The following is a 115,343-nucleotide window of genomic DNA, read 5'->3' as shown; positions in this document are numbered from 1 at the left end:
GAAAAATACTTGACAGATGGTATGCTTCCTGCTGCCTTTGCTTTCTTATTGTCCTTCATCCTCTTTGCTCCATTACCATCCCGATCATTAATCACTCTGATGTTTTGATAGCTTTTTGCTTTTGTACGCCTCTTCATTTTCCTTCTATTTCCACCTTCATATAAGCGCATAACTTGGGAAGAATTAAAATACTTTATGAAGGTCTTTTGCGGTAATTTAAGCAGATTGTATACATCATGAAATATCACTATTCCATTTTTATTTCGTTCCAAAGGTTCATTAGTATGTGACTGTACAAACTCATTAAATACTATTTGGATTTCTCTATTTTCTGTTATACTTCTGGGCAGCTTTGCGGTAAATGCTTGATTATACAAGCTATCCCATAGCTTTTCATTTCCTTTTAACAGACTTCTAAAATGATATAAATAAGGTATTGAAAAACCTTTGTACTTTATATCTTCGAAGTCATTTAAAAAATTAATATATAGTGACCAGTAATTTTTTGAAAAAATGTCCATTTTATCTCCATACTTTCCATTTATTAAGTTAGATTTGCTTCTCTGAGCAATCTTCTTAGTTGTTCTTTTGAAATGGCATCTTGCTCTTTTGAGCTATAAGTTCCTGGGGTAATTTTTTTCGAACCGGCGTAAAAGACATCATTTCTTGCCCCTTCCACTATAATGTACATGTCTTTTAATTCTATAGCTGATAACGACTCATCATAAGTCATCAATTCTTCATACATTTTTTCACCAGGTCTTAATCCCATCACTTCTATACCAATTTCTTTTTCCTCAATCCCGTATTTCTTGCATGTTTCCTCAATCAGTACAGATGCAAGATCATCCAATTTAATCACAGGCATTTTCAAAACAAAGACTTCTCCGCCCTTCGCTTCTTTCAGTGCTTTAATTGTCAATGATGTTGCTTGTTCCAATGTCATCATAAACCGTGTCATATTTCTATCGGTTAGTGTGATATTTTTTTCGTTTTGAATTTGCTTTTGGAAAAGTGGGATAACCGACCCTCTGGAACCCATTACATTTCCGAACCGTACACTTGCAAATATTGGATTAGTTACTGCTTTATTAAGTTCGACAGAAGTAATTAGTCTTTCCCCAATCAGTTTAGTTGCACCATATGTGTTGGTTGGTGAAATTGCTTTATCTGAACTTGTGAAGAGCACTTTTTTTACTTTTTGTTCAATAGCAGTATTTATAACATTAGTAGTGCCATAAATATTTGTTTTCACAGCTTCATAAGGATTAAATTCACATGCAGTTACCTGTTTCATTGCGGCAAGGTGAAATACATAGTCAATCCCATTCATTGTGTTTTTTAGAACTTGGTAATCTCTTACATCTCCTAGAATAAATTCCAGCTTATTATTATCTCCTAATTCCTTCTGCATCTGATATTGTTTAAATTCATCACGGCTAAAAACCCTAATCAAACTTGGCTCCTCCATGAGAATGTGACGGACTAAACTTTCACCTATAGTTCCAGTACCACCGATAATTAATATTTTCTTATCTTTGAAAAACACCATCATTTCCTCTTTTCCTATATGAATGATTAAGAACTTTTTCAGTAATACCATTTATATTCACCATTTTGCACTTAGTGAATATAATAGACTTTCACCTATCAAATTGGTCAATTGTCATAAAAACTAAAAAGGAAGCTATGCCTGCTTTGTTCAGCCTAGCTTCCTTTTTGTTTCAAACTTTCCTCAATTTTCAGGAAAAACATATATTACATGGAACGTATAGAATATAAATTTTCACCTATGGGGGTTACAGAAAGAACAGTATCCTGATTTTCTATCTCATCTATTTTATTAAAAAATGATTGTATTTCCTGTTTTGATAGAAACGGGAATAGATGTTCAAGTTTTTTGTTTGGTTTTACATTGAATGAATGGTTGAAACGAGGGATTGGTTTCGTGGGAGTAAGGGATATTCCATCCATTATTTTAAGAATTGAATGATAAGAAAACTGGCCACTATCTTTTAAATAATAGCTTGACAGCAATTTATTCGCAGTGTCCTTATGCTTCTGGTTGAAATATTCATGGGAATTACTCCTATTTAAAATGGATTCAATGATTGATATTACATCGTTTATTTTGACTGCCTTGATCCCCAATTCGTTCGGAAGTTTCATGTCCATAACTTTAAAAGTCACAGGTATATAAGTTACAATTGGTTTTTCGAGCAAATAAGCTTCAATACTTGATGTACAATCATTGTGAACAATTGCCTTTGCAGCCATTAACCATTTGATAATGTTTCCTTCAAAAATCACATTGACATTATTTAACATAGAAAACGCTTCCTCATAAGGGTCAGTGTTTTCAGCAGGATGAGGTCTAACAATAATTTGATGATGTGGAAAAGCAACTGCCAGTCCCTTCACCATCTCAATAAAAGAGATGTATAATTGTTTAATATATAAAAGGAAAGGGTTGGAGTCATCTTCTCTCTTCCCCTGACTTCCATTATAAAGAGGAAACCTCGTATTAACTAAAATAAAGGCACCATATTTTTCTTTAATCCGATCAGCATCCTGGAGGTATAAGTTATGAAATTTCGGATGTAATAAATCAAACCTGGGATTCCCTACAATATGGCATTTTTTTTTCTGGCTTGGATAAGCGTTTCCTATCACTTCGCACTGATTATGTCCCCAACAAAATTCTTTTGTTATCATTTTGAGGACCTCTTTTTGCATTCTGGTATTTAAATACCTGTCAGAATCCGGGAAAATCAAACCTTCTTCATCGAGTTCAACCACTTCGTGTCCATTAGTTACTGCTTGTTTGATCACTTTCTTTCTGTAGCCTCTGGAATATCCTTTCGAATAAAATATCCCCTCAGGAAATTCGGCCGCTGCTAATTCTACCATTCTCTGCTCGCCTAAAATCACATGGTATCCTTTTTTAATTGCATAGTAAGCCAGAAGTAATTTAGCATCCAATTCTCTCGCTTTTACTTCAACAGGTAAATATAACCATCTTTCACCCACAGTAGACCCTCCCTCAATTGCTCTCCTGCTAAACAATATTTTCGAAAGCCGGGAATAAGTTTATTCTTCCTGCTCTTTTACATCTACTGTTTCTTCATTATGCTCCATTGCTTCGCTCTCTAGCTTTTTGATCTTTTCCGATAATGTATCTATTTTATTTTCAAGTATTCGGATGAGCGTATCTTGGGGATCCTCTGTTTTCGATGTATCAAATGAATCCTCTAATAAAGTTTTTATATGACTATCTAAAAAAGAAATCATATCATAAGGGTCTGCTTCTTCGAAAATATCCAAAAATTCAGTTTGGACCTTAGCATCTTTTAATTTCTCCACTTGGTTTGACAAAGTAAAATTCTCTTCTTTTAATTGTTCTATTATTTCTTCTTTACTTTTTAGTTTCTTCTCAAAGTCTGATCTTTCTTCTGCTAATAAATTGTCCCGATGTGCAGCGATTTCCTGGTTTTCTTTTTCTAATTGTTCCTTTTCGGTATTTAACACAGAATGGGCCTTTCTGATCTTATCAATTTTTTTTTGGAAAGAGTCTATTTCTTTTGTATGTTTTTCCTGAAGTTCACATATTTCCTTTTTAAATTGGTCAATATTTGTATTTTGCTCCTTATTTTGGTGCTCCAATTCCTTGATTGTATTTTCTAACTTTATTATCTTCTTATGTCTTGTTTCATTCTCTTCGCTTAAGTCAGCAGCCTGCTTACGTAAGTTTTCTTTTACTACCTGGAATTCTTTTGTGCTTTCATTTAAGTTCTCATTTAATTCCTGATTTGTTTTTTGCAGTTGAATAATTTCATTTCGGCTTCTTGAATGAGAAGATTTTAGATCAATTATTTCATTTCGTAATTTTTTCTCCTTGGATATTAACTGTTTGTTGCATATTTCCTCATAAACTAACTTTTCCTCTAAGGACTCCAGTTTCACATTCAGTTTCTCTTCATTATATCTGCTGCTTTTTAACTGAGATGCTATATTGCTAATTTTCTTGTTCATTTCCTTCTTGGTTTGGCTTAATTGATTAGTAACCCTTTCATTTTCCTCTAATAACTCAATATTTTGTTCTTTAAGGGTCGTAAGCAGGGAGTAATGGTAATTTTCCTGATAATCCTTTACTTTCTCTTTATATTTTGCAAGCTCAGCTTTATAGTAAATTATCATTTGTTGGAGTTGGATAGGATCTGTCATCGTTTTCTTTTTCATTCGTCAGCCTCCTTAGGAACATACTGATTAACTCTGGGCTATGGTATCTATATGTGCAACTAAGCTAAACGTTCCTTGGATATATGCAGATTCCTTCTTGTTTGTCGCCATGTATTTATGGCAAAAGCCCTTACATTTTAATCCTTAAAAACGTTAGAGTTTCAATAAAGTACAAAAAAAAGAACTGCCCGGAACAGTTCCTAACGTGCCTAACACTTATTCTTTCAAAGATTTAATAATATCTTCATAGGCTGCCTTAGTTTCTGTGATTATTTGATCTAACCGTGCACTTACAGTTTCATTTTGGAAAAGGTCATCTTTTTTCGTTTCCGTTTTAAAAGGAGAAGAATGCCCCTGCATTAACATATATATAAGAATCAATTGAAAAATATCACCATCAAGATATAAAAAACTATTGTTTTTACGACTATTGTTTTTTATATCATTTAAATGATTTTTTAAATAGTACCTAATTAACTGATGAACAAGCACTTCATTTTCTCTATCATGATATTCATTTGTCATCGTTCTCCCCCTCTGAGACCTTACCACTGAAATTTATTTGATTAAACGCATTTATTCCACCTTGTATTTCATCTCCATAGATGTATCCCATTATTCCTCCGGTATATGAAGAGCCTGCTTCCCATTTCAACTGAAAATTTGAAAAAACGAGTGTCTCTGACGGCTCAAGACTCTGAATTTCTACAGGTTTCAACCAGAATTCTTCTCTATCTTCCGGACCATTGATGCGTTCCCAGGCATTGGATAATTTCAGCTTTTGTTTTGAATCCTTATAAACATACTTTCCCGAAAAAGTGAATGGAGCCGTGTTAGAAACTTTAATACATATATATGGGTTGGAAAGGGACCGACTTCCTGCATTCAAAATATGAAAGTTGCCAATACATATATTTTCGCCATTACTTTTATGCTGGATGTTAAAGGAATAAGTAAAATACCCGATGATTTGCATAGTATTTAATTCTCTTGCTTTTTCTGCCATATGTTTGATTTCTTTTAAGTATGAAGAATTCAATGTTTGCCACTCATCGAGTTTATCAAGAATTTTCGACTCCTTTTTTCTCATTGAGCCACCTCCCCAAAAAATAAAGAGAGGAAAATGAATTCCTCTCTTTATAGCTATGCTGAGTGATCAGCCATTATCACCGTCATCCCCGCTCGGGAAAATCACAGGACACTGTGGCGGCATGGTTGGTGCAGGGCATGGTGGGATAGGAAGCATATCTCTTGGTGCACAGAAGTCAGCGACAAGTTCAAGAGTTACTTCAAATGTTGATTGGATGCTTTGGCATAGGCGAACGGATACTGTAATATCAGTTAGTTCATCCACTTCTGTACCGTTTTCAACACAGATAGCTGTACATACGAAGCAGTCTAAATCTGTGAACGTTACATCAACGTCTGTACCCTCTGGAGCACATAGGATTACCTGTTCACATCGTGTGAAGGATACCGTACCTACCTCAATGGTGGCTCCACCAAGTTCCGGTAACAATTCAACAAAGACCGTAACGTCAAAGTTCTTCTGGATATTTACCAGTTGCAACGTTACTGTTGTGCCATCAATGACAAATTCCTGATCTTCACGACCAAGAACAACAATCGGATCCACCTCAGCTGGAGCTACTTCACAAGTAACACCATTGTCAACGATGTCATCACACTCGATTGGATCTCCTGTAGGACCAATTGGGAGTTCCAAATCACCTAAAGTCAAATCAAACGTTGTCTCATTAATAACCCAGTCATACACTTTCTCGGTATTAATGCATAGGAGCTCTTGGCCCCCGGTCAAATTTTTCGCTTGCATAATGCAAACTACACCTCCGAATAAGATATTTTGTTTTCACTCATAGCATATGAATGAAAGCTGAAAGCGGTATAGTGAAAGCGCGGAATTAGAAAACCTTTTGCGATATATGCAAATATCCTAATTAAAAGCCAATTATTTTTGCTAAACTTGTTGGTATCTACATAAAATGAATTAATGGAGGAATAAAAGTAACAATGCAACCGGACATTTGTCACGTATCGAAGGTTCATCAATAGTATATTAATGTGCTGCAAAAGGGTGATGAGTGATGTATAAATACAAGTTATATAGCACCGATGACATTGAGCGATTGAAACATCAGCTTAAGGTGTATGAACAAACCCTTAACGTAGTAAAAAAAGGGGAAGCTGTGGACGATTATCTTCTAATCAAGCACGAGTTTAATGAAACTCATTCAAAACTTATTAGATTAGAAGGAGAAATGAAAAGTATGGAAGAGAGATACCAGAGGCAATTAACCGATTTTGAGGAGAGAGAAGAAAATTTTGCTGATTATATACAAAATGTTAACAATATGATGAGCCAGTTGAAAGAAGATATCAGTAAAGTAATAGATAAAGTTGATCAGCTTAATATTAATGAATTAATTGAGAAAATAAATACAGTTATTTATTCTCAAAACAGTCATTTCAGGGAAAGCATTAGAGAAATCGACCGAATAAAAGAGGATATAGCACAAATTCAAGACCAAGTCGTCATTAACCAGGAAAATAATCAAAAAGCTCAAAATCCAAGAAAATCGGAGTACCGACAGCTGCAAAACATGCTCCAATCTTACAGGAATGTAGAGCAGCCATCTCAATCATTCAGCAGGCAAAATTCCAGCTTCACAAGAACCAGCAGCCAAAAACATCAGTCCAATATACCTTCGGCAGGTGGGCAAAATACCTTATCAAGGGGAAAATCTAAGAGAAGAACTTTTCAGCAATCTCATAATGAATTAAATAAAAATATCATCTATTCCAAACAACAAGGAAAAAAAAAAGCTAACCAGTTATCCAAATCACCAGAAAAACAACGCTCTGCAGTGAATCTAACAGAAAATATAACTGCAGAAAGCCAAAGTAAGCTTTCTAAACAAAAACAAGCAAAAAAATCACAGGATTCCAGTGAAAACTCTATTAAAAATAATGAGTTTAAAAGCACACATGTTGATTCCAAAGCTTCAACACCAAAAAATAACGACCTAACCGAACAAGATATGAAAAAGCAAGCACAACTAGAAACAAACGAGGAGCCCCATCCTAAAAGCCAAAAGAAAATTGAGTTTTCATCTCTGTTCTCAATTTTCCAAAAAAAGGATTGACATGGTAATGAACAAAATTACACTTTCAAACACTATATATAATCAGCTTGTTGAACACGGTAAATCTTGTTTACCTTATGAAGCTTGCGGCCTTTTGGCAGGAAACAAGGATGATATAACCTCTATATGGCCATTGGAAAATGAATGGAAGTCAGACAGACGTTTTTTTGTAAGCGAGAAGATAGTCGCACAAACCCTCAATGAAATTAAAGCAAGGAATGAACTGGTAATCGCAGTTTATCACTCACACCCGACAACAGCACCTGTTCCCTCAAGGTTTGACCTCATCAACCATCCGGATGAGAAGGTAAAGATGGTTATTGTTTCCTATAAAAAGGCACAGCCTTCCATCAAAACTTACGTTATCAATAAGGAAAATTATAAGGAATGCCCTTTTTTAATAAGAACATAATAAAAGCCCGTACTTAATAGTGATTCCCGAGTACAATATATTATCAATTAAAGGAGTTGATTTTTTTGAAAAGAAAGACTTCCAAAGGAAAAAAAGTTTACCAAAATAGATTTTTCAAAGCGACAGTTGAGCCAATCGTAATGGATGCTTCATCAGTTAAAAAAAGGCCTGTCAGTAGAGGCGGCTGTTGTGGTAAAAAGAGAAAAATTTAGACCGTTCAATCTTTTCCGAATAAGATATCAGTACGGTATTATATAAATTATATAGGAGATGTCCTGGAAGCCGTCTAAAGCAGATAGGCAGGGACATAACAAGCATTTACAAAAAGGTTTCTATTATCGATTCTGGATGATGGAGACCTTTTTCGCTGTATGATTATAAACCCTGGCTCATTTTCTAGATAGAACACGCCCAGTATATAAAACATTCAGATTCCTGCCATTCGAAATTCCTGTGAAATTAAAAAATGATGGTCACAATGCTAGGAAAAGCGCATATATTATTGTAACTCCGAGTCACTTCCTTACCTCCAACCTGAAGATAGAAAAGGTTAAAGCATTGTTGATCCACTTTTGCTTGTTCAATTTCTGCTCCTTCCATAAAAGACGCACTCCCCATGCGGGATTGCGTCTTTTATGATTTCTCATAATTAAAGCATTTGAAATACTTCGACTTTTACTGTCAATCGATACTAATCCAAAAAACCATTATCGTTAACCGATGTTAATCTGCAACACGCGCCTTTTTTAAATAAAACTAAACACTAGTCTAACCAGGTTTGTCTTACTATTCATATAATTAAATGTAGTCTTGAAAGGAGGCTAATAAAATGAAAAAGATAATTATTGACCCTGGTCATGGGGGGAATGACCCTGGGGCAACTTACAAAAGTTATGAGGAGAAGCAATTTAATCTTTCGATCGCTTTAAAGGTAAGAGATTACCTGCTCAAAAACTACGAAGTGGATATAGTAATGACAAGAACCAGGGATATAACGATTTCATTAGAAGAAAGAACCCGATTGGCTAATTCCGAGAATGCCGATTTCTTCCTATCTATTCACAACAATGCTGCTGGGGGAACTGGTTTTGAGAGTTATATTTTTAGCGGTACTGTCCCTCCGGCCACTAAAGCTCATCAGAACATTATTCATGATAAGATCTTAGATTCCGTGGAATCAAAATATGGTATTAATGATAGGGGGAAAAAGCGAGCCAATTTTCATGTGCTAAGGGAGACAAAGATGTCTGCATTATTATTAGAGGTGCTATTTCTGGATAATCCTGACGACCTTGCGCATTTAACCAATCCTGAATTTATTCAAGATGTTTCTATAGCCATTGCTGAAGGAGTTAAGGAAGCCTTTGATTTACCGGCTAAAACTGCACCTGGTGTTCTTTATAAGGTCATTGCTGGTTCTTTTAAAAACCGTCCCAATGCAGAAAACCGAGTTCAGTACCTAGCGACTCACAACATTGATTCTTTTATCGTGCCTACTACCATATCGGGTGTGCAATATTATAGAGTGCAAGCTGGAGCTTATTCTCAAAGAGAAAATGCAGAACAGCAAGTACAGAAATTGAAGAGCATCGGAATTACAGACGCTTTCATTCTGACAGAAGGCGAAGTGCCTTCCCCACCTCCAGCAACCCCGGAAGAACGTTTTACTATCCAAGGAGATATTCATTTAAACCCTTGTCAGTTAGAGGAATTTGTAAAAACGATTAATCCGGACGCTCCAAATCTTGGAGCCTACTATATGGAATATGGTGAAGTTTATGGAATAAGAGCAGATGTGGCGTATGCACAGGCTATTCACGAAACGGATTACTTCCGTTTTACAGGTGTAGTAGACGATAAACAAAACAACTTTGCCGGAATTGGAGCCACTGGCCCAGACAATCCAGGAGCAAGTTTCGCTACCCCTGCAGAAGGTGTCCATGCTCATATCCAGCACTTATATGCTTATGCATCCTCAGAACCGATTCCAAATGGATATCCTAAAGTCGATCCAAGATTTGACCTAGTCAACAGAGGAAGCGCAACTACTTGGACACAGCTTAACGGAAAATGGGCAGTTCCAGGAAACAATTATGGCCAAAGTATTATAAGTATTTTTAGACGAAATATAAACCATGCTCTTGAACAAATTGATGCACAGCAAGCAGAATTGCAAGACGTGTTAAACGATTTTTAAGTGAATTCATTAACAGGAAAGGCCAGAACTCCTTAGTGCTGGCCTTTCCTGTTAATGAAAGATATTCTATGAAAGCTATATCAACAATAAAATATCTCCTAATGCATAGCTTTCCATTGATTTAACTTTTGGATTGATGTGCTGTCCATTTGGTTTAATTTATTATTAAATTCTTCCTTTGCCGATTGATACAATTCTATATCCAGGCTATTTAATTCAGCTATGGTTTTAATGATGGATTTGGGTACAACATTCTTTTTTGGGCGTTTCCTGTTAGTATTTATTTTATCTACTTTGGAAATATCAAAGTTAAAATGCTCTTTTAATAAAAACAGTGATTCATTATACATATCTGTAAAACCAACAACCGGGAAATAGTTCTTAAGATTTTCTTTAGCCTTCTTTATATCTGAAGGATTACCGCCTGATAAATAACGGGTAGCAAGATTTACAGTTCTAAAACGTATACTACGCAAATCTTTTTTAGGATAAGGTTTATCTCCGATATCCTCATTCTTCATGTATTCAACAAATTCCTCCAAATTCATTCTCTTTACTTTTTTATGCAAAGGATCGCGCTCATAATTCTGAATATAGTAAAAGGTTGATAGTACTCGATCAACTGGATCCCTTAGGAATGTAAAGAATTCAAAAGGTTTACTGAGCTCTTCAAAAAATTTCCCATGCCAAACCAGGACATCTTCACTTTGTTTCTCTAGTATATTCCATAACGTTTTCCCACCAGTTTTTGGTATATGCAAAAAACACACTAAACGATCTTGTTCAATATCATTTTTATTGAAATGAATCACACTAATTCATCCTTCTCTTTGATGTTATTCGGTCAATGTACTGTATTATAAAACGATTTTAAGCGAAAGGTGTGGGTTTATAACATAGTTATGGAACCGCTGCAAGAAAGATAGTACCCATACCCATTTTTATAACAAAAGTATAGAAAATGCATATTGTAGTCATAGTTATCAATATCATGGTGGTGGGCTCTAGATGGAGATCTTTTATGTAACACTTGTTTTAGCAGGAATGTTTACCATATTAATTAAACAGTGGTTCCCACCTGATGTGACTCTCTTTTCTGTATTATTGATCCTTATATTAACAAATGTCATCTCAGTTGAAGAAGCTTTTCAAGGTTTTGCAAATAAAAGTGTAATTACCATAGCCCTTCTTTTTATCATCAGTAATGGATTATTTAATAGTGGTATGCTACATCATCTGATTGAAAAAGTATTAAAATACAATGGGAATTTTCCTTTGATCCTTCTTAAAATGATGATAACAGTTTCAATCTTATCAGCTTTTATCAATAATACTGCTATAGTTTATACGCTCACCCCACTTGTACGTAATTGGGGATTATCCAACGGGGTTAATCCCTCTAAACTATTAATCCCCTTATCCTATGCAGCAATTTTAGGTGGAACGATCACTTTATATGGCACTTCCACGAATTTGATGGTAGACGGTCTTTTGCAACAAAGCGGACATCCAGGGTTTACAGTTTTAGAATTCTCTTATCTCGGCATTCCTCTTACCCTTGTTGGCCTAGGTTATATGTATTTAATTGGCAGGCACCTGCTCCCTCACAGGAATTATAAAAACAACCTAACACCTATGGAGAAAAGCAATAATTCAGAAAATATACAGACAAACCACTTTCGAAACAACAAAATATTAGTCTTTGTATTACTTGTAATGTTCACCCTTGCAGCCTTCCAATTCATCTCCATCATAAAAGCTGCAATTATTGCTGTCCTCATTTTACTGGCTACTAAATCGATAAGTCCTGCAGAAGCACGAAAATCGATCGATTGGAGTGTAATTATTCTTATCTCTTCTGCTATCGGGATAGGGGCAGCTATAGAAAAATCAGGAGTAACCGAAGCGATTTCAATTGCAATATTATATATAAATGACAGATTTGGTTTATTAGGAACAGCGATAACAATTTATCTGGTAACAATGATATTAACTGAAATATCTCATAATATTGCTGCCGCAGCTATGATGTTTCCTTTGGGACATTCGGTTGCGTTAGAAATAGGAACCGATCCCAAAATGTTTGCGATGATAATAGCAATTTCTGCTTCATGCAGTTTCATCACACCAATTGGATATCAAACAAACCTAATTATTTACGGCCCAGGAGGTTATAGATTTACCGATTATTTAAAGGTCGGATTTTTACTAAGTATTTTTTGTTTAATTTGTACTGTATCACTCACATTTTTAATTTGGAGGTAAGTTTTTTATGAGTGAGCATATCACTTGGAACCAAACCAATGTATCAAAAGAAGAACGAGAGAAAGCTTATGGTCATAAAAGCTTAATTATATGGCTTACTGGATTATCAGGGGCTGGTAAATCTACAATTGCTAACCATGTAGAAAGAGAATTATTTAATCAGGGTATCCATACGTACTTGCTTGATGGAGATAACCTGCGACATGGCATTAATAACAATTTAGAATTTACTCCTAAGGATAGAGCGGAAAACATTCGCCGAATTTCTGAAATTGGAAAATTGTTTGTTGATGCAGGAATGGTTGTCTTCGTCGCCGCAATTTCACCCTATAGAAAAGATAGGGATGAAGCTCGTCAAAGGTTTAAAGATAATACATTTGTTGAAGTATTCGTTAAATGTTCTGTTGAAGAATGTAAGAAAAGGGACCCTAAGGGTCTTTATAAAAAAGCCCTTGAAGGAAAGATAAGGAATTTTACTGGTATTTCACAAGATTATGAAGAACCTTTAGCACCAGAAGTAGTTATAGACACAACTGAAAAATCCATATCGAGCTCTGTGAATCATTTGGTGGATTTTATTCAAGATAGAATTTAAGAAAGAAAGGGTATTATTATGAATATTATAGAACCACATGGACATAAACTGATTTCCAAAGTAGATTATAATTATGATTATAGCTCTATATCAAAAGAAATTGAATTAGATTTAATGGCTCTTTCTGATTTAGAGTTAATCGCTACAGGGGCCTATAGTCCTTTGACAGGGTATATAGGAGAAAAAGATTATAATTCAGTGGTGGAAAAAATGAGATTAGCTAATGGATTGGTATGGAGTATACCTATTACACTGCCAGTTACTGCAGCCCTTTCTTCACGTCTTACAATTGGAGAAAAGATAAAACTGGTATTTGCTGACGAAGTATATGGAATTCTTCACTTACATGAAAAATATAAACCTGATAAAAAGCTAGAAGCAAAACAAGTATACAAAACCACTGACCCTGCTCACCCTGGAGTAGCAAAGCTATTTAATAGACCTGACGTTTACTTAGCAGGTCCTATTACATTAGTCAGACCTCCCAGATCCAAAAACTTATTTCCGGATTTTTATTGTAAACCAAAAGAGACAAGGGAGGAATTCATTAAACGGGGGTGGGAAACAATTGTAGCATTCCAAACAAGAAATCCCATTCATCGTGCACATGAATATATACAAAAGTGTTCATTGGAGGTAGTAGATGGGCTTTTTTTACATCCTCTTGTCGGAGAAACAAAAGCTGACGATATCCCATCTGAGATACGAATGAACAGCTATCAGGTTCTACTCCAAAATTACTATCCAAAAAATCGAGTCCATTTGGGGGTATTCCCGGCTGCTATGCGATATGCAGGACCAAGAGAGGCAATTTTTCATGCCCTTATTAGAAAAAATTACGGATGTTCACATTTTATTGTAGGACGTGACCATGCTGGAGTAGGGGATTATTATGGAACTTATGAAGCACAAGAAATTTTTTCGTTATTCAGCAAAAATGAGCTAGGCATTAAGCCGATATTTTTTGACCATGCTTATTACTGTAAAAAATGCAGCCAAATTACAACTAAAAAAACATGTCCTCATGGAACAGAAGATCATATTCATCTATCAGGGTCAAAAGTAAGGGAAATGCTGAGAAGGGGAGAATTTCCTCCAAAGGAGTTTAGTCGTCTAGAGGTTATACAAACGCTAATTAAAGGTCTGAAGTGCTAATCTTTTGGTATTCTTTACTACTTATGTGATATAGAACAAAGAGCTAAATTTTAAATGTGAGACGTTTAATCGCCAAATCAAATTTTTCAGTTCACGGAGCCCCCTTTTTAATACTGTTCTATAAGAAGTTGAGTTAGCTCTTCAGTGACACTCTTAACCCAAACTGCCATAACCCTGTCGAATTCAGGATTATGGCAGTTTGGGTGTTTTCCTTATCTTAAATACCTAAGGATTAGTTCACATTTAGTTTTAAGAAGTTTGCTGCTTAATATACAGAGATATACTGTTCGCGTTCCCAAGGGTGGACTTGTGTACGGAACATATCCCACTCGATTTCTTTCGCTTCAATAAAGTGTTCGAAGCAGTGTTCACCGAGTGCTTTAACAAGGATATCGTCTTTCTTCAGCAGCTCAAGTGCATCATATAGTGTAGCTGGAAGGTCCTGCACTCCGTTCTTTTCACGTTCTGCCTTATTCATTACATAGATGTTGCGATCAACTGGTTTTGGTGCTTCAAGCTTGTGCTCTACACCGTCGAGACCAGCTGCCAATAGTACAGCCATCGCCAAGTACGGGTTCGCTGCAGGGTCGACACTACGTACTTCGATACGCGTGCTCAAACCGCGGGAAGTAGGAACACGGACAAGCGGGCTTCGGTTTTGACCAGACCATGCTACGTAACAAGGAGCTTCGTACCCTGGCACAAGACGCTTATAAGAGTTAACAGTTGGATTCGTAATAGCTGTAAAGTTTGTCGCATGCTTGATGATGCCTGCAGTGAACTGGTAGGCAACTTCGGACAACTCCAGCTCGCCTTCTGTGTCGTAGAATGCATTCTGCTTTCCTTTGAACAAGGACATGTTGGCGTGCATTCCGGATCCGTTGACCCCGAACAATGGTTTAGGCATGAATGTCGCATGAAGACCGTGTTTACGGGCGATTGTTTTTACAACCAATTTAAATGTTTGGATATCATCGCAGTGCTTGACTGCATCAGAATATTTAAAGTCGATTTCATGCTGACCTGGCGCAACTTCGTGGTGGGATGCTTCAATTTCAAAGCCCATTTCCTCTAATTCAAGTACGATATCGCGACGGCAGTTTTCACCTAAGTCTGTTGGAGCAAGGTCAAAGTATCCACCTTTATCATTCAGTTCCATGGATGGTTCCCCGCGTTCATCAAGCTTGAACAGGAAGAATTCCGGTTCTGTACCGATGTTAAATGCGGAAAATCCTAGCTCTTCCATTTTCTGCAGGTTCTTTTTCAGGATATAACGTGGATCCCCTTCGAATGGAGTCATATCCGGGTTATAAATATCACAGATAAAACGTGCTACTTTTCCTTTTTCGGATGTCCAAGGGAAGACAACAAAAGTTTCAGGGTCTGGAATTAAGTACATGTCAGATTCTTCGATACGGACGAAACCTTCGATAGAAGAACCATCAAACATCATTTCATTATCCAAAGCTTTATCCAATTGGCTCAAAGGAATTTCCACGTTTTTGATGGTACCAAGCATGTCTGTGAATTGTAGTCGGATGAATTTTACGTTTTCTTCTTCAATTTTTTTGTAAATTTCTTTTCTAGTTAATCCCATTTAATATTTTCCTCCTATATTTTAGTGGAAGAATCGTGATAATTCTCCCTGTCTTAACGATGATTTGCCGTACCTTCCAGCGGTATGTAATTCTTGCTGGAGCATGCGGCGTAGCTCTTTCTCTGAGAGGTCATTATGGATTTCCTCGACTTGCTCTTGATCCATCGGTTCGTTATCCGGCACTTCCTGCATGGACAGAACCTGTTTGATCCCTGCCAGGTTGATGCCTTTTTCGATCAATGCCTTTATTTCAAGCAGACGATCGACATCATTAAAGGAAAACAATCTGCGGTTCCCTTCTGATCTTGCCGGGTGGACTAAATTGTGCTCTTCATAATAACGGATTTGTCTCGCAGACAAATCTGTTAAAGATTTAACAATACTAATCGGGAATAACGGCATCGAACGTCGTATTTCATCGCTCATCGATGGCTACCTCCCTTGCATGTGATAACTTTATTATACCAATGAAATGTTATGTGTCAAGAGATGTTAAGAAATCTAACATGAAAAAATAAAAAAACTGAAATGAGCTTCCCCATCTCAGTTTTACCCTGTTTCAATTTGATGAAAACCTGCCTCAACTATTTCCTCAAGCGCAAGCTTCACCGCTATTTTGACATGCTCATAAGTGAGCCCGCCTTGCACGAAAGCCATGTAGGGAGGGCGAATCGGGCCATCTGCGGTCAATTCCAGACTCGCTCCCTGGATAAACGTACCCGCTGCCATGATGACATCACTTTCATACCCCGGCATCGGACTAGGATACGGTGTAACGTGAGAGTTAATTGGTGAGGACTTCTGTATCGCCTGGCAAAAAGCAACCATTTGCTCTGCTGTTTCAAAAGCGACCGCCTGAATTAAATCGGTGCGCTTTGCATTATAGGCAGGGGTCGTAGTAAAGCCAGCCTCTTCTAATAATCTGGCAGTGAAAACGGCACCTTTTAAAGCTTCTCCAACCATATGAGGCGCAAGGAAGATTCCCTGGTACATTTCCTGGAGGCTGTTCAGACTGGCTCCAGCTTCTTTACCAATCCCGGGAGCGGTCAGGCGATAGCTGCATAATTCTACTAAGTCTTTATTTCCAGCTATATAACCTCCGGTACGGACAATTCCTCCGCCCGGATTTTTAATTAACGATCCTGCGATCAAATCAGCCCCAACATGCAATGGCTCCTGCAGTTCGACAAACTCCCCATAACAATTGTCCACAAAAATGATCGCATCCGGCTTTATAGTCCGGATTTTTTGAATCATGTCAGCGATTTCGTCTATCGTAAACGAAGGGCGGTCCGCATACCCTTTCGAACGCTGGATAGCTATCATTTTCGTATTATTTTTTATAGCGTTTCTGATTTCAGGGAAATCGATTTCTCCTGACTCGGCAAGGGAGACAGAACGATAGCTTATGCCGTAATCTTTGAGGGAACCGGTATCCTTGTCGTTCGAACCTTTGACTACTTGTTCCAACGTGTCATAAGGTTCCCCGGTCATATATAATAATTCATCACCTGGTCTTAACACACCAAATAAAGCTGTTGTAATGGCATGGGTGCCTGAAATGATTTGAGGGCGTACCAATGCGTCTTCCCCACCGAAGATCTCCGCATAAAGTTCTTCTAAAGTATCGCGGCCGTAATCGTCATACCCATACCCTGTTGTCGGGTTGAAGTGGCTGTCCGAGATTTTAAGACGGCGGAAGGCTTCCAGCACTCTGTGTTGATTTTTTTCCACAATGGATTGTATTGATATATGGTAAGGACGAATCTCTTCTTCTGTATGTGCTGCTAGTTGTTCAATATTCATAACGTACGTTACTTCCTTTATTATAGTAATTGGTGTTTTAACGGATGTTCGGGATGAATGGCACCGGCTACTACATACCCTTCCCTTTTCTCATCAAAATGAAAGGATGAGACGATGCTTTCCCCTTTTAATTGTTGAATCCTCTTGCCGTTCCCGGCTGGAATAAAGGTGTGATAGTTATCCCATTCTTTGATCAGCGTATCCTCTATTTTATCCAATACCCGCTTGTTGTCGATAGGATCATGGACACTCACTGTAATGGATGGAAAAGCTTCCGGAATAAAATCGCCGTTCAACAGGTCCATCTTATTATAAACGGTAAGCATCGGCAGGTGATCCGCTTCCAAATCACCTAATAACTTCAGTACCGTGCGTTCATGTTGTTCATGATCGGGATGAGAAGCGTCAACCATATGAAGAATGAAGTCCGCTTCTGTCACTTCCTCCAATGTAGACCGGAAAGCGGCAATTAGAGTAGTTGGCAGATCCTGAATAAATCCGACCGTATCGGTCAAAAGCACCTGGAGGCCTGACGGAAGCTGTAACTGTCGGGTCAACGGATCCAGGGTTGCGAATAACAGGTTTTCTTCAAATGAATCACTTTCGGTAACACGGTTGAAAAACGTCGACTTCCCAGCATTGGTGTAACCTACGATCGCCACTTGAAAAGCCTTGTTTTCTTTTCGTCGTTTCCGGTACTGCTCCCGCTGCTTCACCACCGCAGATAACCGTTTTTTAATATCGTCAATGCGCCTGCGGATGTGGCGACGGTCACTTTCCAGCTTTGTTTCACCCGGACCCCTTGTCCCGATTCCGCCACCAAGACGGGATAATTCCGTCCCCTGGCCGGCAAGTCTTGGAAGTAAATACTGCAGCTGTGCCAGCTCCACCTGCAGTTTACCTTCTTTCGTTTTAGCCCGTTGAGCGAATATGTCCAGAATGAGCTGGCTTCGATCAATGACCCGGACTCCCAATCGGTCTGTTATATTCCTTAGCTGCCCAGGGGAAAGCTCCTCATTGAAAATAACAAGGTCAACACTATTCTCCTCTGCATAATCTTTAATTTCTTCTAATTTTCCTTCTCCTAAGTATGTGGCAGGATGAACCCGGTCCCTTTTCTGAACGAATATATGTTGAACTGCGCCATCCGCTGTTTCTGTGAGCGATTGCAGTTCTTCCAGCGAGGATTGGAACCGTTTGTCATCCTGCCCGGTTTGAGCTCTTGCTACAAGTACTACTTGTTCTTTTTCTGGCATTATTTCTACCTCTTTCCATGGTCGGTATCTCTTATCATCATATCAAAAGAAAAGAGTCGTGGATAATAATTATCCTCCCCCAACCTCTTCGAATATAATATCTTTAGCTTCTATTGTCATTAGTACCTCTTTATTGATGGTGGAACATCGCATCATTCGGATGGCATGTTTTCGGATGGCATCTTCAATGATGTTCCGCACATAGCGTCCATTTGAAAAATTGTACGGCGACCGCTGCAGCAACGAATGGAAATGCTGTTTCAATTTCCATTGGGCTTCATTGGACAGTTTATAATCTTTCAGCTCTGCCATGTCGTGTGCTATTTCCAGCAATTCACCTGGCGTATAATCCGGGAACTCCAGTGTAATAGGAAAGCGGGATTTCAACCCGGGATTCAAAGTCAGGAACCTGGTCATTTCACGCGGGTATCCTGCCAGAATCAAAATAAACTCACTATGATGATCTTCCATACACTTCACAATGGTATCTACTGCTTCTTTCCCGAAATCTTTTTCCCCACCACGTGCGAGAGAGTAGGCTTCATCAATGAACAAAACACCACCAAGCGACTTTTTTATCAAATCTTTTGTTTTCTTCGCCGTATGGCCAATGTACTCCCCTACCAGATCACTCCGGTCTGCTTCGATAAAATGCCCTTTCGATAACAGGTTCATATCATAAAAAATCTTCGCCAGCGCGCGTGCGACGGTTGTTTTCCCCGTGCCGGGATTCCCTTTGAACATCATATGAAGCACTTGGTTTTCCGTAGTTAGCCCCACTTGCCTGCGTTTTTCCTTAACAAGAACCTGCGCATAGATCTCTTTTACCTTTTCACGCAGACGATCCATGCCGATGAAAGCATCCAAATGATCTTCAATTAGCTGAAACGGGTCCGCTTTACCGTTCTCCACAGGGGCCAGTGCTGCCCTGTCAGCATTATCTTCTTTCCGGTCTTTTAAAATAATGTTGATTTTACCTTGTTGGTTATGGGTCAGTTGGGAACTCATTAGATCACCCCTTATTCCCTAACACTATACGTATGACAGCCTCAATGTGTGACAAACGCCCAGGCGCATTGAAAAACGGATGCCAGAAGCATCCGTTTCACTGTCCATTATTCTTTATCTAAAGAAACGTTTTTGGTTGGAGCAAAAGTGGAAATTGCATGTTTGAAAATAAGCTGCTGCTTCCCATCCGTTTCCAGCAGAACTGTAAAATTATCAAATGATTTGACAGCCCCTCTCAATTGGAACCCGTTGAGTAGAAAGACGGTTACCTGAACGCGTTCTTTTCTTAGCTGATTTAAAAAGGTGTCTTGAATATTGACGGATTGAGCCATGAATCTTCCTCCTCTTTTCTATCTATATTACAACTAATTCTATGTCTGTTCGATCATTCCTGCTAAATCACGCAAAATAATTTGAAACTTTTCCTGAAAATTTTGTTCTGTTACGGAATACCAGGTTACATCCATTTTATTGCGGAAATACGTATATTGTCTTTTCGCGTATCGGCGGGAATTGCGCTTCAATAATTCCACCGCCCGCTCCAGGTGGTACTCTCCATTAAAATAAGGGATAAATTCTTTATACCCGATCGCCCGCATGGACTGCACGTCTTCCAGGCCCGAATCATACAGCTCCCGGACTTCTTCCAACAGTCCTTCCTCCACCATCATGTCGACGCGATGATTGATTCTGTCATAAAGCAGCTCACGATCCATTTCTAAACCAATAAGGATTGGATGGTAGGGAGATTCATCCGACTGGTTCTTTTGATACTCTGACATGGTCATCCCTGTGCTTTCATAAATTTCCAAGGCACGTATTAACCTTCTCTCGTTATTGGGATGAATTTTTTCCGCCTGCTCCGGGTCGATTTCCATCAACTGTTGATAAAGTGCCTGATTTCCTTTCATCTCAAGTTCGGATTCTAAGCGCTCGGTTATTTCACCGCTTCGCTTTTGCTCTGAAAAATTAAAATCATAAAGCACAGATTGAATATAAAGACCAGTCCCTCCAACAATTACCGGAAGCTTTCCCCTGGAGGAAATATCCTCAATTGCTTCTGTGACCCTTTCTTTAAATTCAGCGACTGAAAAGGAATCCTCCGGGTCTTTAATATCGATCATATGGTGCGGGATTCCTTCCATTTCTTCCGGAGTCACTTTTGCTGTGCCAATATCCATGCTTCGATAAATTTGCATGGAATCACCACTGATAACTTCGCCTTTAAATCGTTTGGCTATTTCTATCCCAAGTTTAGTTTTACCCACTGCTGTCGGTCCGACTACCGATACAACCACAGGCTTCATATAGTTATCCACCTTTCATTCACAAACCTCATTATACAAATATTATACACAACAAATCCTGAAGCGGCTAATTACGTAAATGTAAGGGTTTCCACACCCTTGTAACGGAGTTCGTTAGTTAAAAAATAACGGATTCCGTTAGGTGTGTGTAATCATTTTCTTTATCCACAGCTAACTATACCCGTTAATGAGTGGGTAACGAATTACGTTATCTGCAGCAAACAGATGTCCCTATGCCTGCTATCATGGTAAAATTAGCGGTAGGAGGGTTGCCTGATGGTCACAGCGGAACGGATTCGATTTTTACGCATCCACCATAATTGGACACAAAAAAAACTATCCGAAGAAGTCGGAGAGTCCTCTCAGGTTATCTCTAACTGGGAGCGCGGCTATACGACGCCAAGCCTGGAAAATATCGTAGCACTTGCCGACGCACTTGATTGTACGACAGATTATTTATTGGGGAAAAGCGATCAACCATTTGATATTCTTAAAAAGATAAACGACGTACTAGAAGATAAAGGGATCGAGGAAACGGATTTATTTTATGTATATGTATGGGAGGAACTGAGCCGGGAAGAAATCATTCAAATACTGAACTTCTTCCAGTTCATCAGACAATCCCACAAATAGCCTGAGAAGCTGCATTACCTTTCGTGAAAAAGGAACGTCGCTCGCGCTCCCCTATTGTCGGTGTGCTAACTTATATTTGAAGAGTACTGCTTTAATCAGCTGATAGACAATACGATGCTGTGCCAGTAACTGTGCACTGATAAGACGCTCATATCGCGTCAATTCCTGTTCCGCCTCTTCTAAGTTTTCTTCATTAATGACGTTGTCAAAACGAACCACTCCATCCTGGAGAATGGTAACGTTCATCCCGATAAAACGATGCTTGTTATCAATAAAATAATCATAGCCCCTATTATCATTTTTAAAATAGTCACTGACATAAACGACCAGCAATTGGAAAGCTACATCGTTGATGGTATGGAGTTCAGGATTTTCATCCGCTTCCCGTCTGGCGATATGGTAAGATTGTTTAATTAAATTCTCCAGACCAATCCGCCATTCATCCAGTTGCTCCACTCCCCTACTGATGGAAGCGTAGGTTTTTTCGTTCCCCTGATAGTAAGCATTGGCTGCCTCAAATAACTTAGTAATAGCTCCCAGTCTTTGTTTTTCATCATAAAAGTCATTAGTCTCCCAAAGAGTTTCCCCGTTGTTCTTTAGCTTTAACTGTAATACCATCGTATCCCTCCTTCATCCACCATCCCATTCTAGCATAAATAAACTGAAGAACGATATCGCTCTCCAGTTTCTCTTATGTTTACATCACCCGTTTGAACATTTTCTCCATTTCATATTCGGAAAAATGAACGATAATCGGCCGGCCGTGAGGACAGGTGAACGGGTCAGTCGATTTCCTTAGATCTTCAAGCAGCTGAAACATATCATTATGGTTCAAGTAATGATTGGCTTTGATCGACCGTTTGCAGGACATTAATGTTGCAGCTTCTTCCCGAATTTTTTTGATGTCAATCCGTTCTTCACTCATGATCTGTTCCACCATTTCTTCAATCACTTCCATCTCGAAGCCTTTCGGGAACCAATTGGGATGGGATCTGATAATATAGCTATTTTCACCGAATGCTTCAAAAAAGATTCCCACCTGCTTTAATTCTTCATTGTATTCTTCGATTCGCAGCGCTTCCTGCTTGGAGAAATCAAACGTAAGCGGCACAAGAAGCTCCTGCACCTCATTTTCTACTTCTCCCAGTTTTTCCGTATAAAACTCATATTTGATCCGCTCCTGAGCTGCGTGCTGATCGACAATATACAGCCCCTTTTCGTTTTGAGCTAATATATAGGTCCCGTGCAGTTGGCCAATCGGATACATCGCAGGTACTCTCTCGTCATCGGTTTCTGCCTGAACATCTGTACCTTCCATAGCAGCTTCCCTAGGATTTTCCTGGACCATTTCTTTGATAACTTCGTTTTGCTTTTCCTGATAATGATGCTGCCCATAATCATCGAGGTCCAGCTTTTCTTCAGTTTCATGAGTGGCAGAATCAAGCAGATGGTCCATGGATTTTTTCCTCTGTTCGTGTGCTTCTTGTTCCCGTTCTTCATAGAAGTGGAATGCCGGCTGTGTTGAGTTTATTTTTTTGACTGGCTTTTTCTGTTCCGGCGCTTCTGGTATCAAGGTTTCTTTTCTGAAAGTGGATTGGATCGTCGTTTTGACCAGTTCGAAAAGTTCCTGTTCTTTACTGAACCGGACTTCCAGCTTTGCCGGATGAACATTGACATCTACAAGTATCGGGTCCATCTCCACGTTTAATACGACAAGCGGGTTCCTCCCAATCGGAAGGAGCGTGTGATAGCCTTGCATCACTGCTTTATTTAATGTGATGTTACGAATGTACCTGCCATTGATGATAGTTGAAATATAGTTCCTTGAAGCACGGGTCACTTCTGGCTTAGCTATATAACCGGATATTTTGAAGTCTTTCGTTTCTCCTTCGACAGGGACCATCTTTCTTGCTGTTCCCATCCCGTAAATCTGCGCGATAACCTGCAATAAATCCCCCCGACCGGAGGTTTGGAAGAGCTGTTTGCCATTGTGTGAACATGAAAATTTCACATCAGGATGAGCGAGTGCCATCCTGTTTAAAACATCAGTGATATGGCCAAGCTCGGTATGGATCGTCTTCATATACTTCAAGCGGGCAGGAGTGTTGAAAAATATATCATTGACGATGATTTCCGTTCCTTTACGTGCATCACTTTTTGATTTATTGGTCAATTTTCCACCTTCCAGCTCGAGGCGAGTGCCTGCTTCATTTCCAGTCGAAGTCTGAATGGATAAACGACTGACAGCAGCGATACTTGCTAAAGCCTCTCCCCGGAACCCGAGGGTCTTGACGTGGAACAGGTCATTTTCATCCTGAATTTTACTCGTTGCATGACGGAAGAAGGCATGCTCACAATCTTCCTCTTCCATGCCATCACCATCATCGGTTATCTTAATTTGTTGTAGTCCAGCTTCCAGTAATTCTACTTTAATGGATTTGCTATTAGCATCGATACTGTTCTCAACCAGTTCTTTGATAACAGAGGCCGGACGTTCCACTACTTCACCAGCAGCGATTTTATTCGCTAAATGGTCCGGCATCAATTTGATTTTTCCCATGCCCCTCCCCCTTTATTTATCTTTTTATTTGCTTTTGCAATTGATAAAGCTGGTTCATCGCTTCCATCGGCGTCATTTCCATCAAGTCCATATTTGCCAGCTGATCAAGTAATTTACTTTCTGCCCTGGTGCTTTTTCCGGGTTTCTCTTCCCGTACTTCCTCAAAAAAAGTCAATTGCTGCTCATCTGTCGTTTTTGCTTGAGTGTGTTCATTTTTAGTCCCTGTTTCATATTCTTTCAATAGGTCTGTCGCTCTCGTAATCAATGAATCTGGCAACTCTGCCAGTTTCGCTACATGAATTCCGTAGCTTTCATCCGCTGCACCTCTTTGAATCTGATGGAGAAAGACGACATTTCCCTGATATTCTTCAGCACGGACATGAATATTCTGGAGTCGGTCCAAGCTATCTTCCAGTTCGGTCAGTTCATGATAATGGGTGGAAAAGAGCGTTTTTGCTCTGATTTCTACATGAATATGTTCGACGATCGCCTGAGCAAGTGCCATCCCATCATAGGTGCTCGTACCTCTGCCAATTTCATCAAGGAGTATCATGCTGTTTTCGGTGGCATTCGCCAGCGCATGCTTTGCCTCCAGCATTTCTACCATAAACGTACTTTGGCCGGAAACGAGGTCATCGGCAGCTCCTATTCTAGTAAATATCTGATCAAAGATTGGAAGGTTCGCCTCTTCGCATGGTACAAAGCAGCCAACCTGTGCCATGATGGCGGTTAAAGCGAGCTGTCTCATATAGGTGCTTTTCCCTGACATATTCGGTCCGGTAATCACCAGGATATCGGTATCATCATCCATAAAAACATCATTTGGCACAAAAGAAGCGTCTTTCATCACCTTTTCCACTACCGGGTGCCTTCCTTGTTTAATGTCAATCAGCCGTTGATCATTGAAGCCCGGCTGGATATAGCCATTTTTTTCGGAAACGGAGGCGAAACCTTGCAGCACATCAATTTTGCTGATTTGTCCCGCTAGCTTTTGTAAGTCTTCAATGTATTGCTTTACTTTTTCCCTCAACGATAAGAAGAGCTCATACTCAAGTTCCACACTTTTGTCCTGGGCTTCTAAAATCAATGTTTCCTTTTCTTTCAACTCTGGTGTAATGTAGCGTTCCGCATTCGTCAATGTCTGCTTCCGCTCATATTTTCCTTCCGGCAATAAATGAAGGTTAGCTTTGGTGACCTCGATATAATACCCGAAGACACGATTATACCCTACTTTCAGGGATTTGATCTTTGTTTCTTCCCGTTCTCTTCGTTCCAGTTCAGCAATCCACTGCTTCCCATTCTTGGCAGCATCCCGATATTCATCCAGATGATTGTTGAAACCATCTTTAATGATCCCGCCTTCTTTAATGGTGACTGGCGGATCGTCGTGAATACTTTCATCTAATAAATGATAGAGATCTGTCAGCGGATCGATGGATTCATGCAGTCGGCTGATTTCTGCATGGGAAAACTTTTTGAGTGTCTCTTTAATCGCTGGGATTTTACCTAACGACTGTTTTAATTGTAAAAGGTCCCGAGCATTCACATTCCCAAAGGAAATCCGCCCCGACAATCTTTCCAAATCGTAAACAGACTTCAACTGTTCCCGCAGCTCTTCCCGCTCAAAGAATTGATCAAGGAATCCCGACACCTGTTGGTGACGTGCCTCGATTTCTCTTCTGTCTAAAAGCGGTCGTTCCAGCCATTTTTTCAATTGACGAGCGCCCATGGAAGTGACTGTATCATCGACTACCCATAATAAGCTGCCCGTCTTTCCTTGTTTTCTTAATGTTTCCATCAATTCAAGGTTTCGTTTGGAATACATGTCGAGGTTCATATGCTGTTTTAATTCGATTTTTTGTACGGGCTGCAAATGATCCAGGGACCGTTTTTGAGTATGCTGAATGTAATTGAGCAGCCTGCCAAAGCCAATTTTATATTTTTCCTGCTGGATACTTTCCAGTAAGGAGGAAAATGGGGCTTCAATGGTTACATCATCCTGATAAGAAATCGTATAAGCTAAACGTTCCTTTAAATCCTGCTGACAAGATTCAGCCAGGTCAGACGCAATGACGATTTCTTTGACAGGTCGGTTATATAACTCACTGAGCACTGCTCCCCATCCATCCGTAATAAGAGCGATGCTATTTTCTCCGGTTGTAAGATCATTGTAGGCGACTGTGTAGCTGCCATCGTCAAAACCAGTGAGGCTTGCGAGATAATTATTCTCTTTTTCATCCAGCATGTGCCCTTCCATCACTGTGCCAGGAGTGATCAATTGGACAACTTCCCGTTTGACTACTCCCTTAGCTGCTTTTGGGTCTTCCACTTGTTCACAAATTGCAACTTTATAGCCTTTTTCTATCAGGTTTTTTATGTAGTTCGCCGCCGAATGGTAAGGAACCCCGCACATCGGGATCCGTTCGTTCCCGCCATCACGGCTGGTCAAAGTGATCTCCAATTCTCTTGCCGCTTCCAAAGCGTCATCAAAAAACATTTCATAAAAATCACCAAGTCGAAAAAATAAGAAAGCGTCTTTATGCTGTGCTTTGATTGTCAAATACTGCTGCATCATCGGTGTATATTGCGCCATTTGCTATCCCCCAAAACGTTCTATAGTCACTTTCATTATTATAGCATAGATGAAAACCTTCCTTGAAAGGTTGTGTTCGAATGATTCTGTTAAACTTCCATCTTGATTTCTCCAGTAAAGCTCCCTTTAACAGAAGAATCAGTTTCAAGATATGTTGTTTCCGTTACGATAGTAACGGTTGGGAGATCCGGGAAATCACTCGCTTTCCATGGGTGTACGGTGAGCTTCCTCGGGCTAAAGCCCTGCGGGATCTCACCATGTACTTTACTCCCATAGGAGTCTCGCAATTTCCCGGACCTCCTTGTGTTTATGGGAGAAACGGAAACATCGTTATGAAGTCCTTCAACCAAAGGGATAGCTATTTTTAAAAACGTACTTGTAACTATTGATTGTAGAAGACAGTCTCACCTATTACAGGGGTTCTTTTCTCCCATCCTTCAGATGGGTTGGTTGGGAAACTGCGAGACTCCCGCGGGAGAAGGAGCCAGGCGAGACCCCACAGGGAGTGAAAACGACCGAGGAGGCTTGCCGGTTCCCCCCGCAGGAAAGCGAGTAGTTTCCCGGCCAACCCTGCCGCTATTATGGTAAAGAACCCTCACTATCTTGAAACTGAGTCTTCCACAATTCGGCACTTTTGTTGAATAAACCTTTCAAAAAAGTTTAATAAAGCAAACAAAAAGATAATCCCCGCTTTTGTTAGCAAGGATTATCTAAATGGGGTTATTCCTCTTCTTTTCTTCCGAGAAAATCCGGGTCGATCTCTGAAAAATCATCATCGGATAAGTCACCAAAATCAAAGTCATGATCGTGCTTACAGCCCTTTGGATTGACACGGACACAAAGCTTCGTTTCCCCAATTACATCCACGAAGAATTCCCGCTCTACTTCAACCGAAATCTTCTGACCGTTGCTAGTGATGTTGGCTTCCAGGCAGTTCGGTTGTTGTGTCGCTCTTGCAAAGACTTCCAAATCATCGTCAATGCAATTTTCGTCTTTGATGTACAGCGGGACATGGTCGCAATAGTGGACTCTCTCTGTTACGACTTCCGTCTTGGTATTATCATTGTATGAAAACCAGACGTTTGCATCGTAGTGGCCACTTACTTCCACATGCTCCCCTTTTTTCTTGGCGTGATAGACATGATTGATCACCCAGCAGCCCAGGATACTTGATGGACGGTGGGGTGGAGAAATCATGTGTGTCGATTGCGTGAATTTCTTCCCTTTGCCACAAACAGCCTTCGTGATGATCTCACGGTACTCTTGGTCAAAGAATGACATCTCACCTAAAACCTCCCTTTATCATACACAACATCCTATGCTTGAATTGGGCGAAATGTGCACATGCCTTTCCCTTCAAGAAGGATTTGTATAAGGTTTTAGTTCATTCTATGCAAGAGCCTAGATAATTGTACGAAAAAAAACGCTGAAGGGCATATTTCTCCTTCAGCGCAAGGGAAAAAATTAGTGGCCGCAGGCTGAATCGCCAGCTTTAGCGCCTGTTTCTCCTTTGAGTACATCTCCTCCGGTGGATCGGATAACTTCATTAGTCACTTCACGGGCAATGGTATTCGTTACCATTTGTAAAACGTCGTTAATGACTACCTGAGAACTTTTGAACTCTTCTACTACCGGAATAGCGTCCAATTCTTCCTGGAGACGGTCAATTTCTTTTTCTACTTTTTTCTGGGCTTCTGTTTTCCCATAAGCCTGGAAGTTGACGGCCTGTTTTTGTAACGCTTTGATCCTGGAGATATTTTCCTGCACTTTTTTATTTTCATTTATTTTTGCTTCCAGTTGTTTAAAACGATCGATCTCTTCGATATTGGCCATCATCTTAGCCAGTTTCTGTGCTTCTTCTACTACTTGCTTGCGTGTATATTCAGCCATTTCTACTTCACCTCTGCTGCTTCTTCGACCATTTCTCCATCAAGAGACCATGTCTTTGCATTATTTATTTTCACTTTCACAATTTCACCGATTGCGGATTTTGGCCCTTTGAAATTGACCAATTTATTTCTTTCGGTGTACCCGGCAAGTACGTCAGGGTTTTTCTTACTCTCCCCTTCGACCAGTACATCAACAATTTCACCTTCGTATTTCTTCATTGCTTCTGCTGACTGTGCATTGACCAGTTTATTCAAACGCTGCAGCCTTTCTTTTTTCACTTCCATCGGAACATTATCCTTCATACGCGCTGCAGGAGTTCCTTCTCTTGGAGAGTAAATGAACGTATAGGCAGATTCAAAACCGACCTCTTCCACGAGGGTTAGTGTTTCTTCAAACTGCTCCTCGGTTTCATTCGGGAAGCCGACAATGATGTCTGTTGTCAGTGTCGCATTTGGCATCGCTGTACGAATCTTATCTACGAGCTCCAAGTAACTTTCCTGGGTATATTTCCTAGCCATGATTTTCAGGACATCTGAGCTTCCTGACTGGACAGGAAGGTGGATATGATCGAGCAAGTTTCCGCCTTGTGCCAAAACTTCAATTAAACGATCATCAAAGTCACGCGGATGGGATGTTGTAAACCGTACGCGCGGAATGTCTATTTTATGAATTTCATTCATCAGGTCGCCAAGTCCATATTCGAAATCCAAATCTTTACCATAGGCGTTGACATTTTGACCGAGAAGGGTAATTTCTTTATACCCTTGTGCTGCCAGGTGTCTTACTTCCTGAATAATATCCTCCGGCAGACGGCTTCTCTCTTTGCCTCGTGTATAAGGGACAATGCAATACGTACAGAATTTGTCGCAGCCATACATGATATTGACCCATGCCTTGATTTTCCCTTTCCGGGAACGAGGAAGGTTTTCAATGATGTCTCCTTCCTTAGACCATACTTCAACCACCATTTCTTTGCCATACATCGCTTCTTTGACGAGCTGTGGCAGCCGGTGAATATTATGTGTTCCAAAGATCAGATCGACGAACTGGTGCTTTTTCAGGATGCGGTTGACGACTGACTCTTCCTGGGACATACAGCCGCAGACACCAATGATCAGATCAGGATTTTCAGTTTTCAACGGTTTCAGGTGACCGATTTCCCCAAACACCTTATTCTCTGCATTCTCCCTGATCGCGCAAGTATTCAATAATATGATATCGGCTTCTTTTGTCTCATTAGTGGACACGTAGCCCATCTGTTCCAGGATGCCGGCCATGACTTCTGTATCATGTTCGTTCATCTGGCAGCCATAAGTACGAATCATGAATTTCTTGCCCTTTCCAAGGCCGATCATTTCTTCCGGTATATTGAAATCATAATGAACTTCAACATCTTCCTTGCCCCGCTTTTTGGCATCTTTTAAGGAAGGAGGCTGGTAGCTTGTTTCGAAATATTTAATAAAGTCTTCACCTTTCTTATCCTTAATTCGTTTCAGGTTATCCTGGTCGGATTTTACGTCCGCTGGATTCACTTCACGAATTTGACTCATCTGTTTACGCTGTTGTTCATTCATCAACAGTGCTCCTTTCGCATAACATATCTAACTTTCTCATTATATCAACTTTGATGGCAAATTTTAAGAGCAGAAGCTGAAGAATAACACAAAGGAAGGCTGATCAGCATATGTGATCAGCCTTTGTGCTATCAGGAAATGATATTCAATTTCTTGCCGGCACGTTCGAAAGCAGTCAGCGCTTCTTGTAATTCTTCTTTCGAATGCTCCGCAGTGACGATCGTTCGAACCCGCCCTTTCCCTCGTTGTACCGTAGGGAAAACAATTCCTTGGGCAAAGACTCCTTCATTGAATAGTTCGTCTGAAAACTTGTGAGTCAAGGAATCATCGCCGACCATTACCGGAGTGACAGGAGTTTCACTGATTCCGATATCGAATCCGAGAGATTTCAATCCATCTTTAAAGAATTTCGTATTATCCCACAGTTTCTGGATCAATTCAGGCTCTTCCAGTAATACGTCTATTGCTGCATCACATGCGGCGGTTACAGCTGGTGGATGAGAAGTACTGAATAGAAACGGGCGGCCTTTATGAATCAAATATTCTTTTAAGGTCTGACTGCTTGCCACATAACCTCCAAGGACACCGATTGCTTTACTTAATGTTCCTACCTGGATGTGTACTCGTCCATCCAACCCAAAGTGATTGACCGTACCGCGACCATTCTCCCCTAGCACGCCGCTGGCATGAGCATCATCAACCATAACGAGTGCATCGTATTTTTCAGCCAGTTCAACGATTTCTGGAAGCGGAGCAATGTTGCCATCCATCGAGAAAACGCCATCCGTGACAATTAAACGTGTACGATAGTCGCCGGACTCTTTCAATTTTTCTTCCAATGAATCCATATCAACATGTTTGTAGATTTTACGCCCGGCTTTTGTCAGGCGAATTCCATCGATGATGGATGCATGGTTCAATTCATCCGAAATCACCACATCTTCCTCTGTCAAAATAGATGAGAGTACTCCCTGGTTAGTCGTAAAGCCGGACTGAAAAACAAGTGCTGCTTCGGTATGTTTAAACTTAGCCAGCTTCTTTTCATATTCTTCGTGCATTTGCAGCGTCCCGGCAATCGTTCTTACTGAACCGGTACCCGCTCCATATTCACGGACAGCTTTTTCTGCAGCTTCCTTCATTTTTGGATGGGAAGTCAATCCAAGGTAATTATTAGAAGATAACTGAATCACTTCTTTGCCTTTTATCTTAACTCGTGATCCCTGCGGTGATTCCAACGGGATCAATTCCCGGAAAGTCCCCTGGTCTTTCATTTGGTCCAGTTCCTTTTGTAAGTATTCAAAACCTTTCATATACAAACCTCCTCAATTATTTACAAATGTGTAGTTATGTATGCAGGAGGATGAACCTCCTTATACCATGAAGTAATCTTTCTCTTAATAGTATCTCTCATTTACGGATTATTTTTCAACAATCCACATTTTTTAATCAAGGATGCAGTACTACTTTTCCGCATTTCCCTTCATTCATCAGCTGGAACCCTTTCTCAAATTCTTCGAGTCGCAGGTGATGAGTGATCATCGGAGTTAAATCCACTTGTTTCGAATGAAGCAGACGGGAAACCTGTTGCCAAGTTTCATACATTTTGCGTCCGGTTATGCCCTGTACTTCAATACCCTTAAACACGATGTCATTAGTGACATCAATCGTCACTGGTTTCGTCGGCAGACTCAGGATGGACATCCTGCCCCCATTCGTAATCATTTTGAAGCCCTGGTCCATCGCTATCGGATGACCGCTCATCTCACAGACCACATCGATTCCGTGCCCATCTGTCAGTGATTTCGCTTTTGCTACCGGGTCTTCTTTACCAGAATTAACAACCGTAGTAGCCCCCATTTGAGAAGCCAATTCCAGGCGGTATTCGTTCAGATCAAACGCCAGAACTTGAGAAGCCCCTGCTGCTTTTGCTACTCCGACAGCCATCAGGCCAATCGGTCCACAACCGATAACGGCTACTGATTTCCCGGCTACATCCCCGTTTAATACCGTATGGACAGCATTCCCCATTGGTTCTTGAACGGAAGCGATATCCGTCGGCATTTCTTCCGGGTTTTTCCATAAGTTCTCAGCTGGCAGTGCAACATACTCAGCAAAACACCCTTGTGTATCAACCCCTATTATTTGGGTATTCTCACAAATATGATATTTGCCAGTCAGACATTGAGGACAATGGCCACAGACCAAGTGTGTCTCAGCGCTTACATAATCCCCTTCTTTAAATGTATTTACCTTACTTCCCACTTTTACCACTTCACCAGCGAATTCATGCCCGAACACGTATGGCGGGTTAACCCGGCTGGCGGACCACTCATCCCAGTTATAGATATGAACATCGGTCCCGCATATGGAAGTCGCTTTCACTTTAATCAATACTTCATTTTCTTTTATAACAGGAATTTGTACTTCCTGTAATTCAGCACCTACGCCGCGATGATGTTTTACAATGGCTTTCATTGTTCCACTCACAACGAACACTCCTATCCTCTATCAAACTCATAACTATTTATATATCACCATTTTATCAGGCGTAATATTTTTTGCAAATGCATGTGTCCATGTCGAAAAAACAAATGATCGTTGTAGACAGTCGGATTCTCTTCAGCCTTGTAAACATGCTGGTTCAGCGTAATAGAAGCCAAAAAAACCAGGTCAGAATTTTTACTGACCTGGCTTTCGTATCCGAGAAATACCGTTTACATGAATTCACTTACTAGATTATTAAATTTTTCTTCATCGATTTTCAGATCGCTGTCTTTCAATGCGTGTTCGGCGTATCCGTGTACTAAATCCTGATAGGATTGCTGACTGTTGTTCTGATAGATCAATCCTTTAACCAGACTGTTATGTTCCATCAGCGTTGCCATCGCTTTTTTTCTGTCAGAACTATCGTATCCATCAATATCATCTAAGCTGACCAGGTTCTCTTTAAACCAATCATACGTATTGACTTTATTATAAGTAACACAAGGGCTGAATACATTGATCAATGAAAAACCTTTATGATTGATACCCTGCTCAATTAAGGAGGTCAGTTCTTTCAAGTCACTGGAAAAGCTTTGGGCAACAAATGTAGCACCGGCCGATAAAGCCATTTCCATCACGTTTACAGCAGATTCAATCGAACCTTCCGGTGTACTTTTGGTTTTGAATCCCATTTCACTACGTGGTGAAGTCTGCCCTTTCGTCAAACCATATATCTGATTATCCATTACGATATAGGTAATGTCCAGATTACGGCGGATCGCATGGACAGTATGCCCCATTCCGATTGCAAAACCATCACCATCACCGCCCGAAGCAATGACTTTCAAGTCTTTATTCGCCATTTTTACACCCTGAGCGATCGGGAGGACACGTCCATGAATCCCGTGAAAGCCGTAAGAGTTAATATAGCCTGAAATTCGTCCGGAACAGCCAATACCAGAGATAACTGCTAAATCTTCCGGTTCTAATCCTACATTGGCAGCAGCTCGTTGAATAGAGGCCTGTACAGAGAAATCCCCACAACCAGGACACCAATTCGGTTTCACCTTATTACGGAACTCTTTGAATGTCGCCATTTATAACAACTCCTTGCTTCGCTGATGAATTTGACCAGGCAGGAACGGCGTACCGTCATATTGTAAAAGACTATCCATTTTTTCCTGGCTTCCGACGTTCATCTTTATAATATTAGCTAACTGTGCAGTAGCATTGTTCTCGACGACGATTACCTTTTTAGCATGATCTACTAATGCTTTAACTTCGCTTGCCGGGAAAGGATGAACCAGGCGGATTTGAGCGTGATTCACTTTATATCCTTCTTCTTCCAGTCTTCCTTTCGCCTCTTCAATTGCTCCACGTGTGGAATTGAAACCTACAAACAATATATCCGCCTCTTCATGCTTGGCATCCTTATGAACAGGAGTCGGGAATACCTCGGGCAGCTTTTTCAGTTTACGAAGGCGTTTATCCATTTGTGCTTTTCGGTTAGAAGCAAGTTCGCTCGGCTTTCCTGTTTCATCATGTTCTACACCGGTAACATGGAATATGCCATTTTTCGTTCCCGGAAGAATACGAGGGGATACTCCGTCGTCAGTGACCTGGTAACGTTTGAAATACTCACCCTTCTCCAGTTCTGGTAATTGTGGGTCTTCTTGTAATTTTCCACGCCGCACATCAATTTTATCGTAATCCAATGGCTCCACTGTCTGTTTGCCAAGTGACAGCTGCAGGTCAGATAACAGAATGACAGGGACCTGATATTCTTCAGCAAGGTTCAATGCCTCAACCGCATCATTGAAAGCTTCCTGTACTGTACTAGGTGCCATCACTACTTTTGGAATTTCTCCGTGTGTCCCATAAATCATAGCCATCAAATCAGACTGTTCCTGCTTCGTCGGGAGTCCAGTACTCGGACCACCACGCTGGGTATCAACAACAACGAGCGGGGTCTCCGTAATTCCGGCCAGTCCAATCGATTCCATCATTAATGAGAGACCAGGTCCAGCAGAAGCAGTAATTGTGCGAACACCTGCGTAGTTGGCACCGATCGACATCGTGGCAGCTGCAATTTCATCTTCCGTCTGGATGACTGTTCCACCAAATTCCGGCAGCTTTTTTATCATATATTCCATAATTTCTGACGCAGGAGTAATTGGATAGGCAGCCATAAACCTGCATCCACCAGCCAGGAATCCTAAAGCAATTGCATCATTTCCTATCATAAACATACGTTTTTTGCCATCCGCTTTGGCTAATTCCATCTGATGCAAGGAATCTTTATCTTGTTTCCTTACATATTCAGCCCCTTTGACAATGGCTTCCATATTCTTGGCTACGACCTGTTCCCCTTTACGAGAAAAAATCTCTTCGACAACATCCCGGAAAACTTCACACTCTAAGTTCATAATAGCGCTTGAAGCTCCCACAGCAACCATATTCTTCATCAATGATGTTCCAAGTTCTGTCGCTATTTCCGTAAAAGGCACCGCATATAAAGTAACGTCTACTCCTTCTGGCAGTTTCGGATTGAATTTGGCATCTGCCAGAACGATTCCTTTACTATGTAATTCATGTGCATTGACATCGATAGTTTCCTGGTCGAACGCGACGAGTATATCCAAATCATCAGCAATCGATCTTACTTTCTTCGTAGAAACACGAATTTTATTATTGGTGTGCCCACCTTTGATGCGTGAGGAAAAATGACGGTAGCCATACAGGTAATAACCAAGACGGTTTAAAGTAATGGCGAAGATTTCTCCAGTACTTTCAATCCCTTCCCCTTGCTGTCCGCCAACTTTCCATGAAAGTTGTTCAACCATCTAATACACCCCTTTTAATTTGTCCATGGTTCTCTCCCCCGGAACTTCTTAGTTTGATAGAATTTCAATCTATCAAACTGATTGGAAACAACAAAACTATTTCGGCAAAAGTTATTGTTGAATGCAAGCTATGATGTATGTAATATATGTATTTAAATCATAGCCCTTCGGGTAGTAATTTTCAAGCTAATCTGCCAAATTAAAGGTGCTTCTCAATTCCGGATCCGCGGGAATTTGTCGACAAAGTTCTTACAGCTTAATTTTTGCATAGTTGACCTCGTTTGACTGTGACAAAGGTCATTAATCAGAAACTTATAATCTATTATATCTTTTAACCCAATGACTTCATCTTCCGTCCCTTCGAAATCTGAACCGAACCCCAGAACGGATTCACCTCCCATAGCTACTATGTACTCTACGTGCCTGACGATTTCCTGCCTGTGAGCCACTTTTCTTCCATTAATGAATTCTGGTACAAAAGTGATTCCTATCCAACTGTCGCAGTCAATCAAAGCCTGTACCTGGGAGTCATCCAGGTTACGGATATGAGGTGCAATCTTAAAAACATTTGAATGGGAAGCCATGGGATAATCACCTATGTCCATAACATCCCAAAACCCCTGATAGGATATATGGGAGAGATCGATCCAAATCTGTTCTTTGTTCAAGTAATGAACTACTTCCTTCCCAAAAGAAGATAACCCGGCACCTCGTTCTTCTTCTATGCCATCACAGACGGCGTTAGCCTGATTCCATGTAAGTCCGACGATACGTACCCCCATCCGGACTAATGCCTTCAGTTTATGGATATCTGCCCCAATCGAGTGACAGCCCTCCAGTGTCAATATTGCTCCTTTTTCATGCGCTTTTAAATTTAATAAATCTTGCCTGTTACTAATGAACTTCACATCATCATAAGGTGCGACTATTTGTTCAAAAAAAATAGACACCATTTCAAGAGCCACGCTGAATTGTGATTCTTCTTTTACTTCCTCTGGTACAAAGATAGCGAAACACTGTACTTTGATATCACTTTGTTTCCACTTCCTATAATTAAAGCGGAGTTGTTCGCTATCATAGAAATCAACCTTCTTTTCCCATAATTTCCATAACACATCACAGTGCGCATCGATTATCACTGGTATTCTCCCTTCCCAAACCTGGCTTATGAACAAGTCTGTTCTCAATCATGTTTTTCCAGTAAAGCTCCCTTTAATTGAAGACTCAGTTTCGAGATAAATTGTTTCCGTTACGATAGTAACGGTTAGGAGGTCCGGGAAATTACTCGCTTTCCGTGGGCATGTGGTGAGCTTCCTCAGGCTTCGCCTTGCGGGATCTCACCGCTCATGTTCATCCCACTGGAGTCTCGCAATTTCCCGGACCTCTTTGCGTTTATGATAGAAACGGAAACATTGATATGCAGACCTTTAGCTTGAACGGGTGTTTGTAACATGCATCATCGTTCAATATTAATAGCGTTGTGGAAGACACCTTCATCTTGACAGGGGTTCGTTTCTCCCATTCTTCGGATGGGGTGGTTGGGAAACTGCGAGACTCCCGCGGGAGAAGGGGCTAGGCAAGACCCCACAGGGAGTGAAAACGACCGAGGAGGCTTGCCGGTTCCCCCGCAGGAAAGCGAGTAGTTTCCCAGCCGCCCCTGACACTTTTATGGTATAGAACCCTAAATATCTCGAAATCAAGTCTTCGACTTTTCGGCTCTATTGTTGAATAAGTCTCTTATGGTAGATCATAAAAACATTAAGGAGATTCGAAGAGTAAAAAATATAAGCCGTGCTTGGATAGCACGGCTGTTCTTGTCCATTTAATTTTCAATGGAAGAGCTTGTCGTTTATCGAGGTTCGACAATCAATTTAATTGCAGTACGCTCTTCTTCATCAATCATGATGTCTGTAAAAGCCGGAATACAAATAAGATCGACACCACTGGGTGCTACGAACCCTCTGGCGATAGCTACTGCCTTGACGGCCTGGTTCAACGCACCAGCGCCGATCGCTTGAATCTCCGCTGTGCCACGTTCCCTAAGGACGTTTGCTAGAGCTCCTGCTACTGAATTCGGACTGGATTTGGCTGAGACTTTTAATATTTCCATTACTAGCTCCTCCTTCATAAACTATAGTTGTTCCATAACTACTATATTCTTGGAGATGAAGAATATTCCTTTTCATTATGAAGGAATTTTTAGAAAAGTTCAAATAATCAGCCGAAGAAAGGGTGATCGTCGTTAATCATGATCCGTTGGAGTTTCTTTGCCTTTCCTGTGGCTTCATCAACATCTGCCAATACTGCGCTTAGTTGTTTTCTACCCGTTTTTGGGACTTCGAAACGTACAGGGAGGTTTGTGAGAAACCGTTTGATCACAGCTTCTCGCTCCATTCCGAGGATGCCATCGTAAGGGCCAGTCATCCCGACATCGGTAATGTAACCTGTGCCTCCAGGAAGGATTCGTTCATCAGATGTTTGCACGTGGGTATGGGTACCGACATGGATACTGACTCTGCCATCCACATACCAGCCCATTGCCTGCTTTTCACTGGTTGTTTCGGCGTGAAAGTCTAAAAAGATGATATTGGTCCGCTTCTTAGCTGTCTCTATTAACTCATCTACTTTGCGGAATGGGTCATCATTTGGTGATAGGAATGTTCTCCCTTGCAGGTTAAGTACTGCCACCTCGCCATGGTTGGTTTTGACATAGGTAATCCCTTTACCGGGAGTCCCTTCCGGGTAATTGGCAGGCCGCACCATATATTCGGCATCTTCGATAAAATCAAATATTTCTTTTTTATCCCATGCATGATTCCCTAATGTTACTGCATTTCCTCCCCACTCAAGAAAATTGCGGTAAATTTTTTCCGTTATTCCTTTTCCAGATGCGGAGTTTTCTCCATTGATAATGGTCACTACTGGTTGATATTTCGCTTTCAGTTTCGGTAAGTATTCCTGGACCATATCTCTTCCAGGTGATCCGACCACATCACCGATAAATAATATTTTCATTAACCTAATCCTTTCTCACTATATATTCAGATTCAGTTTCACACAGGAAGGCTCCGTTGTCAAAGCTGGGTCATGCAAAGGGAATACCAGGATTTGCAATACTTTAAGCATTTAATATAGGTACACTCTCTTAAAGTATAAAAAAGTAAAGTGACCGTAACGGCCACTTTACTTTTATTTAGCATATTCAACGGATCGCGTTTCACGGATGACAGTCACTTTAATATGACCTGGATAGTCAAGCTCATCCTCAATCTGTTTACGGATGCTTCGAGCCACTTTAGTAGCTGTGACATCATCGATTTCATCTGGCTTCACCATAATCCGTACTTCACGACCTGCCTGGATAGCGAAGGATTTTTCAACCCCTTCATGAGATTCACAGATCTCTTCCAGCTTTTCCAGACGTTTGATATAATTTTCAAGCGTTTCACTGCGGGCACCTGGTCGTGCTGCAGATAGAGCATCAGCTGCTGCGACAAGTACCGAAATAATAGAAGTAGGTTCTTCGTCTCCGTGGTGGGATGCAATCGCATTGATCACTACTTCATTTTCCTTGTACTTCACTGCCAGCTCTTTCCCGATTTCTACGTGGCTGCCTTCAATTTCATGATCAATCGCTTTTCCGATATCATGCAGAAGGCCGGCACGGCGGGCTAATGTTTCGTCTTCCCCCAGCTCTGCTGCAAGCAGTCCTGAGAGATACGCTACTTCCATCGAGTGTTTTAAGACATTTTGACCATAGCTTGTACGATATTTTAAACGGCCAAGAATTTTTACCAAGTCAGGATGCAAGCCATGTACACCGACCTCGAATGTGGTCTGTTCACCGACTTCACGGATGTATTCATCCACCTCGCGTCTTGATTTATCAACCATTTCTTCGATTCTGGCCGGGTGGATCCGTCCATCCTGAACCAATTTTTCTAAAGCTATCCGAGCAGTTTCTCTTCGAATCGGATCAAAACCTGATAAAATGACTGCTTCCGGCGTATCATCTATAATCAAGTCGATTCCGGTCAATGTTTCCAGTGTCCGGATATTTCGACCTTCACGTCCGATGATGCGTCCTTTCATTTCATCATTTGGAAGGTTTACAACCGATACCGTCGTTTCCGCTACATGATCAGCGGCACAACGCTGCATGGCAAGTGAAAGAATGCTTTTCGCCTTCTTATCCGCTTCCTCTTTGGCACGATTCTCTGCTTCTTTGATCATGAGAGCAGATTCATGAGAAACTTCTTGCTCCACACGTTCTAAAATAATCTGTTTAGCCTGGTCTGAAGTTAAGCCGGAAATGCGTTCAAGCTCAGTTTGTTGCTCTTGCAGCATAGCTTTCACTTTGCTTTCCATTTCTTCAATTTGTTGTTGTCTTTCGGTAAGAGTTTCCTCTTTTTTCTCGAGCGTAAGCTCACGCTTATCTTGCGTTTCACTTTTACGATCGAGGTTTTCTTCTTTCTGCATTAAACGATTTTCTGTCTTTTGTAGTTCCATACGACGTTCGCGAATTTCGTCTTCTGCATCCTGGCGCAGACGATGATTTTCATCTTTCGCTTCCAGCAGGGCTTCTTTCTTAGCTGCCTCTGCATTACGGCGACCTTCATCTACGATCTGTTTCGCCAGTTCTTCTGCACTTGAAATCTTCGCTTCCGCTATGGATTTCCGAATGAGATACCCAACAACAATACCGACGATCAGGGCAAGCAAAATGAAGATGAGCAGGGATACCAAATTATCCATGATTTCACCTCCTCTTGCTATGAAATTGTACAATTTGTCGGCATGTACATACGTTTCATTTTCAGACAAACATTGTTTAATAGGTGTATAAAAAAATGAAAATGATACACGTTAATTTTAAGCTTGTGAAATGGTAATGTCAAGGAATCGTCAAATATATATTCCTTGATTTTCCTTGTTTCTGCTAAGTTTCAGCTACTCATGGAAAAATATTCCATGTTTCTTAAGGTGTTGCAGCAAGGAACATGTAAGTTTTTTGCATAAAAAAAGCAGTTCAACCGAGGGGGACAGGTGCTACTATCCCCGACAATTGAACTGCACGTTATGGTTTATACATCCAGTGATTCTTGATTCGCTTCATTAGAGGCGTCTTCGCCTTCTTCCCCTTCATACATACCATAATGTCTTCTTATTTGATCATTGATAGCTTGATAGACATCAGGGTTTTCTTTCAGGAACTGCTTGGCGTTTTCACGTCCCTGGCCTAAACGTTCCTCGTTATAGGAGTACCAGGATCCGCTCTTCTGGACAATGTCCAGGTCAGAACCGATATCAATCAGTTCCCCTTCGCTGGAAATCCCCTGACCATACATGATATCCACTTCTGCCTGCTTGAAAGGTGGTGCAACTTTGTTCTTCACAACTTTGATCCGTGTTTTGTTCCCGACCATATCATTACCCTGCTTCAGCGTTTCTGCACGGCGCACTTCCAGACGTACAGAAGAATAGAATTTTAATGCCCGTCCACCTGGCGTAGTTTCCGGGTTACCGAACATAACACCGACTTTTTCACGAATTTGGTTGATGAAGATAGCTGTCGTCTTTGATTTGTTGATGGCACCGGAAAGCTTACGCAATGCCTGAGACATCAGACGCGCTTGCAAACCTACGTGGGAATCACCCATCTCGCCTTCGATTTCAGCTTTGGGCACTAAAGCAGCAACGGAATCGACAACTACCATATCGACAGCACCACTGCGAACAAGCGCTTCAGCAATCTCTAAAGCCTGTTCCCCTGTATCCGGCTGGGATAGTAAAAGTTCGTCAACATCAACACCAAGGTTCCTCGCATAGACAGGGTCCAAGGCATGTTCAGCATCGATGAAAGCTGCTTGTCCTCCCTGGCGTTGAGCTTCTGCAATCGCATGAAGCGCAACAGTTGTTTTACCGGAAGATTCCGGTCCATATATTTCAACGACACGCCCGCGTGGATAGCCGCCTACACCAAGTGCGACATCAAGTGCCAGCGAACCACTGGGAACCGTACTGACTTTTTGCTCAGCCTGCTCCCCCAATTTCATGACAGAGCCTTTACCGAACTGTTTCTCAATTTGTCTAAGCGCCATATCTAACGCTTGTTTACGATCACTCATAATATTCCCCTTTCAGCTTTGCTATCCTTATAATAACTTGTTTTAGATGATTTGCCAACTAAAAAGCGAATGAATGTTCCCTTTTTTTCATGCGTTATGATGACGATAATTCTTGCTTCCTTCAGGAAAAGGCTGGTTATTGCCCGCTTTTTTTGGATGATAAATCTTTTTTCAAACGATGAAAAAGTAATTCATAGCCTTTCTTCACGCTCCGGTTACGTACCGTCTCCCTGGTTCCATTAAAATGAAAGTGATACACTTCGGCAGGCTCATTGTTGATTTGGATACCGATGTACACGGTCCCTGGTTCTTTGCCCTCACTCGAATCAGGTCCTGCCACTCCTGTAAAACTGATCCCGATATCTGATTTAACGAGCTGTTTTATGTTCACAGCCATCGCTTTTGCACATGCCTCACTTACTGTTCCATACTCTTTGATAAGGGCACCCGGGATACCAAGCATCTTTTCTTTCATGTCAGGAGTATAGGTCACGACACTCCCCTCACAGACGCTTGAAGCTCCAGGTAACGTAATGAGGCCATCGATGAACCTGCCGCCTGTCAGGCTTTCCGCTGCAGCTATCGTCAATTGCTTTTCTTTTGATAAAGTAAGAACTTCCTGCTGGATGGTTATATCATCGGAACCATAATAATAGTCGCCCATTTTGGAAAGAATGACGTTCTTTAACGAGAGAATCATAGCTCGCGCTTCTTCTTCTGTATCCCCTTTTGATGTTAACCTTAATCCCACCTCTCCTTCTGAAGCTAAAGGAGCGATAGTCGGATTCGTCTGGCTGCTGATTAAATCTTGAAGTTCATGTTCCAACTGGGATTCCCCTATCCCGATAAAACGAAGCATTTCAGATACGATTTCGGTTTGTAACTGAAAATAATTCTGGAAATAAGGGAGTACATGTTCTTTCATTAAATACTTCATTTCAGAAGGAACACCAGGGAGAAATACCCAAAGCACATTTTCATGTTCCACCATCATTCCCGGCGCCATGCCTTCTTCATTTTGAAGCACTTTCGCATCTTCGAATACAAGGGCCTGCTTACGGTTGTTCGGTGACATAGGACGGTTGTTTTTTAGGTAGAAGTGTTCCACTCGCCTGGCGCTTTCCGGGTCCTCGATAAGTTTTTGGGCGAAGATTTTTTGTGCTGCATCCCTGGTCATATCATCTTCCGTCGGGCCGAGCCCCCCTGTAACAATAACAAGATCAGACCTGCGCTGAGCCGCCTCAAAAGTTTCGACGCAGCGGCTGAAGTTATCACCAACCACCCCGTGGAAATAGACATGGATCCCCTGGGCAGCCAGCTGGGAAGAAATCCATTGCGCATTCGTATTAGCGATTTGTCCTAGTAATAACTCCGTGCCAATTCCTATGATTTCCGCTTTTACTGTCTTCATTATTTAGAATCCCTCATTACATGCCAATTCTTCGCAAAATAATCATAGCCTGAAATGACCGTAATAATCATCGCAGCATATAAAATGATGGTTCCAAACGGAAATCCAGCATAAGCAAATGGCCAATTGTGGAGCAGCAATACGGCTATCGCTACAATTTGAAGGGTAGTTTTCCATTTCCCCATATTACTTGCTGCTAATACAATTCCTTCACCTGCCGCTACAAGACGGAGTCCTGTAACAGCAAATTCCCTGCTGATAATAATGATGACAATCCAAGCCGGAGCAAGACCTTGTTCTACAAGTAAAATCAAGGCGGCTGATACCAGCAATTTATCAGCAAGTGGATCAAGAAATTTACCAAGGTTGGTTACTAAATTATGTTTTCTTGCATAATAGCCATCTACCCAGTCCGTAGTCGAAGCAATGATAAACAAAATGGCAGCTGCCAAATGGGACCAGGGAAGTTCTCTTTCCCCCATAGTCACTTCGCCCCAGTTAAAGGGTACACTCATCAATATAATAAAAATCGGTATTAATAAAATTCGTGAAATCGTAATTCTGTTCGGTATATTCATTTTCCATCCACTCCTATTGTCTTCCGGCATGATGAAGAAAAGCTGTTCCAGTAAGAAGGGTACAAGTGTCAAAGACGACACCTTGTGTTACTAGGAACAGCTTCCCTGCAGTTTATTTATTCAGCTACTTTAATAAGAAGTTTCTGTTGCATATTTTCCACTGGAAACTCGATTTCCTGCTCATTGAGTTTGACAGTAGTTCCTGGCACAAAGCCTGTTTTAATGAAAATCTGTTCTTCCTCGCTTACATCAACTGTGATCGGTGAGTCATCTTTCCCATAGATTTTACTGTCAATTAATGTTTCCCCATTCGGTTCTTTCATGACTTCCAGATAACTATCGTTCCTCACTTCGATCGTGAGCTCCAATTCGTCTACTTGGGATATTTCTACCGTGTGTTGAGGAAAACCACCTGACCCTGTCTCCGTCACTTCCACGTTAAGCTCTTCTTGTTCTTCAGAACTATCTTCATTAGTTTCTTCAGCCGCTTCATCCTCTTCGTTTGCACTATCATCGGAGGCTTGGTTATCATCTGCTGCATCGTCTGTTTCTTCGGAATTTTCATCGCCTGAGTTATTTTCTTCAACGGAATTATCAATGATAATTTCATCTTCTCCACTTCCCTGATCTCCTGAATCCCCACCTGAATTTGAATTCAGCTGGGAAAGAAAGAAATACGCAGCAAAAATGATAACCCCTATCAATATGATGGTAATGATAGTCGGAAATACTCTGGAAAAATTGCTATTGGCTGGTGACGCTTCTTCCTTGGAACGCTGTACTCGGTTATAGGCAACACTGCTATCCTGAGGAGACGCAGGCAATTCGTTTTTATGTTCCTCCATCACTTCATCAGGATTCAGACCTACTGCCGCAGCATACTCTCGTATAAAAGCTCTGGCATAAAATGTTCCAGGCAGGGTGCTATGATCTCCTTTTTCGATAGCTTGTAAATATCGTTTTTGTATTTTAGTGACTTGTTGTATTTCTTCCAATGACAAGCCTTTTGATTCTCGCGCTTCTCTCAAGCGAGTACCGAGGTCCATGTATAACACCATCCATTACTTTAAAAATCGAACATGGAAAAACCATCGTTTGGTGAAAGCTGCGGTTTTTCTACTGTATCATACTTTATTTCTTCGTCTTCTGTATTCCTTAATTCGATGATATAATCGAAATCTTCCATTTTATACTCGGATTCCTGGACGAAAATATCCGGGTGTTCGACCACTTTGGTGGCAGGCAGCCTCATGATTTCCCGAACCAGCTGCCAATGCTTTTCATTCGCACGGCGTGTGGAAACAATACCGTCTATGATATATAGCGTGTCTTCACTGTATTCATCTTCAATCAACTGGCTTCGAATTGTTTGTTTCAGCAGCGTGCTGGAAACGAACAGCCAGCGTTTATTCGCACAGACACTGGAAGCGACGATGGACTCTGTTTTTCCTACACGTGGCATTCCTCTTATGCCGACCAGCTTATGTCCTTCTTTCATAAAAAGCTCGGCCAGAAAATCTACCAGCAAACCTAAATCTTCCCGGATAAATCGAAATGTTTTTCGATCATCGACATCGCTATGAATATAGCGGCCGTGACGTACAGCCAGCGTATCTCTGAGCTTAGGCCTTCTCAATTTTGTAATCTTAATGGTATCCATTGTTTTCACAATCGATTTCAACCGATCAATCTGCTCTTCATTTTTACATAATAAAAGCATTCCCCGATGAGAATTTTCGACACCATTGATCGTAATGATATTAATCGCTAACATACCTAATAATGAAGATATGTCACCTAGTAGTCCCGGTCGGTTATACTGAATTTCGTATTCCAGATACCACTCTTTTTTTTCCATATTACAACCCCTCTGGAATGAAATGATATGTAACTGTCCTGCACCTGCTTCAACCCTTCTTTTATAATAAATGATTTTCATATATTAGAAAAGGAATGTTTGTATATTTTGATGAGTTCCACGATTCGACATGATGAAAACCCATTTGACATAAATTGTGGCATAAGCAGATAAAAGCCGCGCTGTCGGGCAGCGCGGCTTTCTAGATCAAAGATGTATTCAGCGTTGGGTACCTTGATCTTGTACCAATTTCACCATCATATTTGCGATGGCGTGCTGTTCCTCTTTGTCAGCCACATTCCATAGATCACGCAAAATCGCTTCCTGATCGTTCTTTGCATCTACTTGCTTTGCCAGATAGCCGCCAATTTCATAAGCAATTTCTGATACGGCATTCTGATTCATCCCTTGACCTTCAGCCTGGTGCAATCGATCACCTAAAAAATCTTTCCATGATTCAAAGTTGTCAAGTACAGACATACTGTTTCCTCCTTTGTTTAAAAATACATCCTTAGTTTTAGAAAAAAGGAGAGTATTATACGCAAAAGAAGAGTCAGAAGAAAAATTTTCTAGGGATTAACTCCATGCGCCATTGATTTTAATGATTTCGCCATTAATATAACTGGCATCTTCACTCAACAGGAAGCCGACTACTTTGGCGACCTCCTCCGGGGTACCCGGTCGACCGGTAGGAATATCATCGAATAATAAAGCCCTCTCTTCGTCATCAAGCTCTATATTCATTTTTGTATCAATGAATCCCGGGCTTACTCCGTTGACCGCAACTCCACTGCGAGCTGTTTCTTTCGCCAGCGCTTTCACGAAACTGTTTTGGGCCCCTTTTACAGAGCTGTACAACACTTCCATACTGGCGCCGACATCTCCCCAAATGGAAGAAATGACCAAAATACGGCCGTATTGATGACGAACCATGGAGGGGAGCAGATGCTTTGTAATCATCCAAGGTGTTTTGACATGAAGGTGATACAAATCATCCATATCTTTTTCTGTCATGTCCTGAAACATTCCAGTCAAAGCTCGCCCACCGGCAAAGACCACGCCATCAAGATGAATATTCAGCTGATCAAGAAACTGATGGATACCAGCAGCGGTTGTTAAGTCAGCCTGCACAGCCCCAAGCCATTGGGCTTCCGGAATGTTTTCTTCCAATTGCTGGATAATCCTGCTGTTTGCATGAAACTGAAGGAAAAGGTTGTATCCTTTTCCTGCTAATTCACGGCAAATAGCACTGCCAATATCACCACTTGCCCCCACTATTAGAATATTAGATTGTGTCATTTTCAGTCCGCTTGCGGAGGTACTACTTGGAAAACAGCGATCCTGTCTTCGTGAATCCAATTTTCCAGAAAGTCATTCGCTTTTTCGATTGTCAACGCTTCGATTTCAGGCAGTACTTCAAAAAGATCGATGCCAAGCAGATGGTAGTGCGAAAACTGATTAGCGATAAACTCCATGGAATTCATGGCGCGTAGGAATTGGCCAATTTTTTTCTTTTTCATACGTTCAAAGTCTTCCTGTGAAATGTGGCGCTCTTTCAATTGGTGCAGCATTTCCTTTACACGTTTCGCTAATTCATCTGGGTTTCTGGAATCTCCTCCAAGAATGGTAAAGCCAAATTGACGATCGAGGTCCGTTTCATAATGGAAGCTGTCATCAATCAGGTCATTTTCGTATAGCTCTTCATAAAATTCTCCGCTTTTTGAGAAATAGTGGCTGAGAATCATACTGGATAGAAGTTCCGCACGGAGGATGTCTCTTCCAGACAGACCTGCTACTTTTTCTTTAAGGCCGATCATGCATTTGGAAGTGGTTACAGGCATTTCGATTTTCTCGAAGGCTTTGGCCACATTTTCTGGTTCTTCTGGATAGGATCTATGGATAGATGGGGCTTCCGCGAATTCCTTAGCATTTTGGTTGTCCTTGACTTGCTTCATCATTTCTTCCGGGTCAAAATTCCCTGCGATGAACAATGTCATATTGGATGGGTGATAAAATGTCTCATAGCACGTATAAAGATCTTCTTTGGTAATTTCATCGATCGACTCCACTGTGCCCGCAATATCTACGCGTACTGGATGCTCATGGAAAAGGCTTTGGATGGTACCGAAGAAAGAACGCCAATCCGGCTGGTCATCATACATTTTGATTTCCTGAGCGATAATTCCTTTTTCTTTCTCGACGGATTGATCGGAAAAATACGGATCTTGTACAAAGTTCAAAAGAGTTTCAACATTTTTTTCAATATTGCTGGTTGCTGAAAACAGATAGGCTGTTTTCGTAAAAGAAGTAAATGCGTTCGCAGATGCTCCTTGCTTTGTGAAGTCCTGAAATACATCACGGTCTTCTTTCTCGAAAAGTTTGTGTTCCAAAAAGTGAGCAATGCCTTCTGGAACTGTAACCGTCTCATCCTTTCCGAGAGGAGTGAACGTTTGGTCAATGGAACCATAGTCGGTTGCAAAGATACCAAACGTCTTCACCATATCCGGTTTTGTCAATAAAAAAACTTTTAGTCCGTTATCCAGTGTCTCTGTATAAATTGTTTCTTTCAGCTGCTCATAAACGAGTTCTTTCATTATTTTTCTCCCCCTTCTTTGCTAGTCAGGAAGTAGATTGTATCTAATTCAATTTTCTTTGCCATATCCACTACTTCTTGCATGGTTACGCGGCGAATATTCTCAATCAGTTCTTCCGCCTCTACCATATGGCCGGACAACACTTGATGATACAGAATTTCAATAAGCCCTTGGGCACTGTCCATCGTCTCCAGAAGCTGGTTGACGACCAATTCTTTTGTCTGTTCTACCTCTTCTTCTGTAAATTCCCCATTACGCATCGCTTCCACTTGTTCCAGAATGATGGATTTCGCCTGTTCGTATACATCTGGTGCGATGCCACTGAATACCAGGAGAAGTCCTTTATGGCTCTCAAACCTGGAAGCAGCATAGTAGGCAAGGCTGTGTTTCTCCCGGACATTCATAAAAAGTTTAGAACTAGGGAAACCACCGAATAGCCCATTGAAAATTTGTAAAGCATAGTAGTCTTCATCCCCGAATGTTGTATGGGTACGGAAACCCAAATGGAGTTTCCCTTGGTTTAGTTCATCTTCTTCAATAATTTCTTTCGACTCATCAACAGGCTGGGTGTTTGTTTTTTTCTCAATAAGTGCCTGGTTGGAGGCATTTTCTCTTGTAAAGTACTTATCAATCAATCGTTCTGCTTCATCTTCATCCACATCCCCAGTGATGTAGACATCGAGCAAGTCATGATTGATGAATGTCTGGTAATATTCGTACAAATCAGCTGCCGTTAACTTTTCAAGGTCTTCAGGATAGCCATGCACATGGTAAGCATATGGTTCATCCTTACACATATGGTCAATCAGACGCATATTAGCATAGCTCATTTTGTCATCTTTTATGGATGTTATCTTTTGCTCGAGCGTCTGTTTTTCCCTGTTGAAGATTTTCTCATCAAACGCATTATTTTCGCTTTTCGGATTGAAAAGGACATTATGGAAAAGCCGTAATGCTTCTTCGAGCAGTGGTGTCCGGTCATTCAAGTAAGCCTCATTGGCTACCTCCATCCGGAAGCTGATCACATGGTTTTCGCCTTTTTTAGTTCCATCGCTGCTCAAAATCGTGCCATACAAATTTTCCAAGGCGGATTGGAGCTGACGTGGACTCGGATGGTCCTGGGTGGCTTTTTGCAATACCATCGGTAATAAAGCCCGCTTGGTCATCCATTCTTTTTTCAATTCGGACTTGAATTTTGCCACTATGTTAATGGTTTTGTATTTTTTACTCGGAAGGATATGTAACCGATACCCTTGTTTTTCTAACATTTTTTCTTTTGTAATCTTCATCATCCCGTCCTCCTCATTCAAACTGCTTCTTTTTATTTTTACATTTTCAAGCTATATTTATCCATTCTAAAAAATTTGTTCCATTTATTATCCTACGTGATTCATGAGAAAAAGTAAAAAGTATTCCCCTGCTTAAACTTTGCTGTTGATTTTCAAATTACCTATCTTAATGTATGATTAATTTCCAGCCGCTAAACATTAAGACTCCTTTTACTTATGCTAAAAGAAAAACGAGTATGAACCTTTTCGGGCTCATACTCATTTTAGTTGTACTCAGGGCTGTCAGTTAACCGGCAAGTTGTTGTGATTAACGACTGCCTTTGATGTAAGGGGTGCCGATCGCTTTTGGAGCTTCGGCACGGCCAATGACCCCTGCCAGTGCCAGAATCGTCAATACATAAGGAGCGATGAGCAAGAATACTTGTGGGACATCCTGCAGTAACGGCACACCTGAACTGATGATACTCAGGCTTTGGGCGAAACCGAAAAACAACGCTGCTCCCATTGCTCCAAGCGGATGCCATTTTCCGAAGATTACAGCCGCAAGAGACATGAAACCCTGACCTACAATAGTAGAGTGAGAAAAGTTCAGCGCAATCGTCAATGCGAATACGGAACCACCAAGCCCTGCCATTGCACCTGATATCATGACAGCGACATAACGCATTCTAGAAACGTTGATACCGTTAGTATCTGCAGCCATCGGGTGCTCCCCGACAGAGCGCAGACGGAGACCAAATGGCGTTTTATACAATACATACCAGCCTACAAAAGCCAATGCAATAGCAACGTAAGAGGTCAAATACATACCTGAGAAAAACAATGGACCAATAATCGGAATATCCGATAAAAGCGGAACATCTGTAGTATAAAACGGTCTGCTCACCATGTCTGTTTGACCTTTATCGTACCATTGTTTGGTTAAAAACAGACCTAGTCCAAGGGCCAGGAAGTTGATTGCTACACCACTCACTACCTGATCGGCACGGAAAGTAACCGAGGCAATCGCATGGATAATCGAGAAGATAGCAGAAATGATCATCGCTACAAAAATGGAGACCCAAGGGGTCCAGGAACCGAATGTATCGATAAACGTCAGATTGAAAACAATCCCGACAAACGCACCCATTACCATTAGACCTTCCAGGCCGATGTTTACAACACCGGACCTTTCACTAAATACGCCGCCGATAGCAGTAAGAATCAGAGGGGCTGAAAAGAAAATAGCCGGGCCTATGATTGATTGTAAAATATCTAAAAAACCCATTTTATTTCCCCTCCTTTTTCATTTTCAGTAAGAACCAACGGATCATATAACTGGATGCTACAAAGAAAATGATCATGGCAATTACGATATCTACTAATTCTGTAGGGACACCTGCACTTGTCGGCATATTCAATGCTCCTACTTTCAATGTGCCGAATAGTATAGCAGCAAGGACAACACCCACCGCTGCGTTTCCGCCAAGCAAGGCAACGGCGATTCCGTCGAATCCAATATTCGTAAACCCGCCTTTTACTGATTGGTAACCGAATGTTCCGATCCCTTCCATTGCGCCTGCAAGTCCTGCAAACGCACCAGAAATAACCATGGATAAAATAATATTACGACCCACATTCATTCCAGCATAGCGAGAAGCATCCTGATTGAAACCAACCGACCTCAACTCATAACCACGAGTGGTCTGATTTAAAATAAACCACATGATTGCGGCTGCGAACAAAGCAATCAGCAGACCGTAATGGAGCCGGGAGTATTGAGTAAGTGCAGCCAGCCATTCTGAAGTAAGCGAGGCGGTTTCCGGAATACGTTCGGTACGGTCCTGGCCGTCACTAATGACATTTCGGACTAATGCATTCGAGGTATATAAAGCAATGTAATTCATCATAATCGTTACAATAACCTCATGGACTCCGAGTTTAGCTTTTAATAACCCGGGGAGGAATCCCCAGGCTGCACCAGCTAAAGCAGCTGCAAGAATAGCTAATGGCAGGTGGGTGATCATCGGTGCGTCAATTGCAAGCCCAACCCACACAGATGCAAGCCAGCCCATAATTACCTGTCCTTCCACTCCGATATTAAAAAGTCCGGTACGAAAAGCAAATGCCACGGCTAACCCGGACAGAATGTACGGGGTAACTTGTCTTAAAGTCTCGCCAAAAAAGTAAGAATCCCCAAAGGCTCCCTCCCATAAAGAAAGATACCCAGTTAAAGGATTATATCCAAAGCCAAGCATGATGAATGCCCCAACCAATAAGCCTAAAAATACGGATATAAGTGGTATTAATATATTTACTAAACGATTGGAAAACATCACTGACCACCAGCCTTCTGCTGTTTACTGCCCGCCATGAGCAGACCGAGTTCCTGTTCGGTCGTATCTTCCGGCTTCACTTCGGCTACTATGCTGCCACCGAACATGACTGCAATCCGATCGCTCAGATTCATAATTTCATCCAATTCAAACGATAATAGCAAGACTGCTCGTCCTTTATCCCGTTCTTCGATCAATTTCTTATGGATGAACTCAATGGCCCCTACATCTAATCCCCTTGTAGGCTGTGCAGCGATAATCAAGTCAGGGGAGCGGTCCACTTCCCGGCCAATGATGGCTTTCTGCTGGTTCCCCCCAGAAAGAGCACGAGCTTTCGTATAGACAGAAGGCGTCCGCACATCATATTCTTCAATAAGCGCTTTGGCTTTGTTATAGATCTCTTTGTAGCGTAAGACGCCTTTTTTTGAAAAAGGTTCGTGATGATAGGTTTGCAGCACCATGTTTTCACCGATGGGGAAATCAAGTACCAGACCGAACCGATGACGGTCCTGAGGTATATGTGAAATACCTGCTTCTGTGACTTTCCTTGGTGTCAGATTGGTAATTGATTTACCATTCAGCATAACCTCACCACTATCCACTTTTCTCAAACCTGTTATAGCTTCAATCAATTCTGATTGGCCATTCCCATCCACACCAGCCAGTCCCACTATTTCACCTGCATTAACTTTCAAGTTCAACCCTTTGACCATATCGACATGGCGCGCATCCTTCACGTTAAGATCCTGGATAGCTAAGGTGACCTCCTTTGGCTGGGCAGGTTGCTTTTCTGTGGAGAAAGTGACCTCCCGACCAACCATCAAAGAAGCAAGTTCGTTCGGATTGGTATCTGGCACATTTACTGTACCGATCCCTTCTCCTTTTCGGATGACGGTGCATCGGTCACAGACTTGCATGATTTCTTTCAGTTTATGAGTGATAAGAATGATTGATTTTCCTTCACGAATTAACGCACGCATGATTTCAATCAACTCTTTAATTTCCTGTGGTGTCAACACAGCAGTAGGTTCATCAAAGATCAGGATTTCTGCACCACGGTACAAGGTTTTCAAGATTTCCACGCGTTGCTGCATACCAACAGATATATCCCGGATTTTCGCTTTAGGATCGACTCGAAGCCCATAGAGCTGCGATAAACGTTCTACCTCTTTTTCCGCTTTCTTAATATCAACGGTACCTTTCTTTCTAGGTTCACTTCCCAGGATGATATTTTCTGTGACTGTGAATTTATCCACTAGCATAAAGTGCTGATGCACCATTCCGATACCAAGCCGATTAGCTACATTCGGATCAGTGATTTTGACACTTTCCCCACGTACCTTTATTTCTCCCTTTTCCGGCTGGTAAAGGCCGAACAGGACATTCATCAATGTTGATTTACCGGCTCCATTTTCCCCTAACAAAGCGTGGATTTCTCCTTGTTTCACTTGCAGGGTGATATTATCGTTAGCGACTATCCCGGGAAATTCTTTCCGGATATTCAGCATTTCTATAACATAACTCATGGTTTTCCCCCACTTTCTTAATCGACCGTAACCCTTTTTATCTACTGGGATATCAATCCCAGGGTTCTTTATTTGTAATGAAATATTTTAGCAGTTTAATAGATAAATACCTGCTAGAATCTTTCTCTTTAAAAACATCAAATGAAAAGGGCTGCCTGCCTTTCATTTGATGTTTTTATATAAGAAGGAAAGGCTGGCTGACCAGCCTTTCCGATCCATTATTAAAGTGAATCTTCAAATTCTTTTACTTCATCTATCGTGCTAGGGACTTCTACTTCACCATTGACGATTTTTTCTTTCCAGTCCTCTACAGCAGTTTTAATGTCATCTGTCATAGCTTCCTCGTTTGTAGTAGCAACACTGATCGCATCATCTTCAAGACCATACTCTACTACTTCCCCACCAGGAAACTCGCCGTTCATAGCATTGGTTGAAACGTCCTGGACAGCGACATCTACACGCTTGACCATAGAAGTCAATGTAACGTTTGTGTCATTGATTTGACCTTCTTCATGCTGGTCACGGTCCACACCGATAACCCAGACATTGCGGTCAGCGTCATTTTGCTTCAAGTCTTTAGCTTGAGCGAATACACCGTTACCGGTTCCGCCGGAAGCGTGATAGATAACATCAATTCCTTGAGAATACATGTTGGAAGCGATTGCTTTACCATCATCCGGTGCATCGAAAGCACCTGCATATTGTACTTTTACTTCAATATCTTTATTTACAGATTTAACACCAGCGCGGAAGCCAGCTTCGAATTTATTGATGAGGTCACTGTCTACTCCCCCGATGAAACCTACCTTGTCAGATTCAGTTTTCATAGCAGCCGCTACTCCAACAAGGAAAGAACCTTGGTGTTCTTTGAATACGATGCTTGCCACGTTGTCTTTTTCGACAACAGAGTCAACGATTCCGAAGTTTGTATCCGGATTCTGGTCAGCAACTTCCTCAATAGCTGGAGCCAGCAGGAAACCGATACCGTAAATAAGGTTATAATCACTACGTACCAGACGGTTTAAATTGGTGTTATAGTCAGCATCACTTGCAGACTGGGCATAATCGATGCCTTGACCTTTTTCCATGCCATTTTCTTCGCCAAAAGCCTTTAGACCTTCCCAAGCAGATTGGTTAAATGATTTATCATCGATCCCGCCGACGTCAGTTACCATTGCTACAGAAAAATCATCCCCTGCAGCTTCTTCTCCGTTAGAATTGTCATTTCCATTGCCTTCTGCCTCTTCTGAGCCGCCGTCAGATGAGCCGCAAGCACCAAGAACCATACCGATCGCCAACAACAGTGCTAAAATTAATAATGAACGACGATTTTTCAACATAATTACCCCCTATTTGTGATAAAATTAGCAAAATTCCGACTAAAAAACGTTTTCATTTTTTGCTGATTTACAGGCGACCACCTCCTAAAATGAAATGTGTCACATTATTGAAATCGCTTACACTCTTTTTCTTAGCACGTGGAAACTGAACTTATCAGCCCGGAAGTAGTTGGATGAATACAACACAGGTTCATCCATTTCCGTATAGTGCATTTGTTTAAGAAGCAAGAGGGATTGTTCAGGTTCACATTCAAGCACCGGCGAAATACGTTCATGGTAGCCAATCGGTTCAATATACGTGACAGCATAGCTGACTCGTTTGCCTGCATATTCTTCGAGGCTATCGAATATGGAATCCTTCTCCAGTACGTCTTTGACGGGTATCAAACCATCCGGCAATTTATCGATACAATAGACAACGGGTTGGGAATCAGCTGTTCTCACGCGTTCAATTTGTGCTAAACTATGTACGGTAACCGGATCAAATCGTTTCTTGTCTTCATCTGTCGGTTCAACGAAATCGGTTGAAAGGAACTGCGTTCCGGGTGTCATACCTGATTTTTGAATCATGGCTGTTACACTGATCAGCTCTTCTATCCCTGAGGAAAATACTGGTTTCGGATTGACAAAAGTCCCGACCCCATGCCTTCTTGTTACGATGTTTTCCTCTTCGAGAATCCGTAATGCTTCCCGTAGTGTGGCCCGGGAAACCCCCAATTTCTTTGATAATTGAAATTCGGACGGAAGTTTTTCTTTCTCTTTATAAACACCGTTTTCAATATCACGTTTAATTTGCTCAATCACCTGTAAATATAAGTGACGGGTGTCCTGTCTGATTGACATAGAGTTCCCTCCAATATTCCTAACGTATGAGATCTGACATCTGACGTTCGACACATCTTGTCAGACAATAATATACCATTAAACTAGTAATAAATAAATAGAATTTTATTATTTTTACTAAATAAGACACAATTTTTCGCCATTAGTGTGATTAAATAGGTCTAAGCGATCTGTCGCAGGCGACTATATCCGTATATTAGAAAAGACCATATATCCTTGGTACCAGGACATATGGTCTTTATATTAGGAGCTTTGTTGTTCTTCCGTTGTTTGGGATACAAGCACAGTCCTCGGTTTACTTCCTTCATAAGGACCTACCACTCCATTATCTTCCATGGCGTCTATTAGTCTGGCTGCTCTTGTATAGCCGACTCGAAACCTCCGTTGCAGCATGGAAACACTTGCACTTTGCATTTCAATTACAAGCTGAACTGCTTCTGGATACAGTTCGTCATCCACTTCCTGTTTCACTTCGCTCTCTTCTTCTGGAATCATTTCTTCCTGATACTGGGCACGTTGTTGTTCTACACAGTAGTTGACGATCCTTTCCACTTCTTCATCCGATAAAAACGCACCCTGTACACGGGTTGGTTTCGAAGCACCTACTGGCATAAACAGCATATCTCCCCTGCCCAGCAGCTTTTCAGCACCTCCGGAATCGAGAATGGTCCGGGAGTCTGTCTGTGAAGAAACGCTGAATGCTATCCGGGACGGAATATTCGCTTTGATAATTCCTGTGATAACATCAACGGATGGTCGCTGAGTAGCAATAATCAAATGGATACCTGCCGCACGTGCCATTTGAGCAAGTCGGGTAATAGCATCTTCGACATCATTGGAAGCTACCATCATCAAATCGGCCAGCTCGTCTACAAGCACAACAATATAAGGAAGCTGTGGCTGTGTTTCTTCGCTATCTTTATTCTGTTTTGCGATATATTCATTATACCCTTCGATATTTCTTGTTCCGGTATCAGAAAACAAATCATAGCGACGTTCCATTTCTGCTACTACTTTCTTCAGGGCCCGGGCTGCTTTCTTAGGATCCGTGACTACAGGGGAAAGTAAATGAGGAATGCCATTATAGACATTTAACTCTACCTTCTTCGGATCTATCATCATCATTTTCACTTCATGCGGTTTCGCACGCATCAGAATACTTGTAATAATCCCATTGATACAAACACTCTTCCCGCTTCCCGTTGCACCGGCAACAAGTAAGTGGGGCATTTTGTTTAATTCTCCGAGCACTGCATCCCCGGATATATCTCTTCCTAGCGCAAATCCCAATTTAGATCCCTGCTTAGCCGAATTTGATTCAAGCACTTCCCGTAAAGAAACCATGGCCACTTCTGTGTTCGGAACTTCAATGCCTACAGCAGATTTACCAGGAATCGGAGCTTCGATTCGTATATCTTTTGCAGCAAGGGCTAATGCCAGGTCATCATGCAAATTGACAATTTTGCTTACTTTTACACCCACATCCGGATAAACTTCATATTTGGTTACAGCGGGCCCTACATGGACTTTTGTCACTTTTGCTTTCACGCCGAAGCTGTGGAAAGTCTTCTCCAACTTCCTTACCGTCGCTTGAATTTGCGAGCGTTCCTGCGACTGGGAATTATGGGTTGGTTCAGCCAATAAATCCATACCTGGCAAATGATAGTCCTTATTCTCCACTTCTGTCATCGGCAATGACTGGGTGAGTGGATCTTCTTCCTTTTCCTCTTCTGGAGCAGAAGATATCTGCTCTTCCTGGGCTGAGTTTTGCTGCTTCAATTCAGAGGAATAAGCAATATCAGTGAAGTCCTGAATGATTGGCTCCTCACTCTCAGCGATTCCTTCAACCTGTGGTTCCCCTTCTTCCATATCCATTTCTTTTTCACGCTTGTCTTTTTTCTTTCGTTCTTTCTTTGTATCCTCTTTTTCTTTTGATTTACGATTCGTTTTTATTGAATTCCATTGTTCACTGGTAAAAGCGGTGATTTTCCCTAATACATTTTCCAGCCAGGTTCCAAGTGACCATTCCGTTAAGAAAATGATGCCGATGATAATCCCAAATACAGAAAGTATCTTGGCCCCGGCAGCGGAGAAGAGAAAATATGTGAGTGCAAATAAAACAGCACCAATCATTCCCCCACCAATCGTAGCGAAAGGAAGATCTCCATCTAAATAAGCAAAATAGTGTTCCCAGGTCGTTTTCAAAATCGATGGCTGGCCGGAGTCTGCAAGAATACGCTCAAATGACTGGATATGTGTGAATAGAATGGTGGAAAGAAAAATGATATAAAATCCTGTCATACGTTTATGTAAAAATACCGGCCATCTTCTTTTAATCATTAAAAATAATCCTAGCACCAACAGGAAGATGGAAGCTACGAAATACCATACACCAAAGAAGAATTGTAAGATATGTTCCAATCCACCAGGAATTGCTCCATCACTGATGGCACTTGCCCCGCTGCCAAATACGGCAAGCAATATAAACAACAGGCCAAGAAGTTCTACCTTTAACTGTTTTTTCAACCTCGCCTGTTTTTTCTTGTTTCTTTTTTTTGCCATGCTGTCACCTCTATCTACTATAATGAAGCTTTGTTTAGGAAGTAGAAAAACTCTCCCCCTACAACATACGGAAAATTAGAAGGATGCCGGCCAAATGAATAATCATTGAGAGGCGACATCCTTTACAAATAATAGTCAGTATCATTATAGCACAGGCAAGCATGTGTTTGGTGGCATTCAAGCGTTAAATTGAATTCCTGGCTGATAGTCCGGGTGTAAATAATCAGATGGATCGGTAGATAGGAGTTGTACGATCTGATAATTGCCATTTTCAAGCTTTGTTGCTTTGACAGTAGTTTGTTTGTAGGCAGTGATAACCGTACTATCGTATGCGTTTGGATCTGCTGGGAATATATCCGTCTCACTTAAGGGTGTATAGAGAACCATTACTGGATCACCTGCTCTTCATCTGGTTTTCTCTTATCGATCTCCTTGTTCAACATTTCCATCGCTTCCTTAACCCCTCCCACAGCATCGATTAAGCCATAATCGACTGCGTCCTGTCCGACTACATTCGTACCGATATCACGGGTAAGGTTTCCTTTCGCAAACATTAATTCTTTGAACTTGTCTTCATCGATATTAGAATGCTGGGTAACGAAATTCACTACGCGATCCTGCATTTTGTCCATGTATTCAAAGGTTTGGGGGACGCCGATGACAAGCCCGGTCATCCTAATCGGGTGAATGGTCATCGTAGCAGTTTCGGTAATGAACGAATAATCTGTTGAAACAGCGATCGGCACTCCAATTGAATGGCCTCCGCCAAGGACAATGGATACCGTAGGCTTGGATAGAGATGCAATCATTTCCGAGATAGCTAACCCTGCTTCTACGTCCCCTCCGACGGTATTCAGTAAAACAACAAGTCCTTCAATTTTAGGATTTTGTTCAATTGCTACCAGCTGGGGAATTAAATGTTCATACTTAGTCGTTTTATTTTGAGGTGGAAGCTGCAAATGTCCTTCTACCTGACCGATAATAGGCAGGACATGAATATTTGAATCAGGAGCCTGAGGGACATTGGATTGTCCCAGCTGCTGGATTTTTTCTACCAGCTCCGATTTTTTCGGTTGATCTCCTGGCTGATCTTTTTGTGGCTGTTGTGGCTGATTATTGAATTCTGTCATAGTCATACCCCTTTCTTTACGATTAGTATGAACCAGACTGCATTATCCAATACAAAATAAGGTATGATGGTTAGAATAACGTGTAACTTAAAAATTTCGAACAAAAAAAGCACCGTATGCTATCACACATACGGTGCTTTCTGATTTGTTACACCGTCACATTAAGGAGCTCTACCAGCCTTTTTCGTTCATCAGGAGAGAGTGGTACAAGGGGAAGTCTTACCCCGCCCACATCCACGCCTTTGATTTGTAAGGCTGTCTTCAAAGGTGTAGGTGAAGGAGCGCGGAACATCTCACTCATAATCGGAATGAGCTGGCGATGGATCTTTGCAGCTCCCTGGACATCTCCTTGATCGAATTTTGCTAACATCTCCTGCATTTCATTTCCAATGACATGCGAAGATACAGAGACAATTCCTGCTGCACCAATGGCGCAGATAGGCAACGTGAGACTGTCTTCCCCGCCATATACATGGAAGTTATCAGGTGTAGACTCGATCATTTCTGAAATGGATTCAATATCTCTGCTTGCATCTTTAATAGCAACAATATTAGGTATCTTTGAGAGTGCTATTACTGTTTCAGCAGATATTGATACAATGGAGCGACCTGGAACATTATATAACATTACAGGGAGGTTTGTTCCATTGGCGATATTCTTGAAGTGTTCATAGAGCCCACGTTGATTCGGCTTATTGTAGTAAGGAGTAACCAGCATGACAGCGTCCACACCAGTTTGTTCTGCTTTTTTGCTTAACTCAATGGAAGCATGTGTATCATTGCTGCCACTGCCGGCGATGACAGGCACTCGTTTGTCCGCCACCTCCACCGTATGCTTCCATAATGCAACTTTCTCTTCCGATGACAAGGTTGGAGATTCGCCTGTCGTTCCTGCAACGACCAGCCCATCTGAACCATTATTGATCAGGTAGTTGACAAGTTTTGTTGTCTTATCGAAATCTATATTACCCTTATGGTCAAATGGGGTGACCATTGCTGTCAATACTCTGCCGAAATTCATCGTGCACTTTCTCCCTTCTTACTCACAATTATTCAAGATCAAGTTCAAACACTTTATGCAAAGCATTAACAGCTGTCACTAAATCGTCCTGAGGGATTAACACCCATATGGTTGTATGGGAGTCGGCGGACTGCAAAATCTGAACGCCGGCTTCTGTCAGCGTATGGACGATTTTTGCAGTAACACCCGGGACCCCAGTCATTCCAGCGCCAACTGTCGACACTTTTGCACAATTACGGATAACTTCAGGCGTATAGCCCAGATTCTCTAAAATTTCCACAGCGCGGTTCGTATATAAATCTTCAATCGTATAAACTACCCCGCTAGGAGAAATATTAATGAAATCAACAGATATACCAGCTTCGGCCATGGATTTAAATACTTCCGACTGCAGCTGATATGGTTCTTCTTTAGCAAGGACACGAATTTGTGTTATTCCGGATATATGTGCAATTCCTGTCACCAGTCGATCCGGGATATCCTTTCCAGCTTCCGACTCACGAGAGGAAGTGACGAGTGTGCCTTCATCAACCGAGTAAGTAGAACGGACCCGGATTGGCACTTCCGCCTGCATGGCAATCTCAACTGCTCTTGGATGAATCACTTTTGCACCCTGGTAGGCTAAATTACAAATATCATTGTAAGTAACCTTATCAAGAGCACGTGCCGAATCGACAATCCGCGGATCTGCTGTCATAATACCTTCTACATCTGTGAAGATATCCACAAAATCTGCCTGCAGGGAAGCACCTAATGCAGCTGCTGTCGTGTCACTTCCTCCACGGCCAATCGTAGTGATTTCATTCTCTTCCGACCTGCCCTGGAAGCCTGCTACAACCACTACATCATGGGAATCCAGTTCTTCTTCCACACGTGTAGCATCCATTTTGATAATCTTAGCTTTTGTAAAATCTCCATTTGTTATGAATCCAGCCTGACCGCCGGTTAATGCGATCGAATGGATACCTGCCCGTTTCAGTTCATTGGAAAAAACTACAGAGGAAATTGTCTCTCCGCATGACATCAGTAAATCACGTTCACGGGAAGAAATATTAGAGGCAGGAAAACCCACGAGGTCAAGTAAAGAATCTGTGGCGTAAGGATCACCCTTCCTGCCCATTGCAGAAACGGTGACCACCACTTTATATCCTTGTTCAATAGCTGTCTGAATATGTTCGATTGCTTTTGCTCTTCCTGCTTCATCTCTTACAGATGTTCCACCAAATTTTTGTACTACTACTTTCATGTTGACACCCCATCAACTAAGAAATTACAACCAATCATTAGCAACCAGTTGTTCTGCGATTTGTACAGAATTCCAAGCCGCTCCCTTTAATAGATTATCAGAGACGATCCAAAGATGGAAACCATTTGGTTGATCCAGGTCTTTTCTAACCCTGCCTACAAACACATCCCGCTTTTCTGCTGCACTTAGCGGAGTAGGATATGTTTGAGTCGCCGGTTCGTCTTCCAATACGATGCCTGGTGCATTTTTCAGGGATTGATGTAGATCCTCAACTGATAGTCCTTCTTTCTCTGTTTCAATATATACACTTTCAGCATGAGATGTGAAAATCGGAAGTCTTACGCATGTAGCTGCTACAGACAAGTCTTCCGCGTGCATGATTTTCTTCGTTTCGTTAATCATTTTCATTTCTTCAAAGGTATAACCATTCTCTTCAAAGGAGTCGATTTGCGGTAACGCGTTGAACGCGATTGGATAATGTTTCTCGTCGCCTTTGACTGGAAGGATTTCTGCCTTCATCTCTTCTCCGTTCAAGAAGGACTGCGATTGTTCGCGCAATTCTTCAATCGCTTCTGTACCAGAGCCTGAAACAGCCTGATAGGTAGATACGATTACCCTGGTTAATCCGTAAGCATCTTTGATCGGTTCCAACGCTGCTACCATTTGGATAGTGGAACAGTTCGGATTCGCAATAATTCCTTTATGCTCTTTGATATCTTCTTTATTTACTTCAGGTACGACAAGCGGTACCTCTGGATCCATACGATAAGCACTTGTATTATCCACCACAACTGCTCCTCGTTTTACTGCTTCAGGAGCCAGCTTTTTAGAAATGGAACCACCTGCGGAAAATAGGGCGATATCAATTCCTTCAAAGCTTTCAGGTTTAGCTTCTTCTACTGTAATTTCTTCACCTTTATAAGAAATTTTCTTACCCGCTGAGCGCGAGGAGGAAAGCAGCTTCAGACTTTTGATTGGAAAGTCACGATCTGCCAATGTTTCTATCATTTTTTGACCAACAGCGCCTGTGGCACCTACTACTGCTACGTTGTATTGTTTTGATTGACTCATATCCGTGTCCCCTTTCTCGTTTGAATAATTGAAAATTCTCTGAAATAGAGTCACTTCTTGTATTCTATCATAATAAGGGGAGTTGATGTTAGCGATATTCTATGCATCTTCAAAATGACGCTGGATCAAAACGGGTTGTTTCTGCCTGCCAGCAATGGCTGCCTCTACTGTTTCCGGTAATTTTGTCATATCTGCGACAAGCGAGTTCGGTTTTTTATATGGGTCATCCTGCCCGTAAGGGATAAAGTAGATATTCTTCGTAGCCATCAACCGCATCAGGTTGGCTCCGTTAAGCCCCAGGGCATCATTCGTGGAAATACCGAGAACTACCGGTCCTCCATTCCTTAATGTTGCTTTGGCAGCCATCAATACCGGGGAATCTGTCAATGCATTAGCCATTTTGCTCATGGAATTACCTGTAAGTGGAGCAATTACCATACAGTCGAGAGGACGTTTAGGTCCTAACGGCTCGGCATCTGGAATTGTCATGATCAGTTCTTCACCGGTCAATTCCTTCAACTTTTTCAAATGGTCTGTCGCATCCCCGAACCTGGTATCCGTCTTTTGTACTGTATAGGAGAGAATCGGTATCACTGTCGCTTGCATATCCACTAATCGCTTGATTTCTGGAAAGACAGCGTCATACGTACAATGTGATCCCGTCAATCCGAAGCCGATCGTTTTCCCTGAAAGACTCATTTAGATTCTCCATCCTTTCGCTTGTAATCTTTTAAAATCTGCGAAACGGTGTTCGCTAATATCCTGCCGGCAGTTTTAGGAGCTACAATTCCCGGGAGGCTAGGGGCGATGATCGCTTTTATGCCACGTTTCTCTGCATAGCGGAAATCTGTTCCTCCTGGTTTAGACGCCAAATCTAAGATGAACGTATGACTGGGCATTTTTCTGATTACGGAAGCGTTTATTATCGGAGCTGGGATTGTGTTGATCATGATGTCGCTGTTTTCAGCATTTTTTTCTAAGCTATTTAAATAGAACGGAACTAACCCCATTTCCTGCACTCTTGCGTAATGGGCTGGTTTTCTTACTCCTACATGTACTTTTGCTCCAAGACCATGAAAAGCACGCGCGACACTCATTCCCACTCTTCCTAAGCCAAGGACATGGACTCTGGAAGAATGTATAGTGAAATCAGTATTTTGAATAACCATCATGATTGCCCCTTCTACTGTAGGGACAGAATTATAAATCGCTACATCATCACGGGATAGTAAAGGGACCATCTTACGCTCCGTCTTATCCAGTAAATCAGTTAAATAATTATTGGCTATACCTGTCAGGAAGATACAGTCGTCTTTTGTCCGTGTCACCCAATCTTCATCGAGCACCATTTGTTGATTAGAAAAGATACTATCAATATTGCCGTTTTCATCTGTCCCCGCCACAGGAAGAATGACAACGTCAAATTTTTCTACTTCTTCATCATCCATATCGATATGGTTTGCTCCGGTGAAGCCGTAATCTAGTTGGTCGAAGCCTACTAAGTGAAGTGAGGCATCCCATTCACTCAGCTTGCGGATCATTTCGATTTGTCTTGCATCCCCGCCGAGGATTGCCACATTCCATCCGGTCAGCATACCGGACACCTCCTTTTGCATTGGTGCTTCACGTTCTCCCTCTATCCTATGTAGGAGCGGATTGTTCGTTCCTTGTATCACTTGTAAATGTGAAAGATGAAAAGTCTGTGATTACCATAAATTTTAAAAAAGTATGAAGAAACATAACAAAAATAATAGAGGCTTTACTCAGGGGTGATATTACAAATAAGCTCCCTTTTCTTGAAGACTCAGTTTCGAGATAGTTTGTTTCCGTTACGGTAGTAACGGTGTGGAGGTCCTTTAGTGGAATAAGTTGAAGTTTATGACGTTAAAAAAGATACATCTTCTCCTGGCTGCATCAATATATAAGTAAGGTTTTGCAAAAAAATAAAAAGGTGCCGATCGTTAATCGATCGGCACCTCTATTAGTTATCCTTATATAAGAATCTCTTATCCTTTTTTTGGCTGGATCAGGATCATGTCTTCTCCGACACGGATAATTTCATTCCAGGTTATCCGGTGGCCTTCGTAGCCGGATTTAACTCCGAACCACTTATATTCCGGTATCACGAATGATTTGATTTCCCCTGTTTTTTCATCTATCTCTAAATCGGTCTGCCCTAATATCCCAAGTTTCGTACCGCTGGATACATCGACGATTTCTTTGCCGCTCAAACTTTTGAACCTCATCAGCTGCCACTCCTTCTTTTATCTTGATTCACTCAATAAAGATTCAATGTCACTGACTTTTAACCCGTTCTCCCTGATTTGATCAATCATTTCATCGAGACTTTGAGCAGTTACATGGGTTGGGTGCATCAAAACCATTGCTCCAGGGTGGATTTTTGAAACCACTCGCTGCACCATAACTTGCTGGGTTGGCTTTTTCCAATCAACGGTATCAACGCTCCACAAAATGGTTTCCATGTCCAATGCAGCTGCTGTATCCACTACCGCCTTGTTGTAGCTTCCTGAAGGTGGAGCAAACCATTTTGGGGTTTCATCTGTAAGCGATGTGATGACCTGGTTGGTCCTTTCTATTTGCTCTTGTATTTGACCACTGTCCATTCTACTCATATCAGGGTGATTGTATGCATGATTTCCAATGATATGACCTTCCTCTTTAATCATCTTGACCAGGTCAGGGTTTTTCTCAGCAAATTGTCCATCGATGAAGAAGTTAGCCTTTACCTTTTTTTCTTTCAAAGTTTTTAACATATTCGGAATATGCTCTTCTCCCCACGACACATTGATAAGAAATGTAACCATTTCTTTTTCAGGATGACCGCGGTAGATGGGAGAGGCAGGCAGATCTTCTAATGATACTTTGGTTGGCACTGCATCGTAGACCAATTTATCTTCATCAAAAGTATTCATTTTTTTCATTTTCTCATAGGACTTCTTCACATTCACCTTCCTGCCTTCGAGTCCAGGTGTTTTCTTCCACACTTTATCGATATAGGCGTCTTGGGCGGGTAAATCATAATCTCCTTTTTTGGCTTCAATTTGTTTATAGAGGTCTGTGGTTTCCACAGATGCAGTTAACGGAGCAAACACCTGGGTGTAAGAGAGAGGTCTTGCGGACATGGAAAAATAGATGATGATCAAAGCTATGACGCTTATTCCTATGTATCTCCATTTCATTACAAACTCCCCCTTATCGTTAACTTATGGACAGAAAGGACGAGTTAGAACTTATATTAAGCATTTTAAAAAAACAGCTATTCGCCAAGTCTTTATGGTGAAAGCCTAAGTTTTTCTAATACCTTTAAACCTTTTTAATGTAAAAAAAGAAACTGGATGTCCAGCTTCTTTTCATTTATGCATCACTATTTTCTTTTTCCTGCTTTTTCTTTTCTTCAATCAGTACAGCTTTGCGGGAAAGGTTGACACGTCCCTGGTTGTCGATTTCCTTGACTTTCACTTTCAGAATATCACCGATTTTTGCAACATCTTCCACTTTTCCGATGCGTTCTTCAGCCATTTCTGAGATGTGTACAAGACCGTCTTTCCCTTTGAAAAGTTCAACGAAGGCACCGAATTTTTCGATCCGCTTCACTTTTCCTTCATATACTTCACCGACTTCCACTTCACGAACGAGATCCTCGATGATCTGTTTCGCTTTCAAGTTCATTTCTGCATCCGTAGAAGAAATGAATACTTTACCATCCTGCTCGATGTCGATTTTGACTCCGGTATCTTCAATAATTTTATTGATCTGCTTTCCACTTGGCCCGATAACATCACGGATTTTGTCCGGTTTGATCTGCATCGTCAGTATCTTAGGCGCATACTGAGAAAGCTCCTGACGGTATTCAGGGATTGTAGACAGCATGCTTTCCAAAATGTGCATACGGCCCTTCTTCGCCTGAGTCAGTGCTTCTTCCAGAATTTCACGGGAAAGTCCTTCAATTTTAATATCCATCTGAAGTGCAGTGACACCCTTTGATGTACCTGCCACTTTAAAGTCCATGTCGCCAAGGAAGTCTTCCATTCCCTGGATATCACTTAGAATCGTATAATCTACACCAGATTTCACGAGCCCCATAGCGATACCAGCTACAGGTGCCTTGATCGGTACACCTGCGTCCATCATAGCTAATGTGCTTGCACAGATACTTGCCTGAGAAGTAGAGCCATTAGATTCAAGAACTTCTGATACCAGACGGATCGTATAAGGAAAGTCTGATTCTGAAGGTATGACAACTTCCAATGCACGTTCACCTAAAGCTCCATGTCCAATTTCACGACGTCCAGGTCCACGAATCGGCCCTGTTTCACCTACAGAGAAATGCGGGAAGTTGTAATGATGCATGAAACGCTTGGATTCTTCCAGGTCCAATCCATCAAGAATCTGAACATCACCCAGTGGTCCCAGTGTACAAATACTCAGTGCCTGCGTTTGTCCACGTGTGAAAAGTCCGGACCCATGAGTGCGAGGCAAGACACCAACACGGGAGGACAGTGGCCGGATTTCTTCAGGACTACGGCCATCTGGACGTACCTTTTCTTTTGTAATCAATCGGCGTACTTCCTCTTTCACCATATCATCTAAAATAGCTTTTACTTTCTTGATTGTATCTTCATCAGCTTCCTGTTCTTCGTAGCTGGCGATAATATCTTTCTTAGCCGTATCGATCGCTTGTTCGCGGGCTTTCTTTTCGTGTGTCTGGATAGCATTAACCATAGTATCTTTGGCGTCAGCTTCCAGCTGCTGTTTCAATTCCTGGTCGAGGTCAACCAGTGTCACTTCCATCTTTTCTTTTCCTACTGCTTCAATCACTTCTTCCTGGAATGCCACCAGACGTTTGATTTCTTCGTGCCCAAACATGATTGCTTCCAGCATGTCTTCTTCAGGAACTTCCAATGCTCCCGCTTCTACCATGTTAACAGCATCCTTCGTACCAGCAACCGTCAAGTTGATGTCACTTTTATCCTGCTGATCTGTTGTCGGGTTGATGACAAACTCTCCATCAATACGTCCGACAATCACTCCAGCAATCGGACCGGCGAATGGGATATCTGAAATGCCTAAAGATAATGATGAACCAAGCATGGCTGCCATTTCTGAAGAACAATCCTGGTCGACACTCATTACGGTGCTGATGACCTGTACATCATTACGGAAACCATCCGGGAACATCGGACGGATTGGACGGTCGATCAAACGGGAGGCAAGCACTGCCTTATCACTCGGGCGTCCTTCTCTTTTAATGAACCCACCTGGGATTTTTCCGACTGCATATAGACGTTCTTCATAATTGACAGTCAACGGAAAGAAAGGTAGATCTTTCGGCTCTTTAGATCCAGTCGCAGTGGATAAAACGGATGTATCACCGTAGCGTACCATACAGGCTCCATTAGCCTGCTTGGCTAATTCTCCTACTTCGATGGAGAAAGTCCGACCGCCAACTTCGATCGAAAAAATTTGCTTTTCTTCTGCCATAACTTTTAATACTCCTCTCAATAACAACTGTTAAGTGAACACGATTCCTTGTATAGCCTGTATGCTCATTAGCTTTTCCTATTTCTATAAAAAGCATGAGCTGTCTGCTTCGGGAATATACATGAATTTAAAGTGTACAGCGTCCAGCTGTACCTTTATGTATGCAAACATACAGAAAAAGCGGGAGTAACTCCCGCTTTTTGTCTTTACCATTAACGACGCAAGCCAAGACTCTTGATCAACTCGCGGTAACGTGTAACATCATTTTTACGTAGGTAGTTCAAAAGGTTACGACGCTTACCTACCATTTTCAACAAACCACGACGAGAATGATGGTCTTTCTTATGCGTACGCAAATGTTCATTCAAGCTGGTGATCTGCTCAGTTAGTACAGCGATCTGTACTTCTGGAGAACCAGTGTCGTTGTCATGAGTCTTATACTCATTAATGATTTCGTTTTTACGTTCTTGTGTGATTGCCATTTCGGCTACACCTCCTGGATTTCTATAAAAATTCCCTTTCCCCGAGCAAGCGTTGGAGGAACGCGTTGCCAAGCGAAGGTTCCGTATTTAAGGGTACAACTTTTGCTGCAAAAATGCAAGGATTAGTTCATGTTCTCTATGAAAAATTGACGGATATGTCTTTCATCCTGTTTCAATTGTTCAACAAGTGCTTCGACCCCGTTGAACTTCTTTTCATCACGGATGAACGCATGCCAGTATACATCGAGTCCTTCGTTATAAATATTTCCGGAAAAATCAAAGATATATACTTCTAAATTAGGCTTCTCTTTTTCCTCGTTGAAAGTCGGTTTAAATCCAAGGTTGGCCATACCTGGATAAAGTTTACCCTTATATTTTACACGGACAGCATAAACCCCTACCTTTGGCAGCAGGTAATCTTCGTTCAATGCTATATTTGCTGTTGGAAAACCAATGGTCCTCCCTCGCTGATCTCCCTGTACTACCTTCCCGTACGTAGAAAAAGGACGAGCGAGCAGCCTGGCTACCTCTGACATATTCCCTTGCTTCAATTCACGGCGAATACGGGTAGAGCTGATTTTTTCTCCATGATCTTCCACTTTATCAATCACTGTCTGGTCAAACATTCCCCTGGAATGGAACGGCAGTGTTTCCATGTTCCCACGCCCCATCCTTCCATAGCTGTAATCAAAACCTGCCACAACATGCCGTACATTCAATTGAATGAGAAATTGATCAACAAATTCCTGGGGCAATAGATCAGCCAGCTGTTCGTCAAATTTAACAATGAACAATTGCTCGACGCCCAGTTCCTCAAGAACTTGCTGCTTCTCCCGCATAGGAGTAATGTAGGCAACGTGCTGTTCCTGTTTTTTCAACACAACGGAGGGATGAGGGTAAAATGTCATCACAGCACTATTTAGTCCCGTTTCCCTTGCCTTTTCCACTGAAGTACTAATCAGCTCCTGATGGCCTTTATGGACGCCGTCAAAAAAGCCGAGGGCCAGAACAGAAGGAGGGAAATTTTCTTTATTAAAGTCATGGGGATATTTCAATTCGGTAATTTTCACGATGTTCACCTACTTTTATTACAGATAAAGCACGAATCAAAAAACTCGTACCGGCTTTACTTTGCCTTGCTTTTCCGGATGGAATTGATAGATTGCCAGTACCTTATCCTGATATTTGACTTGAAAAATATCACGTTCAAAAGATTGTGCCGGAGCCGGGAGGACTTGGCCGTGCTGGATCCTCTCGCTTGTTTCTTTATCAACCTGCCAGGAATCCAAATGATTCAATCCTCTTTCAAGCGGCAGCAGCAGTTGGTCATAGGCTTCCTGTTCAGCCAGCTTCTCGATGTCTTCTATCTGATAACAATCTTCTTTTCTAATATCGCCCGTACGGGTGCGTTCAAGGAATGACATATGTGCTGGATATCCGATAGCTTTTCCGATATCGACACATAATGTTCGGATATAGGTGCCTTTAGAACAAACTACTCGAAAAGGAAAGCTCGCTTTCCCGTCTTCATAATTGATCGTTCCCATCATTTCTATATTATGAATATAAACCTCACGGGCTGGACGTTCAACTATTTTCCCTTCTCTTGCATATTCGTACAGTTTTTTTCCTTTTATTTTGACCGCAGAATACATCGGAGGGATTTGTTTAATTTCTCCTTGAAAAGTCTGTAAAACTCCTTTGACTTCCTTTTCATCAAACACTTCAGCAACTTCTTTCGTTTCGACTGATTCACCGGAACTGTCCTCTGTATCGGTTGCCATGCCTAATGTTACGACTGCTTCATAGACTTTTATGGTATCGGTCAAAAAAGGGACAATTTTCGTTGCCCGGCCGATGCAGAGCGGCAGTACCCCTTCCACATCGGGGTCCAGGGTGCCGGTGTGTCCAACTTTTTTCGTATGTAGGATTTTACGTACCTTCATGACACAGTCGTGGGAAGTCCAGCCCTTTGGCTTCCAAACTGGCAGTATACCGTCCACTATATCCACCTCGCTATCTTATTTTAAAGTAAAAAAAGCTCTGTAAAATATTATTGATTTTATCCAATTAAAGACCCAAAAAGTCGAAGACTTAATTTCGAGATATTTTGGGGTCCGTTACTGAATCTGTAGTAAGGGCGGCTGGGAAACGGTTCGCTTTCCTGTGGGGGAGCCACCGAGCCTCCTCGGTCGTTTCACTCCCTGCGGGGTCTCGTCTGGGTCCTTCTCCCACGGGAGTCTCACCGTTTCCCCGCCACCCAGCTATCAAGAAGGTTAACGGACCCGTGTATTACCCGGATCAGTGTTCCTTATCCCCAAGGTGCCTTTTAGTGTGTTGTAAATAAAACTTTGCTTTTTACTCATTTTATAGTCTTCAATGTAAAATCAACCCGAGATTTAACAGGCCTTATCAAAAAGAAAAGACTGTCACTTTTATATCCTCTCTATGTCCTTCCTGATACAGTGTGTTCCTCAGGCAACTGTACATAAGGGCAAAAGAGCAGGTTGAAAAGGACAGTCTCGTCTTGATTATTTGCTATCTGTATCATTCAAATCGCGTAAAATTTCTTCAATTCGATTACCACGTTCAATTGCTTCATCAAATTCAAAAGCAATCTCTGGCGTTTTGCGAAGGCGGATTCTTTTTCCGATCTCGGAACGGATGAACCCTTTTGCCTTTGCTAATCCAAGTAATGTGTCTTGCTGTTGCTTGTCATCGCCTAATACAGAGATATAAACTTTCGCTTGTTGAAGATCACCGGTGACATCTACATCTGTAACCGTAACAAAACCGACGCGAGGGTCTTTGATTTTCTTACTGATAATGTCTCCGAGTTCCTTCTTCATTTGTTCTGCAACACGATTGGCTCGTAAATCACTCATCTCTTCCACCTCTTCCGTGACCAGGCAGCATCAGCACCATTCGATGGTCGTTTCTGCCCTTTCAATTTCAGGAAATGAATCAATGAAGGATAACGCTTGCTGAATGAGGCGTTCTGCCTGAACACGGTCGCTTGAAATCGTCACGATTCCGATGACTGTCCGCTGCCATAAATCCTGATGTTCCAGCTCACTTACAGCAACATTGAATTCATTTTGCAGCCTGGTCGTTATCCGCTTGAGGACAGAACGTTTCTCCTTCAACGATTGTGCATCATAAATGAAGCACTCGATTTCTGCGCTTAGAATCATGTACGTTCAACTTCCTCCATGACAAACGCTTCAATGACGTCGCCTTCTTTGATGTCATTATAATTTTTGATGGTAATCCCACACTCGTAGTTTTGTGCCACTTCTTTGACATCGTCTTTGTAACGCTTCAAGGTGTCAATTTCACCCTCAAAGAGGACGACGCCGTCACGTACGATACGCACACCTGAGTTTCTTGTAATTTTACCATCGGTGACATAACCACCTGCGATGGTACCGATTTTGGAAACTTTAAATGTTTCCCGGACTTCCACCTGACCGATGATTTTTTCTTCGTATTCCGGATCAAGCATCCCTTTCATGGCTGCTTCAATTTCTTCAATTACTTTGTAAATGACACGGTGCAGACGGATTTCCACATCTTCAGATTCTGCTGCTTTTTTAGCATTAGCATCCGGACGGACATTGAACCCGATTACGATACCATTTGAGGCAGATGCCAGATTGATATCTGATTCATTAATAGCACCGACACCGGTATGGATGATATTGACTTTAACACCTTCGACATCAATTTTTTCAAGGGAAGAAGCAAGTGCTTCCACTGATCCTTGTACGTCGGCTTTAACAATCAGGTTGATATCCTTAATGTCCCCCTGTTTGATTTGTTCAAACAAATCATCCAGGCTGACTTTTGTTTTGTCACTACGCTGTGCTTCGATTTGTTTCTGCTGACGGGCTTCTCCAATGGCACGGGCTTTCTTTTCATCTTCAAATGCCAGGAAGCGGTCTCCAGCCTGCGGTACATCATTCAAGCCGGTGATTTCCACAGGGGTGGAAGGACCGACAGATTTTACGCGGCGGCCAAGGTCGTTAACCATTGCACGGACACGGCCGAAAGTATTCCCGACTACGAGTGGATCTCCTACATTCAATGTACCATTTTGAACGAGCAAGGTCGCAACAGAGCCACGGCCTTTATCGAGTTCTGCTTCGATAACTGTACCATAAGCCGGACGGTTAGGGTTGGCTTTCAATTCTTCCATTTCAGATACAAGGACAATCATTTCTAAGAGATCATCAATGCCTTCATGTTTGACTGCTGACATCTTGACAAAAATGGTTTCGCCACCGAAATCCTCCGAAATCAACTCATATTCCATGAGTTCCTGCATGACGCGGTCCGGGTTGGCGCCTTCTTTATCCATTTTATTGACAGCAACAATGATCGGTACCTCAGCTGCTTTGGCATGGTTGATAGCCTCTACAGTCTGTGGCATAACACCATCATCTGCTGCAACTACTAAAATTGCAATATCGGTAACCTGAGCACCCCGGGAACGCATGCTTGTAAACGCGGCGTGACCTGGTGTATCAAGGAAAGTGATTTTCTTTCCGTTTTCTTCCACTTGATAGGCTCCGATGTGCTGCGTAATACCTCCAGCTTCACCTTCTGTTACTTTAGTATCACGGATGGAATCAAGTAATGTCGTTTTACCATGGTCGACGTGGCCCATGATTGTAACAACGGCAGGACGCTCTTCCAAGTCTTCTGGAGCGTCTTCAAATTGATAGTTCTCGATATCTGTTTCATCTACTTGTACTTCTTCTTCGACTTCTACGTCATATTCTGAACAGATCAATTCAATGGCATCGACATCTAAATCCTGGTTTTTCGTTGCCATTACTCCAAGCATCATCAACTTTTTGATGATTTCAGAAGTATCTTTGTTCAATTTGTCAGCCAGTTCAGCAACGGTTAGTGTACCAGAGAAAAGAATCTTATCCGGTGTCCCTTTAGAAGCAGGTTTTTGCTGTTGCTGTTGTTGCTGCTTACGGTCCTGCTTTTTGTTTTTCTTCTGATTATTGCTCTTTTTCTTATTTTGGTTTGAATTTTTCTTGTTGTTAGCTTGCTTGTTTTGCTGGCTGTTTTTGTTATTTTGTTTATGTGTGTTCTGTTTGTTGGAGTTACTTTTTTGTTCAGCCGGTTTTTGTTCTTCCTTTACAAACCCGAATTCCTGATCCAGCTTGGCTTTGGTGTCATCGGTAATCGTTGACATGTGATTGGATACTTCAATATTCAACGACCCCAATTTATCGATCACTTTCTTACTTGTCATTTCATTTTTCTTCGCATATTCATATACTCGCATCTTACTCATACGTTCACCCCCGAATAGATTCATCGAGCAGCGATTGCAACTTTTTCGCAAATCCTTGGTCAAGAACTGCGATCGCGACTCTCCCCTCCTTACCAATAGCCTGGGATAATGTATCCCTGTCGGCCGCAAGATAGTAGGGTATGTTATAAAAGCTGCATTTATCTATCAGCTTCTTTTTCGTCTGATAGCCGGTATCTTCCGCTATCCAGACAAGCTTTGCTTTTTTCTTCTGGATATCCCTGGTGATTAGTTCTTCACCAAGCGTGCACTTGCCAGCACGATAGGCAAGTCCTAATAAATTCAATGCTTTTTGCATGTTACTGCTCTCCAGCCATTGATTTCAGTTCTTCATAAATCGTATGATCGACTTTTGTATTCAGCTGACGGCTTAAGACATCCTGATCCTGAGCGGTTTCAATGACCTTTGGATCCTTTGAAATGTAGGCGCCTCTGCCATTTTTCTTTCCGCTTGGATCAACAAAGACTTCTCCTTCTTTGTTGCGTACCACGCGGATCAGCTGTTGTTTCGGCTTCATTTCTTTTGTTACGACACATTTACGCAATGGAATCTTTCTTGAAGCAGCCATTATTACCACTCCTTATTCAAAGCGTTCTTCGTCAGATTCAGAAAAAGCATCAACTGCTTCATCTTCTTGCAGATTATCATCTAACAGGCCTTCTTCTTCTGCTTCTGATTCACTCTTAATATCAATTTTCCATCCTGTCAGTTTTGCGGCAAGACGGGCATTTTGCCCTCGTTTACCAATCGCAAGGGACAGTTGATAGTCCGGCACGATGACAGTAGTAGCCTTTTCTTCTTCATTGACCAGCACTTTTACCACTTTCGACGGGCTCAAGGCATTGGATACGTAAGTCACTGGATCCTCGGACCACTGCACAATATCTATCTTTTCGCCTTTCAATTCATTTACGATTGCCTGCACACGCTGGCCTCGCTGGCCGACACAGGAACCAACCGGATCCACTTCCGGATCTTCCGCATGGACGGAAATTTTGGATCTGTCTCCAGCTTCACGAGCTACAGACTTCACTTCCACTGTACCGTCGAAAATCTCCGGTACTTCCATCTCAAACAAACGTTTCAATAGGCCTGGATGGGTACGGGAAACATAAATCTGTGGCCCTTTATTGGTATTTTCGACTTTCGTAACCAATACCTTAAGGCGATCATGGACTTCATAGGTCTCTGTCGGCATTTGTTCCGCTTCTGGAAGACGGGCTTCAATTTTACCAAGGTTCACATAGATAAAGCGAGGATCCTTCCGTTGGATGATCCCTGTCATAACATCTTCTTCCCGATCACTGTATTCACCATAAATGACTCCGCGTTCCGCTTCACGTACGCGCTGTGTCACCACTTGTTTGGCTGCCTGTGCAGCAATACGGCCGAAATCTTTTGGTGTGACTTCTACTTCGATAACATCTTCCAATTCATAATTAGGATTGATTTCTTTTGCTTCTTCTGTTGAAATCTCTTCCTGCGGGTCATCCACTTCATCTACTACCGTTTTACGGGCGTAAACTTTCATGGTTCCTGCATCCTCGTTCAAATCTACACGAACATTGGTAGCTGAATTGAAGTTCTTTTTATACGCCGAAATCAAGGCAGCTTCCAAAGCGTCGATTAATACATCTTTATCAATGCCTTTTTCCTTTTCTAAAAAATGGATAGCATCAAAAAGTTCGTTGCTCAACTATCTTCTCCCCCTTTAATTGAAACTCACTGCTAAACGGGCTTTAGCAATCTTATCGTACGGAATTTCAACTGTTTTTGTCTTTGTTTTAATTTTGTAAGTAATGGTGGCGACCTCATTTTCAAAGGAAGTCAAATCACCTTCAAATTCTTTTTCGCCACTCATCGGTTCATATAGCTTTACATGGACACGGCGGCCGACGTTCTTTTCAAACGCTTGTTTGGTTTTCAAAGGCCGTTCCGCCCCCGGCGATGCTACTTCGAGAAAATAAGGGAATTCTATCGGATCCACGTCATCCAGCTTTTCACTAAGCTGTTCAGATACATACCCACATTCCTCGATGTCTACGCCATCTTCCTTATCTACAAATACACGAAGGAACCAGTTCTTTCCTTCTTTTTTGAATTCAACGTCGACGAGCTCCAGGTTCATCTCTTCGAGTACCGGCTGAACCAGCTCTTCTGTCAAGCGTATAACATTGTCACCCATGTCGTTCCCTCCTTTTTCTTATCCTTAGTATTTCTAATATAATCATTTCCTATCATGTAATTCTTTTGAACTAATCAGTAAGCATTTGTTACAGGCAGTCATCCACAAAAATACGGCACTACAGCAAGTGTAGTGCACAGACAGGTGCGAAATCGAAACAGAAAAATAACCGTAAAGATAAACGAAAGAGCGGGTTGCCCCACTCTTTCGTCGTCCTCCGTATCACTTTTCTAACCATTAAAAATATACCATACGTTCCTTTTTAATGCAAGAAAGCACCTTCATACCAATCAGAATAAGGACAATTGATTCTCTTCCGGCATGCCTTCCAGGCAGCCCTGCTGGTCCAGGTATTCAAGAACCGTCTTTGAAATACGGCTCCTTTCCCGCAGATCCTGTTTAGACAGGAATTCTCCTTCTTCCCTCGCATTTACGATGTTGATAGCAGCATTCGTGCCAAGACCATCGATCGCGTTGAAAGGCGGGATCAATGTATTTCCTTCTACAAGGAACTCACTGGCACTGGATTTATAAAGGTCTACGGTCTGGAAGGAATAGCCGCGCTGACACATTTCAAGAGATAGCTCGAGTACAGTAAGTAAACTCTTCTCTTTTGGAGAGGCGTCATTTCCTTTTGCCAGAATCTCTTCAATCCGCTTCCTGATTGCATCTGCACCCTTGACCATGGTTTCCAGTTCATAATCACTGGCACGGACTGTAAAGTAGGCAGCATAGAAGTAAATTGGATAGTGGACCTTGAAGTAAGCGATCCGTACAGCCATCAATACATAGGCAGCCGCGTGGGCTTTCGGGAACATGTATTTAATTTTCTTACAGGAATCAATGTACCAGTCTGGCACCCCGTGTTTTTTCATTTCTTCAATCCACTCATCCTGGAGGCCGCGCCCTTTACGGACAAATTCCATGATCTTAAAGGCAAGGGATGGTTCAAGCCCTTTGTGCATCAGATACACCATGATATCATCACGGCACCCGATTACTTCCGGCAGTGTACAGATGCCGTCATTGATCAATTCCTGGGCATTACCCAGCCATACATCCGTACCGTGGGACAGGCCTGAGATAATGACCAGTTCCGCAAATGTTTTCGGGCTGGTATCCTCAAGCATCTGACGGACAAAACGTGTGCCGAATTCCGGAACACCAAGCGTACCAGTCTTACAAAGTATTTCATCAGCAGTTACGCCGAGCGCTTCCGGCCCACTGAAGATTTTCATTACTTCCGGGTCATCAACCGGAATTTCTTTCTGGTCAATGCCGCTCAAATCCTGAAGCATTCGGATAACCGTCGGATCATCGTGTCCGAGTATATCGAGCTTCAAGAGGTTATCGTGTATGGAATGGAAGTCAAAGTGAGTCGTACGCCATTCTGCTTTCGTATCATCCGCTGGGTACTGAATTGGAGTGAAATCATAAATCTCCTTATCATCGGGCACCACGATAATACCACCCGGGTGCTGACCGCTGGTCCGTTTCACACCGGTGCATCCCTGGACAAGACGATCGATTTCCGCATTTTTATATTGCAATTGATGGTCTCCGGCATATCCTTTCACATAACCATACGCCGTCTTTTCTGCGATCGTACCGATCGTACCGGCACGATAAACTTTGTCTTCACCGAACAGCACCTTCGTATAGTTATGCGCCTGTGGCTGATATTCACCGGAGAAGTTCAAATCAATATCGGGGACTTTATCTCCTTTAAACCCCAGGAAGGTTTCAAATGGGATATCCTGACCATCCTTATTCATAGATTCCCCGCATGTAGGGCAATCTTTTTCAGGAAGGTCAAATCCGCTCCCCACTGACCCGTCCGTGAAAAATTCAGGCTCTCTGCAGTGCGGACATACATAATGCGGAGGCAGTGGATTCACTTCCGTAATTCCCGTCATCGTGGCAACGAAAGAGGAACCAACCGATCCCCTGGAACCGACCAGATAGCCATCATCCAACGATTTCTTCACGAGCTTTTGAGAAATCAAGTAGATGACAGCGAACCCGTGCCCGATAATACTGTCTAATTCTTTTTCTAATCGTTTCTCTACCAGTTCAGGCAACTCATCTCCATAAAGGCTCTTCGCTTTATTGTAAGACATTTCCCTGATTTCCTGGTCGGCACCTTCAATATTAGGCGTATAAAGGTCCTCTTTTACCGGAGAGACCTCTTCCACTTGATTTGCTATTGCCTTAGTATTAGTGACAACAACCTCTTTCGCCTTTTCTTTACCTAGAAATGTAAAATCATCTATCAGTTCGTTTGTTGTCTTAAAATGAACCTCTGGCAACGTTTGACGATTCAATGGATTACCATTCTGAGAGGATATTAGAATCTGTCTGTACATCTTTTCATGCGGTTCAATGTAATGCGTATTCCCGGTAACCACTGCTTTCTTGCCCAGACGTTCTGCCATGGCCACCAGTTTCTTTAAAATATCAAAAATCTGTGCTTCATTCTGCACGAGCTCTTTTTCTATCAAATGTCGATAGTTTCCGGGTGGCTGTATTTCAATATAGTCGTAATATTCAGCGGTCTTTTCTGCTTCTTCTTCCGACTTTTGCATCATCGTTTCAAAAACTTCACCTTTATCGCAACCGGAGCCAATCAGGATGCCTTCACGCAGTTTGGATAATTTCGATCTTGGTATTCTCGGCACCCGGTAAAAATAATCAATATGCGCATGGGAAACAAGGCGGTAGATATTCTTCAATCCGGTCTCATTTGTCGCTAACAGTGTACAATGGAAAGGCCGGGAGCGTTGATAGGCATTCCCTTCCCCCATATAATCATTCAAGTTCTTATGATTAGTAATTCCTCTTTCCAGTGCCTTCTTGACAAGCTTCCATAATAGGTACCCAGTTGCTTCGGCATCATAAATCGCACGGTGGTGCTGAGTGAGTTCGATATCAAAGAACTTACATAACGTGTTCAACCGATGATTCTTCAGCTCCGGAACCAACAGACGAGCAAGTTCCAATGTATCGATTACAGGTAACTCAGACTTCCCGAGGCCGATATTTTTGTATCCTGCATTAAGGAAGCCCATATCAAAGCTGGCATTATGGGCGACAAGGATCGAGTCTCCTGTCCACTCATGGAAATCTTTTAGTACATCTTCGATTTCCGGGGCATCTTTTACCATATCATCGGTGATACCTGTTAAATCAGTCGTTGTCTGGGATAATGGATGGTGCGGATTCGCGAATGATTCAAAACGATCGATGATGTCACCATCTTTTACTTTTACAGCTGCCAGTTCAATGATTTTGTCATAAACAGCAGACAGACCCGTGGTTTCAACGTCAAATACGACGTACGTATCAGTCGCAAGTTCCCTGTCCTGCTCTTCATAAGCGATTGGTACACCATCATCAACGAGATTTGCTTCAACTCCGTAGATGATTTTTATCCCATGTTTACTACCTGCACTATGGGCTTCCGGATAAGCCTGTACTACTGCATGGTCTGTAATAGCAATCGCTTCATGGCCCCAACGTGCAGCCGTTTCGATCAGACGACCCGGGGCTACCGGCGCATCCATTTGGCTCATGGTAGTATGGGCATGGAGCTCGACTCGCTTTTCTCCTTCCGGTGCCTCATCGACGCGCAGGGATGGCTTGATTTCATTAATATCGTTTGCCATCATGGTCAGTTCTGAAGTGAAATTATCCGTTTGGATACTTCCACGGGCTTTAATCCACATTCCTTTTTTAATCGCCTTAAATTGTTCCGCATGATCATCACCGCGGGAGAACATTTTGATAGAAAAGGAATCCGTGTAGTCCGTCACTTTTAATAGCAGGAGGTGACGTCCGGAACGAAGCTCTTTTACTTCGACATCAAAGATGTGACCTTGTACGATTTTCCTGCGTTCTTCTTCAAGGATATCGCTCATCTTATCAGGTTCTTCCTGGATGTTATAACCGATCATGACAGGTCCTTCATGCTGTCCTTCGCTCTGTTGTTTTGCCCGTTCCTCTTTTTCCTTGACGGCCTGCTGGACAAATAATTGATCTTCTTTTTGGCGCTCCTGCTGAAACTTCTTGATTTCTTCTTCCTGACTTTTCACTTTAGTGGTGATCGTGCAAGGCGTGATACCCACTTTTTTGCAGAAGGAGAGCAGCGGTTCATGCAGCCGCTTCCTGACAGCGTGACTCTCTGCTTCATTCCTGCAGGTTAACATAATCTTATTACCGTTTATTTCTGGTTGTTGTTCCAAGACAAGATCCTTATAAGCAGGAGACAGCTGAGGAACAGTAGTGACAAAACATTTCCAATAATCCAGCAGGTCTTGTTCTTCAAGCGATTGTTGATCGGTATGCATCGTCCAGTCCACTACTTCAGCTATATGCCTGAACCCTTCCTGCAATTTCGTTGTGAATAACTGATAAACAGATGGAGGCAGCGGGCATTCCAGTTGAAAATGAAAGTGCCACGTTTTTGTTTGCGTAAAAACGTCCAATTTCTTTAAAGAACTCTTTCCCATATGCTCCTCTGCCAGCTCTTCAGGAAACTGAATCTGTTCGAATAACAACTCCATCTTCTCTCTACTTGAAACTCCCACGATGATTCCTCCCAGTGTATCTGCAGCCTTTACAAACTGAATGCCGCTTTTCTAAATTAATCCAATTGATTTTCATTCCGTGCAATAAAATATACCCTCGCATAATAAATGTAGCAAGGGTATATCCACTTAATCAAGATGAAATTCTTTTCCTATTTGCCAAGGAATGTTTTTACTTGATCGATGACCTGGTCGGTTTCAAGTTCGAGCTGCTCTTTTGTCGCACGTTCCTTGAACTCTACAATGCCTTCACCAGCACGCTTTCCGACTGTTATCCGGAGCGGGATACCGATCAAGTCGCTGTCTGCAAATTTGACACCTGGACGTTCTTTCCGATCATCATATAAAACTTCAATTCCCTGAGCCTGAAGCTTTTGGTATAATTCTTCTCCGAGTACCGACTGCTCTTCTTTTTTAGGGTTCAATGTCAATAAATGAACCTGGTAAGGAGCAACATTTGCCGGCCATGTGATTCCATCTTCGTCATGATACTGCTCCACGATCGATGCCAGCGTACGAGATACTCCGATGCCATAACATCCCATGATCATCGTGTTCGCTTTCCCCTGGTCATTCAGGTAGGAAGCATCCATTTTCTCGGCGTAGAACTTACCCAATTTGAAGACATGTCCTACTTCAATACCTCGGGCAAACTTGATTTTGCCTTCTCCATCTGGCGAAGGGTCGCCTTCTTTAATAAAACGCAAGTCAGCATATTTATCGATAGAGAAATCTTTACCCGGTGTCACATTGACATAGTGGTATCCTTCTTCATTAGCTCCACAGGTCGTATTGACCATCGCTTCAACCGCAAAGTCAGCAACCACTTCTACTTCCTCCGGTACATCTACAGGACCGAGGGAGCCGAACCCTGCGCCCATCAGCTTTCTTGTATCCTCTTCGGAAGCAAGATCAATCAGACTGGCATCATACAGGTTTTTCAGCTTTACATCATTTACTTCATGGTCTCCGCGGGTAACGACCATAACAAACCGGTCGTCCACTTTGAACATGATCGATTTCAAGCCCTGATTCAATCCATGGCCGAGATAATCAGCAACTTGCTGCATCGTCTTCTGGTCAGGAGTGGCTACTTTCTCCATCTCTTTCGGAGTTTCATTCGACTTTTCATACTCGGTGATGACAGGTGCCATTTCTATGTTTGCGGCATAGCGGGAAGTATCCGAATATGCGATTGTATCTTCACCGACTTCTGACAACACCATGAATTCATGGGTGTCTTTACCGCCCATTGCACCTGAGTCTGCTATTACCGCCCGAAAATTCAAACCACAGCGACGAAAAATGTTGGAATAAGCATCGAATAATCTTTGATATGTACCATCAAGGCTTTCGAAAGAATCATGGAAAGAATAGGCATCTTTCATTAAAAACTCGCGGCCCCGGAGTAATCCAAAACGCGGACGCTTTTCATCACGGAATTTATTTTGAATTTGATAAACAGTAAGTGGCAGCTTTTTATAGCTTTTCACTTCATCACGGACAATGCTTGTAATTACTTCCTCATGAGTTGCACCTAGTGCGAATTCCCGTTCATGACGATCGTGAAGGCGCATCAGCTCTGGACCGAATGTATCCCAGCGACCCGTTTCTTTCCACAGTTCAGCTGGCTGTAAAGCAGCCATAAGCATCTCATGAGCTCCCGCTTTTTCCATTTCATCTCTGACGATATCTTCTACTTTACGCAACACTCTGCGACCGATCGGTAAGAAACTGTACACACCAGATGCAATCTGGCGAATATAGCCTGCCCTGACTAAAAGCTGGTGGCTTTTTATTTCAGCATCGGCTGGGGTTTCACGTAAAGTCGGTAATAACATTTCACTTTGCCTCATAATAAAACACCCCTATTCATTACTACGTGATAGAAAACTGGAAGTAAAGGGTAGTAAACCCTCCACTTCCAGCAGACTTTGCATTCGTTTCGTTACTGATAAAACCTGCTTTCCTCTTTCTATTGTAACAGAAGATCAGTTATCAGAGGAATAGGCGTTGAATATCATTCCAGGTTACTACCAGCATCAATAGCATTAGCAGTGCAAAACCAATAAAGTGCACCACGCCTTCTTTCTGTGGATCAATCGGCTTTCCTCTAATTGCTTCAACTCCCACGAATAAAAGCCGTCCACCATCAAGTGCTGGCAATGGCAGCAGGTTGACGATACCAAGATTAATGCTTAATATTGCCGACCACATCAGGTAATTGATGATACCGGTCTGCACAACTTTGTCTGTGGCATCATAAATGCCCACAGGCCCAGACAGCATATCCAGTGAAAACTGGCCGGTTACCAGCTTCCCTAAATTGGTGAGAATCAGCACCGTCCAATCATAGGTTTGTGTGAAACCAAATTGGATCGTTTTCAGGAAGGAATCCTCAAAGGCCCTTTCAACACCAATTTGCCCTATTTTAACATCCTGTTGTTCAATTGCTGCCGGTGTAACGGAAAATTCCTGCTCTTGTCCATTCCTTATTACAGTAAAATCCATCTCTGTATCCGGGTTGTTTCTCACAATTTCAGTAAACTCATCCCAGGTTGCTACCTGCTGGCCTTCAATGGCGACAATCTTATCCCCTTGTTGCAAACCTGCCTGCTCCGCAGGTGTATCCTCGACGATATTTCCGATTTGTGCTTCGTTTACCGGAACCCCCTGGATGAAACCGAGGATGAAAAAGATGATAATCGCTAAGACAAAGTTCATCATCGGACCAGCAAACAGCTGCATGGCACGCTGACCTACCGTTTTGGATGCGAATTGCCGATTATATGGGGCAATTTGTGTTTCCTTCTCATCCATTACAAAGAAGGCTTTAGGATCTACTTCAAAAAACAGCTTTTCATCTTCATCAATTTCATATCCTTCGATAACCAGGCGGTGGTCGAGGTCCGCTTTTTCCACTTCGATCACACGCGCGTTTGGATGTTTGGATTTGTTATTGACAATGATCTTATTGACTTTGCCTTGATCATTGAATTCCAAACCAACGTGATGTCCTGCTTTCAATTCGATGATTTCCGGGTCTTCTCCTGCGACTCTTACATAACCGCCGACAGGGAGCAGACGAATGGTATATAGCGTTTCATTTCGCGTGAAGGCAAATATTTTCGGACCGAAGCCGATCGCGAATTCCCTTGCAAGCATCCCTGCCCTCTTGGCAAAGATCAGATGGCCCCACTCATGCACAAATACAAGAACACCGAACATGAGTATAAAAGCAATAACAGTCGTCAAAAAGAAGCACCTTCCTTTTTCATCGCTGTTAAATCTTTCTATTGATAGTTACCAAGTCAAACTCAGACACAGGAAAGACTGAAACTATCAACAACAACATTTAACAGGGTTTTATTTTAAATACGAGCACACCTGGCTTCTTGTTTCCTGATCAATCGCTAGAATCGTGTCTAAATCAGGCTTGTCAATGGTCTGGTGGCTTTCTAAAGCTTGTTCAATCAAGGTCTCTATATCCAGAAACGAGATTTTCCCTTTCAGGAATAGTTCAACAGCCTGCTCATTGGCGGCATTTAGAACGGTAGTCATCGACCCACCTTCTTTTCCTGCCTGAAATGCTAACTTCAAACAGCGAAAACGTTCATAATCCATCGGCTGAAAGTGCAAGGTTGCAATTTCTTCTAAGTTTAACCGTTTGGTCATGGATAAATCAAGACGGTCCGGGTAAGTGAGTGCATATTGAATCGGAACTTTCATGTCCGGTGTACCTAATTGTGCAATGACACTTCTATCCTTGTATTCAACCATGGAATGAATGACACTCTCTCTATGAAGTATAACATCAATCTGTTCGTAAGGTATATCAAAGAGCCAGTGCGCTTCAATTACTTCCAATCCTTTATTCATCATCGAAGCGGAATCAATCGTAATCTTGGCTCCCATGCTCCAGTTCGGGTGATTCAAGGCATCTTCTACCGTAACACCTTTCAGTTCTTCCCTTGTCTTGTCCCTGAAACTTCCACCGGAAGCTGTCAAAACCAGACGTTCAATCGTATCCGGTCTTTCCCCATTCAAGCTTTGAAAAATTGCAGAATGCTCACTGTCCACTGGTAAAAGATCCACGTTATATCTATTAGCTGCTTCCATTACCAGATGGCCTGCTGTTACAAGCGTTTCTTTATTAGCAATGGCAATGAGTTTCTGCGCTTCAATTGCCGCAAGGGTTGCCGGAAGACCTACACTGCCCATGACAGCATTGACCAGCACATCCACATCAGCTGCTGTGCTTGCTGCAATCATACCTTCCGTTCCCAGTAATACTTGGATAGCAGGGAATTCACTTTCCACTTGTTCTTTAATCGTTTTATCCTGGACGACGACTACTTTTGGTGAAAATTCTTTGATCAGCGGTAATGCTTTTTCAATATTTTTGCCAAAAGCAAGCGCATAGACCGAGAAATGATCAGGATGCAGCCGAATGACTTCCAGCGTCTGGATGCCAATGGATCCAGTGGCCCCGAGCAACGTAATTTGCTTCATATGATAAATCTCTCCCACTTCTATTGAATGCTATGAAATGAAATTTATGAAATGTAATACAGGTAAAATGAAAATTAAACTATCAAACCGGTCGAGTACACCACCGTGACCTGGAAGAATACTGCCAGAGTCTTTTACTGCATAGTGACGTTTAAAGGCAGATTCGACAAGATCTCCAATCTGGCCAAAAAAAGATACAACTACGGTTACAATCAACACAACGATGGTAGATGAGTGTACCGGATAGAAAAGCTGAAAGGCGAGCGCTACAATACAGGCCAGTACAATGCCACCGACTGCACCTTCCACTGTCTTTTTGGGGCTGATCTTCGGCCACAGCTTATGCTTGCCGAAAGAGCGTCCGAACAAGTATGCCCCTGTATCCGTTGCCCAAATGACAAATAAAGCGTAAAAGATATACTCCAGACCACTATCCCGTGTTTCCATTAAGTAATGGAAGCCCATTCCTACATAGATGGCAGAAATCAGAAGAAAGCCTGCATCATCAAAAGTGAACCGGTTTTTTACTAAGACGGTATAGCTAAGTAACAATAATACCGCAACTAATGTAAGTTCAGATTTAGTTACGACATCTTCTTCGATACCGAATATTTGACCGAAAGGAAACATTAATGCCCACATTAACAAAAGCGTCAGTATAGAAGGAATGGAATATCGGGAAATCTTTTTCATTCGGATCAATTCCAATATTCCTATACTAGCTATCAAATAGACGAATATTTTAAATGGCCACCCTCCCAGAATGATTAAAGGGAGAAATATAAGTGCTCCGACAATTGCTGTAATCGTTCTTTGTTTCATGCTACTTCAACACCTTATATCCCGCCATAGCGACGTTTTCTATTCTGATAGTCGTACAGCGCTTTTTCAAAATATGTTTCATCAAAATCAGGCCAGTATACATCTGTGAACCAAAACTCACTATACGCTAGTTGCCATAATAGAAAGTTGCTTAGACGCTGCTCGCCGCTTGTACGTATCAGTAAGTCTGGCTCTTTCAGGTTTGCCGTATACAGGCGTTCGGAAATACAGGCCTCATCGATATCCTCAGGAACCAGGTCCCCATCCCGCACTTCGTCTGCTACTTGTTTGACAGCTTTCACCATTTCATAACGGCTTCCATAATTCAGTGCAAAGTTCAACACCAGGCCTGTATTTTGTGACGTACGGTCCTTCGCTTCCTGAACAGCTTTCTTTGTATGGTGAGGCAATCTCTCGAAATCACCGATAGTCTCAACACGTACGTTTTTCTCTATCAGTTCCGGGAGATATGTATTTAAAAATTCCATTGGTAATTTCATAAGAAAATCGACTTCTGTCTTCGGACGCTTCCAGTTTTCCGTAGAAAAGGCGTATAGCGTCAACACTTCAATTCCCAGGTTCGAAGCGTGCCTGACAATTTTCTTTACTACATTCATGCCCTCTTTATGTCCTGCTATTCTTGGAAGACCTTTGCTTTTTGCCCATCTTCCATTTCCATCCATGATAATAGCTACGTGAGATGGTAAATGATCGTAATCTAAATCAGGCGTTTGTTCTTCAGGCTTTGATTTAATTTTTGTAAATGGAATTTTGATTGGCATTTCGACATCCTCCAATAAGGATACTTATCTTATTTATTATACTATAATCCTACCCTAAGCGTATAATGACATAAAGTATAACGTCAAAACTTTCTATAAGAGTAATCTACGTAAACAGCTGGAACGAAGCTTGGAACATTTTTAATAGTTTTACACTCAACCCAAAAGGTCAGACTGACAAAATAGAAAGCCGCGCCAATTGCAGCGCGGCTTTTTACTTTAACACCGGAAGGTATAAACATCCTGCGTCTATTAAATGTAATAGACACTTTGCCCTTCCTTTATACTTCCAGGATTTCTGCTTCTTTGTTTTTGGAAAGTTCGTCGACTTTCGCCACGTGGTTATCGGTAGCTTTTTGGACATCGTCCTGGAAAGATCGTAATTCATCCTCCGTAAGTTCGCCGTCTTTTTCAAGCTTCTTCAGCTTATCATTACTGTCACGACGAATATTACGAATTTGGACTTTCGCTTCTTCTGCATATTTCCCAACAACTTTAACAAGATCTTTACGACGTTCTTCAGTCAATGCTGGAATGTTAATGCGAATTACATTTCCATCACTGGAAGGAGACAGTCCAAGGTCTGCCTTTTGGATCCCTTTTTCAATATCTGCGATTGCAGACTTATCATAAGGTGTGATGACAAGCAAACGCGCCTCTGGTGCGGATACTTGTGCTAATTGGTTCAACGGAGTAGAAGCACCGTAATAATCGACATAAACACTGTCTAAGAGGTTAGGATTAGCTCTCCCTGCACGTACAGTTGCCAATTGACGGGAATACGCCTGTACCGCTTGTTCCATTTTAGAATTCGTTTCTTTGATTACTTCGTTGGACATGTTATTTCCCCCTAACAATCGTTCCGATATTTTCACCCAGAACTGCTTTTTTAATGTTACCCTCTTCAGTTATTGAGAATACCAATAAAGCAATATCGTTGTCCATACATAAGGATGAGGCAGTTGAATCCATAACGCCAAGTCCTTCGTTCAGTACATCCATATAGGATAGCTGATCGTATTTCTCAGCATCTTTATTGAATTTAGGGTCAGCGTTATAAACGCCATCCACATTATTTTTAGCCATTAGAATGACATCTGCCTCTATTTCTGCAGCGCGCAGTGCCGCAGTAGTATCCGTAGAGAAATATGGATTCCCGGTACCGGCAGCAAAAATGACAACACGCTTCTTTTCCAAGTGACGGATTGCTTTTCTACGGATGTATGGCTCAGCCACCTGGCGCATTTCAATTGAAGTTTGCACACGAGTAGGAATACCGTGGTTTTCCAGGCTATCCTGCAATGCCAGGGAATTCATGACCGTAGCCAGCATTCCCATATAATCGGCATTCGCTCTGTCCATTCCCATTTCGCTTCCGACTTTGCCTCGCCAAATGTTACCGCCACCTACGACAACGGCTATTTCAACTCCTAATTCGGCAACTTCCTTTATTTGTTTCGCTACAGACTGGATGATAGCAGGATCTAATCCGAACCCCTGTTTTCCACTTAAGGCTTCACCACTTAATTTCAATACGATTCGACGGTAACGAGCTGCAGTCATAGTAACCTCCATATACCTATTTTATCAGTTTGATAATCTTTTGTTCTTGTCAATATACATGGTATGTAGCATGTTTGAAAATAGGGAACACTGCGTGTGTCCCCTATTTTTTCAGGCATGCTTATTTTTTCACTTGGCTCATGACTTCTTCAGCAAAGTTGTCTTCACGTTTTTCCATGCCTTCTCCTACCGCATAACGTACGAAACCTTTGACAGAACCTTTTGTGGATTCAACAAATTGTTTAACTTTTTGATCCGGATCTTTGACAAAGCTTTGTTCAAGCAGGCAGATCTCTTCGAAGAATTTGCCTAGACGGCCTTCGACCATTTTCTCAACGATATGCTCAGGCTTGCCTTCGTTCAAGGCTTGAGTCTTAAGCATTTCACGTTCTTTGTTTACTTCCTCTTCAGAAACCTCATCACGAGAAACGTAACGCGGGTTAACAGCAGCAATGTGCATGGCTACGTCTTTAGCTGCAGCTTCATCTGTGCTGCCTTCAAGAAGGGTAAGGACACCGATGTTACCACCCATGTGGATATATGCGCCAAAAGCGTCGTTATCTGTTTTATCAAGGATTGTGAAACGGCGAAGCGAGATTTTCTCACCAATTTTTGCAATAGTGGAGTTGATATATTCCTGGACAGTATCTCCTTCACCGTGCAGCTTTTGCTCTAAAGCTTCGTCTGCAGTGGCAGGCTTTTGAGAAAGCAGGTGCTTTCCAAGCTCTTGAAGAAGAGATTTAAACTGATCGTTTTTAGTAACGAAGTCAGTTTCACAGTTTACTTCCAGCAATACTGCTGTATTACCATCAACTTCAACGTGGGCAGAACCTTCTGCAGCGATACGGTCTGCTTTCTTTTGTGCTTTAGAGATACCTTTTTCGCGAAGCCATTCCATCGCTTTGTCCATATCTCCATCCGTTTCCGTTAGTGCTTTTTTACAATCCATCATACCTGCGCCAGTTTTTTCACGCAGTTCTTTTACCATTTTTGCAGTTACAGCCATGTTATTTCCTCCTTTAGAATTTAAGCATTTACGTATGCTTCATCAATTTAGTTAAGAAGAAAAAGGAAGTCAGGCTCCGGGTGGAAGCTCGATATTCATCGTTACGTCCTAATGCCTTTGGACATCCTCTTTAAAAAAGGTGATAAAAGGTCCACCCTCTTATCACCTTTGAAACCTTTGTTACTCGGTTGCAGTTTCCACTTCAGCGTCTTCTGCTGGTGCAGCTTCTTCTGCAATTTCAGTTTCTTCGCCTTGCTTTGCTTCAAGAACAGCGTCAGCCATTTTGGAAGTAAGCAATTTAACAGCACGAATCGCATCGTCATTCGCAGGAATGACATAATCGATTTCGTCTGGATCACAGTTTGTATCAACAATTCCGACGATCGGAATGTTTAGTTTATGAGCTTCAGCAATCGCAATGCGTTCTTTACGTGGGTCGATAACGAAAAGTGCATCAGGAAGGTTCTTCATTTCTTTGATACCGCCCAAGAATTTCACCAGACGATCTTTTTCTTTAAGAAGTCCGACTACCTCTTTCTTAGGAAGTACATCAAATGTTCCATCTTCCTCCATACGCTCGATATCTTTCAGACGGTTGATACGCTTGCGAATTGTTTGGAAGTTTGTCAACGTACCACCCAACCAGCGTTGGTTGATGTAGTACATGCCGCAACGAGTCGCTTCGTCACGTACAGTGTCTTGTGCTTGCTTTTTTGTTCCGACGAAAAGGATGGTTCCTCCGTCAGCAGCAATATCCTTTACATAATTGAATGCTTCATCTACTTTCTTGACCGTCTTTTGAAGGTCGATGATGTAGATACCGTTACGCTCTGTGAAGATATATTTTTTCATCTTCGGGTTCCAGCGGCGAGTTTGATGTCCAAAATGAACACCAGCTTCAAGCAGCTGCTTCATTGAAATAACAGACATGTTAATTCCTCCTGTTTGGTTTTTTTAGTATCCTCCGCCCCCTTCATCTTCCTTCCGAAACTCTGGAATAGAGCACCCTCGGCAGGAATCTGCGGACGTGTGTATTGACACCAAAAGTAAATATATCATATGCCATTGGTGCAATCAAGTAATTATTACATTTTTTGTGGCTGGAATTTCAAAATCAATTCAATTTCGGTTTGGCCACAATTCATTTTACGGGCTATATCTTCTATTGTATAGCCATCGTTCCTCATTGCAACTACGCGTGTCGACAAAGAAGGCTGATACTCTACATCATTATTTCCCGGGAGGGGCGGGTTATAAACAGGCTGGGAAAAATCCTTATTCAAATCGGAGTGCGTTTCTTCTTTAGCAGTTTTCCCGTGTTCATTACTTATTGGCTGGTTAATTTGGGGACTCTTATGTTTCTTCTGGCTGTCATCCAGCCATTGCTTCAGCTGTTCGTTCTCTTCTTTTATTTCGAGCAGGTAGGCGGTAAACATCTCCTCAATTTCCCCCGCTACCTGCTTTTGCCTCATTTCCAGCTCTTCTGCTTTTTTCACTCTGGCAAAAAGGACAAAAATGACCAGGAGCATAATGCCATGGAGTAAAAAACTAACGACCAATAAGAAAGTCGTCATATGTTCCATCACCTCATTAAAATGGTAATAAATTGACTCTGTTAATTCCGTGCTTGCTTTAAAAGGCTTCTTCAATGAAATGCCAGAAAGTCGAAGACTTGATTTCGGCATAACAAGGGTTCTTTACCATAATAGCCTCAGGGTTGGCTGGGAAACTACTCGCTTTCCTGTGGGGGAACTGGCGAGCTTCCTCGGGCTATTGCCCTGTGGGATCTCGCCTAGATCCTTCTCCCACGGGAGTCTCCCAGTTTCCCAACCAACCCAACCGAAGGAAAAGCGAAACGAACCCATGCCATATTGTAGATGTCTACTTTAAAGGAATAATTAAAAACACGCGATTTAAAGCTCACATTTCATGCATAGCGCACTCTTTGTTTGAAGAACAATATACCGATGTTTCCGTTTCTCTCCTAAACGCAAGGAGGTCCGGGAAATTGCGAGACTCCTATGGGAGGATAGTACATGGTGAGATCCCGCAGGGCTTTAAGCCCGAGGAAGCTCACCGTACGCCCATGGAAAGCGAGTGATTTCCCGGACCTCCAAACCGTTACTAACGTGACGGAAACAACATACCTTGAAACTGAGTCTTGTACTATGCGTTTATGAGGTTACCTAGATTGTTCTTGAGTTTAAATAAGGCTTTGGCGTGTATTTGGGAAATTCTTGACGTTGTCAATCCTAATACCTGGCCGATTTCAGTCAATGTGAGTTCTTCATAGTAGAATAAACTGATCACCAGTTGCTCTTTCTCCTTCAGCTGGCGAATCCCATCAGCTAAATCCTGATGATTTTCCTGTCGGATCAGACTTTTTTCCGGAGTCAACGATTTATTATCCGGCAAAGTGTATCCCACACCTTCCTTTTGATCATTGCTCCCATCTTTCGCCTTATCTTCCATGGATAAGATATTTGCAAATAAAGCATCCTTTACTACTTCAGCAACCTCTTCTTCTTCCAATCCCGTTTCTTCCCCGATTTCCTTGGCAGTGGGCAGTCGTTGTAATTTTTGTTCGAGTCGTTCTGAAACATGTTCAATTTTTTTGGCTTTATCCCTGACAGACCTTGGGAGCCAATCCTCCTTTCGAAGACCATCCATGATGGCACCACGAATACGAAAAGATGCATATGTATCGAATTTCAAGTCGCGTTGGACATCAAACTTTTTTAAGGCGTCGTATAAACCGTATAAACCAAGACTTTTAATATCATCTTTATTGACACTTGCAGGCAAATGAGCCGCAATCCGCTGCACATGAAAATTAACTAAATGCATATGGTTCTCAATCAATTCATTGGCTGCTTCCATATTCTCCTCCAGCTGCCAACGGTTCCATAACTCTTGTTCTTCCACCGATAACGAACTTGCCATCTTCTCCCTCCTTCAATTATAAATCTATATCGCAGTTAGCCTATTAAGTTATCAATCTTCCTTTAATAACTGTCTGACTGCTTCCGTAGCTTGTTCGGATAGCTGATCATCCTCTACGATGTCTTTATTAATAGGAAGAGGACGGTTTATTTCCTTATTTCTTGCTGCTGGTTGAGCCTTCTCCCGTTTAATAAACTGAAATGCCCAGCGAAAAAAGTAACCAAGCACATATAAACAACCAAACACTAAAGCTGCTCTTATCATGGAGGTATCAAGGGAATTATTTTGCAGTGATAGAAACAAAGAAAGAAAAAATCCCGCTATCGCTAACGCTAAGTTCCATAATAGATTTCCGGCCATTCTATTTAACCACCTCCATCCAAAACCATTGCAATCCGGTCCACTCCTCATGTAATTGCTGCTTTTCCCTCATTACCTAAAGGCAGGCGGATAAGAAACGTACTTCCCACCCCCATTTGGGAGGTGATGTCTATTTGGCCGCCAAGGGATTCAATCGTATTTTTCACGATATCAAGCCCTACACCACGACCAGACACATCCGAAACTTTATCTGCTGTGGAAAAACCACTGCTCATCATTAAATGGAACAGCTGGGAATCTTTCATACGATATGCCTCATTTTCACTGACAAGGTCACGGTTGATTGCCTTGCGCACTACTTCATCACGCCTTATCCCCGCACCATCATCCGTGATTTCTATGTAAATGTAACTTGTTTCTTTATAAGCTCGAAGAGTCAGGGTGCCCTCTTCTTTTTTCCCCATACGCTCTCTTTCCTCAGGTTGTTCAATGCCATGATCAATCGCATTACGGAGCAGGTGGACAATAGGAATTCCGATAGTGTCGGTAATCGATTTATCTATTTCGACTTCTGTACCGCTGACTTCTAATTTGATGTTTTTACCGAGATTTCTTGCCAACTGCCTGACCATCCGGGGGAATCTATCAAAAACTTGCCCGACTGGTACCTTCCTTAATTCACTTGTAAGCTGCTTTAATTCCGTGCTGCATGTTAAAACACGTTCCACCGCTGCCTGTAATTCCTTGTCATTGGTTAATTCAGCAATTTGGTTTAACTTCCCTTTTTCTCTTTCCAGCCTATCCGCCACTTGAGACAATTTGCTTAACCGATCCTTCTTTACCCGAATGGATGTATCTGTCTTCGTCTGGCTCTGAAAAAAAGGGCCAGATACTCTAGTGGTCTCAGGGGGATCAATTTTTTCCAGCGCTGCAGCTTCGAATTCGTTCTCAGGAAAAGAAGTAGTTTGACTTTCCGACACAGGTTCATTATTGGATCCGCCCGGAGAACTGCCCCTTTGTTCTATTAGTTCTAACTGACGGAGAGTTGCATCTATGTCCAGTTTTCTGTGGCCGCCTTCCGCAATATTCATGAGGATGGATTCCAAATCGTTTACAGCATTTAAAAGCACATCTATGCTCTGCGGTGTAATGAGAATAGCCTGGCTTCGCATAGCATCCAATACACTTTCCATCGAATGAGTAAGTATGGCCAGGTGCTGAAACTCCATTGCGGCAGCCATGCCTTTCAGTGTATGAGTTGCACGGAAGACTTCAGTGATTCGGTTCAGGCTGAAAGGATCTTTTTCTAAGGCGAGCAGATGATCGTTAATGCGTTGAATATTTTCTTTACTTTCTTCAATAAAAATATCCAGGTATTGATTCATTTCCAGGCCCCCTTCCCCTGAAGTGAAATCAATCGTTTCAATCTATCCACAAACCCATTTTCTGCAAAGCGATTGATAGTAATAGACCCATCCAAATACTGGTCAGTCATTTGCAAAAGTGCTTGAGAAGCTGATGATTTCCGGTTGAATTGTAAGAATGGTACCTGAGAAACTACCGCTTTCCCAACATTAGGATCATCAGGTAAAATACCAAGCGGATACAATTCTTTATTAAGAAACTGCTTTCCTGCCCTTTGAAAACGATTCAGGGTCTCCTTACCAGTCTGAATGTCAGAAGCCCGATTGATCAGCATGTAAATGTTCATGTTTCTCTGTAGCTGATGAATATATTTAAGGATGGCATAACCATCCGTCAACGCAGTAGGTTCCGGTGTGGTGACCAATATGGCTTCTTCAGCAGCTAAAATGAACTTTAAACTGTCATTTGTAACGCCAGCCCCCATATCAAAAATGACAAAATCATAGAATTTAGATATAGCTTCAAACTCAGCTAAAAAGTGATGGAACCGATGTTCATCCAATTGGAACAGCTCGGCTAAACCTGAGCCTCCTGCTATGTACTCCAAGGCTTCCGGTCCCTTGGTCAAAATATGCTTGAGAGATACATTCCCCTCAAACAGATCAACAAGATTACGGCTGGCGCTTTTCCCAATGAGGATATCGATATTACCCATCCCGATATCAAGGTCGAATAACAAAACTCTCTGCTGTCTCTCTTTTAAGGCAATAGAGAAATTCAAGGCAAAATTTGACTTGCCCACTCCCCCCTTACCACTGATAATGGCAAGAGTTTTGGCTTTATGTTCTTCTCTATTCTTTTTTTTCAGCATACGGTCACGCAACTGCTGGGCCTGGTCATGCATCATTACTGTCACCTGCTATTCTCGATGCCACCCAATCAATGGAGGCTCCCCGAATATCATCCGGTACATTTTGACCATCGGTAATGTAGGCTGCTCCCACTTTGTTGTGATAAAGCATGTTAAAGGCGCTGCCGAACGTGGACGTTTCATCCGCTTTTGTAAAGATCAGCTTATGAATCGGTACTTCATGAAATTGATCGTAAATCACTTGCATATCCCGATATCGGGAGGTCAGCGATAATACTAGATAAGTCTCCATATTCACCCCGAAATCAATCAATTCTTTTAATTCTTTGATGTACTGAGCGTCGCGAAAATTTCTACCTGCCGTATCGATCAATACTAAATCATAAGCTGCGAACTGCTCCCGTGCTGCCATATAATCTTCAGTAGAATAGGCGACCTCAATCGGAACATTTAATAACTCTGCATAGGTTTTCAATTGTTCAATAGCAGCAATACGATAGGTATCTGTGGTAATAAAAGCTACTTTTTTGTTTGCTGATAATACCGCCTGGGCGGCTACTTTTGCAATCGTAGTGGTTTTTCCTACCCCAGTAGGACCGACAAATTGAATATATTGATTACGATAATCGATTCCCCCGAATGATAAAGGAGGATTAAAATGGTTGAATGCTGAGGAGATAACTTCATATATCCCACCCTCAGGTGTAATATCGCTGTTATGTTCCTTCCACTCTTTTATGATTTCTTCTGCAATTGCCGGGGCAACTTCTTGTTCCATTAACCGCTCGTATATTTCATGAAAAGGGGAGGCTAAAGGAAATGATTGGGGCTGCTGTCTTTCAAGCAGCTTTTTCATTGCCTTGATTTCCCTTATTACGTCCAGATCCGTTGATTGATTGTCAGGGGGGGAAAGAGGCTGGACCGGTTTCGTTTCTTCCTTAATTTGATTTGGGTTCCCCTCACGCTGAGATTCCCTGTTATCAGGGTCGATGGCTGCAATTACTTCCATATTCTTTTTTTTGAATAAGCCTAGGAAACCACCGCGATAAACGACCTTAGAATTTAAAATCACCGCGTCGCTCCCCATCTCTTTTTTTACCTGAGACATAACCTCCGGCATGGATCGTGCCTGATATTTTTTTACTTTCATGCCACATTCACCATCCCTACACTTTGGACTTCTATGGTTGGCTCCAGCTCATTATAAGACAGTACATAGACCTGAGGCAGATACCGGTCGAGTAATTGTTTCAAATACATACGGACAGCAGGTGAGCAAAGGACAACCGCTGTCTCTTCTTGCAATGAGAGTTGTTCTGCCTGCTCTGCTACAGATTGGATAATCTTTTGCTGAGTATCCGGGTCGAGTGTTAAATAGCTGCCATGTTCTGTCTGCTGGATATGATCAGCTAACAACTTTTCCACTTTCCCGGAAACGGTCAGAACCTTCATGGCCTTACCATTAGAAAACTGTTCGGTGATTTGCTGGGAAAGGCCCTGTCTGGCATATTCACCAAGCAGCTCGGTATCGTTGGTCATTTTGCCGAAGTCTGCTAACGTTTCAAAAATAACTGGAAGGTTTTTGACCGATACATTTTCTCTCAGCAGCTTTGCCAGCACTTTTTGGACATCTCCAATGCTGAGTGGTTCAGGAGTTACCTCGTCCACTAATATTGGATAAGTATTTTTTAAATGATCGATTAGCTGCTGTGTTTCTTGTCTTCCTAACAGCTGGTGAGCATGCTTTTTAATGACTTCTGTAAGATGCGTAGATACGACGGAAGGAGGATCGACAACTGTGTAACCGGAAAGTTCAGCTTCGTCTTTTACTTCTTCGGTTACCCATTTCGCTGGAAGCCCAAAGGCAGGCTCCCTGGTATCAATCCCATCAATCGTCTCATCATCGTCCCCTGGGCTCATAGCCAAATAATGATCAAGAATCAGCTCCCCACGGGCTACTTCATTTCCTTTTATTTTTAAACGGTATTCATTAGGGCTTAATTGGATGTTATCCCTTATTCTTACCACAGGAATGACGATGCCAAGTTCAATCGCAAGCTGACGGCGAATCATGACAATCCGGTCGAGGAGATCTCCCCCCTGATTCGTGTCAGCCAGCGGTATAAGACCATAACCGAATTCAAATTCCACAGGGTCCATACTTATTAAATTGACGACATTCTCCGGTGATTTCATTTGACTGCTGTCCGCTTCTTCTTCTTGTTCCTCCAGGTCCATTTCATCTTCTTCGGGATCACGCGACAGCCAGTAGCCTCCAAAAGCTAAAATAGAGGCGATCATTGTTGTCAGAAGAAAGTTAATTGGTGTCAAACCTAATAAAAAGATAGTCCCGGCAGCTATGTATAACATTTTAGGGTCCTGCAGCAACTGATTCGTGACGTCTGTCCCAAGGTTCCCCTTTGATGCAACCCGGGTGACCACAATACCAGTCGCTGTAGATATCAACAGTGCTGGTATCTGGCTGACAAGACCATCGCCAACAGTGAGGCGCATATAGACATCGACCGCTTCAGCGAACGACATATCCATTTGGACCATTCCAATGATCAATCCAAACATGATATTGATCAACACGATAATAATTCCGGCGATAGCATCTCCTTTGACAAACTTGCTTCCACCATCCATCGCTCCATAGAAATCAGCTTCCTGTTCTATTTTTTCCCGACGCTCTTTTGCCTGCTGTTCGGAAATCATCCCGGCATTGAGGTCGGCATCGATACTCATCTGTTTACCAGGCATGGCATCCAGGGTGAATCTGGCTGCGACTTCCGACACTCGTTCTGCCCCTTTCGTGATGACTAAAAACTGAATGATCACCAGGATGATGAATACGACGAAACCTACCAGTGGATTGTTTCCGATGACAAAGGTACCGAATGTATCGACAACCCCTCCTGCATCCGCTTTGGATAGAATGGAACGAGTAGTGGACACATTTAAACCCAGCCGGAATAGCGTCATTAATAATAACAAAGACGGAAAAATGGAAAATTGCAGGGCCTCTTTCATATTCATGGACACAAGGATGACCATTAAAGCAAGGGAGATATTGATTAAGATTAAAAAACTTAAAAGCCAACCCGGTAAGGGAATGACCAGCATAATTATAATCATGATGACGCCTAATAAAACAGATAGATCCCTTGGTGCCATTTGTCTTCTCCCCCTTACTTTCTAGACTTTCTTCTGAATACGGTAGACATAGGCAAGCACTTCTGCCACCGCTTTGTAAAACTGTTCATCGATTGCTTCCCCAATTTCCGAATCATCATACAACGCTCTTGCCAGGGGCCGATTCTCCACCATGACTACCTTATTCGCCTGCGCCACTTCTTTTATTTTCTGCGCGACAAAATCGACTCCCATGGCAAGGACAATCGGAGCGTCGCCCTTTTCCTCGTCATATTTAATTGCAATGGCATAATGCGTCGGATTGGTAATCACAACATCTGCTTCCGGAACTTCGCTCATCATCCGCTGCATGGCCATTTGCCGTTGTTTCTCTTTTATTTTCGATTTAATTAACGGGTCGCCCTCGATATTTTTATGTTCATCTTTGACATCATGTTTCGACATCCGGATGCTTTTTTCAAAGTCATACTTTTGATAACTGTAATCCAGTACCGAAATAATCAGCAGGGCTATAGCAGAAGCTATCCCCATAATGACAGTCGTTTGACCAAAAAAAGCCAATGCCCCCTCGACCGGTCGCTGGGACATCATCATCATGTCATCTTTTCTTAACCAGATAACAGCGAAGGTGATGGTACCAATCATTGTGATTTTCAATAACGATTTCACCAGTTCTACGAGCGCCCGTGCCGAAAAAATCTTTTTTGCCCCCTGGATTGGATTGATTTTACTCAATTTGAACTTCAAAGGATCAGTGGTAAACATGAAGCCGACTTGCAGCCAGTTAGAAGCAAGTCCAGCTATGACCGCTACACCCATAATAGGTGCAAGAACTTTGCTTAACTCAATCGTCGTCTCTGTAAACACCTGGAACACATTCTTCTCGGTCACATCCCAGTGGATATATTCCTGGAAAGCATGTTGATACATGCCTGTCATCACACCTTTAAGAAAATCCCCGAGCACCATAAACAGGGCGAACATGAACAGCATAAGGATTGCTGTATTGACGTCCTGACTTTTTGCGACCTGCCCTTTTTTCCGTGAATCCTGCCGCTTCTTAGGTGTTGCTTTTTCTGTTTTTTCACCTGCGAAGTACTGCAGGTCTAATTTCAAATACATGTCATGCGCCTCCAAACAGTTGCATCAATCCTCTCATCGTAGCAAGCATCGTTTCGAACAAGTTTTCAATTAACATCATGAAAATTCCGATGGATAAAAATAATACAATGAATGCGACGAGAATTTTCAAAGGAAGGCCGACGACAAATACATTCAATTGTGGAACGGTACGTGCGACGATTCCCAGTGCAACATCTACCAGGAACAAGCATCCAACCACAGGTACAGCCATCAAAAAAGCAATGATGAACATCTGGTTGAATGCCTGAATGACAAAGGCAGCAAAATTACCATCCGATAACGGCAGCCAGGACTGCATTGGTATCAATTCATAGCTGTAAAACACCCCGTCCAGCATCAGATGGTGACCATTGACGGCCAACAAGAACAGCAAGGCAAAGGTATAAAGATACTGGCCGATCAACGGACTTTGTGCACCTGTTTGAGGATCGATGACATTGGCGATAGCAAACCCCATCTGGAAATCGATGAACCCTCCTGCAATTTGGACGGCAGCTAAAATGATGTAAGCAATCAGACCGATCATCAGGCCGACCAGCGCTTCTTTTAGAAGCAAAAGTACAAAGGTGCCATTAGGCAAAACGATGGGAACATCGATAGTAAAGAACATCAATAGCGCCAGGAAAAAGCTGAAGCCTATTTTATGCTGCGCGGGTACATTTCGATAGGAAAAGAGCGGCAAGGTAACGAAAAAAGCAGTCACCCGTACCAAAACAAGTAAAAATGCAGGTATGCTTGCCAGATTGATTGTTTCCAGCATACTTTAACCTACCAATATATTAAGATTTCTAAAGATATCTGCCGTGAATTCCACTACCTGGGTAAGCATCCATGGCCCAAAGAAAATAAGACCAAGAAGAACAGCTACAATCTTCGGAATAAAAGCAAGTGTCTGTTCCTGTATTTGAGTGGTAGCCTGGAAAATACTGACCAGCAAACCGACCCCAAGCGCCAAAATCAATAACGGACCTGTAACCATCAAAATCGTATAGATTCCTCTTTCCGCCAGTGAGATGACCATTTCACTGTTCATTAAAGCTACCTCCTGTCTCTAAAACCCTTCCAGTAACGAGTGGGTAATCAAATACCAGCCATCAACCAATACAAATAAAAGAATTTTGAATGGCAGGGAAATCATGACTGGCGGCAGCATCATCATCCCCATCGACATCAAGACGCTTGCCACTGCCATATCAATAACGAGAAATGGAACGAAAATCATGAACCCCATTTGAAAAGCGGTCTTCAGTTCACTGATGGCGAATGCCGGGACAAGGGTTGTCATCGGGATGTCCTGGATCGTATCCGGCCGTTCCATTTGAGCATAATTCATAAAAAGAGCCAGGTCTTTTTGCCGTGTATGCTTTGCCATAAACTCCTTCATCGGTGCCGCGGCTTCTTCATAAGCTTCGTCCAGCGTGATTTCTTCATTGAACAATGGCTGAAGCGCTTGATCGTTCACTTCCTGTAAAGTGGGAGACATTATGAAAAAAGTCAGGAACAACGCTATTCCTATCAGGACCTGGTTAGGAGGCATCTGCTGAGTAGCCAGTGAAGTTCGGACAAATGACAATACGATTAATATACGCGTAAAACTTGTCATCAATATTAAAATACCTGGTGCTAACGAAAGTACTGTAAGCAGCAAAAGGAGACGGACAGCTGTAGAAACGTTCTCCGGATCTGAGCTGGAAAAGATCTCTACGAATTCATTCATCGTTTTGTTCCTCTCCCCGCTTTTTGTTATGTAAAAGCTGGTTACGTTTATCCTTCAGGTCCCCCAGCTCTTCCTGAAACAATTGTTGAAACTGAATGGAAGAGGATGAATCTTCATAAGGAGTACGTTTGTCTTTCTTCTTTGGAAAGAACCGCGTGAAAACCCGCTGATCCATTGACGACTCCGGTTCCGATTTTAATAGCTCCTCTTTTGTATGTTCATCTGTGATTTCTGTAATCATTTCAACATTGTCTCCTACTCCAATTACCAAGACACGACTCCCGATACGAACAACCTGAAGGGAACGGCTGGGACCTAACGATAGACCACCGATATTTTCGAGTTTACGCGTTTTCTGGAATAACTTATTTCTCCGATTAAAAAACTTCAGGAGACCGTAAATTAATCCAAGGACCAACACGAGTGAAAATAGTAACTGGACAAGATTCCAAGCCATTGAACCATTGGCTGTGCTTATTTCGTGCGATTGACTATTTTGGTTAACCGGTGATTCCGTGGACTTTGTCCCCGCTTCCTTGCATCCTTCCAATTCAGGGTTTTCTGTACAATCAATCACCGAAGGGGTCGCCATTACCGGAGTCAATGGAAATGATACCAATAGGAAGAGGACCCCAATCATGAAAATCATTCTATTTATAAACATAACAGCCTCACTTCTTCACTTAATCTATTGCTTTTTGAACTGCTTCGACCACGCGTTCCGCCTGGAAGGGCTTAACAATGAAATCTTTAGCTCCCGCCTGAATCGCTTCGATGACCATCGCCTGCTGTCCCATTGCTGAACACATAATAATTTTTGCGTTCGGGTGGTTCTGCTTAATCACTTTCAGAGCTGAGATTCCATCCATTTCCGGCATCGTGATATCCATAGTCACTAGATCAGGGATAATCTCTTCGAATTTTTCAATGGCTTCTTTCCCATCCTGTGCTTCCCCCGCTACGACATATCCGTGTTGAGTGAGGATATCTTTTAACATCATCCGCATAAATGCAGCATCATCTACAATTAAAATTTTATTAGCCATACAAAACCTCTTCTCTATCCTATCATTTAATCTTTTTCAAGCGATCCTTTGGGCTTAATATATCTGTTACCCTTACACCGAAATTTTCATCAATGACAACGACTTCCCCTTGGGCAATCAGCTTATTATTGACATGGATATCAACAGGTTCACCTGCAAGCTTGTCAAGCTCTACTACGGAACCGGAAGATAATTCTAAAATATCCTTTATCGTGCGTTTTGCTCTGCCTAATTCCACCGTTACCTTTAACGGAATATCGAGCAGCATATCCAGGTTCCGCAGCTCTTTCAATACAGGTGGCTGCGTACCAAAATCAGAAAACTGGGCGGATTGAATCTCCGCTTCCTGCTGTTGGCTACCATATGTACCTAATAACTGGGAAGGCTGCTGTTGCTTATCTTCCTCCGTTAGCTCATGGCTGAAAGGCGTATCTCCGTCCTGCTCCTTACCTGGATAAGAAACACTGCCCTGAGTTGGTACAGACCTTTCAGAAGAAGAGTCATGTTGCAGCAGGTTTTCCACCAAATCTTTCGCAAAACGATAAGGAAGCAATTGCATGAAATTAGAATCTATTAAATTGCCAACCTTCAGATTAAAGGAGATTTTGACGAGGATGTTTTCGTCAGGAATATAATCTAATCCTTCATCTTCCGGGAGATCGAGCATATCAATTTTTGGAGGTGAGATATCTACCCGCTTTTCAAAAATAGTTGACATGCTTGTCGCTGCGGCTCCCATCATCTGGTTCATAGCCTCCTGGACAGCACTCCTATGCATGTCTTCCAGCTCTGTCGGAGGAGTTGTTCCATCCCCACCCAACATTAAATCGCCAATAATACCTGCATCATCTGTGCTGATGATTAGTAAGTTATCCCCTTTAAATCCTTCCGTATAGGTTACTTTGATGGCAACATGGGGCTGAGGGAATTCTTCGTGAATCCGCGCCTTGTCTATTACCATCGTGGAAGGTGCCGTGATTTCCACCTTTTGTTTCAATATGGTGGACAATGCGGTGGCCGCACTGCCGAACGAAATATTTCCAATTTCTCCCAAGGCATCCCTTTCCAGTTCGGTCAGAAAATCTCCTGTGTTCATCCGGGGTTTTGAGGCAGCAGGTTTGCTTTCTCCAGGTTCATCACCCATATTACTTCCATTGAGCAGTGCATCTATTTCATCTTGCGATAACATATCATCATTCATCATTGTCTTCGTCCCCCCCCTTTGATTTCTTCCAAAACCTGGACAGCCATTTTTCTCCGCTTCTTTCCTGGCTGAACATAAAACTTAGGTTCTTCATCAATACACAGAAGAAGTGGGTCACTAATCAGCTGATCCAGCTGAATCACATCATCCGGCTTCAGCTGGATGAATTCTTCAATGCTGACCTCTGCTTCCCCTAATATCGCTTTCGCTTCAATTGTTGTTTTTTCCAAAGATTTTGAAAGTGCCTGGTACTCTTCCGGTTTACTTTCCGTCAGCTGTTGGTTCTGCATCCAATAATGGACGGAAAGCTTTGGAATGATTGGCTCCAGAACGACATGTGGAATACAAATATTGACCATTCCAGTCGTTTCCCCAATTGTCATATTCAAAGAAATGATGACCACCGTTTCATTCGGTGAAACTAATTGAAGAAACTGTGGATTCACTTCAAAATCTTCCATTGTCGGTTCCACTTCTACTATGGAACTCCAGGCCTCTTGAAAGTTCTCCGCAGCGTGCTCAAACAATTGCTTCATAATTGTCGTTTCAATTTCCGTCAGATTATCAACTTTGTTAAAACTGGCACCTCTTCCGCCTAATACTCGATCCAGCATGGCGTATGCGATATTCGGATTGATTTCAAACAGAATTCGGCCCGCCAAGGGCGGAAGGCTGAATATATTCAAAATTGTCATTTTAGGTATGGAACGGATGAATTCTTCATAAGGAGCCTGGTCGACAGAAGCGACCGTTATATGTACATAGGTCCGGAGCTTTGCAGAAAAATAAGTAGTCAAAAGCCTCGCAAAATTTTCATGGACTCGTGAAAGGCTCCTTATCTGATCTTTAGAGAAACGGAGCGCACGTTTAAAATCGTAAACCCTGACCCTTTTTTCATGCTGTTCTTCCTTTAATTCTTCCGCATTCATCTCTCCGGTCGAGATTGCGGAAAGAAGTGCATCAATTTCATTTTGAGAAAGTACATCTTCTGCCACTAGTGTCACCTCCGTTCATAAACAACTGATTTTTTTATTGCAAAACTTTTTGAATCGTATAGACTTCAGTAACCTTGCCTTCTGTCATCATGGCATTCAGTTTCGTTTTCAAACTGGCCTCTAACTCATCAAGGCCGCTTTTGAACTCGCTGACTTCCATGGCAGCCAGCTCTTTAATTAACACATTCTGTAATTGAAAATCCCTTTTTTGCAATTCTTCATGGGCGCCTTTACTGTCCGTCACGATTCGGAATTGGATGCGGACAAAACGGTTGTCCTTTAAATCAGTAGTTATCTCTTCCGTTTCATAAGAGGTCTCGATGATATCATCGATGGATCGTTTCCCCTCTGCCTGTGGCTGCTCTCCCATATTCAAGACCAGTATAAGTGCTACGATTCCGAGAACAGCAACACTTGATAAAGAAATAACCATTGTTGTGAGCAGTTTGGAACTCATTCTTGATCTCCAGCTCCCTTCCATTGGCCTGTGAGCCCGATGTCCTGATAAAACCGCTTCATACGAGCGACGATAATTTGTTCTTCTTCCCGGACCACTAATTTTTTGCCAGTCGTGGTGGTTATGGTGGCATCCGGACAGGACTGGATTTGTTCTATGTACAACGCATTAAGTTGAAATGTTTCCCCATTAAGCCGTGTAAGTGTGATCATATGATGGAGGACCCATCTTAAATGAATCCTCCTTTCCTCCCTTATATTAACGCTTCAAATTGACCAATTCCTGAAGGATTTCATCTGATGTTGTTATGATTCTGGTATTAGCCTGAAACCCACGCTGAGCGGTTATCATCTCGGTGAATTCTTCCGAAAGATCGACGTTAGACATTTCCAACGCACCAGCGACTGTTTGTCCCGCCCCGTTTTCCCCTGGTGTCACAAACTCGACGAACTCACCAGAGTTATTAGTAGCCCGGTACATATTAGAACCGATTTTTTCTAACCCATCCGGGTTTGAAAAATTAGCCAGTTGGATTTGTCCAGCCACTTTGGCTTCATTATCCTCTACAAAAGTAACTGTTCCGTCACTCTGAATACTAAAGCTCTGCGCAGTTTCAGGGATAGTGATTTTCCCTGATTCCCCAACCAAATATTGGCCGTTTCCGCTGACGATATCTCCATTTTCATCGAGATAGAAATTCCCGCCTCTTGTAAAGCTCAAGGGGGTATTCATAACATTACCTTCACCGGTCTCTGAGAGCACAAACATACCGTCCCCTTCAATCGCAAGGTCCAATGGTCGTTCTGTTGACTGACGATTACCTTGTGTATGAATGGTATCTATTGTCCCCAGTTTTGACCCAAGGCCGACCTGAGAAGGGTTGACACCCCCACGCCCATTGTCTGCAGCTCCTTGAGCCCCGCTGATCGTTTGGCTCATCATTGCCTGGAAGGTAGTCCGGCCTTTTTTGTATCCATAGGTGTTGACATTAGCTATATTGTTTCCGATCGTATCAAGTTTTGTCTGAAACCCTTTCATTCCTGAAATTCCACTGTACATTGAACGTAGCATGCAGCTGACATTCCTTTCTTTTTTAAAAGTTTTCAAACTGCTTCAATCAGTCAGCAGTTCCTACGGCTTCCCTTACTGGGTCCAGCCTACTCATCCATTAAAATCGTGCCATTAATATTTGAAAATATTTTTGAAGAAGCTTCGTTACGGTTCATCGCAGTTATAACCGTGTTATTTTTGGTACTGACTAGTAAAGCCGCCTCTGGAAGCAATACCAGTGAATCGGTAATTCCCTTTTTTTTCGCTTCTTGCATCTTTTCAGATAACCGGTCCCATTGCGCTTGGGAAATCACGATATTTCTTTGTTGCAATCGTTCTCCGGCATGCTTACTTAATTTGACTTGCGTGGCATCTGCCAGTACATCTTTGAAAGAAATGCTGCCCGTATCGGAAGTCTGCTGCTTATTAACCTTAGGTAAGGGCATCGGTTGATGCAGCTGATGGATGCGAGGTTCCATATAATCCCCTTTCTATACATCACTCGGCAACTGGCTTATCCGCAAAACGGACTGGACATCGACTTTCGTGCCATTCTCCATTTCCAGCCAGGTTTCACCATCTTTTTGGCTGACAGCTGCAACCACTCCCATTTCTGTTTCAGATTCACCTTCCACAGGATAGGACACTTCTTTTCCAATGAGGGAGCTATACTGTACTACTGGTACAAATGACTGGGAGTCTGCCATTTTTTCCATTGCTTGTGACATATTCATCATCTGCTCCAAACTGGAAAAGCTGGCCATTTGAGAAATGAATTCCTTATCCTCCATTGGGTTCATTGGGTCCTGGGTTTGCAGTTGTGTCATTAATATTTTTAAAAAGTCATCCTTATCTAATGTTGCACTTGTGGATCCCCTGGTTGGCTGCTGGGGTAAATTAAGGGATGGATCTATCTTTGTCATGGCTATCACCTACACTTTCTCATTCACCAATATATCGTGAAAGCTTTCCTTATCCTCCTCCTTGCTTCCGTCAGAATTTTGCTCTCCTGAAGGATGTTTAGAATGAGAGTCGCGTTCCTGGCCGCTGAATGATTGTTCTTTTGATTGGAATTGCTGTTGTCCAGGATGCATATCTGATTTCTCAATGACAACCTGTTGAGGGGAGAACATATGTCGAAGCTGCTGGATATTCCCTTCCAGCATTTCTTTAGCCGACTGAGAAGTTACGAGAATCTTAACAGCCATTTCTCCATTCAATTGCGTCATCTTTACTACTACGTCACCTAAGTTTCCAGGCTTCAACTTCAGTTGCATTTCCATTGCGCCAGATTTTAAATGTTGCAGGTTACTAGATTTTATGGCGCGTTCAAACGCGTGCATCAGCTGCTTTTGCACCCCTTCCGATGATTGGTTTTGGTCCAGCCGAATCATAAATTGTTCTACTTTGGAAAGTGGTCCGGCAGAGACAGATCCCGGTTGTGTACCAGATAACTCATTCAAGTTGTATTTGTTAATCGCCTGTTTCAGCCATTTGCTCATATCTTTCGCCGTGACTTGTGACTGGGAGTGGTAAGCTGCGTTTGGCATAGAAGTGCGTGATTGATACCATTTGATCACATCACGTAAAGCCCGATCACCCTCGAGGGTTTCAACTTTCTTCCAAACGGCAGGTTCCTGTAACTTACTTTGCTGCGTCAATAGTTCGAGTGATTGAAGCAGCTTTTTCGCTATACCTCCATACGCACTAACTGAATCAGTACCCGCCTGTTGTAATAATTCTTTGATATGTATGAGTAATGACTGAATATCTCTCGGCATTACTTTTTCTTCACTGGTCTGGATTAGTACATCTGATTCAGCAATGATTTTGCCTGTATCCTCTTCAGAACTGACATAAAAACCGCTGTTTTCAAGGTCGGGTGGGAGTTTCTCTATTTGAAGCAGTTCCACATCTTGTGCAGTGAGCACCAAGGAAGAGAGGGATCCATTGTCTTCCTGCAAGTAGTCCAGCACCGATTGCGGCAATTCCTTCACAACCTCTGAAGCATCGGAACTCCCTTCTCCCTCTGTTTTTACTATAGTTGAGGTAACATACTCCTGCTCCCCTTCTCCAGCAGAAAAGCTATTCGATACTAACTGTGCAAAAGTTTGAGCTGGACCACGAGGGCGATGCTGTGCTGTTATAGAACCGCCTGGTAAGGAAGATGTTGATTTTATAAGACTCGCTTCCATCCTATTTCACCTCCTTTCAAGAATCAGAAAGATTATCAATTTCCATTTGTGAGTAATAGACTGGTTAACTTGGCAGCATCTTTGGGCTCCATTTCTCCTAAGATAGCTCCTCTTTCGTTGGCGGAAAGATTAACTAGCACGGTAACTGCAACCGGCTGATCTAAATTTTTGATGATAGCGGCTGCTTGTTCAGGATCTACTTCCCGGAACGAAGAGGAAATTTGCTTAACCTGAGCTTCTTGTTCTTCATCCGTATCTTCTGCTTTTGTTAGTTTGGCTTCCAGATCACCAACCTGATGTTCCAATTCATCAATGTTGGCATTGAGCCCCGCTTTTTCCTGTTCCAGCTGCTGAATCTTGGCTTCTTTTTCATCCAGGGTATGTTGTAATTGACCGATCAGCTCTTCCTGTTCTTTTTCATCATCTGTAGGGAATACCGAAGAAATCACCGGCACATCAGCGGCATGCTTCGAAGCCCAATCGCCGACATTTATCCCTGCTATCGTCATGACTATCCATGTTAAAGCAATAGCGAATAAAGCAGGAATGAAGATGACAAAGAAGAACCACTGGACTTTATTCGTTTGTTTTGATTCTTCATCATACGTTTTTGCCATGATCTCACCTGTTTCTTTCTAATAAAAATTGACGCAGCGAAAGCTCATCCATCTGCTTTTTCTCTATTTCCTTCTGACTGTCTTGCCACTGTTTCACTTTTCTATCAATCAACTTATCGAACTTTTTCACTTCTACATGAGCCTCTGTCATTTTCCTTCGGCAGTTCTCCATGTAACTTCTCGCCTGATTGACCTCCGGCTGCAGTTGCACTATCTGTTGGTCCAGGCGTGTAATATAATGCTGCAATTGAGCAAAATGGTGAGCAGTCAACGTTTCACCTGTTATCTTTTCATGCAGCTGCTCCTCGGTTTCTTCTTTCTTTTTCAAAACTCGATATAAATGTTCTGCTATCTCTTCAAACTTCTTTACAGCCTGCTGGTAAGTTTCCTGTGCTGCTAACTTATCATTCTCATGAACATCCCTGATTTTATGAAAAGCTTGTATACTTGCCACCCTTATTAACCCCCGCTATTGAACTGTTTAAACTGGTCCAAGGTGTCAAGAAAAGGTGCTGATTCATGGGTACCTTGCCTTAAAAAATCATTGATAGTGGCATTAGCCTGAATTGCTTCATCCACTCGTCTGTCCGCACCAGTTTTGTAGGCACCAATCTGGATCAATTCCTTATTTTCCTCGTAAGTGGCAAGCAGGTTGCGAACCCGATCAGCCGCTTGTTTGTGGCTTTCATCAATTACCTGGTTCATCACTCTGCTTATGGATTTCAGGACATTGATAGCAGGAAAGTGATTCTGTTCTGCCAGCTTTCGATCTAATATGAAATGACCGTCTAATATCCCCCTGACCGTATCAGCGATCGGCTCATTCATATCATCTCCGTCTACGAGGACGGTATAAAATGCTGTAATTGTTCCCTGGTTACTTGTCCCTGTGCGCTCTAACAGTCTGGGCAGGATGGCAAAGACGGAAGGGGTATAGCCTTTGGTAGTAGGAGGTTCACCTGTAGCCAGCCCTACTTCTCGCTGGGCCATTGCCACCCTTGTCACTGAATCCATCATTAAATTGACCTGATAGCCCAAATCCCTGAAATATTCACTGATAGCCGTCGCTGTATAGGCACCTTTGATTCTCATCAATGCAGGCTGGTCAGAGGTAACTGCAACAATGATCGATTTTTTCAATCCTGCTTCTCCTAGATCGTTTTCAATAAATTCTCTGACCTCTCTTCCTCGTTCGCCAATAAGAGCAATCACATTAATGGTGGCGGAACTGTTTCTTGCAATCATTCCCATCAGTGTACTCTTACCGACACCACTACCCGCGAAAATGCCAATGCGCTGTCCTTTACCAACGGTTAGAAGCGTGTCGATCGCCCTTACGCCAACCTGCAGTGGTTCTTTAATGGTAGGCCGTGACAATGGAGAAGGGGGATCCTGGTCGGTGGGATAAGAACGAAGGCCTTCAGGCAGAGGCTGATTATCTAATGGCTTTCCCAAAGCGTCGACAACCTTCCCAATTAAACCAGTCCCTGTCTTGATAAGCAGAGGAGCACCTGTAGCTTCTACCAGGCTGCCTGGTTTAACATCTTTCACCTCTTTAAAAGGCATCAATAGGATATTCTCATTGTGAAAGCCGACCACTTCCGCTTTTATCTTTTTCTTACTGGGGGAGTGAATGAGGCAGACATCGCCAATCGACGCTTCCGGTCCTTTTGACTCAATCATCAGCCCTACTACCCGATGAATTCTGCCAAAACGTTTATATGTATCCATCTGTTCGATAGCCGTGAGGAGTTTTGCCTTATTCATCTGAGTTTCCCTCATTATTAAATTCTTCAAGCTGTTTCCTCAACTCTGTCAATTGGCTGTCAATGGAAGCGTCGATTCTTCCGAATGGCGATTCGATCAGACAACTGTAGGGATCGAGTTGGGTATGGGGATAAATGGTGAGCTTGGATTTACTGGAAATAAGAGGTTCCAACTCCTGCTTTTGTGTAAGCAGCAGAGAATATTGCTCAGGATGAACCGAAATTATAATTTCCGGTTGATCTTGAACTTCCGCTATTACCCCTTTCACAAGGGACATAAAACTCTCCGGGCTATGTGTGAGCTGCTGGCATATTACTTTTTCAGCAGCCTGTACCGCGATATCCAGTATGTCCGTTTCGCTGGATGCTAGAATCTGTTGATATTCCTCTTTTGCCTGGTCGATTACCAAGCGAGCCTTCTCAATATGCTGAGCGAATTCCTCAAATCCTTTATTTCTCCCCTCTTTTAAACCCTGTTCGAATCCATCCTTTCTGGCATCTTCTGCCAATTGGACACGTTCCTGCTCCCAAATTTGTTTTTTGTCGTTTATTTCTGCTTCCGTATTTCTTAACAGGGCCTCTGCCTGTACACGGGCAGCGTTTCGTTCTCGTTCTGCTTCTTGTAATTTCCTTTCTATCTCTGTCTCCAGGTTCAGATTTTGCGGTTGGTTCTCCTGACCTTGTTCCTGTTCAGAAGCTAATACTGGTCTCAGACGTATAAGACGTGATTTAGCTTCAGATTTAAATTCAGACAATAATATCGTCACCTCCACCACGGGCAATTACGATTTCACCAATTTCTTCCAATCGCCTGATGACTGATACAGTACGTGTCTGGGCTTCTTCTACATCCTTCAAACGTACCGGCCCCATGAATTCCATTTCCTCTTTAAAGTTATCAGCCATTCGCTGGGACATATTGTTAAAGACAACCTCTTTCACTTCTTCGCTTGCTACTTTCAGCGACAGACGCAGGTCATCGTTTTCCACCTCTCTGATTACACGCTGAATGGCACGATTATCAAGCGTGACAATATCTTCGAAAACGAACATCCGTTTCTTGATTTCTTCTGCCAGTTCCGGGTCCTGGATTTCCAGTGCGTCGAGAATGGTTCGCTCTGTACTTCGATCGACGCCATTCAGCACTTCCACTACCGCCGGGATTCCACCCGTCTGAGTATAATCCTGTGTCCCTGTAGATGATAAATGCCGCTCCAGGATTTGTTCTACTTGATTAATGACCTCTGGGGAAGTCGAATCCATTAAAGCTATTCGTTTGGCAATATCCGCCTGCATTTCCTGGGGGAGCTGTGATAAGATTTCAGCAGACTGTGCTGAATCCAAATAGGATAATACGAGCGCAATCGTCTGTGGGTGCTCATTCTGGATGAAATTTAAAATTTGATGCGGGTCTGCTTTCCTCGCAAAGTCAAACGGCCTTACCTGCAAAGTAGAGGTGAGTCTCCCGATAATATTAGAAGCCTCGTTTTCTCCCATCGCTTTCTCAAGCACCGTTCTTGCATAACCGACCCCGCCCTGGGTAATGTAATCCCGCGCTAAAGCAAGCTGGTGGAATTGTTCCAGAATGGCTTCTTTTTGTTTCGCATCGACCTTCTGGACAGAAGAGATCTCCAGGGTCAACTCTTCAATTTCTTCTTCTGATAAATGTTTGTATACTTGTGCAGAAACATCTGGTCCGAGAGAAATTAAAAGAATCGCTGCTTTTTGTTTCCCCGTCAATGTCTTTCTTTTAGGCATCTAATATTCCCCCTAATCTTCCGCAATCCAGGACCTTAATAGCTTGGCGAAATCCTCCGGCTTTTCTTTGGCCATTCGTTCCAGCTGTTTACGTTTTTTTGTTTCCTCAGTGTCTTTTTCGACATCCAGCTCAGGGATAGGTTCTTCCGCCGGTTCCTGGATAAATTCCTGATAGCTTTCTTCTTCGTACTCCTCTTCACGATTTTTACGGAATAACACCCATAATAACGTGAGTACGATAACGAGCAATATGCCCCCGGCAATATATGCCCATAGCGGGATCACAGGTGAAGCAGGTGCTTTCGCTTCCGCTCCGCTGAATTCCTGAAAGACAATCGACACCTTTTCTCCAGGTGAACTCACTTCATATGGGGCTGCAACAGAGGTAGATATAATCGAATCGAGCAGTGAGGTGACACTGGCTTCTACAGTTGCTTGTTCCTGTTGAGATAAAAGTTGAACCTCCCCAGCTTCATCCGTACCTTTTGAAGTGTCAATGGCTACCTGTATACCAATGTCCCTGATTTTATATGGACTTTCGACGATTTCCCGTTGAATCCGGTCAAACTCGTTATTAATGGTCTCTTTGACCATCTCATAATCTCCTTCGCCGGCCTCTTCTTCTGCATTGTAACCCGGCACGTCTTCCTCTCCTGCAGGTACACCGCCTTCTATCGGTGGATTGCCGGTATAGGTTTCTGTTAAGCGTTCCACGCTGACAGGAAGGCCTTCCATCGTATCTGGATCGACCGGCTCTACTAATTCTTCTATCCGGTTTTCCTGTGTGAAATCGATATCTGTTGTGACAGAGGCCACTACTTTATCCATACCGATCATGGTGCCCAGCATTTGCTGGACGCGGCGCTGGATATCCCGCTCAATATCTTTCTTGATGTTTTGCTGTTGGGTATATGTATCTCCACTCGCCAGTGAATCTGAATTATTTAGATCGTAATACTCAAAGTATTGATTCATGATGACGATATTGTCAGTAGATAGATTTGGTACTGATTTGGAAACAAGGTTATAAAGACCTTGCAGCTGATTATCTTTGAACTGATAACCTGGCGTTGTATGTAATACGATAGATGCTGTGGACTCCTGGTTTTCATCTCCGATAAATACTGGTTCGGGCGGCTGATTGATCATTACTTGCGCGTCCTGGATCCCTTCAATTCCAATCATTAAATTAGCCAATTCGGTCTGCATGGTATCCAGTTTGATCATGTCGAATTCGTTGTCTGTCATCCCCCAGGATGTGTTTTCACTAAAAAAGGAATAATCGATACTGCCGTTTTTGGGAAGCCCTGCCGCAGCTAACTCTACTAAAAGTGTATCGACCTGCGATTCCGGCACCAGTATGGTTGTACCGCCTTCCGTCAACTTATAGGGAGTATTGCGTGCATCCAGTTCCGTTTTCATAAGACCGATTTCCTGTAAAGAAAGGTTTTGGTAAAGGGGGACCATGTTGCTCTTTGAAGATAAAACACTTATCAAAAGCAAAGCGATAAAAAAGATCAGTACCGAACCAATCAGGGTTCCTTTTTGAGCTTTCGTCCGTTCTTTCCAAAAGTTCGAAACAGATTCTTTGAAAATTAATAAATTTTTTCTCATAATTGCCCCCATAAAACACACACTTCATCAGAATAATATAATGTCGAATCGCGATAGATCGGAATTACACTTGCATCCGCATAATTTCGCGATAGGCTTCTATCACTTTACCCTGGACTTCTACCGAGGTCTGTAAAGTGATACTCGCTTTTTGTGCAGTTGTCATAACGTCATGCAAATCATTGATTTTTCCTTTTGCCAAGGCTTCTGTTTTTTGATCCGACAGTTTCTGGCTGCTGTTCACACCAGCTATCGCTTTTTTCAAGTCGGAGGCAAAAGCACTATGGGCCTCAGCGGGAGTATTCTTTAGGTTTGTCTGTGACTTGTTTAGAAATGGAGACACTTGATTAACTGCGGATAAATTGGTCATGTCTTTCACCTGCCTTATTTTCCGATTTCTAACGCTTTCATCAACATTGACTTTGACGCGTTAATGGAAGTAATGTTGGCTTCATAAGAGCGGGTAGCGCTCATTAAATCGACCATTTCCCTTAGCGGATCGACATTAGGTAACCTTACATAGCCGTCTTCGTCCGCATCAGGGTGAGTGGGATTATGCTCCATTTTGAAGGGCTCTTTGTCATCTTCCCGGATTTCACTGACACGTAATCCTTCTGCTGAATCAGCGGACGCTGCTGTCGCTTTCTTTAAAAATGTACCGAAGCTTTTCTGGCCAGATTCAAAAACCACCTGTTTACGTCGATAGGGCTGCCAATCTCCGTTTTCATCCAATCGGGCCCTGGTGGTCTCCGCATTAGCAATGTTGGAAGATATCGTGTCCATTCGTAACCGCTGGGCAGTCAGCGCACTTGCACTCGTATTCATAGACTGAAAAATACTCACACTATCTACCTCCCTTGATTACAGTTTCCAGACTCCGAAACTTTCCATTTAAACGATCGACCATTGATTGATAAAAGAGCTGGTTTTTTGCGAGCTCATTCATTTCTTTGTCGATATCCACATTATTTCCGTTGTGATTATAGGCAGTCCCGTTATCTTTCACTACCTTATAAGCCATTGGACCATTGGAAGCTCCGCCAATCGGAAGGTGTTGAGGGTGTGTGCGAATCCCTGAAATACTTTCTTTTTGCTTTTCAGCCAGTACTTCTTTGAATAAAACCTTCTTAGCCTTATAACCTGGAGTATCGACATTCGCAATATTATTTGCAATCGTATTGTTTTTCTTAGATGCGTAGTTTAAGGAATGCTCCAGTGTCTGGATGGTACCTCCAAATAAATTCATCTTTCTTCTACCTCCTGATTTATGGACATGGTCCCATAACCTACCAACACATTGTAAGAAAATAATGACAGGTTGTCTATGCGAATTCGTCAATATGTTATGAAACCTTACATAAAATGACTATATTACCGGGTACTTTTAATTAATTATTATACATATTTTTACATTAAAAACTTTATGTAGGAATATTGTAGGATTTTGCCGAATAATGAACACCTTACCAATATTATGACACACAACATAAACAAAAGGAATCTACCATTTGTGAACATAGAGAGGATATTTTTCAGACATAGACTACGTTAGCTTTGCAGATTTAATAGAGCGAGTAATTATTAGTTATTGAAGAGGCAGCCCGGCATAAATAAAGCTCAGAGTCATTATCGACTCTGAGCTTTTGAAGTTATTTCACGAAACTGTACTTTTTTGATCTTTTCTATTAATTTGTACGAAGTTTTTGAAGTTCGACTAAGAAATTGTTATTGAGCACTTTGATATAGGTACCTTTCATTCCAAGGGAACGGGATTCTATAACTCCGGCACTTTCTAATTTACGTAATGCGTTAACGATGACGGATCTGGTGATGCCGACACGATCCGCGATCTTGCTGGCAAC

Annotated in this window: 114 protein-coding genes (2 of these 114 running past the window's edge); 8 read left to right on the top strand and 106 right to left on the bottom strand. The window is 42.3% G+C overall.

Features of this window, described 5'->3' with window-relative positions; genetic code table 11:
- From ACGTNI_RS03690 to ACGTNI_RS03660, 7 genes are all read right to left on the bottom strand, one after another.
- A protein-coding gene (locus tag ACGTNI_RS03690) for a CDP-glycerol glycerophosphotransferase family protein (protein ID WP_394460126.1) crosses the window boundary here: on the bottom strand, window positions 1–521 show its 5' end (the start). The gene continues 985 nt to the left of window position 1, outside the view; the window shows 521 of its 1,506 coding nt (coding positions 1–521); the start codon lies at window positions 519–521; its stop codon lies off the left edge, out of view.
- A 23-nt stretch (window positions 522–544) separates the two neighbouring features.
- Entirely contained in the window at window positions 545–1,549 is a 1,005-nt protein-coding gene (locus ACGTNI_RS03685) for an SDR family NAD(P)-dependent oxidoreductase (protein WP_085509225.1), read from the bottom strand.
- Window positions 1,550–1,758: 209 nt separating this feature from the next.
- Window positions 1,759–3,030 carry a surface carbohydrate biosynthesis protein gene (locus ACGTNI_RS03680; RefSeq protein WP_176224037.1) on the bottom strand — a complete coding sequence of 424 codons (1,272 nt, stop codon included), beginning with the start codon at window positions 3,028–3,030 and terminating at the stop codon, window positions 1,759–1,761.
- 60 nt (window positions 3,031–3,090) lie between these two features.
- Entirely contained in the window at window positions 3,091–4,239 is a 1,149-nt protein-coding gene (locus ACGTNI_RS03675) for a coiled-coil domain-containing protein (protein ID WP_085508456.1), read from the bottom strand.
- Window positions 4,240–4,455: 216 nt separating this feature from the next.
- Window positions 4,456–4,764, bottom strand: a complete 309-nt coding sequence (locus ACGTNI_RS03670; protein WP_085508453.1) for a hypothetical protein — start codon at window positions 4,762–4,764, stop codon at window positions 4,456–4,458.
- Window positions 4,754–5,329, bottom strand: coding sequence for a hypothetical protein (locus ACGTNI_RS03665; RefSeq protein WP_394460123.1), 576 nt, complete (start codon window positions 5,327–5,329; stop codon window positions 4,754–4,756). Before ACGTNI_RS03665 ends, ACGTNI_RS03670 begins: the two co-directional genes overlap by 11 nt.
- A 66-nt stretch (window positions 5,330–5,395) precedes the next feature.
- A complete protein-coding gene (locus ACGTNI_RS03660; protein WP_394460121.1) occupies window positions 5,396–6,073 on the bottom strand; it encodes a BMQ_0737 family morphogenetic spore coat protein in 678 nt (225 codons plus the stop codon).
- Between the two features lie 271 nt (window positions 6,074–6,344).
- On the opposite strand from ACGTNI_RS03660, the gene ACGTNI_RS03655 reads away from it, so the two are divergent.
- The 4 genes from ACGTNI_RS03655 to ACGTNI_RS03640 all read left to right on the top strand — a co-directional run bounded on the left by ACGTNI_RS03655 (window position 6,345) and on the right by ACGTNI_RS03640 (window position 10,012).
- Window positions 6,345–7,403 (top strand): hypothetical protein, encoded by a 1,059-nt coding sequence (locus tag ACGTNI_RS03655; RefSeq protein WP_394460119.1) that lies wholly within the window; start codon window positions 6,345–6,347, stop codon window positions 7,401–7,403.
- Window positions 7,404–7,410: 7 nt separating this feature from the next.
- Window positions 7,411–7,815, top strand: a complete 405-nt coding sequence (locus ACGTNI_RS03650) for a M67 family metallopeptidase (RefSeq protein ID WP_394460117.1) — start codon at window positions 7,411–7,413, stop codon at window positions 7,813–7,815.
- 65 nt (window positions 7,816–7,880) lie between these two features.
- Window positions 7,881–8,027 carry a hypothetical protein gene (locus ACGTNI_RS03645; protein WP_394460115.1) on the top strand — a complete coding sequence of 49 codons (147 nt, stop codon included), beginning with the start codon at window positions 7,881–7,883 and terminating at the stop codon, window positions 8,025–8,027.
- Between the two features lie 617 nt (window positions 8,028–8,644).
- Window positions 8,645–10,012, top strand: coding sequence for an N-acetylmuramoyl-L-alanine amidase (locus ACGTNI_RS03640; RefSeq protein ID WP_394460112.1), 1,368 nt, complete (start codon window positions 8,645–8,647; stop codon window positions 10,010–10,012).
- A gap of 98 nt (window positions 10,013–10,110) precedes the next feature.
- Here ACGTNI_RS03640 and ACGTNI_RS03635 read toward each other — a convergent pair whose 3' ends face one another.
- Window positions 10,111–10,824 (bottom strand): sulfotransferase family 2 domain-containing protein, encoded by a 714-nt coding sequence (locus ACGTNI_RS03635; protein WP_394460110.1) that lies wholly within the window; start codon window positions 10,822–10,824, stop codon window positions 10,111–10,113.
- A 196-nt stretch (window positions 10,825–11,020) separates the two neighbouring features.
- Between ACGTNI_RS03635 and ACGTNI_RS03630 the strand changes: the two genes are divergently transcribed.
- Genes ACGTNI_RS03630 through sat form a run of 3 tightly spaced genes read left to right on the top strand, consistent with a single transcriptional unit; the run spans window position 11,021 to window position 14,027 of the window.
- Window positions 11,021–12,277 (top strand): SLC13 family permease, encoded by a 1,257-nt coding sequence (locus ACGTNI_RS03630; RefSeq protein ID WP_394460108.1) that lies wholly within the window; start codon window positions 11,021–11,023, stop codon window positions 12,275–12,277.
- Between the two features lie 7 nt (window positions 12,278–12,284).
- Window positions 12,285–12,872, top strand: coding sequence for an adenylyl-sulfate kinase (gene cysC, locus ACGTNI_RS03625; RefSeq protein WP_394460106.1), 588 nt, complete (start codon window positions 12,285–12,287; stop codon window positions 12,870–12,872).
- An 18-nt stretch (window positions 12,873–12,890) separates the two neighbouring features.
- On the top strand, window positions 12,891–14,027 hold the full coding sequence (gene sat / locus ACGTNI_RS03620; RefSeq protein ID WP_394460104.1) for a sulfate adenylyltransferase: 1,137 nt from the start codon (window positions 12,891–12,893) through the stop codon (window positions 14,025–14,027).
- Between the two features lie 265 nt (window positions 14,028–14,292).
- On the opposite strand, the gene glnA is transcribed toward sat, so the two are convergent.
- From glnA to miaA, 7 genes are all read right to left on the bottom strand, one after another.
- On the bottom strand, window positions 14,293–15,624 hold the full coding sequence (glnA, locus tag ACGTNI_RS03615; protein WP_394460102.1) for a type I glutamate--ammonia ligase: 1,332 nt from the start codon (window positions 15,622–15,624) through the stop codon (window positions 14,293–14,295).
- 21 nt (window positions 15,625–15,645) lie between these two features.
- Complete coding sequence (locus ACGTNI_RS03610; protein WP_085508427.1) at window positions 15,646–16,050, bottom strand: MerR family transcriptional regulator; 405 nt, start codon at window positions 16,048–16,050, stop codon at window positions 15,646–15,648.
- A gap of 123 nt (window positions 16,051–16,173) precedes the next feature.
- On the bottom strand, window positions 16,174–17,454 hold the full coding sequence (locus tag ACGTNI_RS03605) for a methionine gamma-lyase family protein (protein WP_394460158.1): 1,281 nt from the start codon (window positions 17,452–17,454) through the stop codon (window positions 16,174–16,176).
- Window positions 17,451–18,686 carry a GTPase HflX gene (gene hflX, locus ACGTNI_RS03600; RefSeq protein ID WP_085508423.1) on the bottom strand — a complete coding sequence of 412 codons (1,236 nt, stop codon included), beginning with the start codon at window positions 18,684–18,686 and terminating at the stop codon, window positions 17,451–17,453. Before hflX ends, ACGTNI_RS03605 begins: the two co-directional genes overlap by 4 nt.
- 69 nt (window positions 18,687–18,755) lie before the next feature.
- Window positions 18,756–19,694, bottom strand: coding sequence for an AAA family ATPase (locus ACGTNI_RS03595; RefSeq protein WP_085508421.1), 939 nt, complete (start codon window positions 19,692–19,694; stop codon window positions 18,756–18,758).
- A 107-nt stretch (window positions 19,695–19,801) separates the two neighbouring features.
- On the bottom strand, window positions 19,802–20,026 hold the full coding sequence (hfq, locus tag ACGTNI_RS03590) for an RNA chaperone Hfq (protein ID WP_085508419.1): 225 nt from the start codon (window positions 20,024–20,026) through the stop codon (window positions 19,802–19,804).
- A 39-nt stretch (window positions 20,027–20,065) separates the two neighbouring features.
- Complete coding sequence (gene miaA / locus ACGTNI_RS03585) at window positions 20,066–21,001, bottom strand: tRNA (adenosine(37)-N6)-dimethylallyltransferase MiaA (RefSeq protein WP_394460099.1); 936 nt, start codon at window positions 20,999–21,001, stop codon at window positions 20,066–20,068.
- Window positions 21,002–21,277: 276 nt separating this feature from the next.
- Between miaA and ACGTNI_RS03580 the strand changes: the two genes are divergently transcribed.
- Window positions 21,278–21,634 carry a helix-turn-helix domain-containing protein gene (locus ACGTNI_RS03580; protein ID WP_062445918.1) on the top strand — a complete coding sequence of 119 codons (357 nt, stop codon included), beginning with the start codon at window positions 21,278–21,280 and terminating at the stop codon, window positions 21,632–21,634.
- Between the two features lie 51 nt (window positions 21,635–21,685).
- On the opposite strand, the gene ACGTNI_RS03575 is transcribed toward ACGTNI_RS03580, so the two are convergent.
- The 91 genes from ACGTNI_RS03575 to codY form a co-directional block, all read right to left on the bottom strand.
- A complete protein-coding gene (locus ACGTNI_RS03575) occupies window positions 21,686–22,252 on the bottom strand; it encodes a hypothetical protein (RefSeq protein WP_394460097.1) in 567 nt (188 codons plus the stop codon).
- Between the two features lie 79 nt (window positions 22,253–22,331).
- Window positions 22,332–24,194 (bottom strand): DNA mismatch repair endonuclease MutL, encoded by a 1,863-nt coding sequence (gene mutL, locus ACGTNI_RS03570; protein ID WP_394460095.1) that lies wholly within the window; start codon window positions 24,192–24,194, stop codon window positions 22,332–22,334.
- 16 nt (window positions 24,195–24,210) lie between these two features.
- Entirely contained in the window at window positions 24,211–26,787 is a 2,577-nt protein-coding gene (gene mutS / locus ACGTNI_RS03565; RefSeq protein ID WP_394460093.1) for a DNA mismatch repair protein MutS, read from the bottom strand.
- A gap of 89 nt (window positions 26,788–26,876) precedes the next feature.
- Complete coding sequence (locus ACGTNI_RS03560; protein ID WP_085508407.1) at window positions 26,877–27,074, bottom strand: hypothetical protein; 198 nt, start codon at window positions 27,072–27,074, stop codon at window positions 26,877–26,879.
- A gap of 433 nt (window positions 27,075–27,507) precedes the next feature.
- Complete coding sequence (locus ACGTNI_RS03555; RefSeq protein ID WP_062445914.1) at window positions 27,508–28,068, bottom strand: outer spore coat protein CotE; 561 nt, start codon at window positions 28,066–28,068, stop codon at window positions 27,508–27,510.
- Window positions 28,069–28,251: 183 nt separating this feature from the next.
- Window positions 28,252–28,677, bottom strand: a complete 426-nt coding sequence (locus ACGTNI_RS03550; protein WP_085508405.1) for a YlbF/YmcA family competence regulator — start codon at window positions 28,675–28,677, stop codon at window positions 28,252–28,254.
- Window positions 28,678–28,679: 2 nt separating this feature from the next.
- Window positions 28,680–30,251 carry a tRNA (N6-isopentenyl adenosine(37)-C2)-methylthiotransferase MiaB gene (miaB, locus tag ACGTNI_RS03545; RefSeq protein WP_394460090.1) on the bottom strand — a complete coding sequence of 524 codons (1,572 nt, stop codon included), beginning with the start codon at window positions 30,249–30,251 and terminating at the stop codon, window positions 28,680–28,682.
- 131 nt (window positions 30,252–30,382) lie between these two features.
- The gene (locus tag ACGTNI_RS03540) at window positions 30,383–31,561 is read right to left on the bottom strand and encodes a glycine C-acetyltransferase (protein WP_085508401.1); all 1,179 of its coding nucleotides are present in this window, start codon (window positions 31,559–31,561) and stop codon (window positions 30,383–30,385) included.
- Between the two features lie 136 nt (window positions 31,562–31,697).
- Complete coding sequence (tdh, locus tag ACGTNI_RS03535; protein WP_394460088.1) at window positions 31,698–32,738, bottom strand: L-threonine 3-dehydrogenase; 1,041 nt, start codon at window positions 32,736–32,738, stop codon at window positions 31,698–31,700.
- 227 nt (window positions 32,739–32,965) lie between these two features.
- A complete protein-coding gene (locus ACGTNI_RS03530; RefSeq protein WP_085508399.1) occupies window positions 32,966–33,832 on the bottom strand; it encodes a 2-oxoacid:ferredoxin oxidoreductase subunit beta in 867 nt (288 codons plus the stop codon).
- Entirely contained in the window at window positions 33,833–35,578 is a 1,746-nt protein-coding gene (locus tag ACGTNI_RS03525) for a 2-oxoacid:acceptor oxidoreductase subunit alpha (protein WP_394460085.1), read from the bottom strand. It lies immediately after the preceding gene.
- Between the two features lie 212 nt (window positions 35,579–35,790).
- A complete protein-coding gene (locus tag ACGTNI_RS03520; protein WP_394460083.1) occupies window positions 35,791–36,717 on the bottom strand; it encodes a dipeptidase in 927 nt (308 codons plus the stop codon).
- A 710-nt stretch (window positions 36,718–37,427) separates the two neighbouring features.
- Window positions 37,428–37,688, bottom strand: coding sequence for a stage V sporulation protein SpoVS (gene spoVS, locus ACGTNI_RS03515; RefSeq protein ID WP_085508395.1), 261 nt, complete (start codon window positions 37,686–37,688; stop codon window positions 37,428–37,430).
- A gap of 107 nt (window positions 37,689–37,795) precedes the next feature.
- Window positions 37,796–38,593: a 2',3'-cyclic-nucleotide 2'-phosphodiesterase gene (gene ymdB / locus ACGTNI_RS03510; RefSeq protein ID WP_085508393.1), complete on the bottom strand. Its 798-nt coding sequence runs from the start codon at window positions 38,591–38,593 to the stop codon at window positions 37,796–37,798.
- Between the two features lie 174 nt (window positions 38,594–38,767).
- The gene (gene rny, locus ACGTNI_RS03505; RefSeq protein ID WP_085508391.1) at window positions 38,768–40,333 is read right to left on the bottom strand and encodes a ribonuclease Y; all 1,566 of its coding nucleotides are present in this window, start codon (window positions 40,331–40,333) and stop codon (window positions 38,768–38,770) included.
- A gap of 329 nt (window positions 40,334–40,662) precedes the next feature.
- Complete coding sequence (gene recA / locus ACGTNI_RS03500) at window positions 40,663–41,706, bottom strand: recombinase RecA (RefSeq protein WP_085508390.1); 1,044 nt, start codon at window positions 41,704–41,706, stop codon at window positions 40,663–40,665.
- A gap of 136 nt (window positions 41,707–41,842) precedes the next feature.
- Window positions 41,843–43,117, bottom strand: a complete 1,275-nt coding sequence (locus ACGTNI_RS03495; protein ID WP_085508389.1) for a competence/damage-inducible protein A — start codon at window positions 43,115–43,117, stop codon at window positions 41,843–41,845.
- Complete coding sequence (pgsA, locus tag ACGTNI_RS03490) at window positions 43,117–43,695, bottom strand: CDP-diacylglycerol--glycerol-3-phosphate 3-phosphatidyltransferase (RefSeq protein WP_085508388.1); 579 nt, start codon at window positions 43,693–43,695, stop codon at window positions 43,117–43,119. The genes ACGTNI_RS03495 and pgsA overlap by 1 nt, the downstream gene beginning before the upstream one ends.
- A 116-nt stretch (window positions 43,696–43,811) precedes the next feature.
- Complete coding sequence (locus ACGTNI_RS03485) at window positions 43,812–44,741, bottom strand: helix-turn-helix domain-containing protein (RefSeq protein WP_176224033.1); 930 nt, start codon at window positions 44,739–44,741, stop codon at window positions 43,812–43,814.
- Window positions 44,742–44,761: 20 nt separating this feature from the next.
- Window positions 44,762–45,553: a DUF3388 domain-containing protein gene (locus ACGTNI_RS03480; protein ID WP_062445900.1), complete on the bottom strand. Its 792-nt coding sequence runs from the start codon at window positions 45,551–45,553 to the stop codon at window positions 44,762–44,764.
- 219 nt (window positions 45,554–45,772) lie between these two features.
- Window positions 45,773–46,033, bottom strand: a complete 261-nt coding sequence (locus ACGTNI_RS03475) for a DUF3243 domain-containing protein (RefSeq protein WP_085508383.1) — start codon at window positions 46,031–46,033, stop codon at window positions 45,773–45,775.
- A gap of 96 nt (window positions 46,034–46,129) precedes the next feature.
- Entirely contained in the window at window positions 46,130–46,852 is a 723-nt protein-coding gene (ymfI, locus tag ACGTNI_RS03470; protein ID WP_085508381.1) for an elongation factor P 5-aminopentanone reductase, read from the bottom strand.
- A 2-nt stretch (window positions 46,853–46,854) separates the two neighbouring features.
- On the bottom strand, window positions 46,855–48,147 hold the full coding sequence (gene yfmH, locus ACGTNI_RS03465) for an EF-P 5-aminopentanol modification-associated protein YfmH (protein ID WP_085508379.1): 1,293 nt from the start codon (window positions 48,145–48,147) through the stop codon (window positions 46,855–46,857).
- Window positions 48,147–49,436 carry an EF-P 5-aminopentanol modification-associated protein YfmF gene (gene yfmF / locus ACGTNI_RS03460; protein ID WP_394460076.1) on the bottom strand — a complete coding sequence of 430 codons (1,290 nt, stop codon included), beginning with the start codon at window positions 49,434–49,436 and terminating at the stop codon, window positions 48,147–48,149. The genes yfmH and yfmF overlap by 1 nt, the downstream gene beginning before the upstream one ends.
- A 307-nt stretch (window positions 49,437–49,743) precedes the next feature.
- Complete coding sequence (locus ACGTNI_RS03455) at window positions 49,744–50,703, bottom strand: ABC transporter permease (RefSeq protein WP_085508375.1); 960 nt, start codon at window positions 50,701–50,703, stop codon at window positions 49,744–49,746.
- 1 nt (window position 50,704) lies between these two features.
- A complete protein-coding gene (locus ACGTNI_RS03450) occupies window positions 50,705–51,751 on the bottom strand; it encodes an ABC transporter permease (RefSeq protein WP_394460074.1) in 1,047 nt (348 codons plus the stop codon).
- Window positions 51,751–53,277 (bottom strand): ABC transporter ATP-binding protein, encoded by a 1,527-nt coding sequence (locus ACGTNI_RS03445; protein ID WP_394460072.1) that lies wholly within the window; start codon window positions 53,275–53,277, stop codon window positions 51,751–51,753. Before ACGTNI_RS03445 ends, ACGTNI_RS03450 begins: the two co-directional genes overlap by 1 nt.
- Window positions 53,278–53,498: 221 nt before the next feature.
- Complete coding sequence (locus tag ACGTNI_RS03440) at window positions 53,499–54,617, bottom strand: BMP family lipoprotein (protein ID WP_303393603.1); 1,119 nt, start codon at window positions 54,615–54,617, stop codon at window positions 53,499–53,501.
- Between the two features lie 117 nt (window positions 54,618–54,734).
- Complete coding sequence (locus ACGTNI_RS03435) at window positions 54,735–55,460, bottom strand: GntR family transcriptional regulator (protein ID WP_085508368.1); 726 nt, start codon at window positions 55,458–55,460, stop codon at window positions 54,735–54,737.
- Window positions 55,461–55,703: 243 nt separating this feature from the next.
- The gene (locus ACGTNI_RS03430) at window positions 55,704–58,022 is read right to left on the bottom strand and encodes a DNA translocase FtsK (RefSeq protein WP_394460069.1); all 2,319 of its coding nucleotides are present in this window, start codon (window positions 58,020–58,022) and stop codon (window positions 55,704–55,706) included.
- Window positions 58,023–58,199: 177 nt separating this feature from the next.
- On the bottom strand, window positions 58,200–58,409 hold the full coding sequence (locus ACGTNI_RS03425) for a YlzJ-like family protein (protein ID WP_085508364.1): 210 nt from the start codon (window positions 58,407–58,409) through the stop codon (window positions 58,200–58,202).
- Window positions 58,409–59,152: a ClpP family protease gene (locus ACGTNI_RS03420; RefSeq protein WP_082412051.1), complete on the bottom strand. Its 744-nt coding sequence runs from the start codon at window positions 59,150–59,152 to the stop codon at window positions 58,409–58,411. Before ACGTNI_RS03420 ends, ACGTNI_RS03425 begins: the two co-directional genes overlap by 1 nt.
- Window positions 59,153–59,300: 148 nt before the next feature.
- On the bottom strand, window positions 59,301–60,173 hold the full coding sequence (gene dapA, locus ACGTNI_RS03415) for a 4-hydroxy-tetrahydrodipicolinate synthase (RefSeq protein WP_394460066.1): 873 nt from the start codon (window positions 60,171–60,173) through the stop codon (window positions 59,301–59,303).
- Between the two features lie 28 nt (window positions 60,174–60,201).
- Window positions 60,202–61,419 carry an aspartate kinase gene (gene dapG, locus ACGTNI_RS03410; protein WP_394460064.1) on the bottom strand — a complete coding sequence of 406 codons (1,218 nt, stop codon included), beginning with the start codon at window positions 61,417–61,419 and terminating at the stop codon, window positions 60,202–60,204.
- A 24-nt stretch (window positions 61,420–61,443) separates the two neighbouring features.
- Window positions 61,444–62,490, bottom strand: coding sequence for an aspartate-semialdehyde dehydrogenase (gene asd, locus ACGTNI_RS03405; RefSeq protein WP_394460062.1), 1,047 nt, complete (start codon window positions 62,488–62,490; stop codon window positions 61,444–61,446).
- Window positions 62,491–62,589: 99 nt separating this feature from the next.
- Window positions 62,590–63,189, bottom strand: coding sequence for a dipicolinate synthase subunit B (locus ACGTNI_RS03400; protein ID WP_394460060.1), 600 nt, complete (start codon window positions 63,187–63,189; stop codon window positions 62,590–62,592).
- On the bottom strand, window positions 63,186–64,085 hold the full coding sequence (gene dpaA / locus ACGTNI_RS03395) for a dipicolinic acid synthetase subunit A (RefSeq protein ID WP_394460058.1): 900 nt from the start codon (window positions 64,083–64,085) through the stop codon (window positions 63,186–63,188). Before dpaA ends, ACGTNI_RS03400 begins: the two co-directional genes overlap by 4 nt.
- A 411-nt stretch (window positions 64,086–64,496) precedes the next feature.
- Complete coding sequence (locus ACGTNI_RS03390; RefSeq protein ID WP_394460056.1) at window positions 64,497–64,736, bottom strand: YlmC/YmxH family sporulation protein; 240 nt, start codon at window positions 64,734–64,736, stop codon at window positions 64,497–64,499.
- A gap of 18 nt (window positions 64,737–64,754) precedes the next feature.
- Entirely contained in the window at window positions 64,755–65,690 is a 936-nt protein-coding gene (locus ACGTNI_RS03385) for a polysaccharide deacetylase family protein (protein WP_394460054.1), read from the bottom strand.
- 175 nt (window positions 65,691–65,865) lie between these two features.
- Window positions 65,866–67,992, bottom strand: coding sequence for a polyribonucleotide nucleotidyltransferase (gene pnp / locus ACGTNI_RS03380; protein WP_394460052.1), 2,127 nt, complete (start codon window positions 67,990–67,992; stop codon window positions 65,866–65,868).
- Window positions 67,993–68,204: 212 nt separating this feature from the next.
- Window positions 68,205–68,474 (bottom strand): 30S ribosomal protein S15, encoded by a 270-nt coding sequence (gene rpsO, locus ACGTNI_RS03375; protein ID WP_062445880.1) that lies wholly within the window; start codon window positions 68,472–68,474, stop codon window positions 68,205–68,207.
- A gap of 122 nt (window positions 68,475–68,596) precedes the next feature.
- The gene (gene ribF, locus ACGTNI_RS03370) at window positions 68,597–69,544 is read right to left on the bottom strand and encodes a bifunctional riboflavin kinase/FAD synthetase (protein WP_394460050.1); all 948 of its coding nucleotides are present in this window, start codon (window positions 69,542–69,544) and stop codon (window positions 68,597–68,599) included.
- Between the two features lie 36 nt (window positions 69,545–69,580).
- Window positions 69,581–70,477, bottom strand: coding sequence for a tRNA pseudouridine(55) synthase TruB (gene truB / locus ACGTNI_RS03365; RefSeq protein ID WP_394460048.1), 897 nt, complete (start codon window positions 70,475–70,477; stop codon window positions 69,581–69,583).
- A gap of 528 nt (window positions 70,478–71,005) precedes the next feature.
- Window positions 71,006–71,359: a 30S ribosome-binding factor RbfA gene (rbfA, locus tag ACGTNI_RS03360; RefSeq protein WP_394460046.1), complete on the bottom strand. Its 354-nt coding sequence runs from the start codon at window positions 71,357–71,359 to the stop codon at window positions 71,006–71,008.
- Window positions 71,360–71,389: 30 nt separating this feature from the next.
- Window positions 71,390–71,668 (bottom strand): DUF503 domain-containing protein, encoded by a 279-nt coding sequence (locus tag ACGTNI_RS03355; protein WP_062445877.1) that lies wholly within the window; start codon window positions 71,666–71,668, stop codon window positions 71,390–71,392.
- The gene (infB, locus tag ACGTNI_RS03350) at window positions 71,665–73,788 is read right to left on the bottom strand and encodes a translation initiation factor IF-2 (RefSeq protein ID WP_394460044.1); all 2,124 of its coding nucleotides are present in this window, start codon (window positions 73,786–73,788) and stop codon (window positions 71,665–71,667) included. The genes ACGTNI_RS03355 and infB overlap by 4 nt, the downstream gene beginning before the upstream one ends.
- Before the next feature lie 4 nt (window positions 73,789–73,792).
- A complete protein-coding gene (locus ACGTNI_RS03345) occupies window positions 73,793–74,104 on the bottom strand; it encodes a YlxQ family RNA-binding protein (RefSeq protein WP_062445875.1) in 312 nt (103 codons plus the stop codon).
- Between the two features lies 1 nt (window position 74,105).
- Window positions 74,106–74,375 carry an RNase P modulator RnpM gene (gene rnpM / locus ACGTNI_RS03340; protein WP_085508337.1) on the bottom strand — a complete coding sequence of 90 codons (270 nt, stop codon included), beginning with the start codon at window positions 74,373–74,375 and terminating at the stop codon, window positions 74,106–74,108.
- Between the two features lie 12 nt (window positions 74,376–74,387).
- Complete coding sequence (nusA, locus tag ACGTNI_RS03335; protein WP_085508336.1) at window positions 74,388–75,503, bottom strand: transcription termination factor NusA; 1,116 nt, start codon at window positions 75,501–75,503, stop codon at window positions 74,388–74,390.
- Between the two features lie 15 nt (window positions 75,504–75,518).
- Window positions 75,519–75,992: a ribosome maturation factor RimP gene (gene rimP, locus ACGTNI_RS03330; RefSeq protein WP_085508335.1), complete on the bottom strand. Its 474-nt coding sequence runs from the start codon at window positions 75,990–75,992 to the stop codon at window positions 75,519–75,521.
- Window positions 75,993–76,282: 290 nt separating this feature from the next.
- Window positions 76,283–80,578, bottom strand: coding sequence for a PolC-type DNA polymerase III (locus ACGTNI_RS03325; RefSeq protein ID WP_085508334.1), 4,296 nt, complete (start codon window positions 80,576–80,578; stop codon window positions 76,283–76,285).
- Window positions 80,579–80,730: 152 nt separating this feature from the next.
- A complete protein-coding gene (locus ACGTNI_RS03320; protein ID WP_085508333.1) occupies window positions 80,731–82,434 on the bottom strand; it encodes a proline--tRNA ligase in 1,704 nt (567 codons plus the stop codon).
- A gap of 142 nt (window positions 82,435–82,576) precedes the next feature.
- A complete protein-coding gene (gene rseP / locus ACGTNI_RS03315; protein WP_085508332.1) occupies window positions 82,577–83,833 on the bottom strand; it encodes an RIP metalloprotease RseP in 1,257 nt (418 codons plus the stop codon).
- Window positions 83,834–83,944: 111 nt separating this feature from the next.
- Complete coding sequence (dxr, locus tag ACGTNI_RS03310; RefSeq protein ID WP_394460039.1) at window positions 83,945–85,090, bottom strand: 1-deoxy-D-xylulose-5-phosphate reductoisomerase; 1,146 nt, start codon at window positions 85,088–85,090, stop codon at window positions 83,945–83,947.
- A gap of 30 nt (window positions 85,091–85,120) precedes the next feature.
- The gene (locus tag ACGTNI_RS03305) at window positions 85,121–85,912 is read right to left on the bottom strand and encodes a phosphatidate cytidylyltransferase (RefSeq protein WP_394460037.1); all 792 of its coding nucleotides are present in this window, start codon (window positions 85,910–85,912) and stop codon (window positions 85,121–85,123) included.
- A 14-nt stretch (window positions 85,913–85,926) separates the two neighbouring features.
- Window positions 85,927–86,694, bottom strand: coding sequence for an undecaprenyl pyrophosphate synthase (gene uppS, locus ACGTNI_RS03300; protein ID WP_085508329.1), 768 nt, complete (start codon window positions 86,692–86,694; stop codon window positions 85,927–85,929).
- A gap of 281 nt (window positions 86,695–86,975) precedes the next feature.
- Window positions 86,976–87,533 carry a ribosome recycling factor gene (gene frr / locus ACGTNI_RS03295; protein ID WP_085508328.1) on the bottom strand — a complete coding sequence of 186 codons (558 nt, stop codon included), beginning with the start codon at window positions 87,531–87,533 and terminating at the stop codon, window positions 86,976–86,978.
- Between the two features lies 1 nt (window position 87,534).
- Window positions 87,535–88,257 (bottom strand): UMP kinase, encoded by a 723-nt coding sequence (gene pyrH, locus ACGTNI_RS03290; RefSeq protein ID WP_085508327.1) that lies wholly within the window; start codon window positions 88,255–88,257, stop codon window positions 87,535–87,537.
- A 121-nt stretch (window positions 88,258–88,378) separates the two neighbouring features.
- Window positions 88,379–89,263: a translation elongation factor Ts gene (gene tsf / locus ACGTNI_RS03285; RefSeq protein WP_085508326.1), complete on the bottom strand. Its 885-nt coding sequence runs from the start codon at window positions 89,261–89,263 to the stop codon at window positions 88,379–88,381.
- 180 nt (window positions 89,264–89,443) lie between these two features.
- Window positions 89,444–90,193 carry a 30S ribosomal protein S2 gene (gene rpsB / locus ACGTNI_RS03280; RefSeq protein WP_394460034.1) on the bottom strand — a complete coding sequence of 250 codons (750 nt, stop codon included), beginning with the start codon at window positions 90,191–90,193 and terminating at the stop codon, window positions 89,444–89,446.
- 155 nt (window positions 90,194–90,348) lie between these two features.
- Entirely contained in the window at window positions 90,349–90,837 is a 489-nt protein-coding gene (locus ACGTNI_RS03275) for a DUF6115 domain-containing protein (RefSeq protein ID WP_139823828.1), read from the bottom strand.
- A gap of 592 nt (window positions 90,838–91,429) precedes the next feature.
- Window positions 91,430–92,206 carry a FliA/WhiG family RNA polymerase sigma factor gene (locus ACGTNI_RS03270; protein ID WP_394460032.1) on the bottom strand — a complete coding sequence of 259 codons (777 nt, stop codon included), beginning with the start codon at window positions 92,204–92,206 and terminating at the stop codon, window positions 91,430–91,432.
- A 51-nt stretch (window positions 92,207–92,257) separates the two neighbouring features.
- On the bottom strand, window positions 92,258–92,566 hold the full coding sequence (locus tag ACGTNI_RS03265; RefSeq protein ID WP_085508317.1) for a hypothetical protein: 309 nt from the start codon (window positions 92,564–92,566) through the stop codon (window positions 92,258–92,260).
- 47 nt (window positions 92,567–92,613) lie between these two features.
- The gene (locus tag ACGTNI_RS03260; protein WP_394460030.1) at window positions 92,614–93,912 is read right to left on the bottom strand and encodes a chemotaxis protein CheA; all 1,299 of its coding nucleotides are present in this window, start codon (window positions 93,910–93,912) and stop codon (window positions 92,614–92,616) included.
- Window positions 93,909–94,799 (bottom strand): MinD/ParA family protein, encoded by an 891-nt coding sequence (locus ACGTNI_RS03255; RefSeq protein WP_394460028.1) that lies wholly within the window; start codon window positions 94,797–94,799, stop codon window positions 93,909–93,911. The genes ACGTNI_RS03260 and ACGTNI_RS03255 overlap by 4 nt, the downstream gene beginning before the upstream one ends.
- Window positions 94,789–95,913 carry a flagellar biosynthesis GTPase FlhF gene (flhF, locus tag ACGTNI_RS03250; RefSeq protein WP_394460026.1) on the bottom strand — a complete coding sequence of 375 codons (1,125 nt, stop codon included), beginning with the start codon at window positions 95,911–95,913 and terminating at the stop codon, window positions 94,789–94,791. The genes ACGTNI_RS03255 and flhF overlap by 11 nt, the downstream gene beginning before the upstream one ends.
- Entirely contained in the window at window positions 95,910–97,940 is a 2,031-nt protein-coding gene (flhA, locus tag ACGTNI_RS03245) for a flagellar biosynthesis protein FlhA (RefSeq protein WP_394460024.1), read from the bottom strand. The genes flhF and flhA overlap by 4 nt, the downstream gene beginning before the upstream one ends.
- Window positions 97,941–97,961: 21 nt before the next feature.
- The gene (gene flhB, locus ACGTNI_RS03240) at window positions 97,962–99,041 is read right to left on the bottom strand and encodes a flagellar biosynthesis protein FlhB (protein WP_085508310.1); all 1,080 of its coding nucleotides are present in this window, start codon (window positions 99,039–99,041) and stop codon (window positions 97,962–97,964) included.
- A 1-nt stretch (window position 99,042) separates the two neighbouring features.
- Entirely contained in the window at window positions 99,043–99,822 is a 780-nt protein-coding gene (gene fliR, locus ACGTNI_RS03235) for a flagellar biosynthetic protein FliR (RefSeq protein ID WP_085508308.1), read from the bottom strand.
- 3 nt (window positions 99,823–99,825) lie between these two features.
- Window positions 99,826–100,095 carry a flagellar biosynthesis protein FliQ gene (gene fliQ, locus ACGTNI_RS03230; protein WP_085508306.1) on the bottom strand — a complete coding sequence of 90 codons (270 nt, stop codon included), beginning with the start codon at window positions 100,093–100,095 and terminating at the stop codon, window positions 99,826–99,828.
- An 18-nt stretch (window positions 100,096–100,113) separates the two neighbouring features.
- The gene (gene fliP, locus ACGTNI_RS03225) at window positions 100,114–100,779 is read right to left on the bottom strand and encodes a flagellar type III secretion system pore protein FliP (RefSeq protein WP_085508304.1); all 666 of its coding nucleotides are present in this window, start codon (window positions 100,777–100,779) and stop codon (window positions 100,114–100,116) included.
- Complete coding sequence (locus ACGTNI_RS03220; RefSeq protein WP_085508302.1) at window positions 100,772–101,443, bottom strand: flagellar biosynthetic protein FliO; 672 nt, start codon at window positions 101,441–101,443, stop codon at window positions 100,772–100,774. The genes fliP and ACGTNI_RS03220 overlap by 8 nt, the downstream gene beginning before the upstream one ends.
- A 19-nt stretch (window positions 101,444–101,462) precedes the next feature.
- Window positions 101,463–101,825, bottom strand: a complete 363-nt coding sequence (locus tag ACGTNI_RS03215; protein ID WP_085508300.1) for a response regulator — start codon at window positions 101,823–101,825, stop codon at window positions 101,463–101,465.
- A gap of 22 nt (window positions 101,826–101,847) precedes the next feature.
- Complete coding sequence (gene fliY, locus ACGTNI_RS03210) at window positions 101,848–103,026, bottom strand: flagellar motor switch phosphatase FliY (protein ID WP_394460156.1); 1,179 nt, start codon at window positions 103,024–103,026, stop codon at window positions 101,848–101,850.
- On the bottom strand, window positions 103,026–104,024 hold the full coding sequence (gene fliM, locus ACGTNI_RS03205) for a flagellar motor switch protein FliM (RefSeq protein ID WP_394460020.1): 999 nt from the start codon (window positions 104,022–104,024) through the stop codon (window positions 103,026–103,028). Before fliM ends, fliY begins: the two co-directional genes overlap by 1 nt.
- A gap of 34 nt (window positions 104,025–104,058) precedes the next feature.
- Entirely contained in the window at window positions 104,059–104,481 is a 423-nt protein-coding gene (fliL, locus tag ACGTNI_RS03200; protein ID WP_085508295.1) for a flagellar basal body-associated protein FliL, read from the bottom strand.
- Complete coding sequence (locus ACGTNI_RS03195; protein WP_085508293.1) at window positions 104,478–104,693, bottom strand: flagellar FlbD family protein; 216 nt, start codon at window positions 104,691–104,693, stop codon at window positions 104,478–104,480. Before ACGTNI_RS03195 ends, fliL begins: the two co-directional genes overlap by 4 nt.
- A 46-nt stretch (window positions 104,694–104,739) precedes the next feature.
- Complete coding sequence (gene flgG / locus ACGTNI_RS03190; protein ID WP_085508291.1) at window positions 104,740–105,552, bottom strand: flagellar basal body rod protein FlgG; 813 nt, start codon at window positions 105,550–105,552, stop codon at window positions 104,740–104,742.
- An 86-nt stretch (window positions 105,553–105,638) separates the two neighbouring features.
- Window positions 105,639–106,010: a TIGR02530 family flagellar biosynthesis protein gene (locus ACGTNI_RS03185; RefSeq protein ID WP_085508289.1), complete on the bottom strand. Its 372-nt coding sequence runs from the start codon at window positions 106,008–106,010 to the stop codon at window positions 105,639–105,641.
- A gap of 12 nt (window positions 106,011–106,022) precedes the next feature.
- Window positions 106,023–106,454: a flagellar hook assembly protein FlgD gene (gene flgD, locus ACGTNI_RS03180; RefSeq protein WP_085508287.1), complete on the bottom strand. Its 432-nt coding sequence runs from the start codon at window positions 106,452–106,454 to the stop codon at window positions 106,023–106,025.
- 9 nt (window positions 106,455–106,463) lie between these two features.
- Window positions 106,464–107,726, bottom strand: coding sequence for a flagellar hook-length control protein FliK (locus ACGTNI_RS03175; protein WP_085508285.1), 1,263 nt, complete (start codon window positions 107,724–107,726; stop codon window positions 106,464–106,466).
- 35 nt (window positions 107,727–107,761) lie between these two features.
- Window positions 107,762–108,343 carry a MotE family protein gene (locus tag ACGTNI_RS03170; RefSeq protein ID WP_394460016.1) on the bottom strand — a complete coding sequence of 194 codons (582 nt, stop codon included), beginning with the start codon at window positions 108,341–108,343 and terminating at the stop codon, window positions 107,762–107,764.
- A gap of 4 nt (window positions 108,344–108,347) precedes the next feature.
- Window positions 108,348–108,797 carry a flagellar export protein FliJ gene (gene fliJ, locus ACGTNI_RS03165; protein WP_176224029.1) on the bottom strand — a complete coding sequence of 150 codons (450 nt, stop codon included), beginning with the start codon at window positions 108,795–108,797 and terminating at the stop codon, window positions 108,348–108,350.
- Window positions 108,798–108,802: 5 nt separating this feature from the next.
- Window positions 108,803–110,110: a flagellar protein export ATPase FliI gene (gene fliI, locus ACGTNI_RS03160; protein ID WP_085508278.1), complete on the bottom strand. Its 1,308-nt coding sequence runs from the start codon at window positions 110,108–110,110 to the stop codon at window positions 108,803–108,805.
- Complete coding sequence (gene fliH, locus ACGTNI_RS03155) at window positions 110,103–110,864, bottom strand: flagellar assembly protein FliH (RefSeq protein ID WP_176224028.1); 762 nt, start codon at window positions 110,862–110,864, stop codon at window positions 110,103–110,105. The genes fliI and fliH overlap by 8 nt, the downstream gene beginning before the upstream one ends.
- Window positions 110,857–111,867: a flagellar motor switch protein FliG gene (gene fliG, locus ACGTNI_RS03150; protein ID WP_085508273.1), complete on the bottom strand. Its 1,011-nt coding sequence runs from the start codon at window positions 111,865–111,867 to the stop codon at window positions 110,857–110,859. The genes fliH and fliG overlap by 8 nt, the downstream gene beginning before the upstream one ends.
- Window positions 111,868–111,879: 12 nt before the next feature.
- Window positions 111,880–113,481 carry a flagellar basal-body MS-ring/collar protein FliF gene (fliF, locus tag ACGTNI_RS03145; protein ID WP_085508271.1) on the bottom strand — a complete coding sequence of 534 codons (1,602 nt, stop codon included), beginning with the start codon at window positions 113,479–113,481 and terminating at the stop codon, window positions 111,880–111,882.
- Window positions 113,482–113,545: 64 nt separating this feature from the next.
- On the bottom strand, window positions 113,546–113,851 hold the full coding sequence (gene fliE, locus ACGTNI_RS03140; RefSeq protein ID WP_085508268.1) for a flagellar hook-basal body complex protein FliE: 306 nt from the start codon (window positions 113,849–113,851) through the stop codon (window positions 113,546–113,548).
- A 14-nt stretch (window positions 113,852–113,865) separates the two neighbouring features.
- Window positions 113,866–114,324, bottom strand: coding sequence for a flagellar basal body rod protein FlgC (flgC, locus tag ACGTNI_RS03135; RefSeq protein ID WP_085508266.1), 459 nt, complete (start codon window positions 114,322–114,324; stop codon window positions 113,866–113,868).
- Window position 114,325: 1 nt separating this feature from the next.
- A complete protein-coding gene (flgB, locus tag ACGTNI_RS03130) occupies window positions 114,326–114,727 on the bottom strand; it encodes a flagellar basal body rod protein FlgB (RefSeq protein ID WP_394460012.1) in 402 nt (133 codons plus the stop codon).
- Between the two features lie 439 nt (window positions 114,728–115,166).
- On the bottom strand, window positions 115,167–115,343 hold the final stretch of the coding sequence (codY, locus tag ACGTNI_RS03125; RefSeq protein WP_028782780.1) for a GTP-sensing pleiotropic transcriptional regulator CodY. The gene runs 603 nt beyond the window's last position; the window shows 177 of its 780 coding nt (coding positions 604–780); the start codon falls outside the window, past its right edge; it ends in the stop codon at window positions 115,167–115,169.

The sequence above is a fragment of the Thalassobacillus sp. B23F22_16 genome, assembly GCF_043496955.1.
Lineage (GTDB): Bacteria > Bacillota > Bacilli > Bacillales > Halobacillaceae > Thalassobacillus > Thalassobacillus devorans_A.
This window is presented reverse-complemented; position numbering and strand designations above follow the sequence as displayed.

Excerpts from the sequence above, each read along its gene's own strand:
- ACGTNI_RS03580 (WP_062445918.1), top strand. The coding sequence starts at position 21,278 with ATGGTCACAGCGGAACGGATTCGATTTTTACGCATCCACCATAATTGG.
- rny (WP_085508391.1), bottom strand. The coding sequence starts at position 40,333 with ATGGATAATTTGGTATCCCTGCTCATCTTCATTTTGCTTGCCCTGATC.
- hflX (WP_085508423.1), bottom strand. The coding sequence starts at position 18,686 with ATGCCAGAAAAAGAACAAGTAGTACTTGTAGCAAGAGCTCAAACCGGG.
- ACGTNI_RS03650 (WP_394460117.1), top strand. The coding sequence starts at position 7,411 with ATGAACAAAATTACACTTTCAAACACTATATATAATCAGCTTGTTGAA.
- sat (WP_394460104.1), top strand. The coding sequence starts at position 12,891 with ATGAATATTATAGAACCACATGGACATAAACTGATTTCCAAAGTAGAT.
- ACGTNI_RS03270 (WP_394460032.1), bottom strand. The coding sequence starts at position 92,206 with ATGGCAAGTTCGTTATCGGTGGAAGAACAAGAGTTATGGAACCGTTGG.
- ACGTNI_RS03550 (WP_085508405.1), bottom strand. The coding sequence starts at position 28,677 with ATGGCTGAATATACACGCAAGCAAGTAGTAGAAGAAGCACAGAAACTG.
- ymdB (WP_085508393.1), bottom strand. The coding sequence starts at position 38,593 with ATGAAAATATTATTTATCGGTGATGTGGTCGGATCACCTGGAAGAGAT.
- ACGTNI_RS03260 (WP_394460030.1), bottom strand. The coding sequence starts at position 93,912 with ATGAATCAATACCTGGATATTTTTATTGAAGAAAGTAAAGAAAATATT.
- dpaA (WP_394460058.1), bottom strand. The coding sequence starts at position 64,085 with ATGCTGACCGGATGGAATGTGGCAATCCTCGGCGGGGATGCAAGACAA.
- ACGTNI_RS03475 (WP_085508383.1), bottom strand. The coding sequence starts at position 46,033 with ATGTCTGTACTTGACAACTTTGAATCATGGAAAGATTTTTTAGGTGAT.
- pnp (WP_394460052.1), bottom strand. The coding sequence starts at position 67,992 with ATGGCAGAAGAAAAGCAAATTTTTTCGATCGAAGTTGGCGGTCGGACT.
- miaB (WP_394460090.1), bottom strand. The coding sequence starts at position 30,251 with ATGAATGAACAACAGCGTAAACAGATGAGTCAAATTCGTGAAGTGAAT.
- ACGTNI_RS03480 (WP_062445900.1), bottom strand. The coding sequence starts at position 45,553 with ATGGAAAAAAAAGAGTGGTATCTGGAATACGAAATTCAGTATAACCGA.
- mutS (WP_394460093.1), bottom strand. The coding sequence starts at position 26,787 with ATGGCGCAATATACACCGATGATGCAGCAGTATTTGACAATCAAAGCA.
- dapA (WP_394460066.1), bottom strand. The coding sequence starts at position 60,173 with ATGAATTTCGGCAGAGTATTGACAGCAATGGTCACCCCATTTGACCAT.
- hfq (WP_085508419.1), bottom strand. The coding sequence starts at position 20,026 with ATGGCTCAATCCGTCAATATTCAAGACACCTTTTTAAATCAGCTAAGA.
- ACGTNI_RS03425 (WP_085508364.1), bottom strand. The coding sequence starts at position 58,409 with ATGGTTCTCTATACACCCTTAAGTGAGACGGATATATTCCCAGCAGAT.
- ACGTNI_RS03430 (WP_394460069.1), bottom strand. The coding sequence starts at position 58,022 with ATGGCAAAAAAAAGAAACAAGAAAAAACAGGCGAGGTTGAAAAAACAG.
- ACGTNI_RS03440 (WP_303393603.1), bottom strand. The coding sequence starts at position 54,617 with ATGTTGAAAAATCGTCGTTCATTATTAATTTTAGCACTGTTGTTGGCG.
- ACGTNI_RS03640 (WP_394460112.1), top strand. The coding sequence starts at position 8,645 with ATGAAAAAGATAATTATTGACCCTGGTCATGGGGGGAATGACCCTGGG.
- fliF (WP_085508271.1), bottom strand. The coding sequence starts at position 113,481 with ATGAGAAAAAATTTATTAATTTTCAAAGAATCTGTTTCGAACTTTTGG.
- ACGTNI_RS03175 (WP_085508285.1), bottom strand. The coding sequence starts at position 107,726 with ATGGAAGCGAGTCTTATAAAATCAACATCTTCCTTACCAGGCGGTTCT.
- ACGTNI_RS03675 (WP_085508456.1), bottom strand. The coding sequence starts at position 4,239 with ATGAAAAAGAAAACGATGACAGATCCTATCCAACTCCAACAAATGATA.
- ACGTNI_RS03215 (WP_085508300.1), bottom strand. The coding sequence starts at position 101,825 with ATGGCTAATAAAATTTTAATTGTAGATGATGCTGCATTTATGCGGATG.
- asd (WP_394460062.1), bottom strand. The coding sequence starts at position 62,490 with ATGAGTCAATCAAAACAATACAACGTAGCAGTAGTAGGTGCCACAGGC.
- ACGTNI_RS03665 (WP_394460123.1), bottom strand. The coding sequence starts at position 5,329 with ATGAGAAAAAAGGAGTCGAAAATTCTTGATAAACTCGATGAGTGGCAA.
- yfmH (WP_085508379.1), bottom strand. The coding sequence starts at position 48,147 with ATGAAAGAACTCGTTTATGAGCAGCTGAAAGAAACAATTTATACAGAG.
- glnA (WP_394460102.1), bottom strand. The coding sequence starts at position 15,624 with ATGGGATTAACTAGAAAAGAAATTTACAAAAAAATTGAAGAAGAAAAC.
- ACGTNI_RS03495 (WP_085508389.1), bottom strand. The coding sequence starts at position 43,117 with ATGAAGACAGTAAAAGCGGAAATCATAGGAATTGGCACGGAGTTATTA.
- rimP (WP_085508335.1), bottom strand. The coding sequence starts at position 75,992 with ATGGGTGACAATGTTATACGCTTGACAGAAGAGCTGGTTCAGCCGGTA.
- fliY (WP_394460156.1), bottom strand. The coding sequence starts at position 103,026 with ATGAATGATGATATGTTATCGCAAGATGAAATAGATGCACTGCTCAAT.
- fliI (WP_085508278.1), bottom strand. The coding sequence starts at position 110,110 with ATGAATAAGGCAAAACTCCTCACGGCTATCGAACAGATGGATACATAT.
- flhA (WP_394460024.1), bottom strand. The coding sequence starts at position 97,940 with ATGGCACCAAGGGATCTATCTGTTTTATTAGGCGTCATCATGATTATA.
- ACGTNI_RS03630 (WP_394460108.1), top strand. The coding sequence starts at position 11,021 with ATGGAGATCTTTTATGTAACACTTGTTTTAGCAGGAATGTTTACCATA.
- tsf (WP_085508326.1), bottom strand. The coding sequence starts at position 89,263 with ATGGCTGTAACTGCAAAAATGGTAAAAGAACTGCGTGAAAAAACTGGC.
- infB (WP_394460044.1), bottom strand. The coding sequence starts at position 73,788 with ATGAGTAAGATGCGAGTATATGAATATGCGAAGAAAAATGAAATGACA.
- fliR (WP_085508308.1), bottom strand. The coding sequence starts at position 99,822 with ATGCTGGAAACAATCAATCTGGCAAGCATACCTGCATTTTTACTTGTT.
- ACGTNI_RS03450 (WP_394460074.1), bottom strand. The coding sequence starts at position 51,751 with ATGTTTTCCAATCGTTTAGTAAATATATTAATACCACTTATATCCGTA.
- flgG (WP_085508291.1), bottom strand. The coding sequence starts at position 105,552 with ATGCTACGTTCAATGTACAGTGGAATTTCAGGAATGAAAGGGTTTCAG.
- rbfA (WP_394460046.1), bottom strand. The coding sequence starts at position 71,359 with ATGAGTGATTTACGAGCCAATCGTGTTGCAGAACAAATGAAGAAGGAA.
- ACGTNI_RS03305 (WP_394460037.1), bottom strand. The coding sequence starts at position 85,912 with ATGAAACAAAGAACGATTACAGCAATTGTCGGAGCACTTATATTTCTC.
- miaA (WP_394460099.1), bottom strand. The coding sequence starts at position 21,001 with ATGAAGCCTGTGGTTGTATCGGTAGTCGGACCGACAGCAGTGGGTAAA.
- flgB (WP_394460012.1), bottom strand. The coding sequence starts at position 114,727 with ATGAATTTATTTGGAGGTACCATCCAGACACTGGAGCATTCCTTAAAC.
- rnpM (WP_085508337.1), bottom strand. The coding sequence starts at position 74,375 with ATGGCTGCTTCAAGAAAGATTCCATTGCGTAAATGTGTCGTAACAAAA.
- pyrH (WP_085508327.1), bottom strand. The coding sequence starts at position 88,257 with ATGACTGCAGCTCGTTACCGTCGAATCGTATTGAAATTAAGTGGTGAA.
- ACGTNI_RS03400 (WP_394460060.1), bottom strand. The coding sequence starts at position 63,189 with ATGAGTCTTTCAGGGAAAACGATCGGCTTCGGATTGACGGGATCACAT.
- uppS (WP_085508329.1), bottom strand. The coding sequence starts at position 86,694 with ATGCCAATCAAAATTCCATTTACAAAAATTAAATCAAAGCCTGAAGAA.
- ACGTNI_RS03390 (WP_394460056.1), bottom strand. The coding sequence starts at position 64,736 with ATGAGGTTCAAAAGTTTGAGCGGCAAAGAAATCGTCGATGTATCCAGC.
- ACGTNI_RS03320 (WP_085508333.1), bottom strand. The coding sequence starts at position 82,434 with ATGAGGCAAAGTGAAATGTTATTACCGACTTTACGTGAAACCCCAGCC.
- flhF (WP_394460026.1), bottom strand. The coding sequence starts at position 95,913 with ATGAAAGTAAAAAAATATCAGGCACGATCCATGCCGGAGGTTATGTCT.
- frr (WP_085508328.1), bottom strand. The coding sequence starts at position 87,533 with ATGTCCAACGAAGTAATCAAAGAAACGAATTCTAAAATGGAACAAGCG.
- ACGTNI_RS03540 (WP_085508401.1), bottom strand. The coding sequence starts at position 31,561 with ATGAAAGGTTTTGAATACTTACAAAAGGAACTGGACCAAATGAAAGAC.
- dxr (WP_394460039.1), bottom strand. The coding sequence starts at position 85,090 with ATGAAGCAAATTACGTTGCTCGGGGCCACTGGATCCATTGGCATCCAG.
- yfmF (WP_394460076.1), bottom strand. The coding sequence starts at position 49,436 with ATGAAGATTACAAAAGAAAAAATGTTAGAAAAACAAGGGTATCGGTTA.
- ACGTNI_RS03575 (WP_394460097.1), bottom strand. The coding sequence starts at position 22,252 with ATGGTATTACAGTTAAAGCTAAAGAACAACGGGGAAACTCTTTGGGAG.
- fliL (WP_085508295.1), bottom strand. The coding sequence starts at position 104,481 with ATGAGTTCCAAACTGCTCACAACAATGGTTATTTCTTTATCAAGTGTT.
- cysC (WP_394460106.1), top strand. The coding sequence starts at position 12,285 with ATGAGTGAGCATATCACTTGGAACCAAACCAATGTATCAAAAGAAGAA.
- ACGTNI_RS03195 (WP_085508293.1), bottom strand. The coding sequence starts at position 104,693 with ATGATCACACTTACACGGCTTAATGGGGAAACATTTCAACTTAATGCG.
- ACGTNI_RS03525 (WP_394460085.1), bottom strand. The coding sequence starts at position 35,578 with ATGGTTGAACAACTTTCATGGAAAGTTGGCGGACAGCAAGGGGAAGGG.
- fliG (WP_085508273.1), bottom strand. The coding sequence starts at position 111,867 with ATGCCTAAAAGAAAGACATTGACGGGGAAACAAAAAGCAGCGATTCTT.
- rpsB (WP_394460034.1), bottom strand. The coding sequence starts at position 90,193 with ATGTCTGTTATTTCAATGAAGCAGCTGCTTGAAGCTGGTGTTCATTTT.
- ymfI (WP_085508381.1), bottom strand. The coding sequence starts at position 46,852 with ATGACACAATCTAATATTCTAATAGTGGGGGCAAGTGGTGATATTGGC.
- ACGTNI_RS03485 (WP_176224033.1), bottom strand. The coding sequence starts at position 44,741 with ATGGACCTCGGTACTCGCTTGAGAGAAGCGCGAGAATCAAAAGGCTTG.
- ACGTNI_RS03435 (WP_085508368.1), bottom strand. The coding sequence starts at position 55,460 with ATGTCAATCAGACAGGACACCCGTCACTTATATTTACAGGTGATTGAG.
- ACGTNI_RS03530 (WP_085508399.1), bottom strand. The coding sequence starts at position 33,832 with ATGGCGACATTCAAAGAGTTCCGTAATAAGGTGAAACCGAATTGGTGT.
- fliQ (WP_085508306.1), bottom strand. The coding sequence starts at position 100,095 with ATGAACAGTGAAATGGTCATCTCACTGGCGGAAAGAGGAATCTATACG.
- ACGTNI_RS03455 (WP_085508375.1), bottom strand. The coding sequence starts at position 50,703 with ATGGGTTTTTTAGATATTTTACAATCAATCATAGGCCCGGCTATTTTC.
- ACGTNI_RS03420 (WP_082412051.1), bottom strand. The coding sequence starts at position 59,152 with ATGACAGAATTCAATAATCAGCCACAACAGCCACAAAAAGATCAGCCA.
- ACGTNI_RS03265 (WP_085508317.1), bottom strand. The coding sequence starts at position 92,566 with ATGGCCGGAAATCTATTATGGAACTTAGCGTTAGCGATAGCGGGATTT.
- spoVS (WP_085508395.1), bottom strand. The coding sequence starts at position 37,688 with ATGGAAATATTAAAAGTCTCAGCCAAATCCAGTCCGAATTCAGTAGCA.
- ACGTNI_RS03595 (WP_085508421.1), bottom strand. The coding sequence starts at position 19,694 with ATGAGTTCCCAACTGACCCATAACCAACAAGGTAAAATCAACATTATT.
- ACGTNI_RS03610 (WP_085508427.1), bottom strand. The coding sequence starts at position 16,050 with ATGAGCGATGAAATACGACGTTCGATGCCGTTATTCCCGATTAGTATT.
- ACGTNI_RS03445 (WP_394460072.1), bottom strand. The coding sequence starts at position 53,277 with ATGAGTTATGTTATAGAAATGCTGAATATCCGGAAAGAATTTCCCGGG.
- ACGTNI_RS03170 (WP_394460016.1), bottom strand. The coding sequence starts at position 108,343 with ATGGCAAAAACGTATGATGAAGAATCAAAACAAACGAATAAAGTCCAG.
- ACGTNI_RS03255 (WP_394460028.1), bottom strand. The coding sequence starts at position 94,799 with ATGATGCATGACCAGGCCCAGCAGTTGCGTGACCGTATGCTGAAAAAA.
- ACGTNI_RS03355 (WP_062445877.1), bottom strand. The coding sequence starts at position 71,668 with ATGATTCTAAGCGCAGAAATCGAGTGCTTCATTTATGATGCACAATCG.
- ACGTNI_RS03275 (WP_139823828.1), bottom strand. The coding sequence starts at position 90,837 with ATGACGACTTTCTTATTGGTCGTTAGTTTTTTACTCCATGGCATTATG.
- ACGTNI_RS03385 (WP_394460054.1), bottom strand. The coding sequence starts at position 65,690 with ATGAAATGGAGATACATAGGAATAAGCGTCATAGCTTTGATCATCATC.
- pgsA (WP_085508388.1), bottom strand. The coding sequence starts at position 43,695 with ATGAATATACCGAACAGAATTACGATTTCACGAATTTTATTAATACCG.
- ACGTNI_RS03670 (WP_085508453.1), bottom strand. The coding sequence starts at position 4,764 with ATGACAAATGAATATCATGATAGAGAAAATGAAGTGCTTGTTCATCAG.
- dapG (WP_394460064.1), bottom strand. The coding sequence starts at position 61,419 with ATGAAAGTAGTAGTACAAAAATTTGGTGGAACATCTGTAAGAGATGAA.
- fliE (WP_085508268.1), bottom strand. The coding sequence starts at position 113,851 with ATGACCAATTTATCCGCAGTTAATCAAGTGTCTCCATTTCTAAACAAG.
- ACGTNI_RS03220 (WP_085508302.1), bottom strand. The coding sequence starts at position 101,443 with ATGTTTATAAATAGAATGATTTTCATGATTGGGGTCCTCTTCCTATTG.
- recA (WP_085508390.1), bottom strand. The coding sequence starts at position 41,706 with ATGAGTGATCGTAAACAAGCGTTAGATATGGCGCTTAGACAAATTGAG.
- ACGTNI_RS03555 (WP_062445914.1), bottom strand. The coding sequence starts at position 28,068 with ATGTCATTCTTTGACCAAGAGTACCGTGAGATCATCACGAAGGCTGTT.
- fliP (WP_085508304.1), bottom strand. The coding sequence starts at position 100,779 with ATGAATGAATTCGTAGAGATCTTTTCCAGCTCAGATCCGGAGAACGTT.
- rpsO (WP_062445880.1), bottom strand. The coding sequence starts at position 68,474 with ATGGCAATCACACAAGAACGTAAAAACGAAATCATTAATGAGTATAAG.
- flhB (WP_085508310.1), bottom strand. The coding sequence starts at position 99,041 with ATGTATTTGAAATTAGACCTGCAGTACTTCGCAGGTGAAAAAACAGAA.
- flgD (WP_085508287.1), bottom strand. The coding sequence starts at position 106,454 with ATGACAAAGATAGATCCATCCCTTAATTTACCCCAGCAGCCAACCAGG.
- mutL (WP_394460095.1), bottom strand. The coding sequence starts at position 24,194 with ATGGGAAAAATCAAATTGATGCCGGACCATTTAGCGAATAAAATCGCT.
- ACGTNI_RS03185 (WP_085508289.1), bottom strand. The coding sequence starts at position 106,010 with ATGGAACCTCGCATCCATCAGCTGCATCAACCGATGCCCTTACCTAAG.
- ACGTNI_RS03655 (WP_394460119.1), top strand. The coding sequence starts at position 6,345 with ATGTATAAATACAAGTTATATAGCACCGATGACATTGAGCGATTGAAA.
- ACGTNI_RS03660 (WP_394460121.1), bottom strand. The coding sequence starts at position 6,073 with ATGCAAGCGAAAAATTTGACCGGGGGCCAAGAGCTCCTATGCATTAAT.
- ACGTNI_RS03345 (WP_062445875.1), bottom strand. The coding sequence starts at position 74,104 with ATGCAAAAAGCATTGAATTTATTAGGACTTGCCTATCGTGCTGGCAAG.